We start from the raw sequence: 115,343 nt of genomic DNA, 5'->3' as shown, positions 1-115,343 counted from the left end.
AGCACGCCCGGGCACACGCTGCTTGCAGCGCGTCTTGAACAGTCCACCTCCAACACTGACTTCGTGCTGGCGTGCCGGACCGACATCAATACCTATGATGAAGGTTCCGCGCTCATGTCTTTCAAATGCGACGGTACGCCCAACACCCATTTCAATGCAGGGCAACCTGTCATTATTCAAAAGAACCCATTGGTCATGGCTTCCGCGCTGGACCTGGCCTTCGATGGGCAACCAGGCGATCACGAAAAAATTTACCTGAGCGTGCTGTATGAAGACGAAGCAGCACGCGACCCATTTGCCCTGTTGCGCTTCAACGGTGATGGCACCTTGGACGATGATTTCGGTACTGCTGGCTGGGCATTTGTCGGGGAGAGCGGGACGGCCCTGGAGGTCAGCTGTCAAAGCAATGGCCAGCCGCTTGTCGCCTGTAACCTGAAGCTTGCAACAGATCCTCGTACCGGCATCTATCTGGTACGCCTGACGCGGTAGCCGGTCGAAAGCCATCGGTGATAAGGATGTAGCAGTCAAGGACGGGGCCAACGCTTCATGGCTTGTGGGCCTTCACCTGAGTGCACTGACCTACCACTGGTACGCCTGCCCTGTAGCAGCGGCCTTGCGCGGCGCCAGACCACGCAAGTCGCTAGGCTAGGCCATCTGGCCGAAAATCACTGCGCCATGCCCAGCTCGGCGTCGTCCATCAACGCTTTGGCCATGGCGCTGAGGTAGTGGGCCGCCCAGATCATCATCGGCCTCTCTTCCGTCAGGCCGATGATGGTCAATTCGCGAACGTAACCCATCAACTCCGACGACTGCTCGCGAGCATCCCGACACGGTATGCCGGGCTCGATGCGAAACAACGCGTGGGTGCCGTTTTCGCCTTGGCAAAAGGTGGTTTGACCGACGGTGAACTGTGTGTCTTCTGTGGTCATTTTCGAATCCCCTGGAAATTTCCTACTGCATGGCCGGCCCCTGACGCAGCCAGATCCGCTCCCGCCGTGGATGTGGAACCTTGCGAGCTGCGGTGATCGGGAAGGCGCGGCTTAACCGCCAAAGACCGGCTGTAGCTGCACATCGATCAGCTTCAATGCAAAGGCTTGGCACCCGCCGGGATCTGCACTTGGATCAAGGCCGACTCAAGCAAAGCTCGAAGCGCTTCGAGTTCATGCATCGTGGTCATCATCAGGATCGATGCCGGGGACCTGGGCTGTAGGAGCAAGACCTGATGCACCACGGTAGCTGCGCAGAGTGCGTGGTCGGTGGCCTGGGTCAGGGTGTCTTCGAGGGAATGGGAGTTGCGGGGTGGATCAGGGACTATCTTCAACATAGCTATTTACCTTCTAGGGCTGGCCACCCACCTGCTGTCAAACAGAAGGGCGGCAGCTGTGCGTGGGTTGACAGACCGGCGGAAATAGCTAAGTTCCGGCGCACGCAAGCGTGCCCGCACGCACAGCCACCATATAGGAAAGCCGCGCACTATTTACCGTCACAGCCTGTCAAAGCTGTGTCGTTGATGAGCAACGACAGGCCGAGACTAGAGCGCCGCCCGGGCAGCCGCAACGGAAAACAGGCGGCAAGAGTATGTTTGGGAAATGCCCTACAGGGAAGGGGTTAAATCCGACATTCCAGTGCCCTTGCGCCCAACTGCACCTGGCGCTGAGCCACCTCCTTTGCGTAGACGGTGTCGCAGAAAGCGAGCGCCGCCCACCTAGCGCCTGCCCCAAGGTCAGGGCAATCAGAGCACCCTGGTCTATGCTACAGACCACAGCGGCACATGGCCCAACCAACGCGCTCACGCTTTAGTATTGATCCAGAGCGGTACCCAGCGTGTCGAAAACTGCTAGAACACGGGCTTTTCGCATTTGCAAGCACAGGAAATCTGCAGATGAACTTTACACGGCGCAGAACGGACCAACTAAGAAGCGCAGCGCTAGATGATATTAATTATCATTACTCAATTCGTAATTCGTTACCACTCGCAAGAAACATAATTAACAAAAGCACGCGCAATGCCCGAATCTTAAGGCTTTCAGCCAGTTACAAGCCGAATGTGTTGTTGAACCTGCGAATAAATTTGCTACGGAAATTTTACTTGCACCGGGTTTACCCATAAAATCAGCAGGATTGATTCAGCTGCGACATTTGGTCACTGCAAGTGCGACACCACGTCGCCGCTCTACACTTATTTCAGACTGCAGAGCTGGGTCTCTGTATAAGGATTTGAAGCATGTCCGATTCGGCAGGACTCATCGCCCACAACTGGGGCTTTGCCATTTTCCTTCTGGGTGTCGTCGGCCTGTGTGCCTTCATGCTCGGCCTGTCCAGCCTGCTCGGCAGCAAGGCTTGGGGTCGCGCCAAGAACGAACCCTTCGAATCCGGCATGCTGCCCACCGGCAGCGCTCGCTTGCGCCTGTCGGCAAAATTCTATCTGGTCGCGATGCTCTTCGTGATCTTCGATATCGAAGCCCTCTTTCTCTTTGCATGGTCTGTGTCCGTCCGCGAAAGCGGCTGGACCGGGTTCGTCGAAGCACTCGTTTTCATAGCAATTCTGTTGGCAGGTCTTGTCTACCTATGGCGCGTCGGGGCCCTTGACTGGGCTCCCGAAGGTCGCCGCAAGCGGCAAGCGAAGCTGAAACAATGAGGCTTTGGCATGCAATACAATCTCACCAGAATCGATCCGGACGCACCCAATGAGCAATACCCGGTCGGTGAACGGGAAACCGTCACCGATCAACTGCTCGAAGACCAGGTCCACAAGAACATCTTCATGGGCAAGCTCGAAGATGTGCTGCGTGGCGCCGTCAACTGGGGCCGCAAGAACTCCCTGTGGCCGTACAACTTCGGCCTGTCCTGCTGCTACGTGGAAATGACCACGGCCTTCACGGCACCCCACGACATCGCCCGCTTCGGCGCCGAAGTCATCCGGGCCTCGCCGCGCCAGGCCGACTTCATGGTCATTGCCGGTACCTGCTTCATCAAGATGGCGCCGATCATCCAGCGTCTCTACGAGCAGATGCTCGAGCCCAAATGGGTCATTTCCATGGGTTCGTGCGCCAACTCCGGCGGCATGTACGACATCTACTCGGTCGTTCAGGGGGTCGACAAGTTCCTCCCCGTGGACGTCTACGTGCCCGGCTGTCCGCCACGCCCTGAGGCTTTCCTGCAAGGCTTGATGCTGCTGCAGGAGTCGATCGGCCAAGAGCGACGTCCGCTTTCCTGGGTCGTGGGCGATCAAGGCATTTACCGTGCCGAGATGCCCGCCCAGAAGGAGCTGCGTCGTGAACAGCGCATTGCCGTCACCAACCTGCGCAGCCCCGACGAAGTCTGATCCAGCGACCTGCCGCCGGCGCCCGAGGGTGCCGGCGGCCTGGCTTCATTCTTAACGTTGACCCAAAGCGACCGAGACCATGACAGCGGACAACGCTATTTACATTCCGCCCTACAAGGCAAACGACCAAGATGTGGTCGTCGAATTGCACAACCGTTTTGGCGCCGAAGCATTCGTCGCCCAGGAAACCCGCACCGGCATGCCCGTGCTGTGGGTCAAGCGCGCCCAGCTCAAGGAAGTGCTGAGCTTCCTGCGCGGTGTGGCCAAGCCCTACAGCATGCTGTACGACCTGCACGGCGTCGACGAGCGCCTGCGCACCCAGCGCCGCGGCCTGCCTGCCGCCGACTTCAGCGTGTTCTACCACCTGCTGTCGATCGAGCGTAACAGCGATGTGATGATCAAGGTCTCGCTCAGCGAAGGCGACCTGAACCTGCCGTCGGTGACCAGCATCTGGCCCAACGCCAACTGGTACGAGCGTGAAGTGTGGGACATGTTCGGCATCGATTTCGCTGGCCACCCGCACCTGAGCCGCATCATGATGCCGCCGACCTGGGAAGGTCACCCGCTGCGCAAGGACTATCCGGCCCGCGCCACCGAGTTCGATCCCTACAGCCTGACCCTGGCCAAGCAGCAGCTTGAGGAAGAGTCGGCGCGCTTCAACCCCGAAGCCTGGGGCATGAAGCGCCAGGGCGCCAACGAGGACTACATGTTCCTCAACCTTGGCCCCAACCACCCGTCTGCCCACGGTGCCTTCCGTATCGTCCTGCAACTCGACGGTGAAGAAATCGTCGACTGCGTACCGGACATCGGCTACCACCACCGTGGTGCCGAGAAAATGGCCGAACGTCAGTCCTGGCACAGCTTCATTCCTTACACCGACCGTATCGACTACCTCGGCGGTGTGATGAACAACCTGCCGTACGTTCTGGCGGTGGAAAAGCTGGCCGGCATCCAGGTGCCGCAAAAGGTCGACGTGATTCGCATCATGCTCGCCGAATTCTTCCGTATCACCAGCCACTTGCTGTTCCTGGGCACCTACATCCAGGACGTGGGCGCCATGACCCCGGTGTTCTTCACCTTCACCGACCGCCAGCGCGCGTACACGGTGATCGAGGCGATCACCGGTTTCCGTCTGCACCCGGCCTGGTACCGTATCGGTGGCGTCGCCCACGACCTGCCGCGTGGCTGGGACAAACTGGTCAAGGATTTCGTCGAGTGGCTGCCCAAGCGCCTGGACGAATACACCAAGGCCGCGCTGCAGAACAGCATCCTCAAGGGCCGTACCATTGGCGTGGCCGCCTACAACACGCAAGAGGCACTGGCCTGGGGCACCACCGGTGCCGGCCTGCGCTCCACCGGTTGCGACTTCGACCTGCGCAAGGCCCGCCCCTACTCCGGCTACGAAAACTTCGAATTCGAAGTACCACTGGCCCACAACGGCGATGCCTACGATCGCTGCATGGTCCGCGTCGAGGAGATGCGCCAGAGTATCCGCATCATCGACCAGTGCCTGCGCAACATGCCCGAAGGCCCGTACAAGGCGGACCATCCGCTGACCACGCCGCCACCCAAAGAGCGCACCCTGCAGCACATCGAGACCCTGATCACCCACTTCCTGCAAGTGTCGTGGGGCCCGGTCATGCCGGCCAACGAGTCGTTCCAGATGATCGAGGCGACCAAGGGCATCAACAGTTACTACCTGACGAGCGACGGCGGCACCATGAGCTACCGCACCCGGATCCGCACCCCGAGCTACCCGCACCTGCAGCAGATCCCCTCGGTGATCAAAGGCAGCATGGTCGCCGACCTCATTGCGTACCTGGGCAGTATCGACTTCGTTATGGCTGACGTGGACCGCTAAGCATGAACAGCACGCTTATCCAGACAGACCGTTTCGCCCTGAGCGAAACCGAACGCTCGGCCATCGAGCATGAAATGCACCACTACGAGGACCCGCGTGCGGCGTCCATCGAAGCCCTGAAGATCGTGCAGAAAGCCCGTGGCTGGGTGCCGGACGGCGCCATCCACGCCATCGGCGAGGTGCTGGGCATCCCGGCCAGCGACGTCGAAGGCGTCGCCACCTTCTACAGCCAGATCTTCCGCCAGCCGGTGGGCCGCCACATTATCCGCGTGTGCGACAGCATGGTGTGCTACATCGGCGGCCACGAGTCGGTGGTCAGCCAGATCCAGAGCGAGCTGGGCATCGGCCTGGGTCAAACGACTGCCGATGGCCGCTTCACCCTGCTGCCGGTCTGCTGCCTTGGCAACTGCGACAAGGCCCCGGCGCTGATGATCGACGACGACACCTTTGGCGACGTGCAGCCTGCTGGCGTCTCCAAGCTGCTGGAGGGTTACGCATGACCATCACTTCCTTCGGCCCGGCCAACCGCATCGCGCGCTCGGCTGAAACCCATCCGCTGACCTGGCGCCTGCGTGAAGACGGCGAGCCGGTCTGGCTGGCCGAGTACGAATCGAAGAACGGCTACGCCGCTGCCCGCAAGGCGCTGGCGCAGATGTCGGCTGACGAGATCGTGCAAAGCGTCAAGGACTCCGGCCTCAAGGGCCGTGGTGGCGCGGGCTTCCCCACCGGGGTGAAGTGGGGCCTGATGCCCAAGGATGAGTCCATGAACATCCGTTACCTGTTGTGTAACGCCGATGAAATGGAGCCCAACACCTGGAAGGACCGCATGCTGATGGAGCAACAGCCCCATCTGCTGATCGAAGGCATGCTGATCAGCGCCCGCGCGCTGAAGGCCTACCGCGGCTACATCTTCTTGCGCGGCGAATACACCACGGCGGCAAAAAACCTCAACCGTGCCATCGATGAAGCCAAGGCCGCTGGCCTGCTGGGCAAGAACGTCCTGGGCAGCGGCTTCGATTTCGAGCTGTTCGTGCACACCGGTGCAGGCCGCTATATCTGCGGTGAAGAAACCGCGCTGATCAACTCGCTCGAAGGTCGCCGCGCCAACCCACGCTCCAAGCCGCCCTTCCCTGCCGCCGTGGGCGTGTGGGGCAAGCCGACCTGCGTGAACAACGTCGAGACCCTGTGCAACGTGCCGGCCATCGTCGCCAATGGCAACGACTGGTACAAGTCGCTGGCCCGCGAAGGCAGCGAAGACCATGGCACCAAGCTGATGGGCTTCTCCGGCAAGGTCAAGAACCCAGGCCTGTGGGAGCTGCCGTTTGGCGTCACCGCACGCGAACTGTTCGAGGACTACGCGGGCGGCATGCGCGACGGCTTCCGGCTCAAGTGCTGGCAGCCCGGCGGGGCCGGCACCGGTTTCCTGCTGCCCGAGCACCTGGACGCGCAAATGTACGCGGGCGGTATCGCCAAAGTCGGCACCCGCATGGGGACCGGCCTTGCCATGGCGGTGGACGACAGTGTCAGCATGGTCTCGCTGCTGCGCAACATGGAGGAGTTCTTCGCCCGTGAGTCGTGCGGCTGGTGCACACCGTGCCGTGACGGCCTGCCCTGGAGCGTGAAGATGCTGCGCGCCCTGGAGAACCGCCAGGGCCGCGCCGAAGACATCGAGACCCTGCTGGGGCTGGTCAACTTCCTCGGCCCAGGCCGTACCTTCTGCGCCCACGCACCCGGTGCGGTGGAGCCGCTTGGCAGTGCCATCAAGTACTTCCGCTCGGAGTTCGAGGCCGGTGTCGCACCGGTTGTCGCTGGCGAGGCGTTGCGCCCTGACCTGGCAAGACCGCTTCAGGCCGGGCCGACCGTAGTCGGCGCATAACACGATGTTCCTGCGGGTGGTCCGTGCCACTCGCCAGCTTGCCGACAGGCCCGACCCGATCGCGGCGTGTCGCAGGCTTACCGATTTCCATTAGCCACGCCTGCTCACGCGGGCCAACGAAGAACTTTGAACAATGGCCACTATCCACGTAGACGGCAAAGCGCTCGAAGTCAACGGTGCAGACAACCTGTTACAGGCCTGTCTGTCACTTGGCCTCGACATCCCTTATTTCTGCTGGCACCCGGCGCTTGGCAGCGTCGGTGCCTGCCGCCAATGTGCGGTCAAGCAGTACACCGACGAGAACGACACGCGCGGGCGTATCGTCATGTCCTGCATGACGCCTGCATCCGACGGTACCTGGATCTCCATCGACGATGACGAGTCCAAGGCGTTTCGCGCCAGCGTCGTCGAATGGCTGATGACCAACCACCCGCACGACTGCCCGGTGTGCGAGGAAGGCGGGCACTGCCACCTGCAAGACATGACAGTGATGACCGGCCACAACGAGCGCCGCTATCGCTTCACCAAGCGCACCCACCAGAACCAGGACCTCGGTCCGTTCATCGCCCATGAGATGAACCGCTGCATCGCCTGCTACCGCTGCGTGCGTTACTACAAGGACTACGCCGGTGGCACCGACCTGGGTGTCTATGGCGCCCATGACAACGTGTATTTCGGGCGCGTCGAAGACGGTGTGCTGGAAAGCGAGTTCTCGGGCAACCTGACCGAAGTCTGCCCAACCGGCGTGTTCACCGACAAAACCCACTCCGAGCGCTACAACCGCAAGTGGGACATGCAGTTTGCCCCGAGCATCTGCCACGGTTGCTCCAGTGGCTGCAACATCAGCCCAGGCGAGCGTTACGGTGAACTGCGCCGCATCGAGAACCGTTTCAACGGCTCGGTGAACCAGTACTTCCTGTGCGACCGAGGCCGCTTCGGCTATGGCTACGTCAACCGCACGGATCGTCCACGCCAGGCGCAACTGGCCGACGGCACCAAGTTGGGCCTGGACGCGGCCCTGGACAAAGCCGCCGACCTGCTGCGCGGCCGTACCATCGTCGGTATCGGTTCGCCACGCGCCAGCCTCGAAAGCAACTATGGCCTGCGCGAACTAGTCGGTGCCGAGTATTTCCACTGCGGGATGGAAGCCGGTGAGCTGACGCGCGTGCGTCTGGCGCTAGAGGTGCTGAACAACAGCCCCCTGCCCGTTCCGACCCTGCGCGACATCGAAGACCATGATGCGGTATTCGTGCTCGGTGAAGACCTGACCCAGACCGCTGCCCGCGTCGCCCTGGCCGTGCGCCAGGCCACCAAGGGCAAGGCCGAGGCCATGGCCGAGGCGATGAAGGTTCAGCCGTGGCTCGACGCTGCCGTCAAGAACATCGGTCAGCATGCGCTGTACCCCCTGTTCATCGCCAGCCTGGCCGAGACCAAGCTCGACGACGTGGCCGAAGAATGCGTGCATGCAGCCCCGGCGGACCTGGCCCGTCTCGGTTTTGCCGTGGCCCATGCCATCGACCCAAGTGCGCCAGCCGTCGCCGGCCTGGACGACGAGGCCAAGGCGCTGGCCCAGCGCATCGCCGATGCCCTGATCGCGGCCAAGCGCCCGCTGGTCATTGCCGGCACCTCGCTGGCCGATGCTTCGCTGATCGAAGCAGCCGCCAACATCGCCAAGGCCCTGAAGCTGCGCGACAAACAAGGCTCCTTGAGCCTGGTGGTGCCTGAAGCCAACAGCCTTGGCCTGGCCATGCTGGGTGGCGAGTCGGTCGACGCCGCACTGGATGCGGTCATCGACGGCAAGGCCGACGCCATCGTGGTGCTGGAAAACGACCTCTACGCCCGCGTCCCTGCAGCCAAGGTGGATGCTGCCCTGGCAGCGGCCAAGGTGGTCATCGTTGCCGACCACTCCAGAACCCCGACGGTCGAGCGCGCTCACCTGGTACTGCCGGCCGCCTCCTTCGCCGAAGGCGACGGCACCCTGGTCAGCCAGGAAGGCCGTGCCCAGCGCTTCTTCCAGGTGTTCGACCCGCAGTACCTGGACAGCAGCATCCAGGTCCACGAAGGCTGGCGCTGGATGCACGCCCTGCGTGCCACCCTGCTGGCCAAGCCCGTGGACTGGACCCAACTGGACCACGTTACCCACGCCTGCGCCCAGGCGGCCCCGCAACTGGCTGGCATCGTCGATGCCGCGCCAAGCGCCGCCTTCCGCATCAAGGGCCTGAAGCTTGCCCGTGAGCCGCTGCGCTACTCCGGGCGCACCGCCATGCGCGCCAACATCAGCGTGCACGAGCCGCGTACCCCGCAAGATCGCGATACCGCGTTCGCCTTCTCCATGGAAGGGTATTCGGGCTCGGCCGAGCCACGCCAGCAGGTCCCGTTCGCCTGGTCGCCAGGTTGGAACTCGCCCCAGGCCTGGAACAAGTTTCAGGATGAGGTGGGTGGTCACTTGCGTGCCGGCGACCCAGGCGTGCGGCTGATCGAATCCAAAGGTGATGGCCTGGCCTGGTTCACCACGGTACCTGGCGCCTTCAACCCGGCCCGCGGCACCTGGACAGCGGTACCGTTCTTCCACCTGTTCGGCAGCGAAGAAAGCTCCTCGCGTGCCGCGCCGGTGCAAACGCGCATCCCGGCTGCCTACGTGGCCCTGGCCAAGTCCGAAGCCGATCGCCTGGGCGTCAACGAAGGTGCCCTGCTGGACCTGAACGTCGCGGGTGTGGCGCTGCGCCTGCCGCTGCGTATCAATGAAGCGCTGGGCGCTGGCCTGGTCGCGCTGCCCAAGGGCTTGGCCGGCATCCCGCCTGCCGTGTTCGGGGCATCCGTCGAAGGCCTGCAGGAGGCAGCACAATGAGCTGGTTCACCCCCGAAGTGATCGACGTGATCCTCACCGTGCTAAGGGCAATCGTGGTCCTGCTGGCGGTGGTGGTCTGCGGCGCGCTGCTCAGCTTCATCGAGCGGCGCCTGCTGGGCTGGTGGCAGGACCGTTACGGTCCGAACCGCGTTGGCCCGTTCGGCATGTTCCAGATCGCTGCCGACATGTTGAAGATGTTCTTCAAGGAAGACTGGAACCCGCCCTTCGTCGACCGCGTGATCTTTACCCTGGCACCCGTCGTGGCCATGAGCGCCCTGCTGATTGCCTTCGTGGTCATTCCGATCACCCCGACCTGGGGCGTGGCCGACCTGAACATCGGCCTGCTGTTCTTCTTCGCCATGGCAGGTCTGTCGGTCTATGCCGTCCTGTTCGCCGGCTGGTCCTCGAACAACAAGTACGCCTTGCTGGGCAGCTTGCGGGCCTCGGCCCAGACCGTGTCGTACGAAGTGTTCCTGGGCCTGGCGCTGATGGGCGTGGTGGTACAGGTCGGTTCGTTCAACATGCGCGACATCGTCGAGTACCAGGCGCAGAACCTGTGGTTCATCATTCCGCAGTTCTTCGGCTTCTGCACCTTCTTCATCGCTGGCGTGGCCGTGACTCACCGTCACCCCTTCGACCAGCCGGAAGCGGAACAGGAACTGGCCGACGGCTACCACATCGAGTATGCCGGCATGAAATGGGGCATGTTCTTCGTCGGTGAGTACATCGGCATCATCCTCATCTCGGCGCTGCTGGTCACCCTGTTCTTCGGCGGATGGCACGGCCCGTTCGGCATCCTGCCGCAACTGTCGTTCCTGTGGTTCGCCCTGAAGACCGCGTTCTTCATCATGCTGTTCATCCTGCTGCGCGCCTCCATTCCGCGCCCACGCTATGACCAGGTGATGGACTTCAGCTGGAAGTTCTGCCTGCCGCTGACCCTGATCAATTTGCTGGTGACCGCTGCGATCGTGCTTTACAACACGCCAGCCGTCGCGGCCCAGTGAGGATTTGACCCATGTTCAAGTATATCGGCGACATCGTTAAGGGCACCGGCACCCAGCTGCGCAGCCTGGCCATGGTGTTCTCCCACGGGTTTCGCAAGCGCGACACCCTGCAGTACCCCGAAGAACCCGTGTACCTGCCCCCACGCTACCGTGGCCGCATCGTCCTGACGCGCGACCCTGATGGCGAAGAGCGCTGCGTGGCCTGCAACCTGTGCGCGGTGGCCTGCCCGGTGGGCTGCATCTCGCTGCAGAAGGCAGAAACCGACGACGGCCGTTGGTACCCGGAGTTCTTCCGCATCAACTTCTCGCGCTGCATCTTCTGTGGCCTGTGCGAAGAAGCGTGCCCGACCACCGCAATCCAGCTGACTCCGGATTTCGAAATGGCCGAGTTCAAGCGTCAGGACCTGGTGTACGAGAAAGAAGATCTGCTGATCTCCGGCCCCGGCAAGAACCCTGACTACAACTTCTACCGTGTTGCGGGCATGGCGATCGCTGGCAAGCCGAAAGGCGCTGCGCAGAACGAAGCCGAGCCGATCAACGTGAAGAGCTTGCTCCCATAAGGACAGAAAGATGGAATTCGCTTTCTACTTCGCATCCGGGATCGCCGTGGTGTCCACCCTTCGGGTGGTGACCGGCACAAACCCCGTGCACGCCCTGCTCTACCTGATCATCTCGCTGATTTCCGTGGCGATGATCTTCTTTTCCCTGGGTGCGCCGTTCGCGGGCGCCCTGGAAGTGATCGCCTATGCCGGCGCCATCATGGTGCTGTTCGTCTTCGTGGTGATGATGCTCAACCTGGGGCCGGCTTCGGTTGCCCAGGAGCGCGGCTGGCTCAAGCCCGGCATCTGGGCAGGGCCGGTGATCCTTGGCGCCCTGTTGCTGGTGGAGCTGCTGTACGTGCTGTTCGTCGCACCCAGCGGCGCTGCCATCAGCGGTACCACCGTGGGCCCGAAAGCAGTGGGTGTGAGCCTGTTCGGCCCCTACCTGCTGGTGGTCGAACTGGCGTCGATGCTGCTGCTCGCGGCAGCGGTCACCGCCTTCCACCTGGGCCGCAATGAGGCGAAGGAGTAAATCATGGGTGCTATCCCTCTCGAACATGGCCTGGCCGTCGCCGGCATCCTGTTCTGCTTAGGTCTGGTTGGCCTGATGGTCCGCCGCAACATCCTCTTCGTACTCATGAGCCTGGAAGTCATGATGAACGCCTCTGCCCTGGCGTTCGTCGTCGCCGGTGCCCGTTGGGTCCAACCCGATGGCCAGGTGATGTTCATTCTGGTGATCAGCCTGGCAGCAGCCGAGGCCAGCATTGGCTTGGCCATCCTGCTGCAGCTGTATCGCCGCTTCCACACTCTCGACATCGATGCTGCCAGTGAGATGCGCGGATGAACCTTCTCTTCCTGACTTTCGTCTTCCCCCTTGTGGGCTTTGTGCTGCTGTCGTTCTCGCGCGGGAGGTTCTCGGAGAACCTGTCCGCCTTGATCGGCGTCGGTTCGGTTGGCCTGTCGGCGGCCACGGCCGCCTACGTGATCTGGCAATTCAACGTCGCCCCGCCTGAAGGCGGTGCGTACAGCCAGCTGCTGTGGCAGTGGATGTCGGTGGATGGTTTTGCGCCGAACTTCACCCTGTACCTCGATGGCCTGTCGGTCACCATGCTGGGCGTAGTGACAGGTGTGGGTTTCCTGATCCACTTGTTCGCGTCCTGGTACATGCGTGGCGAGACCGGCTACTCACGGTTCTTCTCGTACACCAACCTGTTCATCGCCAGCATGCTGTTCCTGATCCTGGGCGACAACCTGCTGTTCATCTACTTCGGCTGGGAAGGCGTAGGCCTGTGTTCCTACCTGTTGATCGGTTTCTACTACAGCAACCGCAACAATGGTAACGCAGCGCTCAAGGCCTTCATCGTGACCCGTATCGGCGACGTGTTCATGGCCATCGGCCTGTTCATCCTGTTCGCCCAGCTGGGCACGCTGAACGTCCAGGAACTGCTGGTGCTGGCACCGCAGAAATTCCAGGCCGGCGATACCTGGATGGTGTTGGCAACGCTGATGCTGCTCGGCGGCGCCGTGGGCAAATCCGCGCAGCTACCGCTGCAGACCTGGTTGGCGGACGCCATGGCCGGCCCGACCCCGGTGTCGGCGCTGATCCACGCGGCGACGATGGTAACGGCCGGTGTCTACCTGATTGCCCGTACCAATGGCCTGTTCCTGCTGGCGCCGGACATCCTGCACCTGGTGGGCGTGGTGGGTGGCGTTACCCTGGTGCTGGCGGGCTTCGCTGCACTGGTGCAAACCGACATCAAGCGTATCCTGGCCTACTCGACCATGAGCCAGATCGGCTACATGTTCCTGGCACTGGGCGTCGGCGCCTGGGATGCGGCGATCTTCCACTTGATGACCCACGCCTTCTTCAAGGCGCTGCTGTTCCTGGCTTCGGGCGCCGTCATCGTGGCCTGCCACCACGAGCAGAACATCTTCAAGATGGGCGGGCTGTGGAAGAAACTGCCGCTGGCCTACGCCAGCTTCGTGGTCGGTGGCGCTGCCCTGGCGGCCTTGCCGATCGTGACCGTAGGCTTCTACTCCAAGGACGAGATCCTGTGGGAAGCCTTTGCCAGCGGCAACTCCGGCCTGCTGTACGCCGGCCTGCTCGGCGCCTTCATGACCTCGCTGTACACCTTCCGCCTGATCTTCATCGCCTTCCACGGCGAAGCGAAGACCGAAGCCCACGCCGGCCACGGCATCAGCCATTGGCTGCCACTGGGCGTGCTGATCGTGCTGTCGACCTTCGTCGGCGCATGGATCACACCGCCGTTGGCTGACGTGCTGCCTCAAAGCGCAGGCCATGCCGGCGGTGAGGCCAAGCATGCTCTGGAGATCACCTCGGGCGCCATTGCCATTGCCGGTATCCTGCTCGCCGCCTTGCTGTTCCTGGGCAAGCGCAGCTTCGTCAGCGCGGTGGCCAACAGTGGCATCGGCCGCGTGCTGTCGGCCTGGTGGTTCGCGGCCTGGGGCTTCGACTGGATCTACGACAAGCTGTTCGTCAAGCCCTACCTGCTGATCAGCCACCTGCTGCGCAAAGACCCGGTTGACCGCGGTATCGGCCTGATCCCTCGTCTGGCTCGCGGTGGCCACGTGGCCATGACCAAGACCGAGACGGGCCAGCTGCGCTGGTATACCGCCTCCATCGCCATTGGCGCAGTGCTGGTACTCGGCGCTGTGGTAGTGGCCGCGGTATGACCATGAACCTTGCGAACCTTGCGACCCTGCAAAAGGAAACCAACCCGTCATGATTTTGCCTTGGCTGATCCTGATCCCCTTCATCGGCGGCTTCCTGTGCTGGCTGGGCGAGCGCTTCGGCGCTACCCTGCCGCGCTGGATCGCGCTGCTGACCATGTCCCTGTTGCTCGGCATCGGCCTGTGGCTGTGGGCTAACGGCGACTACACCCTTGCCCCGGCTCCGGGCGCCGAGCCTGCATGGGCCCTGGAATACAAAGTCCAGTGGATCCAGCGCTTCGGCATCAGCATCCACCTGGCCCTCGACGGCCTGTCGCTGCTGATGATCCTGCTCACAGGCCTGCTGGGCGTGTTGTCGGTGCTGTGCTCCTGGAAAGAGATCCAGCGCCACGTCGGCTTCTTCCACCTGAACCTGATGTGGATCCTGGGCGGTGTGGTCGGTGTGTTCCTGGCGCTGGACCTGTTCCTGTTCTTCTTCTTCTGGGAAATGATGCTGGTGCCGATGTATTTCCTCATCGCGCTCTGGGGTCATAGCTCGGCGGACGGCAAGAAGACGCGCATCTACGCGGCGACCAAGTTCTTCATCTTCACCCAGGCCAGCGGCCTGATCATGCTGGTGGCGATCCTGGGCCTGGTACTGGTCAACTACACCAACACCGGTGTGATCACGTTCAACTACAGCGACCTGCTCAAGGCCGACCTGCCGGCCGGTACCGAGTACCTGCTGATGCTGGGCTTCTTCATTGCCTTTGCCGTGAAGCTGCCGGTGGTGCCGTTCCACTCCTGGTTGCCCGACGCCCACGCCCAGGCGCCGACCGCAGGTTCCGTGGACCTGGCGGGTATCCTGCTCAAGACCGCTGCTTATGGCCTGCTGCGCTTCGCCCTGCCGCTGTTCCCCAATGCTTCGGCAGAGTTCGCGCCCATCGCCATGACCCTGGGCCTGATCGGCATCTTCTACGGGGCCTTCCTGGCCTTCGCCCAGACCGACATCAAGCGCCTGATCGCCTTCTCCAGCGTCTCTCACATGGGCTTCGTGCTGATCGGCATCTATTCCGGTAGCCAGCAAGCACTGCAAGGTGCGGTCATCCAGATGCTGGCTCACGGTCTGTCGGCTGCCGCGCTGTTCATCCTGTCCGGTCAGTTGTACGAGCGCCTGCACACCCGCGACATGCGCCAGATGGGCGGGCTGTGGCACCGCATCGCCTACCTGCCTGCCATCAGCCTGTTCTTCGCTGCCGCCTCCCTGGGGCTGCCAGGCACCGGCAACTTCGTGGGTGAGTTCCTGATCCTGATCGGCAGCTTCGTGCACGTGCCTTGGATCACCGTCATCGCCACTACCGGCCTGGTATTCGGCTCGGTCTACTCGCTGATCATGATTCACCGCGCCTACTTCGGCCCGAGCAAATCGGACACCGTACTGGCCGGCATGGACACCCGCGAGCTGGTCATGGTGCTGGGCCTGGCGGTACTGCTGGTGCTGCTGGGCGTGTATCCACAGCCGTTCCTCGACACCTCTGCCGCCACCATGAGTGGTGTGCAGCAGTGGCTCGGTTCCGCTTTCACTCAACTCGCTTCGGCCCGGTAAGAGCGCTATGGAATTCACCACTCAACACTTCATCGCATTGGCGCCGATGCTGATCACCACCATCACCACGGTGGTGGTGATGCTGGCGATCGCCTGGAAGCGCAATCACTCGCAGACGTTCCTGCTGTCCACCGTGGGGCTGAACCTGGCCCTGCTTTCGATCCTGCCAGCATTGAAGGTCGCGCCACTGGCGGTCACGTCGCTGATCACCATCGACAAGTTCGCCTGCCTGTACATGGCAATCATGTTGGTCGCGACCCTGGCATGCGTAACGCTCGCCCATGCCTACCTGGGCGAAGGCGCCAAGGGTTTCCCGGGCAACCGCGAAGAGCTGTACCTGCTGCTGCTGATGTCGGCACTGGGCGGGCTGGTGCTGGTCAGCGCCAACCACCTGGCGGGCCTGTTCATTGGCCTGGAGTTGCTGTCGGTACCGGTCTACGGCCTGGTGGCGTATGCGTTCTTCAACAAGCGCTCGCTTGAAGCCGGCATCAAGTACATGGTGCTGTCGGCAGCAGGTTCTGCCTTCCTGCTGTTCGGCATGGCGCTGCTGTACGCCGACGCCGGCAGCTTGACCTTCGACCAGTTGGGCAAGGCATTGGCTGCCACCAGCATGCCGAGCCTGCTGGCTCAACTGGGTCTGGGCATGATGTTGGTCGGCCTGGCGTTCAAACTGTCGCTGGTACCGTTCCACCTGTGGACGCCCGATGTGTACGAAGGTGCTCCGGCCCCGGTCGCCGCGTTCCTCGCCACGGCCAGCAAGGTTGCGGTGTTCGCGGTGGTCATCCGCCTGTTCATGCTCTCCCCTGCCGCCAGCAGCGGTGTGCTGAGCACGGTGCTTGCCATCATCGCCGTGGCGTCGATCCTGGTCGGTAACCTGCTGGCGCTGACCCAGAGCAACCTCAAGCGCCTGCTGGGTTACTCGTCCATCGCCCACTTCGGCTACCTGCTGATCGCGCTGGTGGCCAGCAAGGGCCTGGCGCTGGAGGCCATGGGCGTCTACCTGGTCACCTACGTGCTCACAAGCCTTGGGGCATTCGGTGTCATCACCTTGATGTCCTCGCCCTACGGTGGCCGCGATGCTGACGCGCTGTACGAGTACCGCGGTCTGTTCTGGCGTCGCCCCTACCTGACCGCCGTGCTGACCGTGATGATGCTGTCGCTCGCCGGTATCCCGCTCACCGCTGGTTTCATCGGCAAGTTCTACATCATTGCCACCGGTGTCGAGTCGCAGCTGTGGTGGTTGGTGGGCGCGCTGGTCATCGGTAGTGCCATCGGTGTGTACTACTACCTGCGTGTGATGGTCACCCTGTACCTGGTCGAGCCTAACCTGCGCCGTCACGACGCACCGTTGAAGTGGGAACAGCGCACCGGTGGCGTCATGCTGCTGGCTGTCGCCCTGCTCGTCTTCGTACTGGGTGTGTACCCGCAGCCGCTGCTGGACCTGGTGCAGCATGCAGGTTTGTACCTGATCGGCTAACCCGCCTGGCAATCCCAGACACCCCGCTTACGCGGGGTGTTTTTGTTTGTGCCTGGCAAATGCTGGACTCGCCCTCAGGCCTATCGGTCGCCCGATCTGGCGTGTGGGTGAAAGCGTTGGGGCAGTGTCAGCATTTTTACCCTGCTGTGGGTGATCTGAGCGCGGGTTCGTACGTCATACCGCTGTTGCCTCACTGCTGGTCGTCTGGAGCCCTACGATGCGTCGCGTTTTGTTGCTGTCCCCCCGCCTTGGCCTGCTTGGCGCCATCATTGCGAGCCCGCCTGCCTGGTCAGCAAGCCCGATCGAACTTGGCCAGGTGCTGATCACCGACCAGGCGCAAGGGGACCTGGAGGCCGCAGCGCAGCGCCTGCGCAGTGCCCCAGGTGGCACCAACCTGGTGGACATGCAAAAGGTGGGTCAAGGCCGTGTGGCCAGCAACCAGGATGTCCTTGCCTACCAGCCGGGGGTGTTCGCCCAGTCGGCGGGCAACGACGGCATCAAGTTGTCGATTCGCGGCTCCGGCCTCAACCGGGCCCCAGGCGCGCACGGCTCAGGGGTCTACACGCAGTTCGACGGCCTGCCGCTGACCGGCCCCGGGGGCACGCCCTACGAGCTGTTCGAGCCGTTGTGGCTCAACCGCGCCGAAGTGCTGCGCGGTGCCAACGGGTTTGATCAGGGATCGCTGGCGTTGGGCGGTGCCATCAATTACGTCACCCACACCGGCTACGATGCAGCGCCCCTGCACGTGCGCTATGAAGTCGGCAGCCGTGGCTATCAGCGCCGCCACATCAGCTCCGGCCAAGTACTCGGTAACCTTGACTACTACGTTACGCTGACCGATGCGCACTACGACGGATACCAGCAGCACAGCAGCGGCAGCGCCAAGGGCATCGCGGCCAACGTCGGCTATCGCTTCAACCCCAACCTTGAAACACGGCTCTACCTGCGCTACCGGGAAACGGAGAACGACCTGGCCGGACGTTTGACCAAAGACCAGATCAAGCATCACCCTACCTCGGCGAACCCTGCCTACCTGGCACGTGATGACAGCCGTCCGCAGCCGGGCAGTACCTGGGTTGGCAGCAAGACCACGTTCTACCTCGACGATGATGCCCGCGTCGAAGCCGGCCTGGTCTACCACGATTACCCCATGGACCTGCGCGAGGGCCCGATGCGCCTGAAGGTGGCTTACACCGACGTCAGTGGCACGCTGAACTATCAGCGGCGCGACACGGTGTTTGGCCGTGAGAGCAAGACGACCGTGGGCTGGCGCACCACCAAGCACCTGCCCAACAGCGGCGCCTCACAATTTGCGCGCAACGGCCAGGTGATCGGCACTCGGACACGTGACTTCACCTATCAAGGCTCCGATACCGTGTTGCATCTGGGTAATGACCTGGAGCTCATACCGAACCTGTGGCTGACAACCGGGCTGGCCGCTATCTATACGCGACGCGAGAGCGACGTGACCTACCCCGCCGAAGGCGGCAAGGTGTCGATGCATGATTGGGATTATGCGCCGCGCATCGGACTGCGCTACGACGCACGCCCGGACCTGCAGGTGTACGGCAACCTCAGCCGCTCGGTGGAACCGCCCCACCCATGGTCGCTGATCTGGAGCTCGCCAAGCGTGGGCGGCAAGCAGATTCAACCGATCGAAATGCAGAACCAGACAGCCACCACGCTGGAAGTAGGTGCGCGCGGCGAGTCGGCATTCGGGCGGTGGGACCTTGCCTGGTACTACGCCCAAGTACGCCACGAACTGCTCGCGGTCGAGGTGGTGCCGAACTTCACCTCGGAATTCAATGCCAGCGCCACGGTGCACCAGGGCGTGGAGGTCGGGCTGGACAGCACGCTCTGGGAGCAGTCAGGCCTGGGTCGCCTGAGCCTGCGTCAGGCCTACACCTTCAGTGACTTCCATTACCGCGACGACGAAAGATTCGGCGACAACCGCCTGCCGGGCATCCCCATGCACTACTATCAGGCCGAGTTGCGCTTCGACTGGCCCAGCGGCTTCTACGCCGGGATCAACACGCAGATGGCGTCCAAGGTGCAAGTGGACTATGCCAACAGCTACCATGCCGACGATTACGCCACCCTCGGCGCCCGTCTCGGTTGGGACTCGCCGCAGCGTGACTGGCAGGCCTGGCTGGATCTACGCAACCTGACCAACAAGCGCTACGCAGCGACCGTAACCCCAGGCTTCAATGACGCAGGGCGGGACATTGCCCGCTCCACTCCGGGCGAAGGCGCTGCGGTCTATGCGGGAGTGTCCTACACATTCCGCTGACTGCCACGATCGGGCAGCCCTTGGCTGACAAACATTGCGCGGGCCGACTGGCCCGCACAATGTGGTGCCGCTCAGGCCACGGTCATACAGAGCGATTCAGCTTCACCCAAGACGCGAACTTGTCGATGAAGCCTTGCAAAAACGGCCGGGTCTTGTCGTTGAGTTTGCCTGACTCGTCGAACAGGCTGGCAGCGCCGCCAATGTAGGCCTCCGGCATCTGCATGCATGGCATGTCCAGGAACACCAGGGACTGGCGCACTGAATGGTTGGCACCGAAGCCGCCGATCGCACCTGGCGACACACTCGCCACGGCTGCCGGCTTGCCGCCCCACGCGCTTTGCCCGTAAGGCCTTGAACCCACATCGATGGCATTCTTCAGGCAGCCTGGCATGGTCCGGTTGTACTCCGGCGTGACGAAGAGCACCGCATCGCTGCCCTTGATGTCGTTCCGAAAGCGTGTCCAGGCAGCTGGCGGGGCATCGGTTTCCAGGTCTTCGTTGTACAGGGGTAAGTCGCCGATCTCGACGATCTTCAGTGCCAGGCTCGACGGCGCCAGCTCAGACAGCGCGCGGGCCACCTTGCGGTTATAGGAATCCTTGCGCAGGCTACCGACGACGACGGCAACCGAATAGACCTGGGTCATGGCAATCTCCAACTTCATGTTTTCAGGGACGATGTAGTTATAGATGACCGTTTTGCGCTGCTTTGGTTTTTTTTCCCGGCCGCGAAAACTTCCCCTGCCCTTGGAAGGTCTACTGCTACAGACATTTCCTACGCAATTCAGAGGGTTCCACCCAAATGGCAGCAGTAATGGTCGGCCAATTCCATGCCCGCGACGCCGAAGGCCGTATCTATCCCGTGCACGAGTTTCAGGAATCTACCCTGCAACACGACGGCAGCACGACCGGCGCACCTATCACCACCTACCGCCTTGCCATCGGCGATCGCGTCAACTACCTGGGTGAAAATCGATTCGAGCTTGCCCGCACCGGTGTCGAAATCATCCGTATCCCATGACACGAAGAGGCACTGGCCTGTTACTGCTCGATGAGGGTGAGACCGCTTGCGGTCTTGATTGACCAGCAGCAGGCCGTCGCTTTTTCAGTCCGCTGACCGCTCAGCCAGTGCCTGCCAGAGCGATGGGCCGCCAGCGGACTTGGCAATCGCTGCAAGGCGTTCGGCATGAGCTTCGAGCTCATCCGGTGCGGCCAGAATGACCCGGCCGGGCGCGCGACCGCTGATGCGACGAATGTCAGCTCCTCCGCTACCCTGCCCGTTTTCGTCCGAATCGCTGCCATGCCCTGCCAACGAGAGGCTGGTCTGCCCCCCGGTCATTGCCAGGTAGACATCCGCCAGCAGCTCGGCGTCGAGCAACGCGCCGTGCAGTTCGCGCCCCGAGTTGTCGATATCGTAGCGTTTGCACAAGGCATCCAGGCTGTTGCGTTGCCCCGGATGACGCGCCCGCGCCAGCAACAAGGTGTCGAGAATGGTGCAGTGCTGGGACAGGTCAGCACGGTCCTGCTGGCCCAGCAGCGCGAACTCGTTGTTGATGAACCCGACGTCGAATGCCGCGTTGTGGATGACCAGCGTAGCGCCCTGGATGAACGCGAAGAACTCCTCGGCGACGTCGCCGAAGCGCGGCTTGCCAATCAGGAAGGCGTCAGTGATGCCGTGGACGTTGATCGCGCCCTCGTCACTTTCGCGGTCAGGCTGCAAGTAGACGTGGAAATGCCTGCCTGTCAGGCGCCTGCCGACCACCTCGACGCAGCCAATCTCAATGATGCGGTGCCCCTCGCTGACCGGCATACCCGTGGTTTCGGTATCGAGGATAACGAACCGCTTGTCTTGCTGTTGCTCCACTTGGGGGACTCCAACTTGCATCGTTTACAAAGGTGCGCAGTATAACAGCAGGGCGAGCGCTGAGCCCCCTTCGCACCTGGCATCGGGTTCAGCGCGTCATGCCCGGGCGCGCACTTCGTCCACGCCACGGTTGGCCAGCTGGTCCGCACGCTCGTTGCCGGGGTGGCCAATGTGGCCGCGGACCCATTTCCAGGTCACCTTGTGGCGGTTGACCTGTTCGTCGAGTAACTGCCACAGGTCGGCATTCTTCACAGGTTCCTTGGCCGCGGTTTTCCAGCCACGCTTTTTCCAGTTGACCATCCATTCGTTGATGCCTTTCATCACGTACTGCGAGTCAGTCGTCAGCACGACCTCGCATTCACGCTTGAGCGCCATCAGCCCCTGGATGGCGGCCATTAACTCCATGCGGTTGTTGGTGGTCTCGCGCTCGCCCCCCCACAACTCTTTTTCAACGCCTTTGAAAATCATCAGCACACCCCAGCCGCCGGGGCCAGGGTTGCCCTTGCAGGCACCATCGGTAAACATTTCGACGCTATCGCTCATGTACCACTCGTATTCACTGCTTATCGGGATCGGGGGTCGCCGAGGTGCGGTTGACCTTGGCCAATGGCAACGGCAGCAACTTGCCCATCGGCTCGCGACGCTGGGGCCGCAGCGGCCGCAGGCCCACGACCATCTTGCGCGCCACCAGCACATAGACACCGCCGCCAGCGCTTTGCCACCCGCCCGCCATGCGCTCCCACCCTTCCAGGCGCTGCTGCCAGGCAGGCGAAGCAAGCGGCGGACGATAGCACCCGAAGCGGCGTTTCTCCAAGGCAAAGCCCAGCAGGTTGAGCCAGTCACCCAGTCGCGAAGGCGAGATGCAGCGGGCCTTGCGCAAAGCGCCACGGCTAAACAGGTGACGCACCCCCCAACTGCTCCACGGATTGATTCCGACGATCAGCAGATGACCGCCTGGGCGCACGGCGCTGGCGGCCTCACGCAGCAGCCCGTGGGGCGACAGGCTGAAATCCAGCCCATGTTGCAACACCACCACATCGGCCGCGTGCTCGCTCAACGGCCAGGCCTGTTCCTCGCAGACGATCTCCACCCCCGGCAGCGGCGCGCCGAGGCGCACGTTGCGCTGGACCTTCGGCGCACTGGGTGGGGCGTCGGCGCAGGGGCCATAGTGCACCAGGTAGCCACCGAAGAAGCGACCCAGCTCTTCCTCCAGCAGCTTCTGTTCTTCTTGCAGCATCAATTGGCCGAGCGGGCCCTGAAACCACTCACGGGCCAGGCTGATCAGCTTGATCCAGTCCGGGTCGGCCTGGGCAAAGGCTTGGTCGGTCATTGTGCAATTCCTCGAAAGGTTCTCCCACCGCGCCATCGCGGCTAAGATGCCTTCATGTGCCAAGCAAGGCGAATCGGATTCCCACCATGATACAGATCGAAGCGTTGCCCGCTTTCTCGGACAATTACATCTGGTTGTTACAGGATACTGCCAAACGCCGCTGCGCGGTGGTCGACCCTGGCGATGCCGGCCCGGTGGAACGGTGGCTTGCCGCGCATCCTGGTTGGCAGCTTACCGACATGCTCATCACTCACCATCACAACGACCATGTAGGCGGTGTGGCGCGGCTCAAGGCGTTGACGGGCGCGCAAGTACACGGCCCAGCCAACGAGGATATCCCTTGCAGGGATGTGGCACTGGACGATGGCGACCAGGTCACAGTGCTGGGTGAGGTCTATGAGGTGCTTGCCGTGCCGGGCCATACACTGGGGCACATCGCGTTCTTCAACGCTGGCGCGGCCACGCCTGTACTGTTCAGTGGCGATACCCTGTTCGCAGCCGGATGCGGACGCATGTTCGAGGGCACTGCCGAGCAGATGCAACCGGCCCTGGCCCGCCTGGCAGCCCTGCCAGCCGAGACCCAGGTCTACTGCGCACATGAATACACCTTGAGCAATTTGCGTTTTGCCAAGGCCGTGGAACCTGACAATGAAGATGTAGTGAAGCGCTTCGAAACGGTCTCCCGGCTGCGTGCGCAAGACTGCATCACACTGCCCTCCACCATTGGTCTGGAACGGCTGACAAACCCCTTCCTGCGCACCGCTGAAACATCTGTTAAACAAAAAGCAGACGAATGGAAGGGACATTCCAACACCTCGCATGTCGCTGTTTTTGCTGCCTTGAGGTCTTGGAAAGACAGCTTCTGATAACCCCAAGATATATCGCAAGTGGCGGTCAAAGGTTGACCCGGTCCGGAGCGGTTCCTAGAATCGCCGAAATTTTTTGCCCGGATACCTGTGCCCGCCGATGTCTTCCCGAAGCCGCAGAACCTCTCATTCCGTCGCGCTGACGCGCCTGGCCCAGGTCAGTGCGCTCGCTCTGGCCGCCACCTTGGTGGGCTGCCAGAGCACCCATCAGCTCGACGAAGCCGATAGCGTCCGTGCGCACAGCCAGCAAGCGCGAATCAAACCAAGGCCGGCGCCATTGCTGGTCAAGCCGGTCGAGCAAGCGCCTCGGGATGTCTGGGAACGCATGCGCCAGGGCTTCGTGCTCCAGGAGTACCGCGACGTCAACCCGCGCATCGATCAACAGCGCCTGTGGTTTGCCAGCAACCCCACGTTCATCGAAAGCGCCGGGGAGCGCGGCAGTCTCTACCTGCACTACATCGTCGAACGCCTCGAGGAGCGCGGCATGCCGCTGGAGCTGGCCCTGCTGCCGGCGATCGAGAGCGCCTACAACCCCATGGCGTACTCCCGCGCCAGTGCAGCCGGCATGTGGCAGTTCATGCCAGCCACCGGTCGACACTTCAACCTGCGCCAGACCAACTTCTATGACGGCCGTCGGGATGTCACCGCCTCGACCAACGCCGCGCTCGACTACCTGACCCGCCTGCACGACATGTTCAACGGCGACTGGCTGCTGGCACTGGCGGCCTACAATGCTGGCGAAGGCACAGTCAGCCGCGCGATGGAGCGCAACGAGAAGCTGGGCTTGCCCACCGACTACTGGAACCTGCCACTGCCTCAGGAAACCCGCGACTACGTGCCCAAGCTGCTGGCCTTGTCACAGGTGGTCTCCACACCTGAAGCCTACGGCGTGAACCTGACGCCGATCGCCAATGAGCCCTACTTCGAGGCCGTCGCGATCAACGACCGGCTCGACCTGACGCGGGTGGCCGCTTTCGCCGACATCGACGAAGACGAACTCATCCAGCTGAACCCAGCCTTCAAGAAGCGCATGACGGTCGATGGCCCGAAGCAGTTGCTGGTGCCCACGGCCAAGGCGCAGTTGCTCTCTGCCAGCCTCTCCAACCTCAACCCCGAGCAGTTGGTCACCCTGCAGCCACCCAAGGCTGCTTTCGCTCGCGCCGTGGCCGAAGCCCAGGCGCCTGTGGCCGCGCGCAGCTACAAGGTCAGGCGTGGTGACAATCTGGGGACCATCGCCAAGGCCAACCGTGTATCCATTGCGGACATCAAGCGCTGGAACCGCCTGTCGGGCAGCAGCCTGCGCGCCGGCCAGGTGCTAGCCTTGCGCGGCGGCAAAGCCTCCAGTGGCGCCGCTAACCGGGTCGCCAGCTCGGCAAAACGCACAACCCAATACAAGGTGCGCAAGGGCGATTCGCTGTATCTGGTGGCCAAACGCTTCAATGTCGAGATGACCCACCTCAAGCGCTGGAATCCGCGCAGTGGCCATGCGCTCAAACCCGGCCAGACCCTGACCGTCTACGTCGGCCACTGACCCCAGGCGGCAAGCGGACACCTGTGCGTGCGCGTACCTGTGTCTTCTTGCCGTTTGGCGCTTGCTGCGCCAGTGCAAACTGTTACTGTAGCCCGATCAAAGCCCAATGCCTTTGGATCGGATGCCGACTTGATACGTCCCCTCCTTCTTACACTCAGCCTGGCCTTGAGCTTTCCCGCAGTCGCAACCGTGAGCGAAAGCCACGGTTACGCGCAGTTCGGCACGCTCAAGTACCCGGCCTCGTTCACCCATTTCGACTGGGTCAACCCGCAAGCCCCCAAAGGTGGCACGTTGCGGGCGATGGCCTTCGGTACGTTCGACACGCTCAACCCCTATACCTTCAAGGGTACGAGCCCGGTGAGCACGCCCAACTTTCAACAGTATGGGGTCAATGAACTCAACGAGACCCTCATGGTGGGTACCGGCCAGTACGACCCCTCGGGCGATGAGCCGACCTCCAGTTACGGGTTGATTGCCCGCTCGGTCGAATACAGCCAGGACCGCAGCTGGGTAGTGTTCAACCTGCGCCCGCAAGCCCGCTGGCACGATGGCAAGCCCATCACGTCGGCAGACGTGGCCTTCTCCTTCCGCACACTGCTCAAGGAAGGTCATCCGCTTTACCGGACCAACCTGCAGGAAGTGCAGCGGGTGGACATTCTCGGGCCGCTGCGTATTCGCTTCGTGTTCAAGCGAGCCGGCAACCCGTTGTTGATCCTGCGCCTTGGGGAAATGCCCGTCCTGCCCCAGCATTACTGGCGTACGCGCGACTTCAAGGCCACTACCTTCGAACCCCCGCTGGGCAGTGGGCCTTACCGGGTGACCCAGGTACAGCCAGGCCGGCGCCTGGTGTTCGAGCGCGTCAAAAACTACTGGGGCAAAGACCTGGCGGTGAATCGAGGCAAGTACAACTTCGACCGTGTCGAGTACGAGTTCTACCGCGACTCCACCGTTGCCTTCGAAGCCTTCAAGGCAGGTGAGTTCGACATCTACATCGAGCATCAGGCCAAGAACTGGGCCAACGGCTACACGTTCCCCGCCGTGCGACGCGGCGAGGTGATCAAGGCGCAGATCCCCCACCGCATCCCTACCCAGACCCAGGGCCTGTTCATGAACAGCCGTCGCGCCACCTTCAGCGATCCACGGGTGCGCCAAGCACTGGGCTTGATGTTCGATTTCGAGTGGACCAACCGTGCCCTGTTCAGCAGCGCCTACCGGCGCTCGACCAGTTATTACCCCAATAGCGAGTTCGCGGCCGCTGGCCTGCCCCAAGGCAAGGAATGGCTGTTGCTGGCCCCGTTTCGCGACCAGCTCGCGGCCAAGCTGTTCACTGAACCCTACCAGGTCAGCCGTACGGACGGGCGCGGGATTGACCGGCAGACGTTGCGCAAGGCCCTGGCTTTGCTGGCTGAGGCCGGGTGGACACTCAAGGGCCAGCGTCTGGTCGACAGCAAGGGCCAACCGCTGCGCATTGAAGTGCTACTGGTAAACCCCAACCTGGAACGCATCCTGCAGCCGTATGTCGAAAACCTCTCCAGCATCGGTGTAGACGCGCGCTTGCGAACCGTGGACCGCGCTCAGTACAAACAGCGACTGGACCAGTTTGACTTCGACATGATTCTGATGACCCTGAACCAGACCCTGAGCCCGGGCCTCGAGCAGTGGCTGTACTTCCATTCAAGCCAGGCGGCCATCAAGGGCAGCAAGAACTACGCCGGGGTCGACGACCCCGTGGTCGATCACCTGCTAGACACCTTGCTGGCGGCGCGCACTCGCGATGATCAGGTCGCAGCGGCGCGAGCGCTGGACCGCGTGCTCTCATGGCAGCACTACATGATTCCCAACTGGTACCTCGACAATCACCGCCTGGCCTACCGCAATCGGTTCGGCTTCGTCACCACGCCGCCCTACACCCTCGGGCTGAACAGCTGGTGGATCAAGACTTCGGAGAAAGCCCAATGACGCCCACGCATTCCTTGCGCCGGCTGGCTGGCAGCCTGTTGCTGGCCTGCCTGAGCCTTCCCGCGCTGGCAGCGCCGCAGCACGCACTCACGCTGTACGACGAGCCGCCCAAGTACCCGGCGGATTTCAAGCACTTCGACTACGTGAACCCGGACGCCCCCAAGGGCGGCACCTTCCGCCAGTCCAGCTTTGGCGGGTTCGACAGCCTCAACCCCTTCATCAACAAAGGGGTATCTGCCGAAAACATCAGCATCATCTACGACACCTTGATGCGCCAGAGCCTGGACGAGCCTTTCACCGAATACGGCCTGGTCGCTCGACAGATCGAGAAGGCGCCTGACAACAGCTGGGTGCGCTTCTACCTGCGCCCCGAGGCGCGGTTCCACGATGGCCATCCCATGCGTGCCGAAGACGTGGTGTTCACCTTCAATGCGCTGATGAAGGACGGTGCTCCCCTGTACCGCCAATACTATGCGGACGTGGCCGAGGTGGTCGCCGAAGACCCGCTCAAGGTCGTGTTCAAGTTCAAGCACAAGGGCAACCGTGAACTGCCGCTGATCCTCGGCCAGTTGCCCGTGCTGCCCAAGCACTGGTACGCCCAGCGCGACTTCAACCGCGGCAATCTGGAAATCCCACTGGGCAGCGGCCCGTACAAGGTGGCCGAGGTCAAGGCCGGGCGTTCGGTCCGTTATGAGCGGGTCAAGGACTACTGGGCCAAGGACTTGCCCATCAACCGTGGCTTCTACAATTTCGACGCCATGACCTTCGACGCCTACCGCGACACCACGGTCGCGTTGGAGGCACTGAAGGCGGGCGCCTTCGATTATGCGCTGGAAGTCAGCGCCAAGAACTGGGCCACGGCTTACAACGTGCCTGCTGTGCGCGACGGCCGCCTGATCAAGGAGGAGCTGCCCAATGGCAACCCTACTGGCATGCAGGGCTTCATCTTCAACATTCGCCGGCCGGTATTCCAGGATATCCGCGTGCGCAAGGCGCTGAGCCTGCTGCTGGACTATGAATGGACCAACAAGCAGCTGTTCAACGGCGCCTACACACGCACCGGCAGTTACTTCGAGAACTCCGAGATGGCGGCCCGCGGCCTACCCGGCCCTGGCGAACTTCAAATCCTCGAACCGGTGCGCAGCCAGGTGCCAGAACAGGTCTTCACCCAGGCCTTCCATAACCCGGTCAGCGACGGCAGCGGCATGATCCGGGAGCAGCAGCGCCAAGCCTACAAGTTGCTGCAGGAGGCGGGCTGGAAAATCGTCGACGACAAGATGGTCGACACCAACGGCCAGCCGGTCAGCATCGAGTTCCTGCTCGCCCAGACCGAGTTCGAACGCATTTTGCTGCCGTTCAAGCGCAACCTCGCGGACCTGGGTATCGAACTCAACATCCGCCGGGTCGATGTGTCCCAGTACATCACCCGCCTGCGCTCGCGCGATTACGACATGATCGTGGGCGGCTACCCCCAGTCCAACTCTCCTGGCAACGAACAGAGGGAATTCTGGTCCAGCGCGGCCGCCGACAACCCTGGGAGCCGCAATTTCATCGGCCTGCGTGACCCCGCCATCGACCAACTGGTCGATGGCCTGATCAACGCCGAGTCGCGTCAGAGCCTGATCGACCACTGCCGTGCCCTGGACCGGGTATTGCTGTGGGGCTACTACGTGATCCCGAACTGGCACATCAAGACCTGGCGCGTGGCCTATTGGAACCACATCGGTCATCCCAAGGTTTCGCCCAAGTACGACATCGGCATCGACACCTGGTGGATCAAGCCCGGCTCAACGCCCAAGGCAACCCAGGCCACTGCTGGCGAGGCCAACTGACATGCTGGCCTATATCCTGCGGCGACTGCTGCTGATCATCCCTACACTGCTCGGCATCCTGATCATCAACTTCATCATCGTCCAGGCCGCACCTGGCGGGCCGGTGGAACAGATGATCGCCAAGCTCGAAGGCTTCGAAGGCGCCACCAGCCGGATCGCAGGTGGCGGTGCCGAGGTGTCGGTGGCCGGCTCCAACTACCGGGGTGCACAGGGCCTGGACCCTGCGCTGGTGGCGGAGATCGAGCGCATGTACGGCTTCGACAAATCGCCGCCCGAACGCCTGTGGATCATGATCAAGAACTACGCCCAGCTGGATTTTGGCGACAGTTTCTTCCGTGACGCCAAGGTCATCGACCTGATTCTGGAGAAGATGCCCGTATCGATTTCACTGGGGCTGTGGAGCACGCTGATCATGTACCTGATCTCGATCCCCCTGGGGATCGCCAAGGCGGTTCGCCACGGCAGTCACTTCGATGTGTGGACCAGCTCGGCGATCATCGTGGGCTATGCCATCCCGGCGTTCCTGTTCGCCATCTTGCTGATCGTCCTGTTCGCCGGCGGCAGCTACTTCGACTGGTTCCCACTGCGCGGCCTGACCTCCAACAACTTCGATGAGCTGAGCACCACAGGCAAGGTCCTCGATTATTTCTGGCACCTGGTGTTGCCGATCACGGCCTTGGTGATCGGCAACTTCGCCACCATGACGCTGCTGACCAAGAACAGCTTTCTCGACGAGATCAACAAGCAGTACGTGGTCACCGCCAAGGCCAAGGGCCTGAGCCGGTCGCGGGTGCTGTATGGCCACGTGTTCCGTAATGCCATGCTGCTGGTGATCGCCGGCTTTCCTTCGGCCTTCATCGGTATCTTCTTCACAGGCTCGCTGCTGATCGAGGTGATCTTCAGCCTCGACGGGCTGGGCCTGATGAGTTTCGAAGCGGCCATCAACCGCGATTACCCGGTGGTCTTCGGCACCCTGTTCATCTTCACCCTCCTGGGGCTGGTGGTGAAACTGATCGGCGACCTGACCTACACCCTGGTCGATCCACGTATCGACTTTGCCAGCCGGGAGCACTGACATGGCCTTGTCCCCCCTGAACCGTCGTCGCTTCGAGCGTTTCAAGGCCAACCGCCGTGGCTGGTGGTCGCTGTGGCTGTTCCTGATCCTGTTCGGGTTGAGCCTGGGCGCCGAGCTCATCGCCAATGACAAGCCCATTGCCGTGCATTACGACGGCCAGTGGTACTTCCCTGCCTTCAAGCGCTACCCGGAAACCACCTTTGGCGGTGAGTTCCCGCTGGAAGCCAACTACAAAAGCCCCTACGTGCGTGACCTGCTGGCCAAGAAAGACAGCTTCGTGCTGTGGGCGCCCATACCCTTCAGCTACCAGAGCATCAACTACGACCTGCGCGTACCCGCCCCCGCCCCGCCCTCATCCGACAACTGGCTGGGCACCGATGATCAAGGGCGCGACGTGCTGGCACGGGTGATCTACGGGTTTCGCATTTCGGTACTGTTCGCCCTGACCCTGACCGTGCTCAGCTCGATCATCGGCGTGATCGCCGGTGCCTTGCAGGGTTTCTATGGTGGCTGGGTAGACCTGGCCGGGCAACGCTTCCTGGAAATCTGGTCCGGCCTGCCGGTGCTTTACCTGCTGATCATCCTGGCCAGCTTCGTGCAGCCCAATTTCTGGTGGTTGCTGGGCATCATGCTGTTGTTTTCCTGGATGAGCCTGGTGGACGTGGTCCGCGCCGAATTCCTGCGCGGACGCAACCTTGAGTACGTGCGCGCCGCGCGCGCACTGGGCATGCGCAACGGCGCGATCATGTACCGGCATATCCTGCCCAATGCCATGATCTCGACCATGACGTTCATGCCGTTCATTCTCACCGGCGCGATCGGCACGCTGACCGCGTTGGACTTCCTCGGCTTCGGCCTGCCTCCGGGCGCCCCGTCGCTCGGTGAGTTGGTTGCGCAGGGCAAATCCAACCTGCAGGCGCCGTGGCTTGGCATCAGCGCATTTGCCGTGCTGGCCGTGATGCTGAGCCTGCTGGTATTCATCGGCGAGTCCGCCCGCGACGCCTTCGACCCGAGGAAGTGACATGAGCGAAGAAAACCTGATCGAAGTGCGCGACCTGGCCGTCGAATTCGTGAGTGGCGAGCACACCAACCGGGTGGTCGACGGCATCAGCTTCGACATCCGCAAGGGTGAAACGCTGGCGCTCGTCGGAGAAAGCGGTTCGGGCAAGTCGGTGACTGCCCACTCGATCCTGCGCTTGCTGCCCTATCCCCTGGCGCGTCATCCCAGTGGCACCATCCGCTACCAAGGCAAGGACTTGCTGCAGCAGAACGAAAAGAGCATGCAGCGCATTCGCGGCGACCGCATCGCGATGATTTTCCAGGAGCCGATGACCTCGCTCAATCCGCTGCACTGCATCGAAAAGCAGATCAACGAGATCCTGCTCATCCACAAGGGGCTGACCGGCAAGCAGGCCACCGCTCGCACCCTTGAGTTGCTGGAGATGGTGGGTATCCCAGAGCCGCGCAAGCGCCTCAAGGCGCTGCCCCACGAACTCTCGGGCGGCCAACGCCAACGTGTGATGATCGCCATGGCGTTGGCCAACGAGCCAGAACTGCTGATTGCAGATGAACCGACCACCGCGCTGGACGTGACCGTACAGCTCAAGGTGCTCGACCTGCTTAAGGCGCTGCAGGCGCGCCTGGGCATGGCCCTGTTGTTGATCAGCCACGACCTGAATTTGGTACGGCGAATCGCGCACCGGGTGTGCGTGATGCAGCAGGGGCAGATCGTCGAACAAGCCGACTGCGCCACGCTGTTCGATGCCCCACAGCACCCGTATACGCAGATGCTGATCAACGCCGAGCCCAGCGGTTTGCCGGCTCACAACACACCCGGCTCGCCACTGCTGGCGGTGGACGACCTGAAAGTGTGGTTCCCGATCAAGAAAGGCTTGCTGCGCCGCACCGTCGACCACGTGAAAGCCGTGGACGGTATCAATTTCAGCCTGCCTCAGGGGCAGACCTTGGGCATTGTGGGCGAGTCGGGCTCAGGCAAGTCGACTCTGGGCCTGGCGATTCTGCGCTTGATTGGGAGCCAAGGCGGCATCCGCTTCCACGGCAAGGACCTGCAAGGGCTGAACCAGCAAGCCGTGCGTCCGCTGCGCCGGGAAATGCAGGTGGTATTCCAGGACCCGTTCGGCAGCCTCAGCCCCCGCATGAGCGTGGCCGAGATCGTGGGCGAAGGCCTGCGCATCCACCGTATCGGGACTGCCCAGGAACAGGAAGCAGCCATCATCGCAGCACTGCAGGAGGTCGGGCTGGACCCACAGACGCGCCATCGCTACCCCCATGAGTTCTCAGGCGGGCAGCGCCAGCGCATCGCGATCGCCAGGGCCCTGGTGCTCAAGCCGGCGCTGATCCTGCTGGACGAACCCACCTCCGCGCTGGACCGGACGGTGCAGCGCCAGGTGGTTGAGCTGCTGCGCAACCTGCAGCAAAAATACAACCTCACCTACTTGTTCATCAGTCACGACCTGGCGGTGGTCAAGGCCCTGAGCCATCAGCTGATGGTGATCAAGCAAGGTCATGTGGTCGAGCAAGGGGATGCTCAGGCCATCTTTCAGGACCCGCAGCACCCCTACACCCAGCAACTGCTGGAGGCGGCGTTCTTGCAGCCTGAGGGCCGCTGACACCCACGGCGCGTTAGTCATGTCCCGGCCCGACGCGCTCATCCACAGGGCGCGTCGGGTTGGCACGCTGTCAGGCGGCGGCGGGCGTTCTACACAGCGTCTGGCGGCGCCCGGTGACGGGCATCAGTTGCAGGATCGCCCACACTACCTCCATCACCAAGATGCCCCAGATCAGCGCCGAGCCGCCGTGCATCAGCGCATACAGCTGCCAGCTACTGAACAGCACGCGACCGGCCGCATCATAACGACCGAACCGCACATGAGGATGACGTATGCGCAGCCACGCCCACACGCAGACGATCGAGCCCATGAGGTTGGCCATCAACAGGTGCATCGGCTCGAACACCGGCAGTTCACCGTGAAGCCCCAGGGAGGCGTGCATATCACCCAGCCAGCCGTGCAACCAGACAAATGTCCATGGGGTCGCGAAACCAATGGTCATCAGCAAATCGTAATAACCACTGATACGCACCAGCTTGCGGTAGTGGGGCTTGCTCCACATCGTCGAACACCTTGCTCAAGTAAAGAAGGCCCCAGGCTAAAGCCTGGGGTATGCTCCAGGGTCAAGCACCCCAAGAAGGAGATTGCCGTGCGAATTGGTCGACTTGCCGCCTGCTGCGAGGTCAGCCGCGATACCCTGCGGTTCTATGAGGCCAAGGGTTTGATCAAGGCCCAGCGCTCGGCCAACGGTTACCGGGACTATGCCGATGACACCGTACAGCTGGTCGCCTTCATCCGTACGGCGCAGCACCTTGGGTTCAGCCTCAGCGAAATTGGCAGTAACGTGCAGCAGTTGTGGAGCGCAACCGAGCCGGCACAAGCCGTTGAAGCACTGTTGCGCGATAAACTGGCGCTCATCGAGCAGCGCATGGCCGACCTGCAGGCACTGCGTGCATCCCTGCTACACCGCCTGGACCTGGCCTGCCCCCTGCGCCCGAACCTACAGGATGCTAACGCAGGTCCTTGCTGACCCGCTCGACAGCGCCGACCACACGCTTGGCACCTTCCTGGATACTGCTGATCACATGCCCCGCATGGTCAGCGAGCTGCAGGCCGTTGGCTGCCTCGGCACGGCTGCTTTGCACTTCGCCCACGGCCTGGGTCACCAACGCCTGATTTCGTGCCACCACCGCGTCGATTTCCGCCGTGGCTGCGCTGGTGCGACCGGCCAGTTTGCGTACTTCGTCGGCGACCACGGCAAAGCCACGCCCCTGATCACCTGCTCGCGCCGCCTCGATGGCCGCATTGAGCGCCAGCAGATTGGTTTGCGATGCAATGGCGCCAATGGTCTGGACGATGGCGCTGATCACCGTCGATTGCTGGCCGAGCGCGCTGATGGTATCGCCAGCCGACTGCAGTTGACGCGCGACCCCCTGCATGGACTGCCCCACTTCCTGCATGACCACGACCCCTTCACTGGCGCTGCCATCGGTTTGCAGCGACACTTCAAGCGCCACCTGCGCTGCTTGCTTGACTGCCTCTTCACGCTGCACCTGGTCGGTCACCAAGGAAGCGAACTTGACCACCCTCACCAGCTTGCCGCTGGCATCGCTGACCGGGTTATAGCTGGCCTCGAGCCAGACCTCATGCCCGTGGCGGTCCAGGCGCTTGAAACGCCCGGTCACGTAGCGACCTGCGTTGAGCGTGCGCCAAAAATTGCTATAGGCCTCGCCTTTGACCTCATCAGGGCTGCAGAACATGCGGTGATGGTGTCCCACCACTTCGTCCAGGCGGTAACCCAACGCCGTCAGGAAATTGGAGTTGGCGGACACCACCTTGCCCTCAAGGTCGAACTGGATGATGGCGCTGGAGCGCAACAGGGCCTCCAGCAGCGCCTGGCTTTCCTGCGCCGGAGCGGCCAGCCAGTTTCCGAGTGGCTGCCCTACCACCTCTTCGGGCGAAACGCCCAAGGCAGTGGCGAACGCCGAGCTGCATTCGAGGGCGCGACGTTGTGCATCAAGGCGCAGGAATGCACCGCTTTCCAAGACGTCGAGGCGCTGGCGAAGCGCGGCCAGTTCGGTTTCGCGGGCGGCCAAGGTAGCTTTGAGTTGCCGATTGAACATAGGGGTCACCTGAGGGTGGGGTGCGTCAGCACCAGCGTCTTGTCACCGCTTACGTGTGACAGATCAGTCATTACTTGTACAGCCCCACGACACGGTCCAATGGAGTGCCTGGAGTCTGATCGTTACGTCCCTGATGCCGTTTCGACTAGAAGATACGGTGGTCGTTCCTATAGAAGGGCTTAATAAGTGTGATTGGCCGAAGCCAGTAGTCAGCCTGGGATGCCATCATTAAGGCATCGTATTTCTTGTACAGGAAATAATCGGTGTACATGATTGATACGCGGGCCGTCGCTCCACGCCGTAGCCGCACTGCTTATGGGGTTATCAGAAAAACTGAAGACAATCGTCTTTCTTCATCGCTCAGAACGGGCATTAATGGCGTCAGTCCCCTTCATGACCCGGTACGACCCCATGCCTGCACACCTTCATGATGCTGCCACCGCCCTTCGCCAAATCGCAGAACGTGTGAGCCTGCCTGCGCCCTCTCTGGAACCCTCCCAGGCCCTTGCAATGCTTTCGGAGCATTACGGCCTGCGGGGTGACATACAGCCGCTTGGCAGTCAGCAGGATCTGAATGTACTTATGGATACTGGCCAGACCCAGTTCGTGCTCAAGGCGTGTCACGCCAGCTATGCCGAGCCCGAGTTGCATGCCCAGCATGCTGCGCTGGGCGTGCTGCGGGACCGGGGCTTGCCGGTGCCTTCGGTGCTTGCCGCAAAGGATGGCGATACCCTGCTGACACTGCCTATCGATGGGCAGGTGCTGAGGGTCCGGGTTTTGGAGTACTTGCAAGGACAACCCCTGACCCGATGCGGATGGCTTCCCGCCCCCGTGATGAGGGCGATGGGCACGCTCTGCGCGCAGGTCGACAGGGCCCTGGCCGATTTTGACCACGAGGGTCTAGAGCGAACGCTGCAGTGGGACCCCAGGCATGCCCCGGCATTGATTGACCGCCTGCTGTCACAGGTAGACGACCCCAGGCAACGCGAACGGCTGAGCGAGGCAGCACGCGCCGCGGCCTTGCGCCTGTCCCCCTTGATGGAGCAATTGCCCATCCAGGCCGTGCACCTGGACATCACCGATGACAATACCGTCTGGGCTCGCGATGCGCAGCGCGAGTGGCAACTGCAGGGGCTCATCGATTTCGGCGACTTGGTTCGCACCTGGCGCGTTGCCGACCTGTCGGTGACCTGCGCAGCCCTGCTGCATCATGCCGAAGGCGACCCCTTCAGGGTGCTCGCCGCAGTCAGTGCCTATCAGGCGGTCAATCCGCTGACCGAGGCAGAACTACGCGCGTTGTGGCCCTTGGTGCTCAACCGTGCAATTGTGCTGGTGCTCAGTAGTGCTCAACAGCAGGCCATCGACCCTGGTAACCAGTACATCCGCGATAACGCCGCCCACGAATGGCAGATTTTCGAGACTGCGCAGGCGACACCGCTGGCACTGATGGAAGTCGCCATTTTACAGGCAGCTGGCTTGGCGTCTTGTGTACCCAGCTTCGATGATTGCGCACCGCTGCTCCCTACCGTGGCTGGCCGCCCTGTCGCCCGCCTGGACTTGGGTGTACTGAGCGTGCACTGCGACGCCGGCAACTGGGAAGTGTCAGGGTTTGACAAGCGTCTGCTGGCAGCCCAGTCAGCGCCAGCGTGCACGTTGCATGGGCAGTATCGCCTGTCTCAGACGCACATCGATCGCAGCGAAGAACCGGCAACCTGTGCGTTGGGCGTGGAGCTGAAACTGGAACCGGGCACGGTCGTGCAGGCGCCGCAGGACGGCACATGGCGGTCGGTGGGTGAACAGAGCGGATATCTGCGCACCCCCTCATGGAACCTGTGGATCGATGGCTTGGCCCACGCCCCCGTCGACGGCCAACGGTTGCAAAAAGGTGATGCATTGGGCAAAAGCGGCGAGAGGCTTAGCGTTCAGCTGTGCCTGGACAGCAGCCTGGAACCGCCATTCTTCGCGGTGCCCTCCCAGGCGCCAGCATGGCTGGCCCTGTGCCCTTCCCCTACGGGCTTACTGGGTGTGGACTGCAACGCCGACGCCCTGCCAGATCCCCACGCGTTGCTGGCTCGGCGCGAGGCCAGTTTTGCCCGGTCGCAAAAGCACTATTATGCCGACCCACCACAGATCGAGCGTGGCTGGCGCAACTACCTGATCGATCTGCACGGTCGCTCGTACCTGGACATGCTCAACAACGTGGCCGTCCTGGGGCACGGTCATCCGCGCATGGCGGCCGAGTCGGCGCGGCAGTGGTCGCTGCTCAACACCAATTCGCGTTTTCACTACGCCGCCGTCACCGAATTTTCCGAACGCCTGCTGGCCCTGGCGCCCGACGGTTTCGACCGCGTGTTCATGGTCAACAGCGGTACCGAAGCCAATGACCTGGCTATCCGCCTGGCATGGGCCTACAGCGGTGGCCGCGACATGCTCAGCGTGCTGGAGGCCTACCATGGCTGGTCGGTGGCGACGGATGCAATCTCCACGTCCATCGCCGACAACCCGCAGGCCCTGGAAACTCGCCCCGCCTGGGTGCACCCGGTAGAAGCCCCCAACACGTTCCGCGGCCGTTTCCGAGGCGCGGACAGCGCCGCTGACTACCTGCGCGACGTCGATGCTCGCCTGGCCGAACTCGATACGAACGGGCGCCAGCTGGCCGGGATCATCTGCGAGCCTGTGTATGGCAATGCCGGCGGCATCGCTTTACCGCCGGGCTATCTGCAAGCGGCCTATGCCAAGGTGCGTGCACGCGGCGGGGTGTGCATCGCCGACGAAGTGCAGGTGGGCTATGGCCGTCTAGGAGAGCATTTCTGGGGTTTCGAAGAGCAAGGCGTGGTGCCGGATATCATCACCATGGCCAAGGGTATGGGCAATGGCCAGCCGCTGGGGGTAGTGATCACTCGTCGCGACATCGCCGAGGCGCTGGAGGCTGAGGGGTACTTCTTCTCCTCTGCCGGCGGTAGCCCGGTCAGTTGCCGCATTGGCATGGCGGTGCTGGATGTGTTGCAGCAGGAGGGCCTGTGGGACAATGCCCGCGAAACCGGGCGCTATTTCAAGGCCCGGCTTCAAGCGCTGGTCGACAAGCACCCATTGGCAGGCGCGGCGCATGGTTCGGGCTTTTATCTGGGGCTGGAACTGGTGCGCGACCGGGATACGCTGGAACCTGCGACCGAGGAAACCCGGGTGCTGTGTGATCGCCTGCGCGAGCTGGGGATTTTCATGCAGCCGACGGGCGATTACCTGAACATCCTGAAGATCAAACCGCCGATGTGCACCACGCGGGCGAGTGTGGATTATTTTGTCGACTGCATTGATCGGGTGCTTTCGCAGGGGGTGTGAAGTTTCGGTGTTTGAGCAACCTCATGAGACGACTGGGGTCGCTACGCGACCCATCGCGGCCGGTCCGACGCCCCGGCGAGGCCGCTTCCACACGGGCTGTATATAGGGGCGAGAGCAATGCACGACGGGAAGTTCTTAGGCTCTGGTAACAAAACCAGTCATAGCAGACGCAAATACTTAAAATCAAACAATAGCAACCAACAGCACTGAGATTCATCCATCAGCCAAACTGCCATACTGCTGTTGCTGTTGCTGTTGCTGTTGCTGTTGCTGTTGCTGTTGCTGTTGCTGTTGCTGTTGCTCTTGCTCTTGCTCTTGCTCTTGCTCTTGATCTTGCTTTTGATCTTCGCGACTTCAGAAGGCCGAACGCAGGTCTTGCGGAGGGAGGTGACAGGCATGGATGCCTGTCAAGCGCTGGGCCCCAGGATGGGGCCTGCAGCGCGGTCCTCCCGGGAGCAAGACCGGAGTGAGGGAACCCCGAAGCGCAGCGTAGGGGCCGTATGAATGGAGCGCAGCCTTTTTTGGTTACTTTTTGTGGCGTTTGACAAAAAGTAACTCGCCGTAAGGGCGAAAAGGTGATTAAGCGTCCCCATCGCAAATGGACTATGCTCTCTTTCAATACCCACACCAACCCAATCAAACTTCAAACTTCAAACTTCAAAGCGTTGGCGCATATATCGAGTTGGTATTCATTGGCGCGGGTGGCGCACAGTCACCCTTCCGCCCTTACGGCGGCTCACTTTTTGTCTTGTCAAAAAGTAAGCAAAAACCGCCTGCTCCTATCATCCGGCCCCTACGCTACGCTCCGGGGTCCCCTCGCTCCGGGCTTGCTCCCGGGAGGACCGCGCTGCAGGCCCCATCCTGGGGCCCAGCGCTTGACGGGCATCCATGCCCGTCACCTCCCTCCGCAAGCCCTGCGCTCGGCCTCCTGAAGTCGCGATCTGTGTTGCCTGGACTACCGCGCGCTTAGAAGCAAAAGCTAAAGCCAAAGCAACGGCAACGGCAACGGCAACGGCAACGGCAACGGCAACGGCAACGGCAACGGCAACGGCATCTTGGGCTAAAACTCCAGCCCCATTTCAGGACGAATCTTATAGATGAACCCCGAAGACCCGTAAGGCGGTAGCAATCTCCCCGCCCCAGCATTACCCTCGACCCCCACCCCGCTCAGCATCAGGCACCCGCATGGCCTTCACCAGTGACTCCCTTACGATCTTCCTGGCCGTGCTGGAGGCCGGGTCCTTTTCCGCTGCAGCGCGCAAGCTAGGCCGGGTGCCATCCGCAATAAGCATGGCCATCGCGCAACTGGAGGCAGAACTGGACCTGCCGCTGTTCGACCGCACCACCCGCAAAGCCTTGCCCACCAGCGCAGCACTGGCGCTGGAGCCGCAAGCCAGGCAAGTGATCTGCCAGCTGAACCTGCTCGATGCCCAGGCCCTGCAACTGCACCAAGGCTTGGAAAAGCGCCTGACCCTCGCCATGGCACCCGAACTGCAAACCGGGCCCTGGAGCCAACCCCTACACGCCTTGGCGCAGGCCTTTCCCGGCCTGGAAGTGGAGGTGCGCTCGGCCAGCCAGCGCGAGGCCATCCGCTTGCTGCACGACGGCACCGTGCAACTGGCACTGGTCTTCGAACGCCCGGGTATCGATGAGCGAGAGTCGTTTCTCGAAGCCGGCAGTCAGCTACTGGTGGCCGTCGCCTCCCCGCGTCACCCTGCCGGCGTGCAGGGTGCCATGCCCCTGCCCGAAGAAGCCTTCGCCGAACAGCGGCAGATCATCGTCGCCTCCGGCAACCCCACCGGCTCTGACCCGCGCATGGTGCTGTCCCGACGCATCTGGCTGACCGACAGCTACCTGGCCACACTGGACCTGGTGCAATCAGGCCTTGGCTGGGCTTATTTGCCACAGCCCCTGGTAGAGCCGCTCATCGCGTCAGGCGCGCTGGCAGAGGTGCGCATGGACAATATGGCCAGCCGCCTGCGCCTGTGGGTGGACATCATCTGGATCAAATCCAGACCCTTGGGCCTGGGCGCACGGCACTACCTGGACAGCGTCCGCACGCTGTTCGAGAAGGACCCGCCCAGAGCCTGAGCCAGGCCGGTCACTGCACCGGGGCGAGCAACCGGTACCCTACCCCTGCCTCGGTGGCAATGAAGCGCGGCGCCATTGGGTCGTCGCCAAGCTTTTGCCGCAGGTGCCCGACCACGATGCGCAAATAATGCGTGTCACCCACATGGGTTGGCCCCCAGATGTCCTTGAGCAGTTGCTGCTGAGTGATGACGCGCCCCGGATGGCTTGCAAGTTGCGCCAACAGTGCATATTCCTTGCGGGTCAAGGTCACTTCGGCGTCATCCAGGGTCACGCGTCGCAAGGCAAGATCGACGGTCAGCGGCCCAATGCTGAGGCAGGCTGGGGCACCGCCCGTCTGCGGTATCTGCCTGAGCAGCGCGCGAATACGTGCAAGAAACTCCTGAATGCCAAACGGCTTGGTCACATAGTCGTTGGCGCCGCTGTCCAAGGCGTCGACCTTCTGCGCTTCGCTGGCGCGTACCGACAAGACCACCACCGGCACCGTGCTCCACTGGCGCAGTTCGCGCAGCACCTGCTGCCCGTCCATGTCCGGCAGGCCCAGGTCCAGGACCACCAGGTCAGGCTTACCCAAGGCCGCCTGCGCCAGCCCCTGGGTGCCGTTCTCCGCTTCTAGGACTTTATAACCCTGGGAAGCCAGGCTGATGCGCAGGAATTTGCGGATCTGGGGCTCATCATCGATGACCAGCAAAGTGGCGGTCTGGCTCATGGCAGGTCGCTTCCGGTATCCGGTTGGGTAGGCAGCGGCAAGCATAAAGTCATGCAGGTGCCAACGCCATCGATGCCCTCGCCAACCCTGACCTGACCGCCATGTGCCCCGATCATCCCCTGGCAGATCGCCAAGCCCAGGCCGGTGCCCTGACCACCGCGATCACCGCGGGCAGCGGTGTAGAACATGTCGAAGACCTTGTCCCGATCTGCCAGGGCAATGCCAGGGCCTTCATCGCTGACGGCGATGTGCAGTTGCTGGTCGCGCGCCGTCACCTCGACGCGCAGCCGCCCCTGAGCAGGCGAAAACCGCGCGGCATTCTCGAGCACGTTGACCAGGGCCTGCTCGATCAACGCGGCATGCACGAACAGCAGCGGCAAGTTGGCCGGCACCTGAGTTTCCAGGTTCAGGGGTGCCAGCACGGCGCGCAGTCGATGCAACGCGCTGCCCACGATGTCGGCAGGCGCTACCCAGTCCCGTGCCAGCTTGAGACTGCCGTGCCCCAGGCGGGTCATGTCCAGCAGGTTCTGAATATAGCGGTCCAGCCGCTCGGCTTCGTCGCGGGTGCCTTCGAGCAGCTCACGCCGGTCCGACTCGGCAAGGGCCTCGCCCAACGCCAGCAAACTGTCGATGCTGCCGCGCATGGACGTCAGCGGCGTGCGCAAGTCGTGGGATACGGAGGCCAGCAACGCACTGCGCAGTTGTTCGGTCTCACCGTGCAGACGCGCCGCCTCCAACTGCTCGGACAACTGCGCCCGCGCCAGGGCCTGGGCCACAGGCTGCGCCAAGCCACGAAGCAATCGCCGGTCGGGGCCACTGAGTGCCTGGCCTGGGCGCTCAGACACACCCATCAAGGCCAGAGGCTGGCTGTCCACGGTCAAGGGCCACCACCACCAACGCCCTTCGGGCAGGGTGTCGCTGCTGCGCCCGGCCGCCTGGTCGTGCTGCCAGGCCCACTGGGCCGCGGCGCGCTCGTTATCGGTGAAAGCAATGGGACCGCCGCTGGCTATGTGCAGTTGGCCATGCTCGTCGCGCTGCAGGATGCAGACCTGCCAGCCAAGCCGACCATCGAGGTGCTGGTGCGCAACCTCCAGCACCGCCTGACGGTCCGTGGCCCCGGTCAGGCGTCGAGACAGGTCCAACAACTGGATGGTTTGCGCCTGGGTTTCACGTAGGGCCTGCAACTGGCTGCGCTGGCGCGCGGCCAGGTTACCCGTGAGCGCGGCCATCAGCAGGAAGAACACCAGGGTCAGCACGTCCTCTTCGCGCTGGATACTCAGGGAAAAGTTGGGCGGAATGAACAGAAAATCGTACGCCAGGAATGAAAGCAGCGCACAGGCCAGGGCGGGGCCAAGGCTGGTGCGCACCGCCACCAGCAGGACCGCTGCCAGAAACACCAGGGAAATGTTGGGCAATGCCAGCACGCTGGCCACTGCCCAGGCCAGGCCCGCCGCCAGAGCGGTCGCTGCCAGCGCCAGCAAGTAATGTCGCCACACCCACCCATACCGGGCCGTTGGCTTGGGTGCCGAGCGCAGGACGTCGCGATCGAGCACATTGACCTCCAGACCCTGACTGGCCCGCAACAGCCGTGCAGCGACACCAGCGCCGAACAGGCGGCGGCGCCACCGGTCTCGGGACTGTCCGACCAGTACCACGCTGGCACGCCGCTCTCGGGCATGCTCGATCAGTGTACGGGCCACCTCCGCGGCGCGCAGCACGACCACGTCCCCACCCAGGCGCTCGGCCAGTTGCTGGGCGGCCTGTAACCGCTGGCGCCCGCTCTCGTCGCGCAGGCGACCGTTGTCCACGTGGACCAGGCTCCAGGGTAGGTGCCGGCGCTGCGCCACGCGGCTGGCATGACGCACCAAGCGCTCGGCCTGGTCATCGCCATCCACACCGACCAGCAAGCGCCCACGCAGCGCTGGCGCTGCAGCGCCGCCTTGGCGATAGCCCTGGGCCGCATCGGCATCGACCTGGGCGGCAGCGGCCTGCATGGCCAGTTCGCGCAGCGCGCTGAGGTTGCGCTGGGAAAAGAATGCGTCGATGGCCGCGCGCGCTTGCTCAGGCACATACACCTTGCCTTCGCGCAAGCGTTCGAGCAGGTCACGCGGCGGCAAGTCCACCAGCAACAGGTCGAACGCTTCGTGCACCACCCAGTCCGGCACCGTTTCACGCACCAGGACACCGGTGATATCACGCACCTTGTCGTTGAGGCTCTCCAGGTGCTGGACATTGACCGTGGTGTAGACGTCGATGCCGGCGGCCAGCAATTCCTGCACATCCTGCCAGCGCTTGGCGTGGCGGCTGCCCGGTGCGTTGCTGTGGGCCAACTCGTCCACCAGCACCAGGCTGCCCGGGGTACCGAGCACCCCATCCAGGTCCATTTCGTGCAAGGTCACGCCTCGGTAACGGGTGCGTAGCATCGGTTGCTGGCGCAAGCCTGCCAACAGGGCCTCGGTTTCGGCACGGCCATGGGTTTCGACCACGCCTACCAGTACCGGGCGGCCCATGCGCTGCTGGGCATGGGCGTGGGTGAGCATGGCAAAGGTCTTGCCGACACCGGGCGCGGCGCCAAGAAACACCTTCAGCCGGCCTCGCCCTGGCTGGGGGAAAGTCGCCAGCAGCGCATCGGCGCGGTCGGAGTCACTCATGGGGTTTCCTTCACAGCAAGGGTCACAGGCCCTGGCCCGAACGGCTCGTCTTTTCCAGCGCCTGGTTAAGGGCCAGGACGTTGACCACCGCAGGGCCCACCAATGGGCGCAGCGTGGCGGCTTCGAGCAGACTCTGCAAGCGTTCGACGGGTAGATGCCGGGCGGCAGCTACCCGTGGCAATTGATACGCCACGGCCTGCGGCGGCAGGTGGGGGTCCAGCCCACTGCCCGAGGTCGTGACCAAGGCCAAGGGGACCGGCCCCTGCCCTGGCCGGTACAACGCACCCGCCTGTGCCTGGACACGCTGCATCAACGCGGGATTGCCAGGGGCAAGGTTGCTCGCGCTGCTGGCCACGGTCGCGAAATCACCTGCCGAAGGACGGGAATGAAACCAACCGTCACCCTCGAAGCGCTGGGCGATCAAGGCAGAGCCGCGCACACGCCCCTGCTCGTCTTGCACCAGGCTGCCATTGGCCTGGTAGGGGAACGCCACCTGGGCAATACCCGTGACTGCCAAGGGGTACAGCGCACCTGTCAGAAAGGTCATCGACAGGAGCAGACTCAGGGCCGGGCGTAGGTATGCAGTCATGATGGCCTCCTCAGACCAGGTGCAAGGCGTTGAGCAACAGGTCGATGACCTTGATGCCGGCAAACGGTACGATGATGCCGCCCAGTCCGTAGATCAGCAGGTTGCGCCTGAGCAGCTGCGCAGCGCTGGCAGCCTTGATCTGCACCCCACGCAGGGCCAACGGAATGAGCACGACGATGATCAGTGCGTTGAACACGATGGCAGACAGGATGGCGCTCTGCGGGCTTGCCAGCTGCATGACGTTGAGCACGCCCAGCTGCGGGTAAATCACCGCAAACAAGGCTGGCAATATGGCGAAATACTTGGCCACGTCGTTGGCGATGGAAAAGGTGGTCAGCGCCCCACGGGTGACGAGCAGCGCCTTGCCAACGTGCACCACGTCCAGCAGCTTGGTCGGATCACTGTCCAGATCGACCATGTTGGCCGCCTCACGGGCAGCCTGGGTACCATCGTTCATGGCCATGCCCACATCCGCCTGGGCCAGGGCTGGCGCGTCGTTGGCACCATCGCCGCACATGGCCACCAGGCGCCCGTCTTGCTGCTCCTGGCGAATGCGCGCCAGTTTTTTCTCCGGTGTAGCCTCGGCCAGCACATCGTCCACGCCTGCTTCGGCCGCGATCGCGGCTGCCGTGAGCGGGTTGTCGCCAGTGACCATCACGGTCCTGATGCCCAGTTTGCGCAGTTCGGCAAAGCGTTCGCGAATGCCAGGTTTGACCACATCCTTGAGGTGAATCACGCCCAACAGGCGCTTGTCGACGCAGACCAGCAGCGGCGTACCGCCTGACTGGGCGATGCGCTCTACCTCACGGGCAAGGGCTGGCGGCATATCCGCGCGCGGCATATCGATGAAGGCAAGGAGCGCATCGACGGCGCCTTTTCGATAACGATGTGCCCCCAGGTCGATACCAGACAGGCGTGTCTGGGCAGTGAAGGCCACCGGTTGGTAGTGCCCGGCCGGCGGTTCGACGAAATCATGAAGCTGATGCAGGTACTCGACGATCGACTTGCCCTCTGCCGTGTCGTCGGCCAGCGAAGCCAGCAAAGCCCCCTCCCCCAGCTCACGGGCCGTCACCCCGGGCGCAGCGTACAGTGCGCTGCAGCGGCGGTTACCGAAAGTGATGGTACCGGTCTTGTCCAGCATCAAGGTGTGCACATCGCCTGCGGCTTCCACGGCGCGCCCTGAACGGGCGATGACATTGAGGCGCACAAGGCGGTCCATGCCGGCGATGCCGATGGCCGAGAGCAGGCCGCCGATGGTGGTGGGAATGAGTGTGACGAGCAACGCGGCCAGGAAGATCAGCGGCAAGCTGCCCCCAGCGAAGTGAGCAAAGGGTTGCAGGGTCACCACCACGATCAGAAACACCAGGGTCAGGCCGATCAACAGCATGTCCAGGGCGATCTCGTTGGGCGTTTTTTGCCGGCGCGCGCCCTCGACCAGGGCGATCATGCGGTCCAGGGTAGAGTCACCGGGGTTGCTGGCGATGCGGATCAGCAGCCAGTCCGACACCAGACGGGTGTTGCCGGTCACCGCCGAACGATCGCCGCCTGACTCGCGAATGACGGGCGCGGATTCCCCGGTGATGGCTGCCTCGTTGACGGCAGCGATGCCTTCTATCACCTCGGCGTCGGCGGGGATCATCTCCCCAGCCTCCACCCGGACGACATCACCCTTGCGCAGGGACGCGGCCGGGACGTTGTCGAAGCTGCCATCCGGGTTGCGCCGCCTGGCCGAGAGCCCCTGGCTGCCGGCTTTGAGGCTGTCGGCACGGGCTTTACCCCGGCCTTCGGCCAGGGCCTCGGCGAAGTTGGCAAACAGCACGGTGAACCACAGCCAGGCGGCGATCTGCACCGCAACGCCTGGGGTGACGCCATTGGCTGGGGTCAGGCACAGCACGGTGGTCAGTACGGCCGTGATGGCCACCACCAGCATGACAGGTGAGCGCTTGAGCTGACGCGGATCGAGCTTGAGGAACGCCTGCAGCAATGCCGGCCGCCACAGCGCGGCCAGCCGCGTCTGGGCTGCTGCGTCTGGTTGGGCCTTGATCTCTGGAATGGGCATGTTCATGGTCATCTCTCAATAGGCCTGGCTCAAATGGTCGGCAATCGGCCCCAAGGCCAAGGTCGGCAGGAAGGTCAGCCCGCCTACCAGCAGGAGGGTCAGCAGCAGCAGGAAGGTGAACAGTGGCCCATGGGTGGGGAAGCTGTTGGGGCCTTGAGGTGCCTGTGGCTTGGCTGCCAGGCTCCCTGCCAGCGCCAGGATTGGCAGGATGTAACCAAAACGGCCGATCAGCATCGCCAGACCGATCATGAGGTTGTGAAACACCGTGTTGGCGCCAAAGCCTGCGAAGGCTGACCCGTTGTTGGCGGCCCCGGAGGTATAGGCATACAGCAACTGGCTGAAGCCATGGGCACCGGGGTTGCTGACCGCTGTGGCCGGCCCTGGCAGGCTGGCAGCGACGGCGGCCAGTACCAGCACGCCGACCGGCATCACCAACAAGGTCGCCACCAACAGCTGCACCTCACGGGCTTGAAGCTTCTTGCCCAGGTATTCCGGCGTGCGGCCGATCATCAGCCCGCAGAGAAACACCGCGATCAGCACGAACAGCAACATGCCGTACAGGCCCGCCCCGACGCCGCCGAAGATGACTTCGCCGACCATCATGTTGACCATGGCCACCATGCCGGTCAGTGGGTTGAGGCTGTCGTGCATGGCATTGACCGAACCGTTGGAAGCGGCCGTGGTGGTGACCGTCCACAACACCGATCCGGTGGTGCCAAAGCGACTTTCCTTGCCTTCCAGAGGGGCTGCCTGCTCTACCTCGCTGGCGTGCAGCGCTGGGTTGGGCTGATGTTCGGCCCACAAGGCCGAGGCGCCGCCGACCAGAAACAGTGCAAGCATGCAGGCCACAATGGCGCGGCTCTGGCGCAGGTCTTTCACGTAATGGCCGAACATGAACACCAGAGCCACGGGAATCAGGATGATCGCCGATACCTCGAACAGGTTGCTCCACGCTGTCGGGTTTTCAAACGGATGCGCCGAATTGACGCCGAAGAAGCCGCCGCCGTTGGTACCCAGCTGCTTGATCGCAATCTGGCTGGCTGCCGGGCCGAGCGGGATCAACTGCTCGGCCCCTTGCAACGTCAGGGCATGGGCATAGTCGCTGAAGGTCTGTGGCACGCCCTGCCAGACCAACAGCAGCGCCAGCAGCCAGGACATGGGCAAAAGCCCATAAAGCGTGGCCCGGGTCATGTCCACCCAGAAATTGCCCAGGGCCGCACTGCTGCGACGGGCGATACCACGGCACAGGGCTACCAGCACGGCCAGGCCCGTGGCAGCACTGACAAAGTTCTGCACGGTCAGGCCGAGCATCTGGTTCAGGTAGCTGATGGAGGCCTCGCCACTGTAGGCCTGCCAGTTGGTGTTGGTCACGAAACTGACCGCGGTGTTGAAGGCCAGCGACCACTCAAGACCGGGTAAGCGCTGCGGATTCAACGGCAGAAGGCCTTGGCCCAACAGCGCGCCGAACAGCAGGAGGAACCCAACCAAATTGAAGATCAGCAGCGCCAGGGCATAGTGGCGCCAGCCCTGTTGCTGCGATGGGCAAATCCCAGCCAGCCGGTAGCAGGCATTTTCGATCGGTCCCAGTAATGGCGTAAGCCACGTGCGCCGGCCCTCCATGACATTGAAGTAGAACCTTCCCAGCCAAGGGGCCGGTAGCAGGACTATGGCGAAGAAGGCCAGCAGCAAGGCGATATCGTAGGCATGCATGGGCGACCCCTTAACTGCGATCGGCGCGCAATAGCGCCGTCAGCAGGTACACCGCCATGGCCACCGCGATCAGCAGTGACATCCCTTCGAGCACGTTCATGAATGATTCCCCGTTGATGCGGCAGTGGCCGCTTTACGGGGATTTTCGGTCAGGCCAGCGTAAAGGCTCGAGATCGAAGCGGCAGGCCTGGCATAAAGAACACGTAAAGAAAGGTGTTCGGCCAGGCAGCAGGGCTAGGCAGTCGGGGTGGGCTGCACGTTGCGACTCCAGTCCAGCAGCAGGCTGTAGCCTATGGCCAATAACGTCGGGCCAATGAACAGGCCGATGAAGCCGAAGGCAATCAGGCCGCCGAACACGCCGAGCAACACGATCACCAGCGGTAGGTCTCCGCCACGGCTGATCAGGTAGGGCTTGAGCACGTTGTCCACGCCACTGATGACGAAGGTGCCCCAGATGCCCATGAAGATCGCCATGCCGTACTCACCCTTCCATACCAGCCAGCCGGTCACCGGCAGCCAGGCCAGCGGCGGGCCCATGGGGATCAGGCTGAGCATGAAGGTGACCAACCCAAGCACGATGGCACCCGGCACGCCTGCGATGAGAAAGCCGATCAAGGCGAGCAGGGCTTGCGCCGCCGCCGTACCGATCACACCGTTGACCACCCGTTGCACCGTGCCGGCTACCAGGTTCAGGTAATACTCGGCACGCTCGCCGGTCAGCCGGTGCAGCAGCCGCAGCACGAACGCCGAGAGCCGCGGCCCGTCGCGATAGAAGAAGAACACGAAGACCAGGCTCAGGGTGAGCTCCAGCACGCCACTGCCAATCTGCGCGCTGCGGGCCAGCAACCAGTTACCCACTTGCCCCAGGTAGGGTTTGACCGACGCCAGTAGCGCAGCACCCTGCTGGTCCAGCGACGACCACCAGCTGGCCATGCGTTCGCCTACCAACGGGATGTCGACCAGCCACACGGGCGCATCCGGCAGGCCATCGACCTGCACATCACGCACGAACAAGGTTGCATCACGAATGTGGTCGGCCAGGTTGAAGCCCAGCCAGACCAAGGGCAGCGCCACGATGAGGATCCAGGCGCTGGTCAGCAGCCCGGCGGCGAGGGTTTCGCGTCCACCCAGCACGCGGGTGAGAAAACGCATCAGGGGCCAGCTGGCGAATGCGAGGATGGCACCCCACAGCAGCGCCGAAATGAAGGGGGCCATGACCCACAGGCCGGCGCCCAGCAATGCCAGCAACAGGATCTGGATCAGCAAGCGGTCATTTTCAACCATGGTCTTGCCCGTCAACGAATCAGTTCGAGGTGCAGGCCATCGGTGGGCGAGTCGCCGACTTCCAGGCGAGCGCTGCGTACACCGGCCTTTATCAGCGCTTCACGCCAGGCCTCGGCCTGGGCGCCGCTGAGGGTGGCGCGCAAGGTGCTGTCCAGGTTGAGGCTGCGTGCAAGCAGGGTTGCCCAGGCCGGCTGCGGGTCGCTCAAATCAGGATAATCAAGCTTGCCGGTGTCACGCATCTCACGCAGCACGGTTGCAGCCGTGGGCAGCAGCTCACCCAACGGGTGGGCTGCGACGAACTCCTCCACATGCAGGTAGGCCCGCCGGTTGCCACGGGTCACGCTGTAGAGTGCGACCAACGTATCAGCCTGGTCGGCAGAGCGGCGTAGCAGGATGAACGCCTGGCGCTCATCGCCACCATTGAGCCGAGCATTGGCAAAGACTTCGTTGGCCCACAGGCTGGCCTCGCCACAATCGCGGCCTTGGCACCAGAACAACGGGTACCCGCCTTCTTGCTGCAAGCTCTCGCGCGCGCGCGTGAACGCCTCCCGCGCAGAGCGCTCAACCGGCAGTTCATAGGTCGTGGAGCTGACCTGGCCACGGCTCTCGACTTTATCCTCCACCCGCAGGCGGCCGCTGATCTTGCGCAGTGGCCCCAATGGGTAGACGCGCTCCTGCTCCACGGCCGGGCGCTGGTCGACAATCTTGGCGTCCACTGGCACGGGCAGGCCGCCGGCCCAGAGCGTAGAGCTGGCGAGCAGCGTACCGGCGGCCAGCAGGCAACGCCAGGCGACAGGCGCAGTCATAGGCAAACCACGCGGCGCCCGGCGTCAAGGTGAAGCATGTACATGTCTGGCAATTGCATGGTTGTCTCCCTGATCAACCCGCCAAGCCTCGACACTTGTCCGGTGCAAGTCAAGCAAAGCCAAAGAAGCGATTGAAACAGTCTGCTACAAGCGTTGCGCCCTGCTCATCGTTCAGGTGCAGGTGATGGCCACCGGGCAAGGTCACCTGTTCAAAGGGTAGCTGCTCAAGCAGCCCTTCGCGACGTGCCAGCATGCCCTGCGCTGCCACCACCAGGCAGCCGGGGCACTTGACGTGTCGCACGTAGGCCATTGCCTGGCCTTGCGTCAGGCGCACTGGCGAGGGCAAAGTCAAGCGGCTGTCGCTGCGCCAGCTGTACCCCCCGGCCACGGGCATCAGCCCACGCTGGGCCAGCAGCTCGGCCGCTTCGCGGCTCACCGCCACCATGCCCTTCATGCGTGCCTCCACGCCTTGGTCCTGCGTGCTGTACACCGACTTGCGCTTGGTATCGAGGCGCATCTGTGCACGCAGCGCCATCCCCAGGCGCTCGGGGGCGTCCTGCTCTTCGCCGGTGGGCGGGATGAGGCCATCGATAAGTGCCAGGTGGCTGACGCGCTCGGGCAGTGCGGCGGCCAGTTGCACGCTGATGATGGCGCCAAGCGAATGGCCCAGCAGCGCGAACTGCTCCCAGCCCAGTTGCTCGGCTGCGCGCACGATGTCGTAGGCGTAGTCGGCCAGCGCGTAGCCGGCACCCGGCGGGCGATGCTGCGAATGGCCATGACCGGCCATGTCCAAGGCCACTATGCGCAGGCCCTGAAGGCGAGGCGCGAGACGCGCGAAGCTGTTGGCGTTGTCCAGCCAGCCGTGCAACGCAATGACCGGCAGGCCGTCCTCGGGGCCGAACACGTGGCCGGCCAGTTCGATATGGCCAAGATTCAAGCGTATGTCTTCGACCTGCACGTTCATGCCTGCCCCCACCTATCGAACAGGCCCTTGATCAGGCTGGCGGTATCTTCCGGGTGCTCCAGCGGGAACATGTGGCCACCCGGAACGCTGTGGTATTCCCCCTTCGGTATGCCCCGCACCGCCAAGGCATGATGGCGGCGCACTACGGTACTGGCCTGGCCACGGACCATGGCCAGCGGCAGGCGCAACTGCCGGACAGGCGCAGGGTTCAGGTGGGGTACGTTGCGATAGATGCTGATTTCGGTAGCAGGATCGAAGCGCAGGGACAGCGTGTGCTGCTGCTCGTGCAAGCCATGTTCGACGTAGGCATCCAGGCAGTCGGGGTCGAAGTGGCGGAACAGTGATCGGCTGGCGAAATACGCGCGGGCACTGAGCCGATCTTCGAATTCGGCGCGCCGCCCTAGCGTCCGACCGGCTGGGGTAATGCGGTCGATCAAGCCCAGGTGCTTGGCGGCGCGCAGCAGCAACTGGTCTGCGCGGGTCAGCACGGGCGAGTCGAGCATGACCACGCCCCGGTAAAGTTCTGGTCGGCGCAGGGCGGCATGCAAATGCAGAACACCCCCCAGCGAATGCCCCACGCCCCAAACGGGGTCGGGCTGCTGCTCAAGATGGTACAACAGCTCGTCCACCAGGCTCTGCCAGTTGGCGTCCACCGGAAACCGCGGGTCATGGCCGTGCTGGGGCAGGCTCTGCACGTGGTAGTCCGGCGCCAGGGCGGCGAACAGCTTGCCGTAGGTGGCCGACGGAAACCCATTGGCATGGGCAAAGAATATCGGTTGCGGCATGGCGGGCTTCCGGGCGCAGAGAATGGCCCATTGTGGGTGTCCACCAGGGCTCAGGCAACGTTCGGAAAGGTCATCGGCAAGGGCGATCAGGTCATGCCGATCGATCAAAGCTGCCCAGCGAGCGTCGCAGGCACGCCTTGATGAAGACTTGATGGCTTTCCAGCGCCTCACGGGCCAGACGCTGGTCATCAGCGTCCAGCTCCAGCCTGCGCAATGCCAGGCAGCTGGTTTGCATCAGATGGGCCACGCGGGTGCAGGCTTGCTGCAAGGCGAGCAGCTCCTGCTCGGCCTGCTGACGTCGATTTTCCTCAAGCGCCGTGTCCGTCTGGATCTTGCGCATCAGATGGTAGAACTTGGCGTCGGCGACCTCCCGCAGCAAGCTGTGCTGGGCGTGATCCAGGGCGATGCCTTGCTCGACCTTCTCAGTGGTGGTTTGCAGGTCCAGCGAGCACAACAATTTCCACATTTCGCCCGTCATCGACCCAACCTTGTACATGTCCTTTGTGGCAAAGCTAGCAAACCGCAATCGATTGAAACAACTGACAAAAATGCCAGTTGCCTCCCTTGCAAACCCGCTTGGCAAAGCCACGGCAGGCAATCAGCGGGACGTGTGCAAGGCCCGTAGCGTCATCAGGCCTGCCAGGGGCCAATCACCCTCAAGTTCCGCCAGGCTGGCAGTGCCCATGGCGGCTGGCCGCTGCAGGTGACCGTGTTCGAGCAGCCCGACCAGGTGCCCGACCAGTGGCTGGTGGCTGACCAACAGCACGTGATCAAGGCCAAGGCGCTCGATCTGGCCGATCGCATATTGCACATCGCTCTCGGGGGTCAGCCACGGCACCGTGCTTACCGGCTCGCTCAACCCCAATGCCTCATGAACCAAGGCAGCGGTCTGCTGCGCCCGGACATAAGGGCTGGCAATGATCGCCTGCAAGGGCTTGCCTGCCAGGTGTGCGGCGCTGTGCAGCACCTGCTCGCGACCATGCGCGGTCAAGCGCCGCTCGGCATCGCGGGTGGCTCGCGGCTCGGCTTCGCCGTGGCGCAACACCCACAGGTTCACAGCTTGGGCTCTTGGTCAGGTTGGGCAGGCTCAGGCGCGCGCGCCACGTGGGGCGCCTCGCCGTCGGCCGGGCGTGGTGCTGGCCAATCGGCAAACGGCCAGGGTTTCTGATCCGTGTGGAAGGTGCCGAAACGTCCGATCTGTGCCAAGTACTGGCTCAGGCTATCGCCAAGGTCCATCACGCTGGCGCTGGGGGCGCCGTAGATCAGCCGATAGATCAACTGGATCACCACCAGGCCTGCGAGCACCAACTCGGCCAATTGCCAGACCACCAGGAAAACCAGCATCCAGACCACACGCAGGATGAGGGACTCGCGCTGGGCGTGTTCAGGGGTATCGTTCATGTGTCGCTCCTTGCCGTTTTGCCAGGGTTATCCGGGCTCAGTTGAAGCCGCTGGTGGAAATGAAATCGACATCGGTCTTCGGCTCGGCGCTCATCAGGTGCTCGATCACCTGGTTCAACGTGCGGCCCTCGAACAGGATGGCATGCAGGCCAGCGACCAGGGGCATGTACACCTGCGCCTGCTGGGCCTTGGCCTTGAGCACCTTGAGGGTATTGACGCCCTCTGCCACTTCCCCCAGCCGACTCACGGCCTCATCCAGGCTCAGCCCCTGGCCGAGCGCGTAGCCCACCTGGTAGTTGCGGCTCTTGGGCGAGGAACAGGTGACGATCAGGTCGCCCACGCCGGCCAGGCCCAGGAAAGTCATGGGGTTGGCACCCTGGCTGACCGCAAAGCGGGTCATCTCGGCCAGTGCCCGGGTGATCAGCATGCTCTTGGTGTTCTCGCCCATGCCCAGCGCCACGGCCATGCCAGCGATGATGGCGTAGACGTTCTTCAAGGCGCCGCCGAGTTCCACGCCAAAACGGTCACTGCTGGCATACACGCGGAAAGTCTTGCCATGCAGCACAGCCTGCACCTGCTGGCACAAAAGCTCGTCTTCACTGGCCACCACGGTGGCAGTCAGGGCGTGCTCGGCAATTTCCCGGGCAAGGTTGGGCCCGGAAAGCACACCTATGCGCGCCTGCGGGGCGATCTCCTCGACGATCTGGCTCATCAGTTTGAACGTCTGGGCCTCGATCCCTTTGGTGAGGCTGACCAGCCCCTTGCCACGCAACAGGTCGGCATGTGGCGCCAATACGCTGCGCAAGGCGCTGGAGGGCAAGGCCACGAAAATCAGGTCGCAGGCCTTAAGCGTGGCCAGCAGGTCACTGACCGGCTCCACCCCTTCGTGCAGCCCGATGCCCTTGAGGTAACGCGGGTTCTCGCGATGCTCGCGCATCGCCTGGGCCTGTGCCGGGTCGCGCATCCATTGGCGCACTGGCACACCGTTCTGTGCCAGCAGGTTGGCCACGGCCGTGCCGAAGCTGCCGCCGCCCAGAACTGCAACAGGTTGCTGATCAGTCATATCCAATCCGTTAACACCTAAAATAAATGGCGACCGGCGCATTATACGGGTCGCCTGCCCCGCGCCAAGGCCGGTCGGGCATCGCTCATCCAGGCCAGGTATGTACCCACCGGTCGGCGAGCATCAATACCGCCGCAGATCACTGGCAAAACGGCAAAGTTCATTTACCATGCCGGTTTACCCACGATACAAGGCCGCTCCGTGCTCCCTGGCTCGCCTCCCTACCCGCGGCTGTTGCTGTTGACCGCCCTGCTCGGTGCACCTGCCCTGGCAGATGACTTGTTCATCGACAACAGTGACCTGCCACAGGTTTTGACTGCAACACGCCTCAAACAATCCCCGGCTGCGGTGCCAGGGAGCATGACCGTGCTCGACAGCGCGTTGATCCGGGCCAGCGGCGCGCGTGACATTCCCGAACTGCTGAGGCTCGTGCCGGGCATGATGGTGGGCTACGGGGCGGGCAATCAACCGACCGTCAATTACCACGGCAGCAACGTCAACGAAGCACGTCGCATGCAGGTGCTGATCGACGGCCGCTCGGTGTACCGGGCAGGGCTGGCGACGGTGGACTGGAGCGATATCCCGCTGGCGCTGGAGGACATCGACCGGATCGAGGTGTTCAGGGGGCCGAACACGGTCAGCTATGGCGCCAATGCCCTGATGGCCGTGGTGAACATTCTCACTCGCAATCCTGCCGACAGCCACGGCACGCGTCTGAAAGTCACACGCGGGCAGAACGGCATCGACGACTTCTATGCCAGCCAGGGCTTTGGCTGGGACAACGGCGATATGCGTCTATCGCTGTCGGGCCAGCAGGATGACGGGTTCGACCATGACCAGTTCGGCCAGGACTACCGTGACAGCCGCCGCGCCACACGTTTGAACCTGAGCGCCAGCCATACCCTGACGGTGGACCAGACACTGGAATGGCAACTGGCCGCCAAGGAAGGCACCAACCAGCGGCCTTATACCTACCAGCCGGTATTCCCGTTCGTGACCCAGCGCGGCAAGGATGCCGACGTCAAGGCCATGGACTATGCAGGCTCGGTGCGTTGGAACATCGACTTTGCCGCTGAACACAGCCTGTATGTCCAGGGCTCGGCGCAGCATTTCGACCGCCAGCAGGTGTGGCGAGCCTGCGACGCGGCGCTGTCCTTCAGCCCCGAACTCACCCGCCTCTGGCAGATGAACCCCAATTACGCCGAGCGGGTAGCCCGTGGCGCGAACAACCCGCCACCTAGCAGCAACCCCCAGGAGCAGGCCCTGGTCGATGCGATCAAGGCACAGTGGAACAGTCAGGGCGGCAGTGACGTGGTGTGCGGCGATGTCGACCAGAGCACGCGCGAAACCCGCTATGACCTGGAAATACAGGACACCTACAGCCTGACCGACAGCCTGCGCCTGCTCAGCGGCATGAACTATCGCTATGATCGTGCCGACTCGCAGACCTACTTCAATGGCAGCGTCGACGACCAGACCTGGCGGCTTTTCGGGCAACTGGAATGGCGAGCCGACGAGCACTGGATCGTGCAGGGCGGCGCCATGTTCGAGGATTCGCGGCTCTCTGGCAGCTCGCTTACCCCACGGTTGGCGGTCAATTACCTGATCACCCCGCGCCATGGCCTGCGCGCCGTCTATTCCGAGGCGGTACGGTCGCCTGACATGTTCGAAAACAACGTCAACTGGAGCTACACCGTCAAGAACCTGATGCCCTACGCCTTTGGCCAGCAGCATGGCGAATACTTCGTCAAGACCCGCGGCCCTGGTGACCTGGAGCAGGAGCACATGCGCTCGCGTGAGCTGGGCTACAACGGTTATTTCAGCGACCTGGACCTGAGCATGGACCTGAAGGTGTTCTACGACGAAATCACTGGCATGATCAGCGAGCCGCTCAAGAACAACCAGTACATTGCCAGCAATGCGAACCGGGCGCGCTTCAGCGGCAGCGAGGCCCAGTTCGATTGGCGCCCTACCCTGCGCGACCGGCTGCGCTTGACCTTCGCCCATGTCGACGCCTGGGCCAGCAATCCTGCCGACCGCAACCTCAGCGCCAGCAACAGCGGCTCTGCCGGCTGGATGAGGGACTGGGGCCACGGCTGGTCCAGTGGCGCTTTCTACTACGGTGACGATGCCCTCAATCAGTACCGCTACGAGCGCCTGGACCTGCGCGTGGCCAAGCGCTGGCGCGTGTACGGGAGCAATCTGGAACTGGCAGCCCTGTGGCAGCAACGCCTGGATGATGAGCCCACCACCGCCGTGCAGAACCGCTATGACAGCCGGCAGCGGCTGAGCCTGAGCGCGGAGCTGGAGTTCTGATGGTTCGCTTGCTGCGCCTGTTGGTGCTATGGCTGTGGCCATTGGGGCAGTTGTCCGCCAGCGAGATCCTGCTGGTCGGCGCCCAGGACCAGCCCGGCATCCGCAGCTTCATCGCTGCCCTGGAAAGTCGACGCCCCAACGACCACGTGCATTTTCAGGCTGCCAGCGAGCTGCCTGCGCCGAGCCGGCTCGACCTGGACCTGCGCCTGGTGTTGCTGGACGACGAGGCATTACAGTGGCGCCTGTCGCAAACCGCCGGCCCACCGGCACTGGCCATGAGGGTCAGCCGGGTGCAGGTGGAACAGCGCCTGGGAAAGTCACGCCCCGGGTTTCTCACCTTGTTGTGGAGCGACCCGCCACTGGATCGGCAATTGCGCCTGACCCGCTACCTGTTGCCGCAAGCCAGGCGCATCGGGGTGCTCTACGGTGAACACAGTGGGTTTTTGCTTGATGATCTGCGCCGTGCCGCGCAACCGCTTGGCCTCGAGATCGTGGCACAGGCTTGGCCCGACCCACGTGACAGCCGCCCCCTGCAACACCTGCTGGGCAGCAGTGACGTGCTGCTCGGGCTTGATGATCCGGACCTGTACAATTCCAAGACAGCGAAAAACCTGTTGCTCAGCAGTTACGGCCGTCAAATGGCCCTGATTGGCCCCAATGCCGGATTCGTCCGTGCCGGCGCGCTGGCCAGCACCTACAGCGATCAGCAAGATTGGTTAAGCGTGCTCGACAGCCTGCTCGGGCAATCACCTGCGCGCTGGCCCCGCAGCCTCTACCCAGCCCATTTCGGGGTCAGCGGCAATCAGCAGGTGGCACGGGCGCTGGGCCTGGAGCCCATTGATCCCGACACCGCCGCCCAAGCCTTGGCTGATGGAGAGCGCACCCCATGACCAAGGGCCTGAACTGGGACATTCATACGCGCACGCAGATCATCAGCCTAGGCCCGGCGCTGCTGCTGACGCTGCTATTGATCAGCTTCTTCACGTTCGTGCGCATCCAGGATTTGCGTCAGGAGCTCAACCACACCGGCCAATTGATCGCCAACCAGCTCGCGCCCGCGTCCGAATACGGGGTCATCTCAGGCAACAACGAAGTGCTTGAAGGCCTGATGCGCGCCACGCTGAGCATTCCCCACGTGCGGTTCCTGGAGGTACAGGACAGTCGCAATCACATTCTGGTGTACGTCGAGCAGTCTGACGAAAGCACCAACCGTGCCCAGCAGGTGGAAGTGTTTCAAGCGCCGATTCGTCTGCAGCAGATACGACTCGAAAGCGACTTTTTGCAGGAAGGCCTGGCGGCTGCCCCGGCCATCGGCGATGACTACCTGGGCCGGGTCATCGTCGGCATGTCGGACGATGCGTTCAGCCAGCGTCAGCAGGAGATCGTGATCAAGGCCGCAGTGCTGGCGTTGTTCGCACTGCTGTTCACATTTTTGCTGGCTCGCCGTCTGGCCATGAGCCTGGCCAAGCCCATCAGCGACATGGGCCATGCCGTCAAGGCCATCCAGCAGGGTCACTACGACACGCCGGTTCCGGTGGTGGACGACAGCGAGCTAGGGCATCTGGCCCGGCACATCAATAACCTGGCGCATGCGCTCGAGCAGGCCAGCACCGAGCAGAAAAAAGCCATCGCCGAGCTGATCCAGGCACGTGAGGAAGCCGAGCAGGCCAACCGCGCCAAGTCTGATTTCCTGGCCATGATGAGCCACGAGCTGCGCACACCGCTAAACGGCGTATTGGGCATGCTGCAATTGCTCGAAACCACCTCGATGAGCAGCGAGCAGGCCGACTACACCGCGGTGGCGAGCGAGTCGACGGGGCATCTGCTGCGGGTCATCAATGACATCCTCGATTTTTCGCGGATCGAACGGGCGGCCTTGCAGCTCGAACACATCGATTTCAACCTCGGCGAGCTCATCACCCACTGCGTCCAGTCGTTCCAGCATGCTGCACAGCAACAAGGTCTGGCGCTCGACTTGAGCCTGGCCGAGGACACCGCCCAGTTGCAGGTGAACGGCGATCCTACCCGGATCCGGCAGATTCTCCTGAACCTGATCGGTAATGCCCTGAAGTTCACCGAGCAGGGGCAGGTGCGGGTCGAAGCCCGTTGGCAGTTGATGGATGAGCAGCGCATCTGGCTGACATGCAGCGTGCAGGACACGGGCATCGGCATTGACAATGATCGTCTGGAGATGATGTTCGTCGCTTTCCAGCAGGCCGACAGCTCGATTTCTCGCCGCTACGGCGGCACCGGCCTGGGCCTGTCCATCGCGCGCACCCTGGCCGAGCGCATGGGCGGGCACCTGCACGGTCAGAGCCTTGAAGGCCATGGCTCGACCTTCACGCTGGAGATGCCACTGGCACTGCCAGCATCGGCGCGCCAGATCCGCCGCGCTGCGCCGCCCGGCCAGCTTGCCTGGACCGAACCCACCAGGGTACTGCTGGTCGAAGACAATGCTGTCAACCAGAGCGTCACCGAGGCCATGTTGTGCAGCCTGGGCGTTGAGGTGAGCACGGCCGACGACGGCCAGCAGGCCGTGGAGCTGGTCAGGCTGCAACGTTTCGCCGCCGTTTTCATGGACTGTGGCCTGCCCTACATGGATGGTTACGAGGCCACGCGCCAGATGCGCCTGCTGACCCACGGTGCACACGTACCGATCATCGCCCTGACTGCCAATGCATTGCAGGGTGATCGCGAACGATGCCTTGCCGCAGGAATGGATGACTATCTGAGCAAACCCCTGCGCCGCAGTGAATTGCAGCAGGTGCTGGTGCGCTGGCTGCCAGGACAGGCAACCGCGACTGGCGATAAATGCTAAAGTGCGGCAGTCTTAAACACTGGACAGGACTCCTTTCGGACCTGAAAATAGACGTTTCAGTGCACACCTGTACTTCTTTCGACAGGTGCGCTGTGACTTTCACTACAACGCAATAGTCTACCTGTAGGCTGCCGCCCCGTTCGCGATGCGTGACGGGCTGGCCGGGAAGATTCATCCCCTGCCGCAGGGGGTTATTGAGGAGCTCGCATGACCAAACAACACGCCTTTACTCGGGAAGACCTGCTGCGCTGCAGTCGCGGTGAGCTGTTCGGCCCAGGTAATGCGCAACTGCCCGCGCCGAACATGCTGATGGTCGATCGCATCACCCACATCAGTGAAGAAGGCGGCAAGTACGGCAAAGGTGAATTGGTCGCCGAGCTGGACATCAATCCTGATCTTTGGTTTTTTGCCTGCCATTTCGAAGGCGACCCAGTGATGCCAGGCTGCCTGGGCCTCGATGCCATGTGGCAGCTGGTCGGCTTTTTCCTGGGCTGGCAAGGCCTGCCGGGCCGCGGTCGTGCACTGGGCTCCGGTGAAGTGAAGTTCTTCGGCCAGGTGCTGCCTACCGCCAAGAACGTCACCTACAACATTCACATCAAGCGCGTGCTCAAAGGCAAGCTGAACATGGCCATCGCCGATGGTTCGGTCAGCGTCGACGGCCGCGAGATCTACACCGCCGAAGGCCTGCGGGTCGGCGTGTTCACCTCCACTGACAACTTCTAAGGGTTATTCGCATGCGCCGCGTCGTTATCACTGGTCTGGGCATCGTGTCGTGCCTGGGCAATGACAAAGCTACCGTCACCGAAAACCTGCGCAACAGCCGTCCGGGTATCCGTTACAACCCGGAATACAAGGAAATGGGGCTGCGTAGCCAGGTTTCCGGCTCCATCGACCTCAACCTCGAAGAGCTGATCGACCGCAAGGTCTTCCGTTTCGTCGGGCATGCGGCTGCCTACGCCTACCTGGCGATGCAGGACGCCATCAAGGACTCGGGCCTGACCGATGAGCAGGTCTCCAGCCCACGTACCGGCCTGGTGGCCGGCTCCGGCGGTGCATCGACCCTGAACCAGATGGAAGCGCTGGATACTCTGCGCGAAAAAGGCGTCAAGCGTGTAGGCCCTTACCGGGTCACTCGCACCATGGGCAGCACCGTTTCGGCGTGCCTGGCGACGCCGTTCAAGATCAAGGGCATCAACTACTCGATCTCTTCCGCCTGCGCTACATCGGCTCACTGCATCGGCACCGCACTGGAGCAGATCCAGTGGGGCAAGCAGGACATCGTGTTCGCCGGCGGCGGTGAAGAAGAGCACTGGAGCCAGTCGTTCCTGTTCGATGCCATGGGCGCCCTGTCGACCAAGCGCAACGAAACCCCGGAACTGGCCTCGCGTGCCTATGACGCGGACCGTGATGGCTTCGTCATCGCCGGCGGCGGTGGCATGGTGGTGGTCGAAGAGCTGGAACACGCTCTGGCCCGTGGCGCCAAGATCTACGCCGAGATCATCGGCTATGGCGCCACCTCCGACGGCTACGACATGGTCGCCCCAAGCGGCGAAGGCGCCATCCGCTGCATGCAGCAGGCGCTGTCGACCGTCGACACGCCGATCGACTACCTGAACACCCACGGCACCTCTACCCCAGTGGGCGACGTTGCCGAAATGAAGGGTGTGCGCGAAGTGTTCGGCGAAAATGCACCGAAGATCAGCTCAACCAAGAGCCTGTCCGGCCACTCGCTGGGGGCTGCCGGTGTACACGAGGCGATCTACTGCTTGCTGATGATGGAAAACAACTTCATCGCTGGCTCGGCCAACATCGACGAACTGGACCCGGCGGTCGCTGACCTGCCGATCCTGCGCAAGACCGAAGAAAATGCCAAGATCGATACGGTCATGAGCAACAGCTTCGGTTTCGGCGGCACCAATGCCACCCTGGTGCTCAAGCGCTGGGAAGGCAAGTGATTCGCTGACGCGCCAATAGAGAACGCCCCGACTGGTTCGGGGCGTTTTCATTTACGCTGGAAAACAGATCCGTTGGGCCCGACGCGACCTACGCTGTCATTTACCCTTGGGCAGCACAGCCAGAAAGTTGTCCTTGGCCACGCGTCTGGCTACATCCTCGGGCAAGGCATCCAGAAATGGCCTGAAACTGTCCATCTCCTCTCCCAGGCTATCGAAGCGGCCGACCACATCCGAGCCCAGCATGAACCGCGTTGGGTAGCGTTCAACGAGCGCCAGCCAGGCTTTGCGTGGGACGTCCTGTTCATCGAGCAGGTAGGGCTTGAGCACACTCCACGACAGGTCCACGTACAGGTTCGGGTAGTCCTCGAGTAATCGCGTCAGCACCGGCAGTAGAAAATCCATCTGTGTCTGATGCCGGTGAATTTCCATGCTGCTGCCGGCGTGTGCCCAGATGAAACGCGTATGCGGATGATTGCGCAGGGGCTCTTCGATCTCGGCCAGGTACAACGGGTTACGCTCGCGCTTGGAAGTGATGTTGGAATGCAACAGCACCGGCAGGTCGCGCTCGGCGGCCAGGTGATAGACCCGTGTCATGGCTTCGTTGTTGGCACGCGGAGTTTCGCCGCTGGTCAACGCCGTCAGGTCATCGTGACGGGTGAATACCTCGCCAATACCCTGCCAGAGGTCTGGGTAAAGGTCGAGCATGCGTTCGATATGGCTCACGGCATTCTTGTCGACTGGATTGAAGCCGGTCAGGAAGGGATGGAATCGCTTGCGTTGTTCGTCCGACAATGGCTGCAGTGCCGCTGCTACATAGGTATCGGTGGCGCTGTACCAATAGGCGTCCGCATCGTCGCCGGCGTAATAGCGGGGACGCTTGGGCTCGTCTTCATGCCATTTCTTGGCAACGGGAATGCCCGAAATCATCGACTGATCGATGCCTGCAGCGTCCATGGCCTTGAGCAGCGCCGGCATACCTTCGGATTCCTGGAAGAAATCCACGTAATGCAGGTGAGCATCGCTGTAACGGTATTCACGGGCCTCGGCCCCTGGCCCCAGCCAGGCGGTCAACGCTACGCAGGCCAGTGCTCTGGCGATCATGGTGGGCTTCCTTGTAAGGGGGCAAACCTACTAGACCTGCACGCGCAGCGTGCGGTTCGCCAGCCTTGCCATCAAAGCAGGGCTGGCAATCGCTGCGGCCACCTGCGCGCTAGCGCTGGAATACCTCGGCCAGCAGGTTGTGCATCGCGCGGAAGGCGCGCTCGGACGTGCGCCGGTCATACTGCGTCTTGCCGGGCACGTTGGCATCCGGGTCGGTGAACGAATGCACCGCCCCACCATAGCTCACCAGTTGCCAATCGACCTTGGCGGCGTTCATTTCGTCTTCGAATGCCGGTAGCTGCTCTTTGGGCACCAAGGGATCGGATGCGCCATGCAGCACCAGGACCGAGCCCTTGATGCGTTTGGCATCCTCGGGGTCAGGCGTGTCCAGCGTGCCATGGAAGGAGATCGCTGCACGAAGATCAGCCCCCGCACGCGCCAATTCGAGCGCGCAGCAGCCCCCAAAGCAGAACCCGAAGGTAGCCACCTTGCCTGGGCTCAGTGGCGCCTTGGACTGACCGAGCAACTGGGCAAGGGCACCTTCCATGCGCCTGCGCAACTCGCCGCGGTCGTTTTTGAGCGGCATCATTGCTGCGCCCGCTTCATCGGCATTCGCCGGGCGAACGGTCTGCCCATAGAGATCGACGAGCAGCACCACATAACCTTGCGCTGCCACCTCCTTGGCGATGCGCTCGGCCCCTTCGGTCACGCCCATCCAGTTGGGCGCCATCACCAGGCCAGGTCGACCCAGGGCGCCGGGCTCATAGGCCAAACGGCTTTCGAAGGTCTTGCCGGACAGGTGGTGGATCAAAGATTCGACGACTACCTTACTCATGCTGTACTCCTCAGGCTGCACCATGAAAAAAGCCCGCCGAAGCGGGCTTTAGCCATACGTCAATTCAAGCAGACAACTCGACCAACAGCTTGTTCAGGCGCCGCACATAGGCTGCGGGATCCTTCAGGCTATCACCGGCTGCCAGCGCGGCCTGGTCGAACAGGATGTGCGACAGCTCGGCGAAGCGGTCCTCACTCTGTTCGTGATCGAGCTTCTCGATCAGCGGGTGGGTTGGGTTGAACTCGAAGATAGGCTTGGAATCGGGCACTTTCTGACCGCTGGCTTCCAGAATCTGGCGCATCTGCAACCCCAGGTCCTGCTCGCCGATGGCCAGGATGGCTGGCGAATCAGTCAGGCGATGGGAGACACGCACTTCGGCGACGTTTTCGCCCAGTGCGGTTTTCAGGCGCTCGACCAAGCCTTCCTTATCCTTGGCGACTTCTTCCTGGGCCTTCTTGTCCTCTTCGGTATCAAGTTTGCCCAGGTCCAGATCGCCACGGGCCACATCCACGAACGCCTTGCCGTCAAATTCGTTCAGGTAGCTCATCAGCCACTCGTCGATGCGGTCGGTCAGCAGCAACACTTCGATGCCTTTCTTGCGGAAGACTTCGAGGTGCGGGCTGTTCTTGACCTGCGCGTAGGACTCGCCGGTGAGGTAGTAGATCTTGTCCTGCCCTTCCTTGGCGCGGGCCAGGTAGTCAGCCAGCGACACACTCTGCTCGCCGCTTTCGTCCTGGGTGGACGCGAAGCGCAACAGGCTAGCGATCTTTTCCTTGTTGGCAAAGTCTTCGGCCGGGCCCTCTTTCAATACCTGACCGAAGTTTTTCCAGAAACTCTTGTACTGCTCGGGTTCGTTCTTGGACAGTTTTTCGAGCATGTCCAGCACGCGCTTGGTCAACGCGGTCTTCATCGAATCGATGATCGGGTCTTTCTGCAGGATTTCCCGCGACACGTTCAGCGACAGGTCGTTGGAGTCCACGACACCCTTGATGAAGCGCAGGTAAAGCGGCAGGAACGACTCGGCCTGATCCATGATGAACACGCGCTGCACGTACAGCTTCAAGCCGCGCGGGGCTTCGCGCTGGTACAGGTCGAACGGTGCACGGGCAGGCACGTACAGCAGCGAGTTGTATTCGAGCTTGCCTTCGACCTTGTTATGGCTCCAGGCCAGCGGGTTTTCGAAGTCATGGCCGATGTGCTTGTAGAACTCCTGGTATTCCTCGTCCTTGATCTCGGTACGCGGACGGGTCCACAGGGCGCTTGCACGGTTGACGGTTTCCCACTCTTCGGCTGGCTGCTCTTCGCCTTCGGCGGCTGCCTGCTCCTTGGGCAACTGGATTGGCAGGGCAATGTGATCGGAATACTTTTTGACCACGTTGCGCAGGCGCCAGCCATCGGCGAATTCCAGCTCGTCTTTTTTCAGGTGCAGGACAATGCGGGTACCGCGCTCAGGCTTGTCGACGGTCGCAACTTCGAACTCGCCCTCGCCCTTGGACGACCAGTGCACGCCTTCGCTGGCAGGCTGGCCTGCACGACGGCTGTAGACATCGACCTGATCGGCCACGATGAATGCCGAGTAGAAGCCCACGCCGAACTGACCGATCAGGTGCGAGTCTTTCTTCTGATCGCCGGTGAGGTTCTTCATGAAGTCGGCAGTGCCGGATTTGGCAATGGTGCCCAAGTGAGCGATGACGTCATCGCGGGTCATACCGATGCCGTTATCCTCGAGGGTGACCGTACCGGCCTCCTTGTCGAAGCTCAGGCGAATCTTCAGGTCGGCATCGCCTTCGAGCAGTTCAGGCTTAGCCAGCGCCTCGAAGCGCAGCTTATCGGAGGCGTCGGAGGCGTTGGAGATCAGTTCGCGCAGGAAGATCTCCTTGTTCGAGTACAAGGAATGGATCATGAGGTGCAGCAGTTGCTTTACCTCGGTCTGGAAGCCCAGCGTTTCTTTTTGAGTCTCCACGCTCATGTTCTTCAAACTCCGATCAGATGACAGTGGTCGCCAAGCGGCGCAATGGCTGCGTTGGCGGCGGATGTCATGCAGATGGGGGCTGCCAAATCGATTTCAAGGGCCTGCATGGTTCGATCTTCAAATCCGAGCGGGTCATGGCGAGCCGCTGTGCCGCCCTGCTTGCCGCGGGCGGTGTAACGTTTCCGGGTTAGGACGGGCGTCGATACAGACCAGCAAAGAGCCATGCATGTTCGTACCTCGCGTACATTGTGATACCGGCTAAGTGGCAGTTGCCCGCAACGGATAACCCACATTAGTGCGAAACACTCGCCAGGGCCGGAAGTTCAGTTTCAAGATATTTAATATCTGTGTACTGACGGTGGAACTAATCCAGCAGGCCCCGACTCGAAGCATCAAGTCAACTTATTCCACCAAGGAGAGACACCCTCATGCGTAAACCATTTGCTTTTGCTCTGATGCTGGCTGCTGCCATGGGCCTGGCTGCTTGCGATAAAGCGAGCGAAGACAAAGCCCAGGACGCACAAGAACACCGTGAAGAAGCCCAGGAGAAGATGGGTGACGCACAGGACAAGATGAACGACGCTGCCAAGGAAAACGCCGAAGCTGCCCAAGACCAGGCCGAAGCCAATCGTAAGGCTGCCGAAGAGGCTTCCCCAGCCACTCCAGCAACCACCACGACTCCGGCCGATCCTGCCAAGCAGTAATCGAACCGATCAAAAAACCCGACAATGTCGGGTTTTTTTATGCCTGTCATTCATGGACTAATCGTTTCAGTTAGGCACAGTGGACTGGGAGGCATGCACCTCACCTGTCGAACTTTCGGTGGGGGTGAATACCATGACGTCAAGCACGTCCGAGTGGAACTCGCGGCGATAAAGAATCAGCACAACCCCTACACTTACCGCCATGAACAACCAAGGGTTGATAAACCAGCTCAACATGGCCATGCCGAAGTAATAGGCGCGCAGCCCGAAGTTGAATTGGTTGGCAGCCAACGACAACACCCTGGCCGCCCTCAAGGCAAAGGCCTTGCGTTCTAGTTCGCTGACCTGGCGCTCGCCGATCATGGGCGCCGAGCCCACCAAGACAGCAGCGAAGTTGTATTGACGCATGCACCAGCTGAACGTGAAGAAGGCATACACGAACACCGTGGCCAGGCACAGCAACTTGATCTCCGATATCCCTTGGGAGGCCTGCTGTACCAACGGCAGGTCGGCCAGCAACGACAACGCGCGGTCGGAAGCTCCCAGCACCGTCAGGATACCGGCGAGAATGATCAGGGTGCTGGAGGCAAAAAACGAGGCGTTGCGTTCCAGGTTGCCGATCACGCTGGCATCGGCAATGCGGTTGTCACGCAGCAGCATCCTGCGCATCCAGTCCTCGCGATACAAATGCAGCACGCTGGCCAGGCATGCAGTGTCCCGCCCCTTCCAGATGGCATAGCGCGTATAACCGCCCCAGCACAGCACGAACCAGCATGCCGCTATGAGGTTATTGAGATTACTCAGGATGAAGTTCATGCAGAGATCCGTAGGTGCCATGTGCCGAAAGCATAAAGACCGTCTTTCGACGCTGGCAAGCCGCAAAAGGCACGCAAACTCCGAAGAATAATTTCCAGGGCGGTTCGCTTGCGGCGTTTGGCAGGGTGCATGCGAACAAAAGCCCCGCATCCTTGCGAATGCGGGGCTTGCGCTGCCAAGCGGTGGGTCCAGCATCCCATGGCTTGTGGCCAATGCCGGACCTTGTGCTTAGCGACTCATGCCATGGCCTGACGGGGCTTGCCGAGCATGCGATCGCATACCACTGCACCCACCAAGGTCACCACCGACGGCACCAGCCAGGCAAGGCCCTGATCGCTCAACGGCAAGTGCGCCATGAAGTCCGGGAGCACGTGGGCAATGCTGCTGCCTTTAACGGCATCGACCATGCCGAACAGCAACGAGACCAGCATTACCGGGCCAAGGATGCGCGTTGGCGAGTTCCACAGGTCGTTCACGAAGCTCAACCCCACCACGACGATGCACGGCGGGTAGATGGCGGTAAGCACAGGGATCGAGAACATGATCAGCTTGGTAAGCCCCAGGTTGGACACCAGAAGCGAGAAGCCCGCCAGGATCACGACCAGTGCGCGGTAGGACAACGGCAGGATCTGGCTGAAGTACTCGGCACACGCGCAGGTCAGGCCCACGGCAGTCACCAGGCAGGCCAGCGCGATCAACACGGCCAGGAAGCCGCTGCCTAGCGAGCCGAAGGTATGTTGCACATAGGCGTGCAGCACGGCCGCACCGTTGCTGGCCCCTGCCGCGATTTCGTGACTACCGGCGCCCAGGCGGAACAGGCTGATGTACACCAGCGCCAGACCAACACCGGCAATCAGCCCGGCAATGATGGCATAGCGGGTGATCAACTTGGGCGACTCAACGCCGCGCGAGCGGATGGCGTTGACGATGACGATGCCAAATACCAGCGCCCCGAGCGTATCCATGGTCAGGTAGCCGTCGGAGAAGCCCTTGGAGAACGCAGCAGCAGCATAGGCAGGCTGCGCCTCGCCAATGGTGCCCGCTGGCAATGCGAATGCCGCGATGCCAAGCACGGCCAGCGCGATGATTTTGAGCGGTGCCAGGAACCGACCCACGGTGTCCAGCAGCTTGCCAGGGTACATCGACACCGCCAGCACCACGATGAAGTAGACCAGGCTGTAGATGAACAACGCCAGCGGGCTTTCACCCGTCAACGGCGCCACACCCACTTCGAACGATACCGTCGCGGTACGCGGTGTTGCGAACAAGGGGCCGACCGACAGGTAGCAAACGGCTGCCAGCAGGCCACCGAAGAACTTGCCAATCGGGCTGCTCAGCGCATCCATGCCGCCGCCTACCTTGGCCAGGGCGACCACGGTGATCACAGGCAGCCCTACCGCCGTGACCAAAAAGCCCAGCGCAGCCATCCATACATGCGGGCCGGATTGCAGGCCGACGATGGGCGGGAAGATGATGTTGCCAGCGCCTACGAAAAGCGCGAACGTCATAAAGCCAAGCGCCAGGATATCCTGGCCTTTAAGAACTTTCATTTGAGGTAGTACCACACTGCTGAAATCGGGATTCGTGAGGGGATTTCCCCATGGGTGAGGGAAATGCTGCCCGGCTTGGTAGGCCAGACCCGTTTAGCGTGTCGTTCCCTTTTGGGGCACGGGCACAAAATAGTCGCGTAGATTAACCGGTTTACCCTTCAAACGCACTGGCACAGTGCGTGTTGTCCGATGTGCGTACGCCATTGTCGTCTGCGTGAACGGAACGATCGGTATTATCCGCTGGCTGAACACGGCGTATGTACGAAAATTCCTATCACAGCCATCGAAAAAACCTAATCGCTTTACCCCTACCCTGCCGCGCAAAGCTTCGTCAGATGAAGCAGCCCCCTGATACGACAAAGGCCACCCGAAGGTGGCCTTTGTGCGCGTGGGGGGTGCAGCGGTATTACTTCTTCACTTCCCAACCGGTCAGCTCGGCCAAGGCCTTGCCGATGTCGGCCAGCGAACGCACGGTTTTGACACCTGCGTCCTGCAGGGCTGCGAACTTCTCGTCTGCAGTGCCCTTGCCGCCGGAAATGATGGCGCCAGCGTGGCCCATGCGCTTGCCCGCAGGTGCGGTAACACCGGCGATGTAGGAAACGACAGGCTTGGTGACGTTGGCCTTGATGTAGGCTGCGGCCTCTTCTTCAGCCGAACCGCCGATCTCACCGATCATGACGATCGCTTCGGTCTTCGGGTCTTCCTGGAACAGCTTCAGGATGTCGATGAAGTTGGAGCCCGGGATCGGGTCACCGCCGATGCCGACACAGGTCGACTGACCGAAGCCGGCGTCGGTGGTCTGCTTGACAGCTTCGTAGGTCAGGGTGCCGGAGCGCGACACGATACCGACCTTGCCTGGCAAGTGAATGTGGCCAGGCATGATGCCGATCTTGCATTCGCCTGGCGTGATGACGCCTGGGCAGTTAGGGCCGATCAGGGTCACGCCCAGCTCGTCGCACTTGACCTTGGCGTCCAGCATGTCCAGGGTCGGGATGCCTTCGGTGATGCACACGATCAGCTTGATGCCGCCGAACGCCGCTTCAAGGATGGAGTCCTTGCAGAATGGCGCTGGTACGTAGATGACCGAAGCATCGGCGCCGGTCGCCTCGACGGCTTCCTTGACGGTGTTGAACACCGGCAGGCCCAGGTGGGTGGTGCCACCCTTGCCTGGGGTGACGCCACCGACCATCTTGGTGCCGTAGGCGATGGCTTGTTCGGAGTGGAAAGTACCTTGCGAGCCGGTGAAGCCCTGGCAGATGACTTTGGTGTCTTTATTGATCAGGACGCTCATTACTTGCCCTCCGCAGCTTTGACAACTTGTTGAGCAGCGTCGGTCAGGCTGGTTGCAGCAATGATGTTCAAACCGCTTTCTGCCAGTACTTTAGCGCCCAGTTCGGCATTGTTGCCTTCAAGGCGAACGACGACCGGAACCTTGACGCCGACTTCCTTCACCGCACCGATGATGCCTTCGGCAATCATGTCGCAGCGAACGATGCCGCCGAAGATGTTGACCAGAACGGCCGCGACATTGCTGTCGGACAGAATGATCTTGAACGCTTCGGTAACGCGCTCCTTGGTAGCACCGCCGCCCACGTCGAGGAAGTTGGCTGGCTTGCCGCCATGCAGGTTGACGATGTCCATGGTACCCATGGCCAGGCCAGCACCGTTGACCATGCAGCCGATGTTGCCTTCCAGGGCAACGTAGTTCAGTTCGAACTTGGCAGCGTGGGCTTCACGGGCATCGTCCTGGGACGGGTCGTGGAAGGTTTTCAGCTTCGGCTGACGGTACATGGCGTTGGCATCGATGTTGATCTTGGCATCGAGGCAGTGCAGGTCGCCGTCGGCCTTGATCACCAGCGGGTTCACTTCCAGCAGGGCCAGGTCGTGATCCTTGAACAGCTTGGCCAAGCCCACGAAGATCTTGGCGAACTGTTGAACTTGCTTGCCTTCCAGACCCAGCTGGAACGCCAGCTCACGACCTTGGAACGGCTGAGCGCCGACCAGTGGATCGATAGTGGCCTTGAGGATTTTTTCAGGCGTGTCGTGCGCGACTTTCTCGATGTCCACACCACCTTCGGTGGAGGCCATGAACACGATGCGGCGGCTCGAACGATCGACCACAGCGCCCAGGTACAGCTCTTTGGCGATGTCGGTGCAGGATTCGACCAGAATCTTGGAGACGGGCTGACCGTTGGCATCGGTCTGGTAGGTGACCAGATTCTTGCCCAACCACTGTGCAGCGAACGCCTTGGCGTCTTCCTTGCTGCGAACCAGCTTGACGCCGCCCGCTTTACCGCGACCGCCAGCGTGAACCTGGGCTTTGACGACCCACTCGTTCCCGCCGATCTTGTCGCAGGCTTCTGCCGCTTCTTCAGGGGTGTCGACCGCGAAACCCTTGGAAACTGGCAGGCCGTACTCAGCGAACAGCTGCTTACCCTGATACTCGTGAAGATTCATGCTTTTTACCGTCTTCGTTAGGTACTGCGCTTCGGCGCTGCGCCATCACTGGCGCCGCACCACCTGTGACCGTTGACCCCGGGTTATCCCATGTGATCCGGTCCGGCGGACTTTCCGCGGTGAGTCATGCACGCAAGACTCACGACGGGCAGCCCGCCGTGGTTTCTTATGATTAACGCTTCTTACGGTTGGCGACGTGAATGGCACCGCCATTCACCGCCAGCGCTGCTTCATGCAACGCTTCGGACAGGGTTGGATGGCTGAAGACCATCATGCCCAGGTCCTCGGCACTGGTGCCGAATTCCATTGCGATTGCGCCTTGCTGTACCAGTTCGGCAGCCGATGGGCCAATCACGTGCACACCCAGTACGCGGTCGGTCTTGGCATCGGCGATGACCTTGACGAAACCACCGGTGTCGTTGGCTGCCATCGCACGGCCGCTGGCCGCGAACGGGAAGGTGCCCACGTTAACCTCAACACCCTCGGCCTTCAAGGACTGTTCGGTCTTGCCAACCCACGCGATTTCCGGGTGGGTGTAGATGACCGATGGGATCAGATCGTAGTTCATCTGGGCCTTGTGACCCTTGATGCGCTCGACGACCATGATGCCCTCTTCCGAGGCCTTGTGCGCCAGCATCAGGCCACGCACCACGTCACCGATGGCGTAGACGCCCGGCACGCTGGTTGCGCACTGGTCATCGACGTAGATGTAGCCACGCTCGTCAATGTTCACACCGCTGTCGGCAGCCAGCAGGTCGGTGGTCACTGGACGACGGCCCACGGCAACGATCAGCTTGTCGAAGGTGATCTTCTGCTCGCCTTCGGCGTTGGTGTAGGTCACCTCGACTTCGTCGCCGTTCACCTTGGAACCGGTGACGCGCGCACCCAGCTTGATGTCCAGGCCCTGCTTGGTCAGGACCTTCTGGGCTTCCTTGGAGACGGCGCTGTCGGCAGCCATCAGGAAGGTGTCCAGGGCTTCGAGCACGGTCACTTCCGCGCCCAGACGCGCCCATACCGAACCCAGTTCCAGGCCGATCACGCCAGCGCCGATCACGCCAAGGCGCTTGGGCACGGCTTGGAATTCCAGGGCGCCGGTGGAGTCGACGATCACGTTCTGGTCGACCGGAGCCGGCGGAATGTCGATCGGGCGCGAGCCGGAAGCCAGGATGACGTTATCCGCTTCGATGACTTCGCTGGTGCCGTCGGCCTTGGTCACTTCGACCTTCTTGCCCGCCAGCAGCTTGCCGTGGCCCTGGATGGAGGTCACGCCGTTGGCCTTGAACAGGGTAGCGACACCGCCGGTCAGGTTCTTGACGATGCCTGCCTTGCGGCCAACCATCGCCGGTACGTCCATCTTCACTTCGCCAGTGGAGATACCGTGGACATTGAAGCTCTCTTTGGCTTCCTTGTATTTCCAGGAGCTGTCCAGCAGCGCCTTGGAAGGAATGCAGCCTACGTTGAGGCAAGTGCCGCCCAGGGCCAGCTTGCCCTCGGCGTCGGTGTACTTCTCGATACAGGCAGTCTTCAGACCGAGTTGGGCGGCCTTGATAGCAGCTACATAGCCGCCAGGACCGGCACCAATCACTACCACGTCGAATTTCTGGGTCATAAAAGATTCCTTGTTAGCTCAAGCGGCCGCTGCAAGCCGCAAGACAGACAGGCTTCGATCTGAAGCCTGTCGCTCGCAGCTTACAGCCGCGCGATTAGATGTCCAGCAGCAGGCGGGACGGATCTTCCAGCAGGTTCTTGATGGTCACCAGGAAGGTTACCGCTTCCTTGCCGTCGATCAGGCGGTGATCGTAGGACAGTGCCAGGTACATCATCGGGCGAATCACCACTTGGCCATTGATGGCCATTGGGCGCTGGATGATGTTGTGCATGCCCAGGATCGCGGCTTGCGGTGGGTTGACGATCGGCGTCGACATCATCGAACCGAAGGTACCACCGTTGGTGATGGTGAAGGTGCCGCCGGTCATTTCTTCGATGGCCAGCTTGCCGTCACGGGCTTTCTTGCCGAAGGTGGCGATGCCGTTCTCGATTTCGGCCAGGCTCATGGACTCGGCGTTGCGCAGTACCGGAACCACCAGACCACGGTCGCTGGAGACAGCCACACCGACGTCCGCGTAACCATGGTAGACGATGTCGTTGCCGTCGATCGAGGCATTGACTGCAGGGAAGCGCTTGAGCGCTTCGGTCGCAGCCTTGACGAAGAACGACATGAAGCCCAGGCGCACGCCGTTGTGGGTCTTCTCGAACAGGTCCTTGTACTTCGAACGCAGGGCCATGACTTCGGTCATGTCGACTTCGTTGAAGGTGGTCAGCATGGCCATGTTGGACTGGGCTTCGACCAGGCGCTCGGCGATCTTGGCGCGCAGACGGGTCATCGGCACACGTTTCTCGGTACGATCGCCAGCGGCGGTCACGACCGGTGCCGCTGCAGCTGCGGCAGGCTTGGCCGCCGGGGCAGGCGCCGACTTCTTGTTGGCAACGGCAGCGACCACATCTTCCTTGGTCACGCGACCGCCTTTACCGGTACCCGAGACGCTGGCCAGGTCAATGCCATTTTCTTCTGCCAGCTTGCGGGCAGCAGGGGCAGCGACCGGGTCGTCTTCACCGGCGTCGGCAGCAGCGGCAGCCGGTGCGGCGGCCTGGGCAGGCGCAGCAGCCGGTGCAGCGGCAGCAGCGCCGCCTTCCACGATCGAACCCAGCACTTCGTCGGACAGGACGGTGTCGCCCTCGCCCTTGACGATGTCACCCAACACGCCGTCGGCAGTGGCCAGCACTTCCAGGACGACCTTGTCGGTCTCGATGTCGACGATCAGCTCGTCCCGCTTGACGGCGTCGCCTGGCTGCTTGTGCCAGGTGGCAACGGTGCCGTCGGCAACCGATTCCGGGAAGGTTGGGGCTTTGATCTCGATAGCCATTATCAGTGTTTCCTTAAATTCGGTTTCAGATGCGCGAAGGCGTTAAACGGTGAACGCGTCTTGCAGCAGTCGTTCCTGCTGCTCGGCGTGCTTGGAAGCGTAACCACAGGCTGGCGCGGCAGAAGCCTCGCGACCGGCGTATTCCAGGTTCAGCGCCTTGTTGTGGCGGCCCAGGATACGGCGCATGTGGTGCTGGCTGCTGTACCAGGCACCCTGGTTCATTGGCTCTTCCTGACACCAGACCGCATGCTTGAGGTTGGTGTACGGTGCCAGGATTTCGACCAGGTCGTCTTCCGGGAACGGATACAACTGCTCGATACGCACGATCGCAATGTCTTCGCGGCCTTCGGCACGACGTTTTTCCAGCAGGTCGTAGTAGACCTTGCCACCGCACAGCACCAGGCGCTCGACCTTGGCTGGATCGAGGGTGTCGATCTCCGGAATGACGGTCTGGAACGAACCTTCCGCCAGATCTTCCAGCGTCGAGACGGCCAGCTTGTGACGCAGCAGCGACTTGGGCGTGAGCACGATCAGCGGCTTGCGCAGCGGGCGAATGACCTGACGACGCAGCAGGTGGTAGATCTGCGCCGGCGTGGTCGGCACGCACACCTGAATGTTCTGCTCTGCACACAGCTGCAGGTAACGCTCCAGGCGTGCCGAGGAGTGCTCGGGGCCCTGCCCTTCATAACCGTGAGGCAACAGCATGGTCAGGCCGCACAAACGGCCCCACTTGTGCTCGCCACTGGTGATGAACTGGTCGATGACCACTTGCGCACCGTTGGCGAAGTCGCCGAACTGGGCTTCCCAGATCACCAACGCGTTGGGCGTGGTGGTGGAGTAGCCGTACTCGAATGCCAGTACCGCTTCTTCGGACAGGAAGGAGTCGTACAGTTCGAAGCGTGGCTGGCCCGGGTACAGGTTCATCAGCGGTACGTAGGTGCTGGCGTCCTTCTGGTTGTGCAGCACCGCGTGACGGTGGGAGAAGGTACCGCGGCCGATGTCCTGGCCGGTCATGCGGATCGGGTGCCCTTCGAACTGCAGCGTGGCGTAAGCCATGGTCTCGGCGTAGCCCCAGTTGATCGGCAGGCCACCGGCTTGCATCTTCTGGCGATCTTCGTAGATCTTGGCGACCTGACGCTGGACCACGAAACCTTCGGGCAGCTCCAGCAGTTTGGCCGACAGCTCCTGCAGGGTCTTGAGGTCGAAGCGGGTGTCGTGGCGAGCCGTCCAGGCGTGACCCAGGTAGGGGCGCCAGTCCACGAACAGCTCGCGGTTCGGCTCCTTGACCAGGCTCTTGACCACATGCAGACCGTTGTCCAGCGCGCTGCGATAGTCGTCGATCTTGGACTGGGCGCGCTCGGCATCGATGCGGCCTGCCTGGATCAAGGCTTCTGCGTACAGCTCGCGGGTGGTGCGCTGCTTGGTGATCTGCTGGTACATCAGCGGCTGGGTGCCGTTGGGCTCGTCGGCCTCGTTGTGACCGCGGCGACGGTAGCAGACCAGGTCGATGACCACGTCACGCTTGAACTGCATGCGGTAGTCGACGGCCAGCTGGGTGACGAACAACACGGCTTCCGGGTCGTCGCCATTGACGTGCAGGATCGGCGCCTGAATCATCTTGGCCACGTCGGTGGCGTACTCGGTCGAGCGCGCATCGAGCGGGTTACTGATGGTGAAGCCGACCTGGTTGTTGATCACGATGTGCACGGTACCGCCGGTCTTGAAACCGCGAGTCTGCGACATCTGGAAGGTTTCCATCACCACGCCCTGGCCTGCGAAGGCCGCATCGCCGTGGATGGAGATAGGCAGCACCTTGTCGCCGACGCTGTCGTTGCGGCGGTCCTGACGGGCGCGCACCGAGCCTTCGACCACAGGCGACACGATTTCAAGGTGGGACGGGTTGAACGCCATGGCCAGGTGGACTTCGCCACCCGGGGTCATCACGTTCGAAGAGAAGCCCTGGTGATACTTCACGTCACCGGAGCCCAGCTCGTTCATCTTCTTGCCTTCGAACTCGTCGAACAGCTCGCGCGGGTTCTTGCCGAAGGTATTGACCAGCACGTTCAGGCGACCACGGTGGGCCATCCCGATGACGACTTCCTTGGTGCCGTAGGAGCCGGAGCGCTGAATCATCTCGTCCAGCATCGGGATCAGGCTTTCGCCACCTTCAAGGCCGAAACGCTTGGTGCCTGGGTACTTGGTGCCCAGGTATTTCTCCAGACCTTCGCCTGCGGTGACGCGCTCGAGCAGGTGGGACTGCACGTCGGCGGAGAATTCAGGACGGCCACGCACGCTTTCCAGGCGCTGCTGAAACCAGCTGCGCTGCTCGGAATCGACGATGTGGGTGAACTCGGCGCCAATGGTGCGACAATATGTCTTCTGGAGCGCATCGAGGATGTCGCGTAGGCTCGCCTCCTCTTTGCCGATGAACAGGTCGCCGGCACGGAAGGTCGTATCAAGATCGGCATTGGTCAAGCCGTAGTGATTGATCGACAGGTCTACGGGCGCAGGGCGCTGCCACAACCCCAAGGGGTCAAGCTTGGCAGCCTGATGGCCGCGCATACGATAGGCCTGGATCAGTCGCAGCACTTCAACCTGCTTCTTCTCGTGTTCACTGCTCACGCTCCCGGCAGATACCGGCTGGGCGCGGCGCTGGTTCTTTGCCAGCAGTACGAAATGATCGCGGATCGTGGAGTGCGATACGTCGGTAGCGGTGCTGCCGTCGGCGGGCAACTTCTGGAAGTAGGTGCGCCACTCTTCTGGCACAGCGTTAGGGTCGTGCAGGTAGAGTTCGTAGAGCTCTTCCACATATGCAGCGTTACCACCTGAAAGGTGGGCGCTTTCCCACATGCGCTGCATCACGCTTTCTTGCATGCTTGGTCACCCTCGATTAGGGGACTGATCGGCGAGAGCCATGAAACCTGGAACGGTCCGAAAACAGCGACTGAACCACGCCACCTGGATCCTGCTGATTTTCCGGGTACCAGCCCGGAAAGCCCCTGCTGGTCTCATCTTCATAGGTAATGAACAGGGGCTTTGTGAGCCCCGTTCGGGTTTTACCTCGGCGCGGGTGTTACACCCGCGCGTCGGCGTACTGCAGGTACAACGTCTATCAGGTGCCGCTTTGCAGCAGCATGTTACGTACGTGGCCGATTGCCTTGGTCGGATTGAGACCTTTAGGGCAAACGTTGACGCAGTTCATGATCCCGCGGCAGCGGAATACGCTGAACGGGTCATCCAGGGACGCCAGGCGCTCCTGGGTCTTGGTGTCACGGCTGTCGGCCAGGAAGCGGTAGGCTTGCAACAGCGCGGCGGGGCCCAGGAACTTGTCCGGGTTCCACCAGAACGACGGGCAGGACGTGGAGCAGCACGCGCACAGGATGCACTCGTACAGGCCGTCCAGCTTGTCACGGTCTTCCGGCGACTGCAGACGTTCGATGGCCGGAGGCGGCGTATCGTTCTGCAGGAACGGCTTCACCTTCTCGTACTGCTTGTAGAAGATGCTCATGTCCACGACCAGGTCACGAATGACCGGCAGACCAGGCAACGGACGCAGTACCAGCTTGTTGCCCTTGACCACGCCCGACAACGGAGTGATGCAGGCCAGGCCGTTCTTGCCGTTCATGTTCATGCCATCGGAGCCGCACACGCCTTCACGGCAGGAGCGACGGTACGAGAAGCCCTCGTCCTTTTCCTTGATCAGCGCCAATACATCCAGAACCATCAGGTCCTTGCCGCCGGTATCGACGTCGAACGACTCCATCTTGGGGGCCGCGTCGGTGTCGGGGTTGTAGCGATAAACTTCGACTTTCAACATAGCAGCCACCCTTAGTAGGTCCGGATTTTTGGTTCGAAGGCCGGCACGGTCTTCGGCGCAAAGTTGACGCCACGCTTGGCAACGCGCTTGACACCCGGGTAGTACAGGGTGTGGCACAGCCAGTTCTCGTCGTCACGGTCTTCGAAGTCTTCACGGGCGTGAGCGCCGCGCGACTCTTTACGGGCTTCGGCCGCGATGGCGGTAGCTTCGGCAACTTCCAGCAGGTTCTGCAGCTCCAGCGCTTCGATACGCGCGGTGTTGAAGGCCTGGGACTTGTCGTTGATCTTGACGTTGGCGATACGCTCACGCAGGCCAGCCAGCTGCTCGATACCCTTGAGCATGTACTCGCCGGTACGGAATACGCCGAAGTAGTTCTGCATGCAGCTCTGCAATTCGCGCTTGAGGCTGGCAACGTCTTCGCCGGTGGAGCGCTCGTTGAGCTTGTTCAGGCGATTGAGGGCAACGTCGATGTCGGTGTCGCTGGCGTCGAGGTGCTCGATGCCGTCGCTCAGTGCCTTCTCCAGGTGCAGGCCGGCAGCACGGCCGAACACCACCAGGTCGAGCAGGGAGTTGCCACCCAGGCGGTTGGCACCGTGAACCGATACGCACGCCACTTCACCTACGGCGAACAGGCCAGGGATGATGTGATCCTTGCCTTCTTCGTCCATGGTGATGGCTTGGCCATGAATGTTGGTGGCAACGCCGCCCATCATGTAGTGGCAGGTTGGAACGACCGGCACTGGCGCGACGACCGGATCGACATGGGCGAAGGTCTTGGACAGTTCGCAGATGCCTGGCAGGCGACTGTGCAGCACCTCCTCGCCCAGGTGGTCCAGCTTCAGCAGCACGTGGTCCTTGTTCGGGCCCACGCCGTTGCCGGCGATGATTTCCTTGACCATGGAACGGGCAACCACGTCGCGGCCGGCCAAGTCTTTGGCGTTCGGCGCGTAGCGCTCCATGAAGCGCTCGCCATGGGCGTTGATCAGGTAACCACCCTCACCGCGGCAACCCTCGGTAACCAGTACGCCGGCACCGGCGATACCGGTCGGGTGGAACTGCCACATCTCGATGTCCTGTACCGGAACACCAGCGCGCAGCGCCATGCCGATGCCGTCACCGGTATTGATCAGGGCGTTGGTGGTGGAGGCGTAGATTCGGCCAGCACCGCCAGTGGCCAGAACGGTGGCCTTGGACTTGATGTACATGGTTTCGCCGGTTTCGATGCAGATCGCGATCACGCCGACGAAGGCGCCTTCCTGGTTCTTCACCAGGTCAACAGCATAGTACTCGTTGAGGAAGGTGGTACCGGCTTTCAGGTTGCCCTGGTACAGGGTGTGCAGCAGCGCGTGACCGGTACGGTCGGAAGCGGCACAGGTACGGGCAGCCTGGCCACCCTTGCCGAAGTCCTTGGACTGGCCACCGAACGGACGCTGGTAGATACGGCCGGTTTCGGTGCGCGAGAACGGCAGGCCCATGTGGTCCAGCTCGAAGACCGCAGCCGGGCCTTCCTGGCACATGTATTCGATAGCGTCCTGGTCACCGATGTAGTCCGAGCCCTTGACGGTATCGTACATGTGCCAGCGCCAGTCGTCGTTCGGGTCGGCCGAAGCGATGGCGCAGGTGATGCCGCCCTGGGCGGACACGGTGTGCGAACGGGTCGGGAAGACCTTGGTGACCACGGCAGTCTTGTGACCGCCCTGGGCCAGTTGCAGCGCTGCGCGCATGCCGGCGCCGCCGCCACCGATGATGATGGCGTCGAAGGAAATGGTTGGAATGCTAGCCATGGATCAGATACCCCAGAGAATCTGCACACCCCAGACGAAGTAAGCGAACATCGCAACGCCGCATACCGCCTGGAACAGGAAACGAATCGCAGTTGCCGACTTGCCGAACGACATAGGCGTCAGGTAGTCGGTAGCAATGGTCCACATGCCGACCCAGGCGTGAGCGCCGAGGGCAACGAGGGCCAGCAGACTGAAGATCCGCATCGCGTTGTTGGAGAACAGGGCATGCCACTGGGCATAGTCGATGCCTGGGTGGGCGACCACGTAGCCGATCAGGAAGATGAAGTAAGCCGCGAGAACGACCGCCGAGACGCGCTGCGCCATCCAGTCATAGAGGCCCGAACGCGACAGGTTCGTGACGTTGGTTACCATACCCAAACTCCCACCAGAACGATCAGCACCACGGAGATGACGATCACGATTTTCGAGCCCAGCTTGCCGCCTTCCAGCGTCTCGCCGACACCCATGTCCATGATCAGGTGACGAACACCTGCCACGAGGTGATAAAGCAGGGCGGACAACAGGCCCCAGGTCACGAACTTGGCCAGCGGGCTGGTCAGACACGCCTTCACTTCACCGAAACCTTCCTCGGAACCCAGCGACTTGCCCAGTGCATACAGCATGATGGCAAGGCCGATGAACAGGATGACGCCGGAGATACGGTGCAGGATGGACGTGTACGCAGTGACAGGAAGCTTGATGGTCCTTAGGTCTAGGTTTACAGGTCGTTGGCTTTTCACGGCTTTTTTCACACTGAAGAGCCCCTAGCGAATCAGGGCAAAGTTGTTGGTAAGTGTACTGGTCAGGTACCCACCACCCAGGGAACGGCGACCCCCAGCAGGTCGGGCTTGCAAGCCCCTGGCGGTCGGGTGCCGAGTATAGACAGTTAGGCTGCTCATGACAACGTGAGGGGGTAGCCCGAATAGCGCATTGCCTTTAACGAGCAAAAGGCGTAAACGGGCGAGAATTTCGGGAAAAATCAGGCTTGAACAGCTGATTCAACAAGCCTTTAGGCAAATTGACATCTGAATTTATCCCTCTATAGTGGTGCGGGCCCTGCGTGGGGGGTCTGTCTGATGATTTCAAGCATTAATAGGAGGCCACATGGCTGACAAAAAAGCGCAGTTGGTCATCGAGGGCACTGCCCCCGTCGAGCTGCCCATTTTAACCGGCACGGTTGGTCCTGATGTAATCGACGTCCGCGGGTTGGGGGCCACTGGTCACTTCACCTTCGACCCTGGTTTCATGGCAACGGCCTCGTGCGAGTCGAAGATCACCTACATCGACGGCGACAAGGGTATCTTGCTGCACCGCGGCTACCCCATCGAGCAACTGGCCGAGCAGTCCGACTACCTCGAGACCTGCTACCTGCTGCTCAACGGCGAACTGCCCAATGCCGAGCAGAAAGCCCAGTTCGTCAGCACCGTCAAGAACCACACGATGGTTCACGAACAGCTCAAGACGTTCTTCAACGGCTTCCGCCGCGACGCTCACCCGATGGCGGTGATGTGCGGTGTGGTCGGCGCCCTGTCGGCCTTCTACCACGACTCCCTGGACATCAATAACCCGCAACACCGCGAAATCTCCGCGGTGCGCCTGGTCGCCAAGATGCCGACCCTGGCCGCGATGGTGTACAAGTACTCCATGGGCCAGCCCATGATGTACCCGCGCAACGACCTGTCATATGCGGAAAACTTCCTGCACATGATGTTCAACACCCCGTGCGAGATCAAACCGATCAGCCCGGTGCTGGCAAAGGCGATGGACCGGATCTTCATCCTCCACGCCGACCACGAGCAGAACGCCTCCACCTCCACCGTGCGCCTGGCAGGCTCGTCGGGTGCCAACCCGTTCGCCTGCATCGCTGCCGGCATCGCGGCACTCTGGGGCCCGGCCCACGGCGGCGCCAACGAAGCGGTACTGACCATGCTCGATGAGATTGGCGATGTGTCCAACATCGACACCTTCATCGCCAAGGCCAAGGACAAGAACGATCCGTTCAAGCTCATGGGCTTCGGTCATCGCGTCTACAAGAACCGCGACCCGCGCGCCACTGTGATGAAGCAGACCTGCGACGAAGTTCTGCGCGAACTGGGCATCAAGAACGATCCACAGCTCGAGCTGGCCATGCGCCTGGAAGAGATCGCCCTCACCGATCCTTACTTCATCGAGCGCTCGCTGTACCCGAACGTCGACTTCTACTCGGGCATCATCCTGAAGGCCATCGGCATTCCAACCAGCATGTTCACCGTGATCTTTGCCCTGGCGCGCACCGTCGGCTGGATCTCGCACTGGAAGGAAATGCTCTCCAGCCCGTACAAGATCGGCCGCCCGCGCCAGCTGTACACCGGCGAGGCGAAGCGCGATATCGTGGCACTGACCGACCGCAAGTAAGCGTTCACCGTCAAATGCCAAAAGGCTGCCCTAGGGCAGCCTTTTTCGTAGGTCCTGTGCTGACCGCCTCTCAAGTCAGGCGGCCTTCACCAATGCAGCAGAAAAAACCTCAGTTTTTCTCGGCGCGCGCGCGAAGCGCCTTGAGCGTATTGAACGGGGCTTCCACGACGAACTTGTTGGCAATCATCGCCGGCACACTCCCGCCTGGCTCGGTATGCACCTGGTACGTCACCTCCGTGCTGTCACCCTTGGGCACCAGCTTCCAGAACCCGTCTACCATAGCCACTCGAACAAAGCCCTTCTCTTCGGGCACGTAGGCAGGCTCTTCGACGAGGTTACGTGTAAGGCTGCCATCGGCACCCTTGACCGTGGTAACACGCAGCACGGAGTCGCGCGGCGTTACAGGCCAGGGCGTATTGAACTGGGTATAAGTCCAGCTCTGATCACCCTCATGCTTGAGCAGTTTCTGCAACTTGCACTCGTGAATCCAGGCACAAGCCCCGGCCACATCCTCCTGCAACGCCTGGACTTTGGCCAACGGCGCCTTGATGACGGTCACGCCTCGGTACGCCTTGTATTTGGAGCCCGGCACTTCACTGAGGGACACCTTGATGCCCTCCTCGTCCTTGGCCACCTGCCAGTTTTCAGCCAAGGCAACAGGTGCAAACAGAACACTGACGCTACACAGCAGCGCTATACGCTTGAACGATCTCATCATGTTTATCCTTGTTGTCGAAGATCCAGCCTGTCACGCCGCCGTTACCCGCTCCCACCAGCCAAGAATCCTGATCGCCTCTTCATTGTCAGCACCGCACACCTCGGGATCGGCCTTGAACCCACCACAGACCGCCGGCCGCTCGGGTTTGCCGAACAGGTCGCACAGATTCGCAGGCGTCAGGTGCAGGCACCTCACACCTGCCGGCTTGCCCTCGGGCATCAGCGGCATGGCTGAAGTAATGGATGGCGCGATGCAACAGGCGCCGCAGCCTTCGCGGCATTTCATGGCATTCAAGTGAATCAGGACTCCAGAGTACGGGATAGGGCGGCACACACGGATAGTAACCGCTCAAACAGACGTTTGAAATTGCCGCCCTGATGAAAATCCACTGACCGGCCGGTCAGCTCCCATCTACTGACGGTACTCGAAATCGATGGCGGCGCCTTCGACATCCCGGCGGCTGTCATTGCGAAGCTGCAGTTGCATTTCGTTGCTGATCAAGCGGCCATTGAGTTGAAACGGGCTGTCGGCTTCGGACTTTTCGACGAACAGCGGCGGTAGCAACGGTTTGCGCTTCCTGATGGGCGAGGGTTCACCAACGTTCGGCTGCAGGTTATCGACCAGCTCGGTGGGCAAGCTCAGGTCGAGGTTGGTTTTCGGCAACGGCTTGGCCACTTGCTTGCTGACCTTTTTGTGCGTCGACTTGGCACGCTTGCTGGCTGCTTTGCGAGCACTTTGCTGTGCCTTCGGCTTGACTTGCGCTTTACCTGAAGCGGACTGTGCCTGGCTTGCTGGCTGGGCAGCCTGAGCTGGGCTGCCCGGCAAAGCCACAGGCAGCAGACACAAGACCAACAGATACCGGCGCAGTGCGTTCATGGCAAATGGACAGAACCCCATGGAAAATGCGTATGCTCCCTGTTCCGCAGCCGCCTGGCAAGCCTCACAAAAGTGGGATGGCAGGCTCCCTGCACAATTGTTGTGCCAGTAGTCCCAAGGTGATGACTGCGCGCTCGGCCTCCTTGTTCCATGGAATCCCGCAGTTCAGGCGGATACAGTGGTTGAACTGTTCGGTATTGCTGAAAATCAGCCCCGGCGCGATGCTGATCCCCTGTTCGAGCGCTCGCACGTGCAGCTCCTGGGTATTGACCCGGCCAGGCAAGCTCACCCAGAGAATGAAGCCGCCCGTTGGGCGAGTCATCTGAGTGCCCTCTGGAAAGTGCTGCTGCACGGCCAACTGATAAGCGCTGAGGTTCTTGCGGTATTCCTGGCGAATGAAGCGAAGGTGGCGATCATAACCCCCGTTTTCCAGGTATGCCGCCACCGCCATCTGGGTCACGCTGCACGCCGAGTGGGTGGTGAAGGTCTGCAAGCGCTGGATCTCGTCCTGGTAACGGCCAGCAATCATCCAACCCACACGCACGCCTGGCGACAGCGTCTTGGAGAAGCTTGAGCAGTAGATGACCCTGTCCAGCCGGTCGAAGGCCTTCAAGGCCTTGGTCTTGCCCTGCTCGAACATCAACTCGCCATAGATGTCATCTTCGACGATCTGGATGTCGTAGTCCGATGCCAGGCGCAGCAACTGCTTTTGCCGCTCTTCGGGAATGGTACCCCCTAGCGGGTTGCTCAACCGTGCGGTCAACACCAATGCCTTGATGGACCATTGATTGGCGGCCAGTTGCAAGGCCTCGAGGCTGATGCCGGTCGAGGGGTCGCTGGGGATCTCGATCACTTTCAATCCGAGCAAGTCCGCCAGCTGCAACAGACCGTAGTAGGTCGGCGACTCGGCCGCAATCAGGTCGCCGGGCTTGGTGAGCACGCGCAGCGACATTTGCAAGGCATCGACACAGCCATGGGTGACGATTACCTCCTGCGGGTCGACCAGCACACCAGCGTCGCGCATGCGAATGGCGATCTGCCGACGCAGAGGTTCGAAGCCTGGGCTGAACATGTAGCTGAAAGCACGCGGGCTGTGAAAGCGCGTCACTTTGGCCAGTTGCTGGTGCAGGGCACGCACCGGCAGATAGTCGACGTGCGGTACGGCCGCGCCGAAGGCGAATACGCCATCGCGGCGCGCTTCGGTCAGTACCTGCTGGATGATGCTGGCCCGGGTCACCAGACCGGGACGCTCCACGCGCGCGATGTCCGGCGTGGGCGCCGTGAGCGCCGGAGTCTGGTGCACATAGTAGCCAGACTGGGGACGCGCGCGAATCAACCCCTGGTCTTCCAGGTTGGCATACGCTTGCAGGACGGTGGCATGGCTGACATTGAGCTGGGCACTCATCTTGCGCACCGAAGGCACCCGCTCCCCGGGCTGGTAGACACCGCGCCGGATGTCTTCGGCCAGTTGCTGGGCGATACGCTGGTACAACAGCAGATTGGTCATGGCTGGATCTCGACGCGCGGACAGGCTCATTATTCTCGTGTCGCTCACTGCGGCTCAGGATACCGGAACAGTTGCAAAGTGTACTGGGACAGATGACAGGATAGTCAACGGTACACTTGCTTGGAAGCGATTTGCAGCGCCCGCGTGCGTGCGGTGCACAGGTAGGCTGATCTTGAACCTACCCAACAGGTGGCGAGTGCCCATGAGTCACTCAGGCGCAGAGGCAGCAGCTGCCATGCACCGCCCGTTTCGACGGCCAGCATGGGCCACTGCCCGAGCCTGCTATCAGCCGTCAGCGTGCCGGCGCAAGCTTGCCCTTGTCGTCGGAAAACACGATCTCGACCCGTCGATTTTGCGCCCTGCCCCGCTCCGAGGCGTTGACTTCAACCGGGTACTGGTCACCGTAGCCCTCCACCTGCATTCGCTTTTCATCGATGCCCAAGTCGGCCAGCATATCGGCCACGGCCTGCGCCCGGTCGCGGGACAGCTTGAGATTCTCTTCGGGCGTCCCCGTGCTGTCGGTATAGCCTTCGATGCGCACTATCCGGCGGGGGTTGAGCTGGAGGAACTGCACGAGCTTGAGCACCGTCCGGCTGGCCGAGTTCTTGAGATCGGCGCTGCCGGTATCGAACAATACATCACCCAGCGTCATGACCAGACCACGGTCGGGCTGCTCAGACGCCAGGGCGACGATCTGCGACTCGACCCATTTGCCCTGCTGCTGCACGCTGGCCAGCTTGGCCTCGCGCAGCGCCAGTTGCAGCCGTTGGCGTTCCAGGTCGAGCTTGGCCTGGCGCTCCTGATTCAGCGCAAGCTTGGCGTGCTCACTGGCGATTTCGCTGTAGCGTTGACTGAGGTAGGCGTAATGGCGTACATCGGCACCGGTACCCATGTAGCTGGACAAACGCTCTGCACGGGACAGCGACTCGCCGGCGCGAATCACATCACGCGGCGCGCTGCGCAGCACATCCGAGTCATCCTTGACCTTCTGGAAGCTGGCAGCGGCTTGATCCAGCGCGGCCGTGCTGCGCTGGCTGGCGCAACCGGTCAGGCCTGCTGCAAGGGCCAGCACTGTCAGTGCCGTGATAGAACCACGCGCCATCATGGCTGCACCTCCAGCTGCTTGCGCAAGCGCTTGATCCTCGATTGCAGCAATTGCAACTGCTCATCACTCTTTTGGTTCAACACCTGGGCCTCGGCCAGCCGAGCATCGAGCTCAGCCTGTTCGGCGCGCATGCGAGCGTCGCGAAAGTCTTGTGTGAGCATGTTTGTACGAGCACGTCCCAGTTTGTCTTCGGCCAGCTTGAACGCTTCGACCTGGTCGGTAGCACCAACCGCTTTCGCTTGTTCCAGGGCCTGCTCAGAAAGGCGCATCTGCTCATCCGGGGCAGGGTCATTGGCGCAGCCAGCCAGGGCAAACATGGCCATGGCAAGGATCAAAGGTTGGGTTTTCACGCGATCTTCCTAGTGTTTGGGGGCGTCGCCCTGCACCTGCAATTGGGCCTTCCAGCGCTCGAGATTGGCCTGCAGCACAGCATCGGACGTACCGGAGATGGGCAATTCTGTCAGCTTTTTCGCCAAATGCCCACGCAGCCAACTGTCATTGCACGCCGAGTCATGGGACAGCGCCAAGTACAGCCCAGGTCGGTCCACGGGTAGGCCGCGGGCAATCAGGGCATCGTTCATGCCCAGGCTCTGGACCATGGCCATGCCCGAATAGCGACCGGCCAGCACATAGTCCACCTGGCCGAGTACCAACTTTTGAAAGGCCTGGGTCAGGTTCTGCGCCATCACCGGTTTCAACTGGTCTTTGGCGAACGCGGTAAAGGCAGGGGTCAAGCGCGCCCGTTCCGACAGACTGCCCCGATAACGCGCAAGGTCAGCTGGGCCATCGAAGGTCAACTCGGCATCGTGCCGCGTCCATACCAGGTACTCGTTGAGCTGCAGCGGCGGGTGGATGTAGTCCAGTGACGTCAATTGCTCCACTTGCAGCGGCGCATCGAGCAGCAGGTCCATGCGACCGCTGCGCACTTCCTCAAGGGCCTGGTCGCGCCTACCCGCGTTGAGCACTTCCACCTTGATTCCCAGCTCGCTCGCCACGTGGCGCAGCAGGTCGACGTTGGCGCCAATCAAGTGCTTGGGGTCTTTGGGGTCCTGCCACGAGTAAGGCGGCGCGTCGGGGCTGCCGGTGGCCACCAGGCGTTCGCACTTGCCTGCCGCCATCGCCAGCGGCGATACCAGAACTGTCATGCAGGCCAGCACCCTGCCCATTGCACGCAACCTCATCCCACACTCCTCGACCATAAAAAAACCCGGCCCTCAACGAGAGGGCCGGGTTCTTTATAAGTGAAGCCAGCGGATCAGACCAGCTTTTCCAGCTCCGGCACGGCTTCGAACAGGTCGGCAACCAGGCCGTAGTCGGCCACCTGGAAAATCGGTGCCTCTTCGTCCTTGTTGATCGCCACGATCACCTTGGAATCCTTCATCCCGGCCAGGTGCTGGATGGCGCCCGAGATACCCACGGCGATGTACAACTGCGGGGCGACGATCTTGCCGGTCTGGCCGACCTGCATGTCGTTGGGCACAAAGCCCGCATCGACGGCCGCACGGGATGCGCCAACAGCGGCGCCAAGCTTGTCGGCCAAGCTATACAGGTGGCTGAAGTTATCGCCGTTACCCATGCCGCGACCGCCGGAAACGACGATTTTGGCAGCGGTCAGCTCAGGACGATCGGACTTGGCCAGCTCTTCAGAAACGAACGCCGAAATGCCAGCATCGTGGGCAGCACCCACCGCCTCGACAGCGGCAGTGCCACCTTCGGCGGCCACGGCATCGAAACCGGTGGTGCGCACGGTGATGACCTTCACGCTGGCGCTCGATTGCACGGTAGCGATGGCGTTACCCGCGTAGATCGGGCGCTTGAAGGTGTCGGCAGATTCGACCGAGATGATTTCGGAGATCTGATCGACGTCCAGCAGCGCTGCAACGCGCGGCAGGGTGTTCTTGCCATTGGTAGTGGCCGGGGCCAGCACGTGGCTGTAGCCCTGGGCAAGCTCGACGATCAACGGCGCAACGTTTTCGGGCAGCGCATGGGCGTAGGCGGCATTATCGGCGACCAGCACCTTGGCCACGCCAGCGATCTGGGCGGCGGATTCGCCAATGGCACCTACGTTCTGACCGGCGACCAGTACGTGCACGTCACCACCGATCTTGGCGGCGGCAGCAACGGTATTGAGGGTGGACGGTGCTACGGCACCGTTCTCGTATTCAGCGACAACCAGGATAGTCATTTAGATTACCTTCGCTTCGTTCTTCAGCTTCTCGACCAGTTCGGCCACCGATTTGACCTTGATACCAGCGCCACGGGCAGCGGGTGCTTCGACTTTCAGGGTCTTGTTGGTAGAGACCAGGGAAACGCCCAGCGCATCTGGCGTCAGGGTCTCGAGCGGCTTCTTCTTGGCCTTCATGATGTTGGGCAACGACGCGTAGCGCGGCTCGTTCAGGCGCAAGTCGGTGGTGACGATGGCCGGCAGGTTGAGCGCGACGGTTTGCAGGCCGCCGTCGATTTCACGGGTGACGTTGAGCTTGTCGCCAGCGACTTCGACCTTGGACGCGAAGGTGCCCTGGGCGTAACCGGTCAGTGCGGCGAGCATCTGGCCGGTCTGGTTGTTGTCACTGTCGATGGCCTGCTTGCCGAGAATGACCAGCTGCGGCTGCTCCTTGTCGACCACGGCCTTGAGCGCCTTGGCCACTGCCAGGGAGTTCAGCTCGTCGGCTGCTTCGACCAGGATGGCGCGGTCGGCACCCAGCGCCAGGGCGGTACGCAACTGCTCCTGGGCGGTAGTCGGGCCGACGGATACGACCACGATCTCGGTCGCAACGCCTTTTTCCTTCAGGCGAACGGCCTCTTCCACGGCAATTTCGCAGAAGGGGTTCATGGACATCTTGACGTTAGCAAGGTCGACGCCGGAGTTGTCCGCCTTGACGCGAACCTTGACGTTGTAGTCGACCACTCGTTTGACAGCTACAAGAACCTTCATGGATTCCTCGTTACTCTCCGGTGAATAGATAGTCGCCTGGGACTAGGCCCTGCGATACGCGTGGGTACAAGGGCACCTCTGGAAACGAGCCGCAGACGAAGTTTTCATGGTGACCGCAACCAAGCGCGCCCCGACCCATCAGTCCTGTGCACATGCCTGGGGCAAAAATGCACGCGGGCCATTTGCTGTCGTGGCGTGTAGACTTCACTACAAACCGCTTGATCGCTTGAAAACCCTGCTCCACACCTGGTCTTTAGAGGTGTACCTGCGCCCGGCTGCATGCCTACGGCGAACGTAAAACCGCTCGTATCTTGACCGTATCACCCCATCCGGTCAATACGGCAAATCGGTCACCTTCCAGCCGCGTACCTTTGATTTTACTGGGCTGCGGCAAATTCAAACAAACGTTTGTATTGGACCGGTCAAGTGGTGTAGATATAATGCGCGTCCAAGACAAAACGGTGTAGTTCGTCATTTGCCCAGCTACAACCTGGTGGCCTCGCCACCGCTGCGAATGCCCGCGCACCCATAAGACAAAGCAACAGCTATGAGCCTTGATGAGTAGGAGAGAACCTGTGGAACGCGAATACATGGAATTCGACGTGGTCATCGTCGGCGCCGGCCCGGCGGGTCTGTCCGCCGCCTGCCGCCTGAAGCAGAAGGCCGCCGAAGCCGGTAGCGAAATCAGCGTCTGCGTGGTGGAAAAAGGCTCCGAAGTCGGTGCCCATATTCTCTCCGGCGCCGTGTTCGAGCCACGCGCCCTGAACGAGCTGTTCCCGGACTGGAAGGCGCTGGGCGCGCCGCTGAACACCGAGGTCAAGCGTGACGACATCTACGTGCTCAAGGATGCCGGAAGCGCCACCAAGGTGCCTGACCTGTTCGTGCCCAAGACCATGCACAACCAGGGCAACTACATCATCTCGCTGGGCAACCTGTGCCGCTGGCTGGCCCAGCAGGCCGAGAACCTGGGTGTCGAGATCTACCCAGGCTTCGCAGCCCAGGAAGCGCTGTTCGACGAGGACGGCGTCGTACGCGGCATCGTCACAGGCGACTTGGGTGTCGATCGCGAAGGCCAGCCCAAAGACGGTTTGTACACGCCGGGCATGGAACTGCGCGCCAAATACACCTTGTTCGCCGAAGGCTGCCGTGGCCATATCGGCAAGCAACTGATCAAGCGCTTCAAGCTTGATAGCGATTCGGACGTACAGCACTACGGCATCGGGCTCAAGGAGCTGTGGGAAATCGACCCAGCCAAGCACCAGCAAGGCTTGGTGGTGCACACCGCCGGCTGGCCGCTGGACGTCATGGCCAAAGACAACACCGGTGGCTCGTTCCTTTACCACCTGGAGAACAACCAGGTGGTGGTCGGGCTGATCGTCGACCTGTCCTACGCCAACCCCTACCTGTCGCCCTTCGACGAGTTCCAGCGCCTGAAACACCACCCGGTGATCAGCCAGTACCTCGAAGGCGGCAAACGCATCAGCTACGGTGCCCGCGCCCTGGCCAAGGGCGGCATCAACTCGCTGCCCAAGATGGTGTTCAAGGGTGGCGCCCTGATCGGTTGCGACCTGGGTACCATGAACGTGGCCAAGATCAAGGGCAGCCATACGGCCATGAAGTCGGGCATGCTCGCCGCAGAGGCCGTCGCTGACGCCCTGATCGCCGGCAGTGAGGGCGGTGACCAGCTCGACAGCTATGTCAGTGCCTTCAAGGCCAGCTGGCTGCATGAGGAGCTGTTCGCCAGCCGCAACTTCGGCCCGGCCATGCACAAGTTCGGCCCGTTGCTCGGTGCTGCGTTCAACTACATCGACCAGAACTGGTTCGCCGGCAAGCTGCCCTTCACGCTGCGCGACACCAAGCCCGACTATGCCTGCCTGAAGCTGGCCGCGGACTCGCAAAAGATCGAGTACCCCAAGCCCGACGGCAAGCTCAGCTTCGACAAGCTCAGCTCGGTCTTCCTGTCCAGCACCAACCATGAAGAAGAGCAACCCTGCCACCTGAAGCTGGCCGACCCGAGCATTCCGATCGCCAGCAACCTGCCGCTTTATGACGAACCTGCCCAGCGCTATTGCCCGGCAGGCGTCTACGAAGTGGTCACCCAGGAAGATGGCAGCAAGCGCTTCCAGATCAACGCGCAGAACTGCGTGCACTGCAAGACGTGCGACATCAAGGACCCGGCCCAGAACATCACTTGGGTCACGCCTGAAGGCGCTGGCGGGCCCAACTACCCGAACATGTAGTCACCTCGCTCTGCACGATACAAAAAGCCCCCGGTTCGAAAGAACCGGGGGCTTTTTTGCAGGGTGTGCTCCGAAACGGTGTGATTGTGAGTGTCAGGCCGTGCGCGGGAGCTCAAGCCCCGCTTCACCCGCCGCCATGGGCTCTCGTCGCCCGAAGTACACCGAGGTCATTACCCCTACCCCGCCCATCACCAGACAGAACCCGACACACACCCAAGGGCTCCATGGCATCAGTGCGATAAGCGCCAAGGGCGTGATACTGGCCCACAGCGCATAGGCCACGTTGTAGGTGAACGAAATGCCCGATACGCGAATCTGCGCAGGGAACAGCCCGACCATGACCGATGGCACCACGCCCACCACACCGCACGACAAGCCCGCCAGGGCATAGGCCACCCAGGTCATGCCCCAGTGCCCGATCAGGCTGGCATAGAGCACGCCGACCCCGAGCGGTAGCAGCACGCTGTACAACAGCAGCGCCCGCCACGCGCCCACGCGGTCGACCAGCAACCCGGCAAGCACACAGCCCAGGTTCAGAAACACGATGCCCACGCTGCTCAGGGCAAAGGTATCTCCCGCGCTCATGCCAAAGCGCTGCTGCATGACCGTCGGGGTGATCACCACCAGCACCACCACCGCCGAGGTCAGCACGCAGGTCAGCAGCGCCGCGGGTGCCAAGGCGCGTTTATGTTCGCCAAGCACCTGTCGCAAAGGAAACTTCACCGGCGCCTGTTGACTACGCAACGCCAGGAAGACCGGTGTTTCACTCAGCCAGCGGCGCAACCACACGCCGATGACCCCGAACACGCCCCCCAGCAGGAACGGATAACGCCAGGCGTAGCTGAGTATTTCCTCGGGCGAGAACACATGGGCCAGCAAGGTTGCCGTCAGTGCGCCCAGCAGATAGCCGAACGTGAGCCCGGCCTGCAGAAAGCCCAAGGCATAGCCGCGTCGCCCGGGCGGCGCATGTTCGGCAACGAAGGTCCAGGCACTGGGCACTTCACCACCGACCGCGGCCCCTTGCAGGATGCGTAGCGCCAGCAACAACAACGGCGCCGCGTACCCAATGTCGGCATACGTCGGCATGACGCCGATGAGCAGGCACGGCAGCGCCATCATCAAAATGCTCAGGCTGAACACGCGCTTGCGGCCCAGGTGATCAGCGAAATGCGCCATCAGGATGCCACCCAGTGGTCGGGCCAGGTAACCGGTGACGAAGATGCCGAAGCTTTGCAGCAGCCGTAGCCATTGAGGCATCTCAGGCGGGAAGAACAGCTGGCTGAGGGTCAGGGCGAAGAAGACGAAGATGATGAAATCGTAGATTTCCAGCGCGCCGCCCAGCGCAGCCAGGCCCAGCGTCCGGTGGTCACGGCGGGTGAACCGGGGTGGACGAGCGGTATCGGTGGCAGTCATGGCAGGTTTCGCAGCAATGGTCAAAGGCCGGAGGATAGCAAATAGCGACCCGATTGCCCCTACCCTGCCTGGATCAGCGATGAAAGACCGTCTGGGCCAAGTTGCCGGGTGCTCTGGGGCCTACCCTGCGCAACCCGTCCGGCATCCGTAGGGTGCCCACCACCAGGGGTGCGTCGACGATCGACATGAAGGACGCCAGGGCGGCATCGTCAGGCACGTGCGGCAGGCTCAGGCTGACCGCCTGGCGCTCGGCCTGGGGTACCGCAGGCACCTTCAGTTGGGCGCAATGGTAAAGCAGGGCATGCTGGATCTGCGTGCTGACCCGGCAAAACCGGGCCAGGTCCACGCCTGCATGGCTGGCCAACTCGATATTGCCCAACAGCAGGTGGAAGGGCTGGAGGGCACCCAGCACCAGCCGCTGTAGCTCCTCGAAACTGTCGACGGGGGCAATACGGTAATACCCCAGGCCATTGAGCATACGCTCCAGTTGCAGGCGTTGGTGCGGGTGAGCATCGGCAATCAGGATACGCAAGGACTTGTTGGCCATGGTCGAACCTGGACAGTGGAGGGGCCGCCAAGACTTGGTCGAGCCCGTCAAGCCCTGGCCAAGTCCAGCATTGATACCCCTAGATACAAGCCGGGAAACCCTCGAAAAGCAAGCGGTGGCCCGACAGAATGTGCAGTTTGCGCGGCGTGCCGTCAGGACTCCCACTGGCGCATGCGTTGCCGGCAGTGCTTCATGGCATTGACGATGTGCTTTTCCACCAGGCTGCGCGACAAGCCCAGCCGTTCGGCAATCTGCGGATGGGACAAGCCTTCGAGCTTGCGCAGCAGAAAGCTGTCACGGCATGGCTTGGGCAGTTCGTCCAAGGCACGCTTGAGCAGGTCCAGGCGCTGGGCGTGGTGCATGTCCTGGGACCAGAGCGTGTGCTGCCACTGAACGCCCTCATCGAGCACTTCCAGCGGTTCGGTCTGGCGAATCAAGTGACGCCGGTGTCGATCCACCACCAGGTTGAGCGCAGTGCGATAAAGAAACGCGCGGGGGTGCTCGATCACTTGCGCATCGACACGCTCCAGCACCCGAACGTAGGCGTCATGGGCCACATCTTCAGCAGCCTGGCGGCTACCGAGGCGTGCGCTCAGGAAATTGACCAACTCGCGATAATAGTGTTCCACGGCGGCACCCTGAATCGCCCGATGACGGCCCCGCGCAGCCCAGACGGGCGCAGGTGATATCAAATTGGAATCTTACAAATTATCATTACCCGCAGCAACCGACGTCGGTCGCCTGGCAAACCTAAATTAGCCGCCATGACCTTCGTTTAACGGGGACCTGCCTGCGCACAGGCACCGCCTGCGTTCAGGCCCAATTCGGCTGGAAGTCCCCATGAGACGTGCACCCGCTATTCGCCACCGCCTGCTTCTGGGCGGCTTAGCCCTGCTGAGCCTGGGCAGTCTTCTGGCCTGGCGTACCCTACCCTTGGGCGCGGTACCGACCAACACCGTCAGCGTGACGCGTGCAGACATCGAAAGCAGCGTCACCGCGCTGGGCACGCTGCAACCCAGGCGCTATGTGGATGTTGGCGCACAAGCGTCCGGGCAGATTCGCACGCTCCATGTCGAAGCCGGCGATACCGTGCGCAAGGGACAACTGCTGGTGGAGATTGACCCGTCCACACAGCAGGCGCGCGTGGATGCCGGGCGCTTCTCCATCGACAACCTCAAGGCGCAGCTCGCCGAGCAGCGCGCCCAGTTCAAACTGGCCAGGCAGCAGCTCGCCCGCCAGCGCAGCCTGGCCGATGCCGGCGCCACCCGCGAAGAGGATGTGCAGGCGGCCGATGCGCAGCTCAGCGTCACCCAGGCGCGTATCGACATGTACCAAGCGCAAATCCGCCAGGCCCAGGCGAGCCTGCGCAGTGACGAAGCCGAGTTGGGCTATACCCGTATCTACGCCCCGATGGATGGCACCGTGGTGGCGGTGGATGCCCGTGAAGGCCAGACCCTCAATGCCCAGCAACAAACCCCATTGATTCTGCGCATCGCCAAGCTCTCGCCGATGACGGTGTGGGCGCAGGTGTCGGAGGCCGATATCGGCAAGGTCAAACCCGGCATGACGGCCTATTTCACGACACTGGCCGGCGGCAAGCGCCGCTGGAGCAGCCGCGTCAGGCAGATCCTGCCGATTCCACCCAAACCGCTGGAGCAGACCAGCAGCGGTGGCGGCAGCCCGGCGAGCGCGACCAATGGCGCCACCGGTACTCAGGTGGTGCAGTACACCGTCTTGCTGGATGTGGAGAACCCTGACGGTGCGCTGATGGCCGAAATGACCACGCAAGTGTTCTTCGTCGCCGGGCAGGCCAGCGGTGTACTGACCGTACCCCTGGCTGCGCTGGACGAACAGGATGGCGTGCACATGGCACAGGTGCTCGCCCCCGATGGCCAGGTGCGACCGCGTCAGGTACGAACAGGGCTGAGCGATCGCCTGCGTGTGCAGGTGCTCGATGGCCTGGGCGAAGGTGAGCGGTTGCTGATCGGCCAAGGCAGTGGAGGCTGAATGACCACGCCCCTGATCGAACTGCGCGACATCTGCAAGGCTTACGGCGGCTTCGGCTCCCCCAAGGTGGACGTGCTGCGAGGTATCAGCCTGCGCATTCATCCCGGTGAGTTCGTTGCGATCGTTGGCGCTTCGGGCTCCGGAAAATCCACCCTGATGAACATCCTCGGTTGCCTGGACCGCCCCACCAGCGGCAGCTATCACTTCGCGGGGATGGACGTGGCCGAGCTGGGCAACGATGAGCTGGCTTGGCTGCGCCGTGAGGCGTTCGGATTCGTCTTTCAAGGCTATCACCTGATCCCCTCCGGCTCTGCGCTGGAAAACGTAGAGATGCCGGCCATCTATGCCGGCATCCCGGCCCAGGAGCGCCACGCCCGCGCCGCGGCCCTGCTGGAGCGGCTAGGCTTGGCAAGCCGCACCGCCAACCGCCCGCATCAACTGTCGGGCGGTCAGCAGCAGCGGGTGTCGATTGCCCGCGCCTTGATGAACGGTGGCCACATCATCCTCGCCGACGAGCCTACCGGCGCCCTGGACAGCCACAGCGGCAAGGAAGTCATGGCGTTGCTGGACGAATTGGCCAGCCAAGGTCATGTGATCATCCTGATCACCCACGACCGAGATGTCGCGGCCCGCGCGCACCGGGTCATCGAGATCCGCGACGGCCTCATGATCAGCGACTCGGCCGATGAGCGCGACGGCACAGCCCGCCACCCAGGCCTGCAGGCCGATGATCTGCGTCAGCGCCTGGACCAGGGGGCGCAGTTGCGCGGCGCCTGGAAAGGCGAGCTGGTCGAAGCACTCCAGGCAGCCTGGCGCATCATGTGGATCAATCGCTTTCGCACGGCGCTCACCTTGCTGGGTATCGTCATCGGGGTAGCCTCGGTTGTGGTCATGCTGGCCGTGGGCGAAGGCAGCAAGCGCCAGGTGATGGCGCAGATGGCCGCGTTCGGCTCGAACATCCTTTATCTCAACGGCAAGCCGGCGACACTCGGCGAGCCGGCAGGCACCGTCACCCTGGACGATGTCGCGGCCATCGGCGAATTGCCGCAGGTCAAGCACGTCATGCCCGTGATCGGGGAAAAGCTCATGGTGCGCCAGAACAACACCAGCCAGGTGTTCTACGTGGGCGGCAACAACACTTGGTTCGAGGACATTTTCAACTGGCCCGTGGTGGAAGGCTCATTCTTCAGCCAGGCCGACGAAGCCGCCGCGGCGGCGGTCGCCGTGATTGGCCAGAAAGTGCGGGAAAAGATGCTGGGCGACCATGCCAACCCGATCGGTCAATACCTGCTGATCGGCAACGTGCCATTCCAGGTGATCGGCATACTGGCGGGAAAAGGCGCCAGCTCCGGCGACCAGGACAGCGACGGGCGTATCGTGGTGCCGTACTCGGCCGCCGCCATCCGCCTGTTCGGTCATCGCGACCCCGACTACATCACCATTGCGGCGCGCGATTCGACCCAGGTCAACGCGACCGAGGCGGCCATCGATCACCTGTTGCGCCAACGCCACCAGGGCCGCCACGATTTCGAACTGACCAACGATGCGGCGTTGATCCAGGCCGAGGCACGCACCCAGAGCAGCCTATCGCTGATGCTAGGCGCCATCGCGGCCATCTCGCTACTGGTGGGCGGCATTGGGGTGATGAACATCATGCTGATGACCGTGCGCGAGCGTACCCGCGAAATTGGTATCCGCATGGCCACCGGAGCCCGCCAGCGCGACATCATGCGCCAGTTCCTCAGTGAGGCGGTCATGCTCTCGATGGTGGGCGGGCTCAGTGGCATCGTCCTGGCCTTGGTCGTCGGCGCCGGCTTGATGCTGGCCGATATCGCGGTGGCCTTCGCGCTGCCAGCCATGCTTGGCGCTTTTACCTGCGCTGTGATCACCGGCATCGTGTTCGGCTTCATGCCCGCACGCAAAGCCGCCCGACTCGACCCGGTCAAAGCCCTTACCAGCGAATAAGCCATGCCCTTGCCAAGCCGCATCAGCCTGTTGACCCTTTGCCTGGCGTTCGCCGGGTGCAGCCCACCCACCCTGCCCCAGGCAGCGGTCGATATGCCGCGTACCTGGCAGGGCCCGACACACGCTTTCGGTGAGGCCGACCGACCGGCGCGTCAGTGGTGGCAGTCCTTCAACAGCCCCGAGCTGGACAGCCTGGTGCAACGCGCCCTGCTTAACAGCCACGACCTGGCGGCCGCCACCGCACGCATCCGGCAGGCCAGAGCGCGAGCCGCCATCGCCAACGCACCCCTGCTGCCAGCGGTCGAGCTGGGCGTGGATGCCAGCCGCCAGCGGCTGCTCAAGGGTGAGGGTTATAACGACCTCGATGCCACCCGTAGCGAGCGCACCAGTACCGCGTTCGATACCCACCTCAGTGCCAGCTATGAAATCGATTTCTGGGGCGGCCTGCGGGCTAGCCGCGACAACGCCCTGCGCACATTGCAAGCCAGCCGCTTCGACCGGCAGACGGTGCAGTTGACCCTGCTCAGCGACATCGCCGACACGTATCTGCAGGGCCTGGCCTTAGCCGAACAACTGCGCATCGCCCAACTGAACCTGGACAATGCACGGGGCATTTTGCGCCTGGTCCAGGCACGCCAGCGCGCAGGCTCGGCAACACGCCTGGAGCTTGCCCAGCAGCGCAGCCTGGTCGCGGCCCAGGAGCGTCAGGTCCCCCTGATGGCGCAACGCGTGCAAGACACCCGCATCACCCTTGCAACATTGCTCGGCGACCCAGTACAGCAACTGCCGACCAGCCGCCAGCCGTTCGCCAGCGTGGCCTGGCCGACGGTTGACAGCGGCCTGCCCAGCGACCTGCTGACCCGTCGCCCCGATATCGCCGCCGCCGAGGCCCGCCTGGCAGCGGCCAACGCCAACGTGCAAGTGGCCCGGGCGGCCATGCTGCCCAAGGTAACCCTTGGCGCCACCCTGGGCAGCGGCGCGCGCACCTTCGCCCAGACGCTGGAAAGCCCCTATTACACCCTGACCTCTGGTCTGCTTGCGCCGATTTTCGACAACGGCAGGCTCAGGGCTTCCCGCGATCTGGCCGAGGCCGAGCAGGCCGAACTGCTGGAGCAGTATCGCAGCAGCATTCTCGCTGGCCTGAGCGATGTGGAGAAGGCGCTCAATGCCCTGGACGGTGTCGACCGCCAACGCCACTGGCAGGACGAAGAAGTGCGACAAGCTCAACTGGCCTTTGACCTGGCCGAACAGCGCTATGGGGCAGGCGCCGAGACCGTACTGACCGTGCTGGAAACCCAGCGCACGCTGTATGTAGCCCAGGATCAGCAGGCAACGCTTCGCCTGGCCCGCTTGCAAGCGAGCGTGGCGCTTTACAAGGCGCTCGGTGGTGGGTGGCAGGTGGGCGGTGATGCCCCTTAGGCGCAACGCTGGGCTGGAAAAACGCCAGGGTCGCCGAGGCCGCTGCGCGGCCTATCGCGGCATGAATCTCCATGAACCCTCACCGCAATGGCCGCGTCACCTTGATATGCCGGGCATACCATGGCCGCTGCGGCACCTTGGGCCGTAACGCGGCGAAACGATCATCCTCGGCATAGATGATGCGCAGGGCCAGCTTCATGGTCTCCGGGTCCATCTCCACACTCCGCCCTGGGCGCAGCCCAGGCACTGTGGAGCATCCATGGGTATCAGGCCCCAGCCAGGGGTCGGCAACTTCCACCCATCGCCCCGGCGCGAACCAGGGCACGCCGTTGACGTCCAGGCGCCGCACTTCACCAGGATGAAGCCGTTCATGGGCCTGGAACCAGTCCTCGATGCGGTCGTCGATCCAGCCATGAAAGCGCCAGAACACCGGGTTCACATGGGATGAAAAAGGGTCGCCGAGAAAATCGTTCTCGGCGCCATACCAGCGTTGGGCATAGTCGTCGGGCGTGCGCGCCATCGGCACCGGCATGCCGTTGGCCGGATCGCGCGGCACCGAGGCCCAGCGCATGTGCAGCCAGTCATGCAAGCCCAGCTCCAGCTCTGAGCCAAACTGCCCCAAGGTCAAGGTACTGAGGTAATGCGGATCGCTGTAGCGCGACTCCCAGACCTGGAAGTTGCCGTAGAACGTGTCCGGGCTCTTGATGTCACGCACCCACTGGGTGTACTCCTCGTCATCATCGGCCAGCCATGTCGGCGGCAAGGCGTTGCCGTCATGGTTGTCGAAGTAGGCTGCGAACCCTACGCGGTCGCGCTCGAGCGCTGGCTGGGGCAAAGGAAAACGCGGCCACGACGGTAACGGCTCAATGGCCCTGGCGTTGCCCAGCATGTGCCGATGCATGAACAGAAAGTCCTCGCCGGAGCCGTTGCGGTCCTTGTGCCGGCCCCGTGCATCACGCTCGCGCGCCCTCGGCCCTGGCTGCCAGCCAAGCCCGCGCAACGCACCGCGCTTTTCGTCATCGAGCTTGTGCCACTTGTCCCGCGACGCATGCCAGAGCTGGTGAAACAGCCGGTGTTCCGGCGCGATCAGCTTCGCCAGCAACGGCGCCGACAATGGCGTGCGCTCCCGCGCTTCGGGGAACGTTCTTTTCAGCGCCAGGAAACGGTTGTCCTGCACGGGCAGCGCCAGTGGCCGCTCAAGCGCCGCCACGTGCCCGCTCAAGGTCGCAGGCCCTGCGTTGCCGTACGCCCCCCAGACCTCGTCAAGCACAACCTGGCACTCGTAGCGTGCCCCCAGGGGGTTGGCGTCTGTGGCCAACAGCCGCCAGCGCAGTGTCCCTGGTCGGTCGAGCAACAAGTCAGCCACCACCCGATAGCGTGGCTCCAGGGTGCTGCGCAAACGTTCAGAGGTGTCGAGATAGCCGCGCAACCCCCGCCCGCTCGAGGCCACATCCAGGAATAGCTCAAGCTCCCCTGACGGCATACCGGCGAGCCCGGCCTCGCGGCCTTGTGGTGTCCAGCGCCAGATACCGCGCAAGGTGTCGCCCAGCTGCCTGACAGGCGTATCGGCAAGTTCCACCACCGCCTCGCCGGGGGTCTCAGGGTATTGCTCTTCACTGGCTCGCCGCCGCTGCAGGTACCGCGCGCCTGGCACTGCCATACCCGTCAATGCCACACCGGCGATGAACCCGCGTCGAGAAATCGTCATTGCCCTACCTGTGCTTTCACTTCGGCCATGGAGCACGGCCCATCCAAGGCTAGGACGTGGCTCGGCGGGCGAAATTTAGCGCTGCAGTGCGCCCTGGCACCTGTCTTCAGCAACGGGCGGGCGCTTAAATTTCCGCTATCGCAGCTCGTTCCCTCCAGGTAGCGGCGGCATCCAAGCCCATCCCTCGACGGTGAACCTACTGAGACCAAGATGACGACACCACGCTGGAAAAAAGCCTTGTATATCAGCCTGGCCGCGGCCGTGACCGCCGGTGCCGGGTGGGCGGCCTGGGACTATCTCGACACGCCGTCAGGCTACCCCAGGGACGTCATGCGCCAGGCCAATGACCTGCAGGAACGCCTGCTTTCGTTCGACAGCCACATCACACTGCCGCTGACCTTCGGCACCGAAGGCAGCGAAGCCGACCAAGACGGTGCTGGTCGCTTCGACCTGAACAAAGCGGCGCGCGGGCGCCTGTCTGCCGCTGCCCTGACCATTTTCGCCTGGCCCGAATCCTGGACCGGCGACGATGGCCCACACCGCCCTACCCCCGGCTTCGTCGAGGCCGCCCGCCACACGCAAGAGGTGCGCTACAACGCCATCATGGGCATGGTCCGCGACTTCCCCGAACGGGTGGGCGTTGCCTATACCCCGCAGGACATGCGCAGGTTGCACGGCGAAGGCAAGTTTGCGGTGTTGCTCAGCATGCTCAATGCCTACGCACTGGGCGACGACCTGGACCAGCTGGACCGTTGGGCTGCGCGCGGCGTGCGCCTGTTCGGCTTCAGCTACGTGGGCAACAACAGCTGGGCCGACTCCTCGCGCCCGCTGCCCTTTTTCAATGACACCGTCGATGCACTCGAAGGCCTGTCATCCATCGGCAAGCAGGCAGTACAGCGCTTGAACGATCTGGGGGTGATCATCGACGTGTCGCAGATGTCCAGCCAGGCCCTGGCCCAGGTCGTGGCGCTCAGCCGGGCACCGGTGGTGGCGTCGCATTCGGCGCCCCGGGCGATGGTCGACATCCGCCGCAACCTGTCGGACAAGGAAATGCAACTGATCAAGGACAGCGGCGGTGTCATCCAGATCGTCGCCTTCTCCACCTACCTCAAGCCCTTGAGCAACAAAACCCAGGAGCGCCTCAACGCGCTGCGCAGCGACTATGCCCTGCCGCCCCTGGCTGACCTGAACTACGCCCTCATGCCGGGCGACCCCGTTATCGCGGGCTGGCCGGAACAGAAAGTGGGCCAGTACGCCAATGCGTTGTACGCCATTCTCGACGAAGAACCGCCAGCCACGCTCAAGGACTACGGCGACGCCATCGACTACGCGGTGCGCAAGGTCGGCATCGACCATGTAGGCCTGAGTTCGGACTTCAACGAAGGCGGTGGCATTGACGGCTGGCAGGACGCCAGCGAGGCCCGCAACGTCACGGCCGAACTGATTACACGAGGTTACTCCGAAGCTGACATCAGCAAGCTGTGGGGCGGCAATTTCCTGCGTGTCTGGCAGCAGGTGCAGGCGGCAGCGGCCCCTGGCGCCACCCCCTCACGATGATGATGCGAGCCCTCAGATGAACGACCGTCGCGCCTTTCTCAAGCAGGCCAGCCTGCTCGCTGCCAGCCTGCCACTGGCAAGCCATTTGATACCCGCCGCCCAGGCAGCGCCCACACGGGCCGCAGGCTCTGACGCCTGGGCGGGCTTTCGCAGCTTGTTCGACCTCGACCCAGCCTACGCCCACTTCGCCAACTTTCTGATCACCTCGCACCCAAAACCGGTACGCGACGCCATCGAGGCTCTGCGCGCGCAATTCGATCGGCACCCGGCCCGGCTGGTGGACTGGGATAGCCAGTCGGAATGGAAGCACGAAGCGCAGGTCCGCGAAGCGGCGGCCCGTTACCTGCAAGTCGCCCCACGGCAAATTGCCCTTACCGGCAGCACGACAGAGGGGTTGGGCCTAATCTACGGCGGGCTCAAGATAGCACCCGGGCAAGAGATCCTGACGACGGTGCACGAGCACTCGGCAGCGCGCCACACGTTGGACTTTCGCACCGCCCGCGATGGCACCCCGGTACGCCGGCTGCGCCTGTTCGACGAGCCGTGGAACCTGTCCAGCGACCAAGTGCTGAGCACCATCAAGGCGGCCATCAACCCCAAGACCCGCGTGCTGAGCATGACCTGGGTGCACTCGGGCAGTGGCGTGAAGCTGCCGGTGGGCGCCATCGGCGAACTGGTGCGCGAGGCCAACCGGGACCGCGCCGAGCATGAGCGCATCCTGTACGTCGTCGACGGCGTGCATGGCTTTGGTGTAGAGGACATGCACTTTGCCGAGCTCAACTGCGACTACTTCATTGCCGGCACGCACAAGTGGATGTTCGGCCCGCGCGGCACAGGGATCATCTGCGCGGCCAGCACCGCACTCGACAACCTGAACCCCCTCATCGCGACTTTTTCCGAAGATGAGGATTTCGCCACCACCTTCACCCCAGGCGGCTATCACGCCTTCGAGCACCGATGGGCGCTGGGCGCAGCCTTCGACTTGCACCTGCAGCACGGCAAGGCCGCCATACAGGCACGCATTCACGGCCTCAACGACTACCTCAAACAGCGGCTCGAAACGATGCCGGGCGTGCAACTGGTCACGCCGCGCAGCACTCGCCAATCGGCAGGTTTCACCTTCTTTCGGGTAGCCGACCAGGATGCCGACGAGGTCGCCGCCTACCTCAACAGCCAGCGCATCGTCGTCGATGCGGTGTCGCGCGACGTGGGCCCGGTGGTACGCACTGCACCGGGCCTGCTCAACACCGAAGCCGAAATCGACCGGCTGATCGCTGTGCTCACTCCACGCTTGCGCCGCTGAACCCCTCATGCAGACCATCGATCACGGACTTTTCACCATGCCCAACCTGCCTTGCGTTTCATTCAAGCCATTGTCCAGCACCCTGTACAGGCTCGGCACTGCCGCGCTGCTCGGCCTGCTGGCCAGCCCTGCCGTACACGCGGGCGAAGCGATCAAACCCGGTAGCGTTTTCAAGGACTGCCCACATTGCCCGGAAATGGTAGTGCTGCCCGCCGGCAGTTACCTGATGGGTACCCCGGAGGATGAAGTGGGTCGCGAATACGATGAGGGCCCGCAGCATACCGTGACCTTCGCCAAACCGTTCGCGGTGGGCCGCTTCCCGGTCACCGCAGGCGAGCTGGATGCGTACATCCGGGAAACCGGGGTCAAGATCGCCGATGGCGACACCCGTCCTGGCCGCTTCTGCAAGGCCAGCAAACCCACCTACAAGCAGGGCCCTCGCCAGCCGGCGGTGTGCATCAGCTGGTTCGACGCCGATGCGTATGCTCAATGGCTGACGAAAAAAACCGGGCACACTTACCGCCTGATCAGCGAGGCGCAGCGCGAATACGCCGCCCGGGCCGGCTCCACTGGCTCTTTCCCGTTCCCCTTCGACAACAACGACGAGAAGGCCTACAGCATCAGCCAGCACGCCAATACCTATGGCCCTGCCGATGGCTACTCCTACACCGCGCCCGTGGGCAGCTACCCGGCCAACGCCTTTGGCGTGTACGACATGCACGGCAATGTCTACGAGTGGACGGCCGACTGCCTGAACCCAGACTACGAAGGTGCGCCTGCCGATGGCAGCGCCTGGAAAACCGGCAACTGCGAGAAACGCGTCATGCGCGGCAACGACTGGGGAGAGGCCCCGGTGTTCTCGCGCTCGGGCAACCGCAACAACCGCTCGCCCGAGGTTCGCGGCGATTTCCTTGGTTTCCGAGTCGTCCGCGAACTCTGACAGCCCCACGCGATTGAGGAGAAACACATGACCCATCAACCTCGTGGCGCCGTCAGGGAACTGTTCGGCCTGCTCAAGCCGTTCTGGCCTCTGGTCACGGTTTGCATCGTCCTGGGCATGATCGGTGGCCTGAGCGTCACCGCTTTGCTGGCCACCATCAACAGCAGCTTGCACAGCGACGCCGGCCTGACACAGGGCGTGGTACTGGGCTTCGCTGGCCTGTGCCTGCTGGCCCTGCTCAGCTCGATTCTGTCCGACATGGGCACCAACTACGTAGGCCAACACGTCATCGCCACCTTGCGTCGTCAGCTGGGTGAGAAGGTGCTGGCCGCGCCCATCGACCAGATCGAGCGCTACCGCAGCCACCGGCTGATCCCGGTACTGACCCATGACGTGGACACCATCAGCGACTTCGCCTACGTCTTCGCCCCGCTGGCCATCTCGCTCACCGTGACGCTGGGGTGCCTGGGCTACCTGGCGCACCTGTCCTGGCAGATGTTCCTGGTGATCCTGGTGGCCATCGGTGTGGGCACCGTGCTGCAGTTCATCGCCCAGGCCAGAGGCATGCGGGGCTTCGAAGCCGCGCGGGAAGCCGAGGACGACTTGCAAAAACACTACAGTGCCATCGCCGAAGGGGCCAAGGAACTGCGCATTCACCGGCCGCGCCGCCAACGGATGTTCAGCCACGGCATCCGCGACACGGCCAATCGGATCTGCGCCACCCAGGTCCGCTCGATCAACACCTTCGTGATCGCCAAGACCCTGGGCTCGATGTTGTTCTTCGTGGTGATTGCGGTGGCGCTGGCCCTGCAATCGTACTGGCCCTCGGCGGACAAGAGCGTTACCAGCGGTTTCGTGCTGGTGCTGCTGTACATGAAAGGCCCGCTGGAGCACCTGATCAGCACCCTGCCAATCATCGGCAAGGCCCAGATCGCCTTTCGCCGTATTGCTGCGCTGTCGACGCAGTTCTCCTCGCCCGAACCACACCTGCTGCTGGACGACGCACGCAAACCAGCCATGGCCATGAACTTGCTAGAACTCAAGGACGTTCGCTACACCTTCCCTGCCGTGGAGGGCGCCGAGCCCTTCCAGTTCGGGCCGGTGAGCCTGCAGGTCCAGCAAGGCGACATCGTGTTCATCGTCGGTGAAAACGGCTGCGGCAAGACCACCCTGATCAAGCTGCTGCTGGGCCTGTATGCCCCGCAAGCCGGGAGCATCGTGCTCAACGGCCAGCCCGTGACGGCCCAGACCCGCGATGACTACCGCCAGCTGTTTACCACTATCTTCGCTGACTACTACCTGTTCGACGACGTGATCCAAGGCGATCAACCGCTACCCGATGACGCCGGGCGCTACCTCAGGCGCCTGGAGATCGACCACAAGGTGAGCATCCGCGACGGGGTGTTCAGCACCACCGACCTGTCCACCGGCCAGCGCAAGCGCCTGGCGCTGGTCAGCGCCTGGCTGGAGGAGCGTCCCGTACTGGTGTTCGATGAATGGGCCGCCGACCAGGATCCGACCTTCAGGCGGATCTTCTACACCGAGCTGCTGCCGGACCTGAAGCGGCTGGGCAAGACCATCATCGTGATCTCCCACGACGATCGCTACTTCGATATGGCCGACCACTTGGTGCGCCTGCACCGCGGCAAGATCGCGCCAGCACTCCACCCCGCCTGAAGCGTTGTAACCGGACTGAAATTTTTTCTTTCCGGTTTTCCTACGCTGGTGCGTCTCACTGAGCAACTAATACAAATCATTATCATTTAAATCTCCACCAGAGAGGATGTAATGCCAGCCCTTAGCACGCTCAACCCGATCACCCAAGCCTTCAGGCTTCACCGTGTCTTCCAGACGACGCTGCTCGGCTCGAGCCTGAGCATGGCGCTGTGCCTGCCGCTGTCGGCCCAGGTGATGGCCCAGGAAGTGGACGTGGACATTGCCGCCATGCCGCTCTCCGCTTCGCTGCAGGCGTTCGGTCGCCAGGCCGACCAGCAGGTGCTGTTCAGCCCCGATGATGTGCAAGGGCTCAACGGTCGAGCCGTCAAGGGCCACCTCACCGCGCAGCAGGCCCTGGCAACCTTGCTGGCAGGCACGGGGCTTGCGTACGACATCCAGGGCAACAGCGTGACCATTCACCGTCGTGGCAACGACACCAGCTCGCTGCAGCTGGACGCCACCACCGTGCAAAGCAACCTGGACGGTTCGAGCGAAGCCAGCCGTTCGTACACCGTCAACAGCAGCAGTGCGTCCACCAAGCTGCCCATGTCCCTGCGCGAAACCCCCCAGTCGGTCAGCGTCATGACCCGTCAACGCCTGCAAGACCAACAGCTGACCACCCTGAGTGACGTGCTCAAGCAGGCGCCGGGCCTGTCGGTGCAGAACATCGACAGTGAGCGGGTGAACATCTATTCGCGCGGCTATTCGATCGACAGCTACCAGTTCGACGGTATCCCCACGACCCTGATCGTGCAGACCAGTGCCAGCCCACAAAGCCTGATCGACACCTCGATTTATGATCGCGTCGAAATCGTGCGCGGCGCTACCGGCCTGATGACAGGCGCCGGTGACCCCTCGGGCAGCATCAACCTGGTCCGCAAGCGCCCGACCTCCACCTTCCAGGGCTCGATCACCGCCGGGGCGGGTTCCTGGGACACCTACCGCACCGAGGTGGACGTGTCCGGCCCCCTGACCGACGATGCCCGCCTGCGCGGTCGCACGGTCGTGGCGTACAAGCAGGGCAACAGCTACATCGACCACTACCAGCAGGAAAAACAGACCTACTACGGCATCCTCGAAGCCGACCTCACCGACAGCACCCTGTTGAGCGTGGGCGTGGACTACCAGAAGAACAACCCGCGTGGCGTATCGTTCGCCAGCTTCCCGCTGTTCTACAGCAATGGCGAACAGACCGACTTTTCCCGTTCGATCAACGCAGGTTCGCGCTGGAGCTACCGTAAGCAGAACACTCTTACCACCTTCGCCAACCTTGAGCAGAGCCTGGTCAACGACTGGAAGCTCAAGGTGGCGGTCAACAACATGTACAGTTCGCGCGACTATTCCCTGGCCTCGCTCAGCGGCGACTTCCCCGACAAGCAAACCGGCGAAGGGGCCTACCTGTACGGCGGCGACGGCTCAGGCTCGCAGCGCCAACTGGGCATCGACGCCTTGGTCCAGGGCCCCTTCCAGCTGTTGGGCCGCGAGCATGAGCTGGTGATCGGCTTGAGCGGTTCGGAATTCCACGACTACAGCGACCCGGCCGACGACGACCTGGAAGGCCGTCCGGCCAACATCTACACCTGGGACAACGACACCGAGCGCCCCCTTTCCGTGGGCAAGCTGATGAACGACGACACCACCGTGCGTCAGAACGCCGCGTACATGGTGGCGCGTTTCAAACCCACCGATGACCTGTCGCTGATCCTGGGCGCACGGGTGGGCGACTACAGCTACAAGAAAAAAACCGTGGCCAACCCGTCCTATCCGGGCCTGAACAGCCGCGCCTCCACCCGCGAGAGCGGTTTCGTCACCCCTTATGCAGGGGTGGTGTACGACCTTACCGACATCCACTCGCTTTACGCCAGCTACACCAAGATCTACAAGCCGCAGTCGATCCGCGATCAGGCAGGCAAGACCCTGGAATCGCGCGAAGGTGACAACTACGAAATTGGCCTGAAAAGCGAATTTCTGGATGGGCGGGTCAACACCGCCGTCGCCCTTTACGAAATCAAGCAGGACAACCTGGGCGTGGCCACCGGCGAAACCGTCGAAGGGACCATTCGTGAGTCGGCGTACCGCGCGGTGTCCGGCGCCAAGACCCGCGGCATCGACATGGAAATCTACGGCGAAGTCATGCCCGACTGGAACGTCAGCGCCAGCTACAGCCACAGCCTGACCAAGGACTCGGACCGCGAGCGCATCATGACCGAAGCGCCTGCCAACCTGGTCAAGCTCTGGACCACATACCGCCTGCCCGGCGATCTCAACCAGCTGACCGTGGGCGGCGGCATGAACTGGCAGAGCGGCCTGAGCCTGACCACCAGCCAGGGCAAGGCGACCCAGCAGCAATACGCTGTGTTCGACCTGATGGCACGCTACGACATCACCAAGGAACTGAGCGCCACCGTCAACGTGAACAACGTGTTCGACAAGAAGTACTTCAGCGCATTGGACCCCACGTTCTTCACCGGTTACTACGGTGAGCCCCGCAACGTGATGTTCACCACCCGGTACAGCTTCTAAAGCCCCTGTCTGTGACGACAAGCCGGCTCGGCGACTGAGCCGGCTTGCCTGCGAAGTGCAGGGAGGCAGCGCGACTCGAACGCTATCAAGCATCCAGTCACCTCCCCACGTATAAGATCGGTGATGCCGAAAAACTGCATTCACTGGCCATCGAGCGTGGGTTCAAGGTCTGGTGGCTACTGATCTACTTCATCGCCTCATTGCTCGCAGCTTCACCCTTGATTTCGACCGGCCCTAGGGCTTTCCTGCTCGGTTTATGTGGTTGGCTGCAGTCACCACTCCCTGTGGCGGCTTGTATGACTACCTGGCATTGCGGGATTTCATCAAGATCACCCGCGCACAAGCCTTAGTTAAGAATCAGAAAAAGCACACACCTACTCTCCAAGTTGGTCGCACTACATAGGCCTGGATGTGTGTGTGCTCTGTTACGGTAACGGCACGCGAGGACTATTACGCTCGTCCACCGACCGCGCTCAACCACGCCCCCACATCCCGATAAATCCCCCCGACCTGCCCCACCAACCCCGACATCCGCAAAAAGTCATGGCTAAGCCCCTGCGCCCGCACAAAGGTCACCGGCGTCCCGCTTGCCTGCAACCTGTCGCGATACGCTAGGCCTTCATCGTGCAATGGGTCGTACTCCGCTACCCACAGGTAGGCCGGCGCCAGCGGCGTGTCCACTTGGGCCAGCAGCGGTGAAGCGCGCCAGTCCAGGCGCTGTTCGGGCAGCGGTGCGTAATGCTGGTAGAACCACGCCAGCGTCTCGGTCTCCAGCAAATAGCCTTCGGCATGCTGGCGGTGGGAGTCGCGCAGGCACGACAGGTCGGTGACCGGGTAGAACAGTAACTGCGCCAACGGCTTGATCGCCAGCGTTTCAGGGGCCTTGACCGCAGTGATGGCCAGGACGGTCGCAAGGCTTGCGCCGACGCTGTCGCCGGCAAACACCACCCGGCGGTTGTCCAGCCCAAGGGCCAGGGCGTGCTCGGCCAGCCAGTTGGCGGCATCGAGCGCGTCGTTCACAGGGACCGGAAAACGGTGCTCCGGCGCCAGTCGGTAATCCGGGGCGAGCACTGCGAAGTCGCCCATGCTCGCCAGGCGCCGGCACACCGAGTCGTGCGAGTCGAGGCTGCCGACCACATAGCCGCCGCCGTGCAGGTAGAGGATCACCGGTTGCGGTGCAGCTGCAGGCTGCCCGTTGCGGTAGAGCCGAGCGGGCAGCTGGGCGCCGTCGCGGGTCGGGATGCTCAGTTCGCTGACACTCAGGTCACCGGGCGGGCTGGGGTCGAGCACTTGCGAGCTGGCGGCGAATTCGGCGCGGGCCTGGGCCACGTCCATCGCGTGCATGGGCTGGCTCTTGCCGGTCAGCCTGCCGAATTCGACCAGTTCCAGAAACGCTGCCAGGTCAGGGTGCAATGCCATGTTCGATCCTTACTTGAAAATCAGTGACAGGGCGCGTCACGCGCGCCCTTGGGTTTCGGTGGTCGTGTCCAGGCACTCGCACACCTCGCGCAGCAGCTGGGGCTGCTTGAGGATCTCGAAGTGCGAGGCGTGGATGAGCGTTGCATCGTCCTGGCTGAACCGCCGTTGATAAGCTTGAGCCGGTGCGCGGTACCCGTCCTCTGCCCACCAGAAGCTGGCCGGGCACTCGATGGCGGGCAGCGGCGCAAGGCGTCGCGACAGCGCCTTCAGGCGCAGCGCCACCGTAAAGGCATGCACCAGTTCCTCGGCAGCGAAGCGCGGTGAATCACCGCTGCCCAGCACGTGGGCCTGCACTTGCGCTACCAGCGCTTCAAGGGCCGGGTGGGAGCCGTCGTCAGACAGGTCGAACGCCGGCAGGCTTTCGGGCGGCTGGTCGAGGATGATGGACAAGAAGTTGCGCAGCTCTTCGGTCAGGTCGTCTTCCGGCCCGTGGTCACCGGGCACGAAGCTGTCCACCAGCCCAACGAAGTGCACGCACTGGCCCTGCCCTTCCAGCACACGGGCCACCAGCAGCGCCAACGGCCCGCCCAGCGACCAGCCCAGCAAGTGGTACGGCCCTTGTGATTGCTGTTCGCGGATGAACCCTGCGTAGTCCTGGGCCATGGCTTCCAGCGAGCTGTCCTGCCAGTGCTTGTCCAGCAGCATCCTGCACTGCACGCCGATGACCTGGCGCACCCCGTCCAGCCGTCGCGCCAGAGGCTCATAGTCGAACACGGTGCCGAACCCTGCGTGAAGACAGAACAGGGGCTCGCACTGCGCGACCGGACCATTGAGCGGCAGCAGCGGTGAAAGCACTGCCACGGCGTCGTCCACGTAACCGGACAACTCGGCGATGGTGGGTTTGCTCATCATGTCGCGCAGCTTCAGCTCAACGCCCAACGCCGGTTGATTGCGCACCTTGGACAGCACCTTCAGGGTGCGCAAGGAATCGCCGCCCAGCTCGAAGAAGTTGTCCGTCACCCCAACCTGCTCCAGCTCCAGCACCTCTTGCCAGATCGCGGCAAGGCCGGCTTCGAGGGCGTTGCGCGGCGCCACGTACTCGCGACCCTTGAAGGACGGGTCTGGCAGCGCCTTGCGGTCAACCTTGCCGTTGGGGCTCAGCGGCAGGTGCTCCAGCACCAGGATCTGGCTGGGCACCATGTAGTCAGGCAAGCCCTGTTGCAATACCATGCGCAGCGCCTCGCCTTGTAGTGCCGGGCTGCTGGTGGCCACATAACCGATCAGTTGCTTGCCGCCTTCGGTGTCACGGGCCACGACGACCGCATCGCGCACCTGGGGTTGGCTGCGCAAGCGGGCCTCGATTTCGCCCAGCTCGATACGAAAGCCCCGGATCTTGACCTGATGATCCAGGCGGCCAAGGAAGTCGATCACCCCGTCTGCCCGGCGGCGCACCAGGTCGCCGGTGCGGTACAGGCGCGCACCCTTGCCACTGGGGTCGGCCACGAATCGCTCGGCCGTCAGGCCTGGTCGAGCATGGTAGCCCCGCGCAAGCCCTTGCCCGCCGATGTACAACTCACCTGGCACGCCGTCGGGCAATGGGTTAAGGCCGGCATCGAGAATGTGCAGGGTACGCTCACCCACCCGTGTGCCAATCGGCGCATAGGCCGCCTCGCAGCGCTGGTCGGTATCGACCACCCACAGCAACGGTGTGACCACCGTCTCGGTGGGGCCGTAGCCATTGGTCAGCAGCCTTGGACGCAGGGTGCGCTTGACCAATTCGAAGTTGGCATCGGCCACGGCGTCGCCGCCAAAGCAGTAGATCTGCACCGGTGGCGGGTTATCGAAGGCCTGGCCGTATTCGGCCAACTGTTGCAGGTACGCAGGCGGGAAACAGGCGATGGTGATGGCCTGCTCATGCAGCACCTGCCAGGTTTCCTCGGGCGTCCACAGACGGTTGTCGCGCACCACCAGCTGACCACCGGCCGCCAGGGTGGACAGCCACCGCTCCTGGGCGCCATCGAAGGCGAACGACATGAACAGCAACTCGCGGGTCGCCTCGCTCATCCCATAGCGCTTGATGATGGCCTGGCAGTGCATGGCCAGCGGCCCGCGGGCGACCGCAACGCCTTTGGGCTTGCCCAACGAACCGGAGGTGTAGATCAGGTACGCCAGGTTGTCTTCGTCGATCACCACCGCCGGCAGGGCGACCTGCGCCTGCACCGGCGCGAGCGATTCGAGCAGCAGCGTGTCGACACCTTCGGCGCTTGGCAAACGTTCGCTGACGCTAGCCTGGCTGATGAGCAGCCGCATGGCTGAGTCCTCGATGATCCACTGCACCCGCTCGCGCGGGTAATCGATGTCGACAGGCACATACGCAGCGCCGGTCTTGAGCACCGCATAGAAGGCCACGATCATGTCTACCGAGCGCTCCAGCGCCACCCCGACACGTACCTCCGGGGCAGCACCGGCGTCGATCAGGGCCACGGCCAGGCGGTTGGCGCGCGCTTCAAGCTCGGCATACGTCAGGGACTGCCCGGCGCAGCTGACCGCCACCTGCTGACCACGGGCCTGTACATGCCCGGCGATGCGCTGCAGCAGCGGCGTGCGGGTCGGGTTGGCGACCAGCCGGTCGGCCTCGGCCTGCTGCCGCTCAGCGTCGGCATCGAGCATGGGCAGGCTGCCGATGGCGGCCAGTGGGTCGCCAAGCAGCGCTTGGAGCAAGCGCTCGAAGCTGCGCCTAATGCCCTGGCAGGCAGCGTGGCTGAAGCGGCTGCGCCAGTACAGGAACTCGATGCTCAAGGTGTCATCCAGGTGCACGGCAAGGTCCATGGCATAGTTGGTCACGTCGCGGCCTTCGCTGGCGCCGAAGCGCAAGCCGTCTTCGCCGGCGTCTTGCAGGCGCTCGTCCAGGGGATAGTTCTCGAACACCACGATGCTGTCGAATAACGCCTGTCCGCTTTGCCCGGACCAACGCTGTACATCGGCCAAAGACACGTGCTCGTAGTCGCGCACCTGCACGTTGTAGTCCTGCAGGGCCTGCAACCACTGCCCCACCCGCTGTTCGGGCAGAGGCGCCTGGATGATCGGCAGCGTGTTGATGAACAAGCCCAGCATGTCTTCAGCACCCGGCAGGTTTGCCGGACGACCGGCGACGGTTGCGCCGAAGCACACGCGCGCTTGCCCGGTGTAGCGTTGCAGCAGCAGCAGCCAGGCTGCCTGGATCAGCGTGTTGGGTGTGACCCGCAGGCGCTGGGCCTGATCACGCAGTTGCCGGGTTTGCGCGGCGTCCCAGTTCAAGTACAGCGCGTCGTAGCCGTCGGCCTCGGCGACGGGCGCTGGATGCAACCCGGTGGCCAGCAGGGTGGGCCCTTCGAGCCCGGCCAGCTTGTCTTTCCAGAAGTGTTCCATCTGCGCCTGGGGCTGGGCGGCCAGCCAGGCGATGTAGTCGCGGTAGCTGCCGCGTTTGCCGGGCAGTGCTTGTCCACCGTACACGGCGAACACCTCACCCAGCAGGCGTGAGTGGCTCCAGCCGTCCATGAGGATGTGGTGGCTGCTCCAGATCAGTTGCTGGCGCCCCTCATCCAGGCGCACCAGGGTCAGGCCCATCAAGGGCGGCTGCAGCAGGTCGAAGCCGCGGGCGTAGTCCTGCTCGGCCAGGCCTTGCAGGTCGGCGGCGCTGACCGGGCGGCCCCGCCAGTCGAGCTCGCGCACACGCAGGTCGGCACGCTTGGCCACCCATTGCAATGGCTCGTTGAGGTGGCTTTCGGTCCAGAACCCGGTGCGCAGAATTTCATGGCGATCGACCATGTGCTGCCAGGCCGCGAGGAAGCGGGCGTTATCCAACCCTTGTACCTGCACGCTGGTTTGGCTGACGTACAGCCCCTGCTGAGCGGCTTCGAGGGTGTGGAACAGGATGCCCTGCTGCATCGGCGACAGCGGGTACAGGTCTTCGACAGCCTCGGCCGGTACCGGCAAACGGTCCAGCTGTGCTTGGCTCAGCCCCGCGAGCGGGAAGTCGGACGGGGTCAGGCAGAGGTGTTCCAAGGCCAGGCAGTGCTCAACGACCGTACGCAGCTCGCTCACGTAGGCATGCGCCAGGTGCTCGATGATGCCCGCGGCGAACCGCTGGCGGCTGAAGGTGAAGTCCAGCTTCAGGGCGCCTTCGAACACCTGCCCGTTGATGGTCAGGGCATTGCCCAGCGGCGCCTGATCACTGACCTGGCGCCCGCCGCTTTCCGCGGCCGGGGCGAACAGCGCATCGTCCTCACCGGCGGCGCTGGCGCTGAACTGGCCCAGGTAGTTGAAGGTGATGCGTGGCTGCGACAGGCCGGTCAATACCTGGCGGGTAGCCGTATCGCCCAGATAACGCAGCACACCAAAGCCAATGCCTTTGTCCGGGATGGCGCGCAGGTGTTCCTTGACCTGCTTGATGGTGTCCCCCACTGGCCCCGCCACCGGCAGTCTCACCGGGAACAGGCTGGTGAACCAGCCTACGGTACGGGTGAGGTCGACGTCGTCGAACAGCGCCTCGCGGCCGTGGCCTTCCAGCTCGATCAATGCCGCGTGCTCGCCCGTCCAGTGGCAGATCACCCGCGCCAGGGCGGTCAGCAGCAGGTCGTTGACCTGGGTGCGGTAAGCGGCCGGCGCCTGCTGAAGCAGTTGTCGGGTCAGCGCTGCATCCAGTTCAACCTGCACGGTATGGGCGTCGGTCACCTGCTGGCTGCCTTGGGCATCTTCGCCAGGCAGCGTCTGGGCAGAGCCCTGCAGTTGGGCCTGCCAGTAGCTCAGTTGCTGGCGCAGGGTTTCGCTTTGGGCGTGGGCTTGCAGGCGTTCGGCCCAGGCCTTGTAGGCGCTGGTCTTGGCCGGCAGGCTGAGCGGCTGCCCAGTCAGGCACTGCTGGTAAGCCTGTTGCAGGTCCTCGAACAGAATGCGCCACGACACGCCATCGACCACCAGGTGATGGATCACCAGCAGCAAGCGCTGGCTGCCGTCGGCCAAGGTGGCCAGCACCGCGCGCAGCAGCGGGCCGTCGGCCAGGTCCAGGCTGCGCTGGGCATCGTCGCACAGGGCAGTGAGTGCCTGGGCATCGGTCACCTCGCGTTGCCACAGCAGCGCCTGGGCGTTGTCGCCGTGGCAGGCCTGCCAACCCTGATCGCCTTCACTGAAGCGCAGGCGCAGGGCATCGTGATGGTGCACCAACGCCTGCAACGCTTGCTCGAGCGCAGCCCCGTGAAGCGGCGCGCTCGGCACCAGCAGCACCGACTGGTTCCAGTGGTGACGCTGGGCAATGACCTCGCTGAAGAAGCTGTGCTGCACCGGCAACAACGGCGTGGTGCCGGTGACCGCACCCTGATCGATCTGCAAGGCTGTGCCTGCCGTGCCAACGACCTGGGCCAAGGCCCGGAGGGTCTGGTGCTGGAACAACGCTTTCGGGGTCAGGTGCAGCCCCAGCTGCCGCGCTCGGCTGACCACCTGGATGGAGATGATCGAGTCACCGCCCAGCTCGAAGAAGTTGTCGTCCACTCCGACCCGCTCAAGCTTCAGCACATCTTGCCAGACTGTGGCCAACTGCTGTTCGAGCGCTGTCTGCGGGGCGACGAAAGCATGGCTGCTGGCAGCCTCGGGCTGGGGCAGCGCCTTGCGGTCGATCTTGCCGCTCAGGCTCAATGGCAGGCCGTCGAGCACCATCAGGTGAGCCGGCACCATATAGTCCGGCAGGCTCGCCTTGAGCGCTTCGCGCAGCGTGGCCACGGCCACCTGCGTGACCACATAGCCCACCAGTTGCGGCCCACTGGGGCCAGGCTGCGCCATGACCAGCGCCTCGCTGACACCGGCCTGGGCCAGCAGGCAAGTCTCGATCTCGCCCAGCTCGATGCGGAAGCCACGGATCTTCACCTGATGGTCCACCCGGC

At 62.6% G+C, this 115,343-nt stretch carries 94 protein-coding genes (1 of these 94 only partly in view); 42 read left to right on the top strand and 52 right to left on the bottom strand.

Annotated features, from left to right (window positions below; genetic code table 11):
- A protein-coding gene (locus CRP40_RS03470) for a hypothetical protein (RefSeq protein WP_141400896.1) crosses the window boundary here: on the top strand, positions 1-489 show its end. The gene continues 783 nt to the left of window position 1, outside the view; only the last 489 of its 1,272 coding nucleotides appear in the window; its start codon lies off the left edge, out of view; its stop codon occupies positions 487-489.
- Positions 490-665: 176 nt separating this feature from the next.
- On the opposite strand, the gene CRP40_RS03465 is transcribed toward CRP40_RS03470, so the two are convergent.
- Entirely contained in the window at positions 666-929 is a 264-nt protein-coding gene (locus CRP40_RS03465; protein WP_027916250.1) for a DUF3077 domain-containing protein, read from the bottom strand.
- A gap of 152 nt (positions 930-1,081) precedes the next feature.
- Positions 1,082-1,324: a hypothetical protein gene (locus CRP40_RS03460; protein ID WP_027916251.1), complete on the bottom strand. Its 243-nt coding sequence runs from the start codon at positions 1,322-1,324 to the stop codon at positions 1,082-1,084.
- 900 nt (positions 1,325-2,224) lie between these two features.
- Here CRP40_RS03460 and CRP40_RS03455 point away from each other — a divergent pair.
- The 14 genes from CRP40_RS03455 (at position 2,225) to CRP40_RS03390 (ending at position 19,496) form a co-directional block, all read left to right on the top strand.
- Positions 2,225-2,638: an NADH-quinone oxidoreductase subunit A gene (locus CRP40_RS03455; protein ID WP_008096178.1), complete on the top strand. Its 414-nt coding sequence runs from the start codon at positions 2,225-2,227 to the stop codon at positions 2,636-2,638.
- 9 nt (positions 2,639-2,647) lie between these two features.
- Positions 2,648-3,325 (top strand): NADH-quinone oxidoreductase subunit B, encoded by a 678-nt coding sequence (locus CRP40_RS03450; protein ID WP_023534774.1) that lies wholly within the window; start codon positions 2,648-2,650, stop codon positions 3,323-3,325.
- 79 nt (positions 3,326-3,404) lie between these two features.
- A complete protein-coding gene (gene nuoC, locus CRP40_RS03445; protein ID WP_023534867.1) occupies positions 3,405-5,186 on the top strand; it encodes an NADH-quinone oxidoreductase subunit C/D in 1,782 nt (593 codons plus the stop codon).
- Positions 5,187-5,188: 2 nt separating this feature from the next.
- The gene (nuoE, locus tag CRP40_RS03440) at positions 5,189-5,686 is read left to right on the top strand and encodes an NADH-quinone oxidoreductase subunit NuoE (RefSeq protein WP_027916252.1); all 498 of its coding nucleotides are present in this window, start codon (positions 5,189-5,191) and stop codon (positions 5,684-5,686) included.
- Positions 5,683-7,062, top strand: a complete 1,380-nt coding sequence (gene nuoF / locus CRP40_RS03435) for an NADH-quinone oxidoreductase subunit NuoF (protein WP_023534745.1) — start codon at positions 5,683-5,685, stop codon at positions 7,060-7,062. Before nuoE ends, nuoF begins: the two co-directional genes overlap by 4 nt.
- Positions 7,063-7,195: 133 nt before the next feature.
- On the top strand, positions 7,196-9,910 hold the full coding sequence (gene nuoG, locus CRP40_RS03430) for an NADH-quinone oxidoreductase subunit NuoG (RefSeq protein WP_027916253.1): 2,715 nt from the start codon (positions 7,196-7,198) through the stop codon (positions 9,908-9,910).
- On the top strand, positions 9,907-10,914 hold the full coding sequence (gene nuoH / locus CRP40_RS03425; protein ID WP_027916254.1) for an NADH-quinone oxidoreductase subunit NuoH: 1,008 nt from the start codon (positions 9,907-9,909) through the stop codon (positions 10,912-10,914). Before nuoG ends, nuoH begins: the two co-directional genes overlap by 4 nt.
- Positions 10,915-10,925: 11 nt before the next feature.
- The gene (gene nuoI, locus CRP40_RS03420; protein ID WP_023534793.1) at positions 10,926-11,474 is read left to right on the top strand and encodes an NADH-quinone oxidoreductase subunit NuoI; all 549 of its coding nucleotides are present in this window, start codon (positions 10,926-10,928) and stop codon (positions 11,472-11,474) included.
- A 10-nt stretch (positions 11,475-11,484) separates the two neighbouring features.
- Entirely contained in the window at positions 11,485-11,985 is a 501-nt protein-coding gene (nuoJ, locus tag CRP40_RS03415) for an NADH-quinone oxidoreductase subunit J (RefSeq protein ID WP_023534783.1), read from the top strand.
- Positions 11,986-11,988: 3 nt separating this feature from the next.
- A complete protein-coding gene (gene nuoK / locus CRP40_RS03410; RefSeq protein WP_003251446.1) occupies positions 11,989-12,297 on the top strand; it encodes an NADH-quinone oxidoreductase subunit NuoK in 309 nt (102 codons plus the stop codon).
- Positions 12,294-14,147 carry an NADH-quinone oxidoreductase subunit L gene (gene nuoL, locus CRP40_RS03405; RefSeq protein WP_027916255.1) on the top strand — a complete coding sequence of 618 codons (1,854 nt, stop codon included), beginning with the start codon at positions 12,294-12,296 and terminating at the stop codon, positions 14,145-14,147. Before nuoK ends, nuoL begins: the two co-directional genes overlap by 4 nt.
- A gap of 49 nt (positions 14,148-14,196) precedes the next feature.
- Positions 14,197-15,729 (top strand): NADH-quinone oxidoreductase subunit M, encoded by a 1,533-nt coding sequence (nuoM, locus tag CRP40_RS03400; RefSeq protein WP_023534786.1) that lies wholly within the window; start codon positions 14,197-14,199, stop codon positions 15,727-15,729.
- A 7-nt stretch (positions 15,730-15,736) separates the two neighbouring features.
- On the top strand, positions 15,737-17,206 hold the full coding sequence (nuoN, locus tag CRP40_RS03395) for an NADH-quinone oxidoreductase subunit NuoN (protein ID WP_023534778.1): 1,470 nt from the start codon (positions 15,737-15,739) through the stop codon (positions 17,204-17,206).
- A 217-nt stretch (positions 17,207-17,423) separates the two neighbouring features.
- Positions 17,424-19,496, top strand: a complete 2,073-nt coding sequence (locus CRP40_RS03390) for a TonB-dependent receptor (RefSeq protein WP_027916256.1) — start codon at positions 17,424-17,426, stop codon at positions 19,494-19,496.
- 82 nt (positions 19,497-19,578) lie between these two features.
- Here the strand turns inward: CRP40_RS03390 and CRP40_RS03385 are convergent, their stop codons facing one another.
- Positions 19,579-20,139 carry an NAD(P)H-dependent oxidoreductase gene (locus CRP40_RS03385; protein WP_023534853.1) on the bottom strand — a complete coding sequence of 187 codons (561 nt, stop codon included), beginning with the start codon at positions 20,137-20,139 and terminating at the stop codon, positions 19,579-19,581.
- A gap of 155 nt (positions 20,140-20,294) precedes the next feature.
- Here CRP40_RS03385 and CRP40_RS03380 point away from each other — a divergent pair, with 155 nt between their 5' ends.
- Positions 20,295-20,513, top strand: coding sequence for a hypothetical protein (locus tag CRP40_RS03380; protein WP_027916257.1), 219 nt, complete (start codon positions 20,295-20,297; stop codon positions 20,511-20,513).
- Between the two features lie 84 nt (positions 20,514-20,597).
- Here the strand turns inward: CRP40_RS03380 and dnaQ are convergent, their stop codons facing one another.
- The 3 genes from dnaQ to CRP40_RS21890 all read right to left on the bottom strand — a co-directional run bounded on the left by dnaQ (position 20,598) and on the right by CRP40_RS21890 (position 22,686).
- Complete coding sequence (gene dnaQ, locus CRP40_RS03375) at positions 20,598-21,356, bottom strand: DNA polymerase III subunit epsilon (RefSeq protein WP_027916258.1); 759 nt, start codon at positions 21,354-21,356, stop codon at positions 20,598-20,600.
- A gap of 96 nt (positions 21,357-21,452) precedes the next feature.
- Positions 21,453-21,899: a ribonuclease HI gene (gene rnhA, locus CRP40_RS03370; RefSeq protein ID WP_023534768.1), complete on the bottom strand. Its 447-nt coding sequence runs from the start codon at positions 21,897-21,899 to the stop codon at positions 21,453-21,455.
- A gap of 13 nt (positions 21,900-21,912) precedes the next feature.
- Positions 21,913-22,686: a methyltransferase domain-containing protein gene (locus CRP40_RS21890; RefSeq protein WP_027916259.1), complete on the bottom strand. Its 774-nt coding sequence runs from the start codon at positions 22,684-22,686 to the stop codon at positions 21,913-21,915.
- 86 nt (positions 22,687-22,772) lie between these two features.
- Here CRP40_RS21890 and gloB point away from each other — a divergent pair, with 86 nt between their 5' ends.
- From gloB to CRP40_RS03330, 7 genes are all read left to right on the top strand, one after another.
- Positions 22,773-23,552: a hydroxyacylglutathione hydrolase gene (gene gloB, locus CRP40_RS03360; RefSeq protein WP_027916260.1), complete on the top strand. Its 780-nt coding sequence runs from the start codon at positions 22,773-22,775 to the stop codon at positions 23,550-23,552.
- 100 nt (positions 23,553-23,652) lie between these two features.
- Positions 23,653-25,083: a lytic transglycosylase domain-containing protein gene (locus tag CRP40_RS03355; RefSeq protein ID WP_027916261.1), complete on the top strand. Its 1,431-nt coding sequence runs from the start codon at positions 23,653-23,655 to the stop codon at positions 25,081-25,083.
- 129 nt (positions 25,084-25,212) lie between these two features.
- Positions 25,213-27,042 (top strand): extracellular solute-binding protein, encoded by a 1,830-nt coding sequence (locus tag CRP40_RS03350; RefSeq protein ID WP_081728234.1) that lies wholly within the window; start codon positions 25,213-25,215, stop codon positions 27,040-27,042.
- Positions 27,039-28,874, top strand: coding sequence for an extracellular solute-binding protein (locus CRP40_RS03345; RefSeq protein ID WP_027916263.1), 1,836 nt, complete (start codon positions 27,039-27,041; stop codon positions 28,872-28,874). Before CRP40_RS03350 ends, CRP40_RS03345 begins: the two co-directional genes overlap by 4 nt.
- Position 28,875: 1 nt before the next feature.
- The gene (locus CRP40_RS03340) at positions 28,876-29,949 is read left to right on the top strand and encodes a microcin C ABC transporter permease YejB (protein ID WP_027916264.1); all 1,074 of its coding nucleotides are present in this window, start codon (positions 28,876-28,878) and stop codon (positions 29,947-29,949) included.
- 1 nt (position 29,950) lies between these two features.
- The gene (locus CRP40_RS03335; RefSeq protein ID WP_023534824.1) at positions 29,951-30,970 is read left to right on the top strand and encodes an ABC transporter permease; all 1,020 of its coding nucleotides are present in this window, start codon (positions 29,951-29,953) and stop codon (positions 30,968-30,970) included.
- A 1-nt stretch (position 30,971) separates the two neighbouring features.
- Positions 30,972-32,579: an ABC transporter ATP-binding protein gene (locus CRP40_RS03330; protein ID WP_027916265.1), complete on the top strand. Its 1,608-nt coding sequence runs from the start codon at positions 30,972-30,974 to the stop codon at positions 32,577-32,579.
- Between the two features lie 70 nt (positions 32,580-32,649).
- On the opposite strand, the gene CRP40_RS03325 is transcribed toward CRP40_RS03330, so the two are convergent.
- Complete coding sequence (locus CRP40_RS03325; protein ID WP_027916266.1) at positions 32,650-33,081, bottom strand: hypothetical protein; 432 nt, start codon at positions 33,079-33,081, stop codon at positions 32,650-32,652.
- Positions 33,082-33,168: 87 nt separating this feature from the next.
- Between CRP40_RS03325 and CRP40_RS03320 the strand changes: the two genes are divergently transcribed.
- A complete protein-coding gene (locus CRP40_RS03320) occupies positions 33,169-33,549 on the top strand; it encodes a MerR family DNA-binding protein (RefSeq protein ID WP_027916267.1) in 381 nt (126 codons plus the stop codon).
- On the opposite strand, the gene CRP40_RS03315 is transcribed toward CRP40_RS03320, so the two are convergent.
- Complete coding sequence (locus CRP40_RS03315) at positions 33,530-34,642, bottom strand: PAS domain-containing methyl-accepting chemotaxis protein (protein WP_027916268.1); 1,113 nt, start codon at positions 34,640-34,642, stop codon at positions 33,530-33,532. The two genes, CRP40_RS03320 and CRP40_RS03315, sit on opposite strands and share 20 nt — an antisense overlap.
- Before the next feature lie 411 nt (positions 34,643-35,053).
- Between CRP40_RS03315 and CRP40_RS03310 the strand changes: the two genes are divergently transcribed.
- Positions 35,054-37,981 (top strand): aminotransferase, encoded by a 2,928-nt coding sequence (locus tag CRP40_RS03310; protein WP_027916269.1) that lies wholly within the window; start codon positions 35,054-35,056, stop codon positions 37,979-37,981.
- Between the two features lie 158 nt (positions 37,982-38,139).
- Here the strand turns inward: CRP40_RS03310 and CRP40_RS21885 are convergent, their stop codons facing one another.
- On the bottom strand, positions 38,140-38,379 hold the full coding sequence (locus tag CRP40_RS21885; RefSeq protein ID WP_050587362.1) for a hypothetical protein: 240 nt from the start codon (positions 38,377-38,379) through the stop codon (positions 38,140-38,142).
- Positions 38,380-39,166: 787 nt separating this feature from the next.
- Between CRP40_RS21885 and CRP40_RS03295 the strand changes: the two genes are divergently transcribed.
- Positions 39,167-40,072: a LysR family transcriptional regulator gene (locus tag CRP40_RS03295; RefSeq protein WP_027916270.1), complete on the top strand. Its 906-nt coding sequence runs from the start codon at positions 39,167-39,169 to the stop codon at positions 40,070-40,072.
- 10 nt (positions 40,073-40,082) lie between these two features.
- On the opposite strand, the gene CRP40_RS03290 is transcribed toward CRP40_RS03295, so the two are convergent.
- From CRP40_RS03290 to CRP40_RS03225, 14 genes are all read right to left on the bottom strand, one after another.
- On the bottom strand, positions 40,083-40,778 hold the full coding sequence (locus CRP40_RS03290; protein WP_027916271.1) for a response regulator: 696 nt from the start codon (positions 40,776-40,778) through the stop codon (positions 40,083-40,085).
- Positions 40,775-43,429: a sensor histidine kinase KdpD gene (locus CRP40_RS03285; RefSeq protein WP_027916272.1), complete on the bottom strand. Its 2,655-nt coding sequence runs from the start codon at positions 43,427-43,429 to the stop codon at positions 40,775-40,777. Before CRP40_RS03285 ends, CRP40_RS03290 begins: the two co-directional genes overlap by 4 nt.
- Before the next feature lie 22 nt (positions 43,430-43,451).
- Positions 43,452-44,018 (bottom strand): potassium-transporting ATPase subunit KdpC, encoded by a 567-nt coding sequence (gene kdpC / locus CRP40_RS03280; protein ID WP_027916273.1) that lies wholly within the window; start codon positions 44,016-44,018, stop codon positions 43,452-43,454.
- A gap of 10 nt (positions 44,019-44,028) precedes the next feature.
- Positions 44,029-46,083, bottom strand: coding sequence for a potassium-transporting ATPase subunit KdpB (gene kdpB / locus CRP40_RS03275; protein ID WP_027916274.1), 2,055 nt, complete (start codon positions 46,081-46,083; stop codon positions 44,029-44,031).
- 9 nt (positions 46,084-46,092) lie between these two features.
- The gene (gene kdpA, locus CRP40_RS03270) at positions 46,093-47,787 is read right to left on the bottom strand and encodes a potassium-transporting ATPase subunit KdpA (RefSeq protein WP_027916275.1); all 1,695 of its coding nucleotides are present in this window, start codon (positions 47,785-47,787) and stop codon (positions 46,093-46,095) included.
- Between the two features lie 10 nt (positions 47,788-47,797).
- Positions 47,798-47,887 carry a K(+)-transporting ATPase subunit F gene (gene kdpF, locus CRP40_RS03265; RefSeq protein WP_033695165.1) on the bottom strand — a complete coding sequence of 30 codons (90 nt, stop codon included), beginning with the start codon at positions 47,885-47,887 and terminating at the stop codon, positions 47,798-47,800.
- A gap of 134 nt (positions 47,888-48,021) precedes the next feature.
- Positions 48,022-49,071 carry an AI-2E family transporter gene (locus CRP40_RS03260; protein WP_027916276.1) on the bottom strand — a complete coding sequence of 350 codons (1,050 nt, stop codon included), beginning with the start codon at positions 49,069-49,071 and terminating at the stop codon, positions 48,022-48,024.
- A gap of 11 nt (positions 49,072-49,082) precedes the next feature.
- On the bottom strand, positions 49,083-49,877 hold the full coding sequence (locus CRP40_RS03255) for a DUF4892 domain-containing protein (RefSeq protein WP_027916277.1): 795 nt from the start codon (positions 49,875-49,877) through the stop codon (positions 49,083-49,085).
- A gap of 109 nt (positions 49,878-49,986) precedes the next feature.
- Entirely contained in the window at positions 49,987-50,841 is an 855-nt protein-coding gene (locus tag CRP40_RS03250; RefSeq protein WP_027916278.1) for an alpha/beta hydrolase, read from the bottom strand.
- The gene (locus CRP40_RS03245; RefSeq protein ID WP_027916279.1) at positions 50,838-51,626 is read right to left on the bottom strand and encodes an alpha/beta hydrolase; all 789 of its coding nucleotides are present in this window, start codon (positions 51,624-51,626) and stop codon (positions 50,838-50,840) included. Before CRP40_RS03245 ends, CRP40_RS03250 begins: the two co-directional genes overlap by 4 nt.
- Positions 51,627-51,717: 91 nt before the next feature.
- Positions 51,718-52,104, bottom strand: coding sequence for a hypothetical protein (locus CRP40_RS03240; protein ID WP_225806653.1), 387 nt, complete (start codon positions 52,102-52,104; stop codon positions 51,718-51,720).
- A gap of 120 nt (positions 52,105-52,224) precedes the next feature.
- Complete coding sequence (gene sixA, locus CRP40_RS03235) at positions 52,225-52,683, bottom strand: phosphohistidine phosphatase SixA (RefSeq protein ID WP_027916281.1); 459 nt, start codon at positions 52,681-52,683, stop codon at positions 52,225-52,227.
- Entirely contained in the window at positions 52,680-53,027 is a 348-nt protein-coding gene (locus CRP40_RS03230) for a DUF4389 domain-containing protein (RefSeq protein ID WP_027916282.1), read from the bottom strand. Before CRP40_RS03230 ends, sixA begins: the two co-directional genes overlap by 4 nt.
- Before the next feature lie 37 nt (positions 53,028-53,064).
- A complete protein-coding gene (locus tag CRP40_RS03225; protein WP_027916283.1) occupies positions 53,065-54,090 on the bottom strand; it encodes an NAD(P)H-dependent glycerol-3-phosphate dehydrogenase in 1,026 nt (341 codons plus the stop codon).
- Positions 54,091-54,291: 201 nt separating this feature from the next.
- Between CRP40_RS03225 and CRP40_RS03220 the strand changes: the two genes are divergently transcribed.
- From CRP40_RS03220 to fabB, 5 genes are all read left to right on the top strand, one after another.
- The gene (locus CRP40_RS03220) at positions 54,292-56,406 is read left to right on the top strand and encodes a TonB-dependent receptor (protein ID WP_027916284.1); all 2,115 of its coding nucleotides are present in this window, start codon (positions 54,292-54,294) and stop codon (positions 56,404-56,406) included.
- The gene (locus CRP40_RS03215; protein WP_027916285.1) at positions 56,406-57,296 is read left to right on the top strand and encodes an ABC transporter substrate-binding protein; all 891 of its coding nucleotides are present in this window, start codon (positions 56,406-56,408) and stop codon (positions 57,294-57,296) included. Before CRP40_RS03220 ends, CRP40_RS03215 begins: the two co-directional genes overlap by 1 nt.
- Positions 57,293-59,224 carry an ATP-binding protein gene (locus CRP40_RS03210; protein ID WP_027916286.1) on the top strand — a complete coding sequence of 644 codons (1,932 nt, stop codon included), beginning with the start codon at positions 57,293-57,295 and terminating at the stop codon, positions 59,222-59,224. Before CRP40_RS03215 ends, CRP40_RS03210 begins: the two co-directional genes overlap by 4 nt.
- Before the next feature lie 207 nt (positions 59,225-59,431).
- A complete protein-coding gene (gene fabA / locus CRP40_RS03205) occupies positions 59,432-59,947 on the top strand; it encodes a 3-hydroxyacyl-[acyl-carrier-protein] dehydratase FabA (RefSeq protein WP_023533607.1) in 516 nt (171 codons plus the stop codon).
- Positions 59,948-59,958: 11 nt separating this feature from the next.
- Positions 59,959-61,179 (top strand): beta-ketoacyl-ACP synthase I, encoded by a 1,221-nt coding sequence (gene fabB / locus CRP40_RS03200; protein WP_027916287.1) that lies wholly within the window; start codon positions 59,959-59,961, stop codon positions 61,177-61,179.
- A gap of 96 nt (positions 61,180-61,275) precedes the next feature.
- Here fabB and CRP40_RS03195 read toward each other — a convergent pair whose 3' ends face one another.
- The 3 genes from CRP40_RS03195 to htpG form a co-directional block, all read right to left on the bottom strand.
- Positions 61,276-62,280 (bottom strand): amidohydrolase family protein, encoded by a 1,005-nt coding sequence (locus tag CRP40_RS03195; protein ID WP_027916288.1) that lies wholly within the window; start codon positions 62,278-62,280, stop codon positions 61,276-61,278.
- Positions 62,281-62,389: 109 nt separating this feature from the next.
- Entirely contained in the window at positions 62,390-63,115 is a 726-nt protein-coding gene (locus CRP40_RS03190; RefSeq protein ID WP_027916289.1) for a dienelactone hydrolase family protein, read from the bottom strand.
- A gap of 64 nt (positions 63,116-63,179) precedes the next feature.
- Positions 63,180-65,084 carry a molecular chaperone HtpG gene (htpG, locus tag CRP40_RS03185; RefSeq protein ID WP_027916290.1) on the bottom strand — a complete coding sequence of 635 codons (1,905 nt, stop codon included), beginning with the start codon at positions 65,082-65,084 and terminating at the stop codon, positions 63,180-63,182.
- A 431-nt stretch (positions 65,085-65,515) separates the two neighbouring features.
- Here htpG and CRP40_RS03180 point away from each other — a divergent pair, with 431 nt between their 5' ends.
- Positions 65,516-65,791, top strand: coding sequence for a hypothetical protein (locus CRP40_RS03180; RefSeq protein WP_027916291.1), 276 nt, complete (start codon positions 65,516-65,518; stop codon positions 65,789-65,791).
- Between the two features lie 66 nt (positions 65,792-65,857).
- Here CRP40_RS03180 and CRP40_RS03175 read toward each other — a convergent pair whose 3' ends face one another.
- From CRP40_RS03175 to sdhC, 11 genes are all read right to left on the bottom strand, one after another.
- On the bottom strand, positions 65,858-66,607 hold the full coding sequence (locus CRP40_RS03175) for a DUF599 family protein (RefSeq protein WP_027916292.1): 750 nt from the start codon (positions 66,605-66,607) through the stop codon (positions 65,858-65,860).
- Positions 66,608-66,843: 236 nt separating this feature from the next.
- Positions 66,844-68,157 carry a branched-chain amino acid transport system II carrier protein gene (gene brnQ, locus CRP40_RS03170; RefSeq protein WP_027916293.1) on the bottom strand — a complete coding sequence of 438 codons (1,314 nt, stop codon included), beginning with the start codon at positions 68,155-68,157 and terminating at the stop codon, positions 66,844-66,846.
- 406 nt (positions 68,158-68,563) lie between these two features.
- Complete coding sequence (gene sucD, locus CRP40_RS03165; protein WP_004376004.1) at positions 68,564-69,448, bottom strand: succinate--CoA ligase subunit alpha; 885 nt, start codon at positions 69,446-69,448, stop codon at positions 68,564-68,566.
- Positions 69,448-70,614, bottom strand: a complete 1,167-nt coding sequence (gene sucC / locus CRP40_RS03160; protein WP_023533614.1) for an ADP-forming succinate--CoA ligase subunit beta — start codon at positions 70,612-70,614, stop codon at positions 69,448-69,450. The genes sucD and sucC overlap by 1 nt, the downstream gene beginning before the upstream one ends.
- 172 nt (positions 70,615-70,786) lie before the next feature.
- Positions 70,787-72,223 carry a dihydrolipoyl dehydrogenase gene (lpdA, locus tag CRP40_RS03155; protein WP_027916294.1) on the bottom strand — a complete coding sequence of 479 codons (1,437 nt, stop codon included), beginning with the start codon at positions 72,221-72,223 and terminating at the stop codon, positions 70,787-70,789.
- Positions 72,224-72,317: 94 nt separating this feature from the next.
- A complete protein-coding gene (odhB, locus tag CRP40_RS03150; RefSeq protein ID WP_027916295.1) occupies positions 72,318-73,538 on the bottom strand; it encodes a 2-oxoglutarate dehydrogenase complex dihydrolipoyllysine-residue succinyltransferase in 1,221 nt (406 codons plus the stop codon).
- A gap of 42 nt (positions 73,539-73,580) precedes the next feature.
- Positions 73,581-76,412: a 2-oxoglutarate dehydrogenase E1 component gene (locus tag CRP40_RS03145; RefSeq protein WP_023533567.1), complete on the bottom strand. Its 2,832-nt coding sequence runs from the start codon at positions 76,410-76,412 to the stop codon at positions 73,581-73,583.
- A gap of 238 nt (positions 76,413-76,650) precedes the next feature.
- Entirely contained in the window at positions 76,651-77,355 is a 705-nt protein-coding gene (locus CRP40_RS03140) for a succinate dehydrogenase iron-sulfur subunit (protein ID WP_023533615.1), read from the bottom strand.
- An 11-nt stretch (positions 77,356-77,366) separates the two neighbouring features.
- A complete protein-coding gene (gene sdhA / locus CRP40_RS03135; RefSeq protein WP_023533625.1) occupies positions 77,367-79,139 on the bottom strand; it encodes a succinate dehydrogenase flavoprotein subunit in 1,773 nt (590 codons plus the stop codon).
- Positions 79,140-79,142: 3 nt separating this feature from the next.
- Positions 79,143-79,511 (bottom strand): succinate dehydrogenase, hydrophobic membrane anchor protein, encoded by a 369-nt coding sequence (gene sdhD / locus CRP40_RS03130; protein WP_023533603.1) that lies wholly within the window; start codon positions 79,509-79,511, stop codon positions 79,143-79,145.
- Complete coding sequence (sdhC, locus tag CRP40_RS03125; protein WP_088523617.1) at positions 79,505-79,891, bottom strand: succinate dehydrogenase, cytochrome b556 subunit; 387 nt, start codon at positions 79,889-79,891, stop codon at positions 79,505-79,507. The genes sdhD and sdhC overlap by 7 nt, the downstream gene beginning before the upstream one ends.
- 352 nt (positions 79,892-80,243) lie before the next feature.
- On the opposite strand from sdhC, the gene gltA reads away from it, so the two are divergent.
- Positions 80,244-81,533, top strand: a complete 1,290-nt coding sequence (gene gltA / locus CRP40_RS03120) for a citrate synthase (protein ID WP_023533602.1) — start codon at positions 80,244-80,246, stop codon at positions 81,531-81,533.
- Between the two features lie 109 nt (positions 81,534-81,642).
- On the opposite strand, the gene CRP40_RS03115 is transcribed toward gltA, so the two are convergent.
- From CRP40_RS03115 to CRP40_RS03075, 9 genes are all read right to left on the bottom strand, one after another.
- The gene (locus tag CRP40_RS03115) at positions 81,643-82,248 is read right to left on the bottom strand and encodes an START domain-containing protein (RefSeq protein ID WP_027916296.1); all 606 of its coding nucleotides are present in this window, start codon (positions 82,246-82,248) and stop codon (positions 81,643-81,645) included.
- Between the two features lie 33 nt (positions 82,249-82,281).
- Complete coding sequence (locus CRP40_RS03110; RefSeq protein ID WP_027916297.1) at positions 82,282-82,536, bottom strand: YkgJ family cysteine cluster protein; 255 nt, start codon at positions 82,534-82,536, stop codon at positions 82,282-82,284.
- 126 nt (positions 82,537-82,662) lie between these two features.
- The gene (locus CRP40_RS03105) at positions 82,663-83,127 is read right to left on the bottom strand and encodes a hypothetical protein (protein ID WP_023533622.1); all 465 of its coding nucleotides are present in this window, start codon (positions 83,125-83,127) and stop codon (positions 82,663-82,665) included.
- A 64-nt stretch (positions 83,128-83,191) separates the two neighbouring features.
- A complete protein-coding gene (locus CRP40_RS03100; protein ID WP_027916298.1) occupies positions 83,192-84,634 on the bottom strand; it encodes a PLP-dependent aminotransferase family protein in 1,443 nt (480 codons plus the stop codon).
- Between the two features lie 292 nt (positions 84,635-84,926).
- Positions 84,927-85,739 carry an OmpA family protein gene (locus tag CRP40_RS03095; protein ID WP_027916299.1) on the bottom strand — a complete coding sequence of 271 codons (813 nt, stop codon included), beginning with the start codon at positions 85,737-85,739 and terminating at the stop codon, positions 84,927-84,929.
- The gene (locus tag CRP40_RS03090; protein ID WP_027916300.1) at positions 85,736-86,089 is read right to left on the bottom strand and encodes a DUF4398 domain-containing protein; all 354 of its coding nucleotides are present in this window, start codon (positions 86,087-86,089) and stop codon (positions 85,736-85,738) included. Before CRP40_RS03090 ends, CRP40_RS03095 begins: the two co-directional genes overlap by 4 nt.
- Before the next feature lie 9 nt (positions 86,090-86,098).
- The gene (locus CRP40_RS03085; protein ID WP_027916301.1) at positions 86,099-86,920 is read right to left on the bottom strand and encodes a transporter substrate-binding domain-containing protein; all 822 of its coding nucleotides are present in this window, start codon (positions 86,918-86,920) and stop codon (positions 86,099-86,101) included.
- Between the two features lie 74 nt (positions 86,921-86,994).
- Entirely contained in the window at positions 86,995-87,924 is a 930-nt protein-coding gene (locus CRP40_RS03080; RefSeq protein ID WP_027916302.1) for an FAD-binding protein, read from the bottom strand.
- Positions 87,925-88,674 (bottom strand): electron transfer flavoprotein subunit beta/FixA family protein, encoded by a 750-nt coding sequence (locus tag CRP40_RS03075; protein ID WP_027916303.1) that lies wholly within the window; start codon positions 88,672-88,674, stop codon positions 87,925-87,927. It lies immediately after the preceding gene.
- Between the two features lie 575 nt (positions 88,675-89,249).
- Here CRP40_RS03075 and CRP40_RS03070 point away from each other — a divergent pair.
- The gene (locus CRP40_RS03070; RefSeq protein ID WP_027916304.1) at positions 89,250-90,914 is read left to right on the top strand and encodes an electron transfer flavoprotein-ubiquinone oxidoreductase; all 1,665 of its coding nucleotides are present in this window, start codon (positions 89,250-89,252) and stop codon (positions 90,912-90,914) included.
- 93 nt (positions 90,915-91,007) lie between these two features.
- On the opposite strand, the gene CRP40_RS03065 is transcribed toward CRP40_RS03070, so the two are convergent.
- The 3 genes from CRP40_RS03065 to CRP40_RS03055 form a co-directional block, all read right to left on the bottom strand.
- Entirely contained in the window at positions 91,008-92,327 is a 1,320-nt protein-coding gene (locus CRP40_RS03065) for an MFS transporter (protein WP_027916305.1), read from the bottom strand.
- 73 nt (positions 92,328-92,400) lie between these two features.
- Positions 92,401-92,874 (bottom strand): response regulator, encoded by a 474-nt coding sequence (locus CRP40_RS03060; protein ID WP_027916306.1) that lies wholly within the window; start codon positions 92,872-92,874, stop codon positions 92,401-92,403.
- 152 nt (positions 92,875-93,026) lie between these two features.
- Positions 93,027-93,503, bottom strand: coding sequence for a sigma-70 family RNA polymerase sigma factor (locus CRP40_RS03055; protein WP_023533586.1), 477 nt, complete (start codon positions 93,501-93,503; stop codon positions 93,027-93,029).
- Between the two features lie 211 nt (positions 93,504-93,714).
- Here CRP40_RS03055 and CRP40_RS03050 point away from each other — a divergent pair, with 211 nt between their 5' ends.
- The 3 genes from CRP40_RS03050 to CRP40_RS03040 are packed head-to-tail and all read left to right on the top strand — an operon-like array spanning position 93,715 to position 98,265.
- Complete coding sequence (locus tag CRP40_RS03050; protein ID WP_027916307.1) at positions 93,715-94,881, top strand: efflux RND transporter periplasmic adaptor subunit; 1,167 nt, start codon at positions 93,715-93,717, stop codon at positions 94,879-94,881.
- Positions 94,882-96,846 (top strand): MacB family efflux pump subunit, encoded by a 1,965-nt coding sequence (locus CRP40_RS03045; RefSeq protein WP_027916308.1) that lies wholly within the window; start codon positions 94,882-94,884, stop codon positions 96,844-96,846.
- 3 nt (positions 96,847-96,849) lie between these two features.
- Positions 96,850-98,265, top strand: a complete 1,416-nt coding sequence (locus CRP40_RS03040; protein ID WP_027916309.1) for an efflux transporter outer membrane subunit — start codon at positions 96,850-96,852, stop codon at positions 98,263-98,265.
- 79 nt (positions 98,266-98,344) lie between these two features.
- Here CRP40_RS03040 and CRP40_RS03035 read toward each other — a convergent pair whose 3' ends face one another.
- Entirely contained in the window at positions 98,345-99,973 is a 1,629-nt protein-coding gene (locus tag CRP40_RS03035; protein ID WP_027916310.1) for a hypothetical protein, read from the bottom strand.
- Positions 99,974-100,183: 210 nt separating this feature from the next.
- Between CRP40_RS03035 and CRP40_RS03030 the strand changes: the two genes are divergently transcribed.
- The 5 genes from CRP40_RS03030 to CRP40_RS03010 all read left to right on the top strand — a co-directional run bounded on the left by CRP40_RS03030 (position 100,184) and on the right by CRP40_RS03010 (position 108,012).
- Positions 100,184-101,530 carry a dipeptidase gene (locus tag CRP40_RS03030; protein ID WP_027916311.1) on the top strand — a complete coding sequence of 449 codons (1,347 nt, stop codon included), beginning with the start codon at positions 100,184-100,186 and terminating at the stop codon, positions 101,528-101,530.
- Positions 101,531-101,546: 16 nt separating this feature from the next.
- Entirely contained in the window at positions 101,547-102,833 is a 1,287-nt protein-coding gene (locus CRP40_RS03025; RefSeq protein WP_027916312.1) for an aminotransferase class V-fold PLP-dependent enzyme, read from the top strand.
- A gap of 37 nt (positions 102,834-102,870) precedes the next feature.
- Positions 102,871-103,773, top strand: coding sequence for a formylglycine-generating enzyme family protein (locus tag CRP40_RS03020; RefSeq protein ID WP_033695174.1), 903 nt, complete (start codon positions 102,871-102,873; stop codon positions 103,771-103,773).
- Between the two features lie 27 nt (positions 103,774-103,800).
- Positions 103,801-105,450, top strand: a complete 1,650-nt coding sequence (locus tag CRP40_RS03015; protein WP_027916314.1) for a cyclic peptide export ABC transporter — start codon at positions 103,801-103,803, stop codon at positions 105,448-105,450.
- 111 nt (positions 105,451-105,561) lie between these two features.
- The gene (locus CRP40_RS03010) at positions 105,562-108,012 is read left to right on the top strand and encodes a TonB-dependent receptor (protein WP_033695166.1); all 2,451 of its coding nucleotides are present in this window, start codon (positions 105,562-105,564) and stop codon (positions 108,010-108,012) included.
- Positions 108,013-108,462: 450 nt separating this feature from the next.
- On the opposite strand, the gene CRP40_RS03005 is transcribed toward CRP40_RS03010, so the two are convergent.
- Together CRP40_RS03005 and CRP40_RS03000 are read right to left on the bottom strand one after the other, a co-directional pair.
- The gene (locus CRP40_RS03005) at positions 108,463-109,431 is read right to left on the bottom strand and encodes an alpha/beta hydrolase (protein WP_027916316.1); all 969 of its coding nucleotides are present in this window, start codon (positions 109,429-109,431) and stop codon (positions 108,463-108,465) included.
- Between the two features lie 36 nt (positions 109,432-109,467).
- Positions 109,468-115,338 (bottom strand): non-ribosomal peptide synthetase, encoded by a 5,871-nt coding sequence (locus tag CRP40_RS03000; protein ID WP_050587363.1) that lies wholly within the window; start codon positions 115,336-115,338, stop codon positions 109,468-109,470.
- Positions 115,339-115,343: the final 5 nt, after the last annotated feature.

The organism is Pseudomonas sp. URMO17WK12:I9, from assembly GCF_900230165.1.
Classification (GTDB): domain Bacteria; phylum Pseudomonadota; class Gammaproteobacteria; order Pseudomonadales; family Pseudomonadaceae; genus Aquipseudomonas; species Aquipseudomonas fulva.
Note: the sequence above shows the minus strand (reverse complement) of the source record. Positions and strands in the feature narration are given on the sequence as shown.

What these genes read in the sequence shown, in the direction of transcription:
- CRP40_RS03465 (WP_027916250.1), bottom strand. Translation starts at nt 929, where the DNA reads ATGACCACAGAAGACACACAGTTCACCGTCGGTCAAACCACCTTTTGC.
- CRP40_RS03460 (WP_027916251.1), bottom strand. Translation starts at nt 1,324, where the DNA reads ATGTTGAAGATAGTCCCTGATCCACCCCGCAACTCCCATTCCCTCGAA.
- CRP40_RS03455 (WP_008096178.1), top strand. Translation starts at nt 2,225, where the DNA reads ATGTCCGATTCGGCAGGACTCATCGCCCACAACTGGGGCTTTGCCATT.
- CRP40_RS03450 (WP_023534774.1), top strand. Translation starts at nt 2,648, where the DNA reads ATGCAATACAATCTCACCAGAATCGATCCGGACGCACCCAATGAGCAA.
- nuoC (WP_023534867.1), top strand. Translation starts at nt 3,405, where the DNA reads ATGACAGCGGACAACGCTATTTACATTCCGCCCTACAAGGCAAACGAC.
- nuoE (WP_027916252.1), top strand. Translation starts at nt 5,189, where the DNA reads ATGAACAGCACGCTTATCCAGACAGACCGTTTCGCCCTGAGCGAAACC.
- nuoF (WP_023534745.1), top strand. Translation starts at nt 5,683, where the DNA reads ATGACCATCACTTCCTTCGGCCCGGCCAACCGCATCGCGCGCTCGGCT.
- nuoG (WP_027916253.1), top strand. Translation starts at nt 7,196, where the DNA reads ATGGCCACTATCCACGTAGACGGCAAAGCGCTCGAAGTCAACGGTGCA.
- nuoH (WP_027916254.1), top strand. Translation starts at nt 9,907, where the DNA reads ATGAGCTGGTTCACCCCCGAAGTGATCGACGTGATCCTCACCGTGCTA.
- nuoI (WP_023534793.1), top strand. Translation starts at nt 10,926, where the DNA reads ATGTTCAAGTATATCGGCGACATCGTTAAGGGCACCGGCACCCAGCTG.
- nuoJ (WP_023534783.1), top strand. Translation starts at nt 11,485, where the DNA reads ATGGAATTCGCTTTCTACTTCGCATCCGGGATCGCCGTGGTGTCCACC.
- nuoK (WP_003251446.1), top strand. Translation starts at nt 11,989, where the DNA reads ATGGGTGCTATCCCTCTCGAACATGGCCTGGCCGTCGCCGGCATCCTG.
- nuoL (WP_027916255.1), top strand. Translation starts at nt 12,294, where the DNA reads ATGAACCTTCTCTTCCTGACTTTCGTCTTCCCCCTTGTGGGCTTTGTG.
- nuoM (WP_023534786.1), top strand. Translation starts at nt 14,197, where the DNA reads ATGATTTTGCCTTGGCTGATCCTGATCCCCTTCATCGGCGGCTTCCTG.
- nuoN (WP_023534778.1), top strand. Translation starts at nt 15,737, where the DNA reads ATGGAATTCACCACTCAACACTTCATCGCATTGGCGCCGATGCTGATC.
- CRP40_RS03390 (WP_027916256.1), top strand. Translation starts at nt 17,424, where the DNA reads ATGCGTCGCGTTTTGTTGCTGTCCCCCCGCCTTGGCCTGCTTGGCGCC.
- CRP40_RS03385 (WP_023534853.1), bottom strand. Translation starts at nt 20,139, where the DNA reads ATGACCCAGGTCTATTCGGTTGCCGTCGTCGTCGGTAGCCTGCGCAAG.
- CRP40_RS03380 (WP_027916257.1), top strand. Translation starts at nt 20,295, where the DNA reads ATGGCAGCAGTAATGGTCGGCCAATTCCATGCCCGCGACGCCGAAGGC.
- rnhA (WP_023534768.1), bottom strand. Translation starts at nt 21,899, where the DNA reads ATGAGCGATAGCGTCGAAATGTTTACCGATGGTGCCTGCAAGGGCAAC.
- CRP40_RS21890 (WP_027916259.1), bottom strand. Translation starts at nt 22,686, where the DNA reads ATGACCGACCAAGCCTTTGCCCAGGCCGACCCGGACTGGATCAAGCTG.
- gloB (WP_027916260.1), top strand. Translation starts at nt 22,773, where the DNA reads ATGATACAGATCGAAGCGTTGCCCGCTTTCTCGGACAATTACATCTGG.
- CRP40_RS03355 (WP_027916261.1), top strand. Translation starts at nt 23,653, where the DNA reads ATGTCTTCCCGAAGCCGCAGAACCTCTCATTCCGTCGCGCTGACGCGC.
- CRP40_RS03345 (WP_027916263.1), top strand. Translation starts at nt 27,039, where the DNA reads ATGACGCCCACGCATTCCTTGCGCCGGCTGGCTGGCAGCCTGTTGCTG.
- CRP40_RS03340 (WP_027916264.1), top strand. Translation starts at nt 28,876, where the DNA reads ATGCTGGCCTATATCCTGCGGCGACTGCTGCTGATCATCCCTACACTG.
- CRP40_RS03335 (WP_023534824.1), top strand. Translation starts at nt 29,951, where the DNA reads ATGGCCTTGTCCCCCCTGAACCGTCGTCGCTTCGAGCGTTTCAAGGCC.
- CRP40_RS03330 (WP_027916265.1), top strand. Translation starts at nt 30,972, where the DNA reads ATGAGCGAAGAAAACCTGATCGAAGTGCGCGACCTGGCCGTCGAATTC.
- CRP40_RS03325 (WP_027916266.1), bottom strand. Translation starts at nt 33,081, where the DNA reads ATGTGGAGCAAGCCCCACTACCGCAAGCTGGTGCGTATCAGTGGTTAT.
- CRP40_RS03315 (WP_027916268.1), bottom strand. Translation starts at nt 34,642, where the DNA reads ATGTTCAATCGGCAACTCAAAGCTACCTTGGCCGCCCGCGAAACCGAA.
- CRP40_RS03310 (WP_027916269.1), top strand. Translation starts at nt 35,054, where the DNA reads ATGCCTGCACACCTTCATGATGCTGCCACCGCCCTTCGCCAAATCGCA.
- CRP40_RS21885 (WP_050587362.1), bottom strand. Translation starts at nt 38,379, where the DNA reads ATGCCTGTCACCTCCCTCCGCAAGACCTGCGTTCGGCCTTCTGAAGTC.
- CRP40_RS03295 (WP_027916270.1), top strand. Translation starts at nt 39,167, where the DNA reads ATGGCCTTCACCAGTGACTCCCTTACGATCTTCCTGGCCGTGCTGGAG.
- CRP40_RS03290 (WP_027916271.1), bottom strand. Translation starts at nt 40,778, where the DNA reads ATGAGCCAGACCGCCACTTTGCTGGTCATCGATGATGAGCCCCAGATC.
- CRP40_RS03285 (WP_027916272.1), bottom strand. Translation starts at nt 43,429, where the DNA reads ATGAGTGACTCCGACCGCGCCGATGCGCTGCTGGCGACTTTCCCCCAG.
- kdpC (WP_027916273.1), bottom strand. Translation starts at nt 44,018, where the DNA reads ATGACTGCATACCTACGCCCGGCCCTGAGTCTGCTCCTGTCGATGACC.
- kdpB (WP_027916274.1), bottom strand. Translation starts at nt 46,083, where the DNA reads ATGAACATGCCCATTCCAGAGATCAAGGCCCAACCAGACGCAGCAGCC.
- kdpA (WP_027916275.1), bottom strand. Translation starts at nt 47,787, where the DNA reads ATGCATGCCTACGATATCGCCTTGCTGCTGGCCTTCTTCGCCATAGTC.
- kdpF (WP_033695165.1), bottom strand. Translation starts at nt 47,887, where the DNA reads ATGAACGTGCTCGAAGGGATGTCACTGCTGATCGCGGTGGCCATGGCG.
- CRP40_RS03260 (WP_027916276.1), bottom strand. Translation starts at nt 49,071, where the DNA reads ATGGTTGAAAATGACCGCTTGCTGATCCAGATCCTGTTGCTGGCATTG.
- CRP40_RS03255 (WP_027916277.1), bottom strand. Translation starts at nt 49,877, where the DNA reads ATGACTGCGCCTGTCGCCTGGCGTTGCCTGCTGGCCGCCGGTACGCTG.
- CRP40_RS03250 (WP_027916278.1), bottom strand. Translation starts at nt 50,841, where the DNA reads ATGAACGTGCAGGTCGAAGACATACGCTTGAATCTTGGCCATATCGAA.
- CRP40_RS03245 (WP_027916279.1), bottom strand. Translation starts at nt 51,626, where the DNA reads ATGCCGCAACCGATATTCTTTGCCCATGCCAATGGGTTTCCGTCGGCC.
- CRP40_RS03240 (WP_225806653.1), bottom strand. Translation starts at nt 52,104, where the DNA reads ATGACGGGCGAAATGTGGAAATTGTTGTGCTCGCTGGACCTGCAAACC.
- CRP40_RS03230 (WP_027916282.1), bottom strand. Translation starts at nt 53,027, where the DNA reads ATGAACGATACCCCTGAACACGCCCAGCGCGAGTCCCTCATCCTGCGT.
- CRP40_RS03225 (WP_027916283.1), bottom strand. Translation starts at nt 54,090, where the DNA reads ATGACTGATCAGCAACCTGTTGCAGTTCTGGGCGGCGGCAGCTTCGGC.
- CRP40_RS03215 (WP_027916285.1), top strand. Translation starts at nt 56,406, where the DNA reads ATGGTTCGCTTGCTGCGCCTGTTGGTGCTATGGCTGTGGCCATTGGGG.
- CRP40_RS03210 (WP_027916286.1), top strand. Translation starts at nt 57,293, where the DNA reads ATGACCAAGGGCCTGAACTGGGACATTCATACGCGCACGCAGATCATC.
- fabA (WP_023533607.1), top strand. Translation starts at nt 59,432, where the DNA reads ATGACCAAACAACACGCCTTTACTCGGGAAGACCTGCTGCGCTGCAGT.
- fabB (WP_027916287.1), top strand. Translation starts at nt 59,959, where the DNA reads ATGCGCCGCGTCGTTATCACTGGTCTGGGCATCGTGTCGTGCCTGGGC.
- CRP40_RS03195 (WP_027916288.1), bottom strand. Translation starts at nt 62,280, where the DNA reads ATGATCGCCAGAGCACTGGCCTGCGTAGCGTTGACCGCCTGGCTGGGG.
- CRP40_RS03190 (WP_027916289.1), bottom strand. Translation starts at nt 63,115, where the DNA reads ATGAGTAAGGTAGTCGTCGAATCTTTGATCCACCACCTGTCCGGCAAG.
- htpG (WP_027916290.1), bottom strand. Translation starts at nt 65,084, where the DNA reads ATGAGCGTGGAGACTCAAAAAGAAACGCTGGGCTTCCAGACCGAGGTA.
- CRP40_RS03180 (WP_027916291.1), top strand. Translation starts at nt 65,516, where the DNA reads ATGCGTAAACCATTTGCTTTTGCTCTGATGCTGGCTGCTGCCATGGGC.
- CRP40_RS03175 (WP_027916292.1), bottom strand. Translation starts at nt 66,607, where the DNA reads ATGAACTTCATCCTGAGTAATCTCAATAACCTCATAGCGGCATGCTGG.
- brnQ (WP_027916293.1), bottom strand. Translation starts at nt 68,157, where the DNA reads ATGAAAGTTCTTAAAGGCCAGGATATCCTGGCGCTTGGCTTTATGACG.
- sucD (WP_004376004.1), bottom strand. Translation starts at nt 69,448, where the DNA reads ATGAGCGTCCTGATCAATAAAGACACCAAAGTCATCTGCCAGGGCTTC.
- sucC (WP_023533614.1), bottom strand. Translation starts at nt 70,614, where the DNA reads ATGAATCTTCACGAGTATCAGGGTAAGCAGCTGTTCGCTGAGTACGGC.
- lpdA (WP_027916294.1), bottom strand. Translation starts at nt 72,223, where the DNA reads ATGACCCAGAAATTCGACGTGGTAGTGATTGGTGCCGGTCCTGGCGGC.
- odhB (WP_027916295.1), bottom strand. Translation starts at nt 73,538, where the DNA reads ATGGCTATCGAGATCAAAGCCCCAACCTTCCCGGAATCGGTTGCCGAC.
- CRP40_RS03145 (WP_023533567.1), bottom strand. Translation starts at nt 76,412, where the DNA reads ATGCAAGAAAGCGTGATGCAGCGCATGTGGGAAAGCGCCCACCTTTCA.
- CRP40_RS03140 (WP_023533615.1), bottom strand. Translation starts at nt 77,355, where the DNA reads ATGTTGAAAGTCGAAGTTTATCGCTACAACCCCGACACCGACGCGGCC.
- sdhA (WP_023533625.1), bottom strand. Translation starts at nt 79,139, where the DNA reads ATGGCTAGCATTCCAACCATTTCCTTCGACGCCATCATCATCGGTGGC.
- sdhD (WP_023533603.1), bottom strand. Translation starts at nt 79,511, where the DNA reads ATGGTAACCAACGTCACGAACCTGTCGCGTTCGGGCCTCTATGACTGG.
- gltA (WP_023533602.1), top strand. Translation starts at nt 80,244, where the DNA reads ATGGCTGACAAAAAAGCGCAGTTGGTCATCGAGGGCACTGCCCCCGTC.
- CRP40_RS03115 (WP_027916296.1), bottom strand. Translation starts at nt 82,248, where the DNA reads ATGAGATCGTTCAAGCGTATAGCGCTGCTGTGTAGCGTCAGTGTTCTG.
- CRP40_RS03110 (WP_027916297.1), bottom strand. Translation starts at nt 82,536, where the DNA reads ATGAAATGCCGCGAAGGCTGCGGCGCCTGTTGCATCGCGCCATCCATT.
- CRP40_RS03105 (WP_023533622.1), bottom strand. Translation starts at nt 83,127, where the DNA reads ATGAACGCACTGCGCCGGTATCTGTTGGTCTTGTGTCTGCTGCCTGTG.
- CRP40_RS03100 (WP_027916298.1), bottom strand. Translation starts at nt 84,634, where the DNA reads ATGACCAATCTGCTGTTGTACCAGCGTATCGCCCAGCAACTGGCCGAA.
- CRP40_RS03095 (WP_027916299.1), bottom strand. Translation starts at nt 85,739, where the DNA reads ATGATGGCGCGTGGTTCTATCACGGCACTGACAGTGCTGGCCCTTGCA.
- CRP40_RS03085 (WP_027916301.1), bottom strand. Translation starts at nt 86,920, where the DNA reads ATGAGGTTGCGTGCAATGGGCAGGGTGCTGGCCTGCATGACAGTTCTG.
- CRP40_RS03080 (WP_027916302.1), bottom strand. Translation starts at nt 87,924, where the DNA reads ATGACTATCCTGGTTGTCGCTGAATACGAGAACGGTGCCGTAGCACCG.
- CRP40_RS03075 (WP_027916303.1), bottom strand. Translation starts at nt 88,674, where the DNA reads ATGAAGGTTCTTGTAGCTGTCAAACGAGTGGTCGACTACAACGTCAAG.
- CRP40_RS03065 (WP_027916305.1), bottom strand. Translation starts at nt 92,327, where the DNA reads ATGACTGCCACCGATACCGCTCGTCCACCCCGGTTCACCCGCCGTGAC.
- CRP40_RS03060 (WP_027916306.1), bottom strand. Translation starts at nt 92,874, where the DNA reads ATGGCCAACAAGTCCTTGCGTATCCTGATTGCCGATGCTCACCCGCAC.
- CRP40_RS03050 (WP_027916307.1), top strand. Translation starts at nt 93,715, where the DNA reads ATGAGACGTGCACCCGCTATTCGCCACCGCCTGCTTCTGGGCGGCTTA.
- CRP40_RS03045 (WP_027916308.1), top strand. Translation starts at nt 94,882, where the DNA reads ATGACCACGCCCCTGATCGAACTGCGCGACATCTGCAAGGCTTACGGC.
- CRP40_RS03040 (WP_027916309.1), top strand. Translation starts at nt 96,850, where the DNA reads ATGCCCTTGCCAAGCCGCATCAGCCTGTTGACCCTTTGCCTGGCGTTC.
- CRP40_RS03035 (WP_027916310.1), bottom strand. Translation starts at nt 99,973, where the DNA reads ATGACGATTTCTCGACGCGGGTTCATCGCCGGTGTGGCATTGACGGGT.
- CRP40_RS03030 (WP_027916311.1), top strand. Translation starts at nt 100,184, where the DNA reads ATGACGACACCACGCTGGAAAAAAGCCTTGTATATCAGCCTGGCCGCG.
- CRP40_RS03025 (WP_027916312.1), top strand. Translation starts at nt 101,547, where the DNA reads ATGAACGACCGTCGCGCCTTTCTCAAGCAGGCCAGCCTGCTCGCTGCC.
- CRP40_RS03020 (WP_033695174.1), top strand. Translation starts at nt 102,871, where the DNA reads ATGCCCAACCTGCCTTGCGTTTCATTCAAGCCATTGTCCAGCACCCTG.
- CRP40_RS03015 (WP_027916314.1), top strand. Translation starts at nt 103,801, where the DNA reads ATGACCCATCAACCTCGTGGCGCCGTCAGGGAACTGTTCGGCCTGCTC.
- CRP40_RS03010 (WP_033695166.1), top strand. Translation starts at nt 105,562, where the DNA reads ATGCCAGCCCTTAGCACGCTCAACCCGATCACCCAAGCCTTCAGGCTT.
- CRP40_RS03005 (WP_027916316.1), bottom strand. Translation starts at nt 109,431, where the DNA reads ATGGCATTGCACCCTGACCTGGCAGCGTTTCTGGAACTGGTCGAATTC.